The organism is Prescottella sp. GW823-FHT02E09 (assembly GCF_058797375.1).
In genome coordinates this window covers 1-115,343 of sequence record NZ_JBXAJP010000004.1, presented here as the reverse complement: position 1 = coordinate 115,343, position 115,343 = coordinate 1, and the positions used below count along the sequence as shown (strand labels likewise).

Below are 115,343 nucleotides of genomic sequence, written 5' to 3'. Positions count from 1 at the left end.
CCCAGCGTGCGGCGAAGGTGATCAGTTCGGCGTCTTCGCGTCCCATGATGTCCGGCCTCTCGGGGTGTGGGGATACGGGAACGGGTGCGGCTCCGACGTCGCGGCACTCGACGTCGGAGCCGCTGTCGATCACACGGTGGCGGCGGGGGCCGCGACCGCGGTCGGGCGGGCTGCCTCGACGAATAGGGCGTCGACGCGGGCCTGCTCCTCCTTGCTCGTCCCGGTCATCGCGGAGACGACCAGGTAGACGACGAGATTGAGTCCCATCGCGACGACGCCGCCGGTGAGGCTGCCGAGCCCCGCGATGTCGTCCGGGTAGAACCACGTGAACACCACGGCGGTGAGGAACCCGACGGACATGCCGGCGATTGCGCCGTACTTGTTGCCGCCGCGCCAGAAGATGCCGAGGAACAGTGGCACGGCGAGCTGCACGATGCCCTGGTAGGAGATCTGGGCGAGCAGTTGCAGGCGGTCCATGTCGAACGTCAGGTACGCGACCAGCGCGGCCGCCGCCATGAAGACCACCATCGACGACTTCGCGACGTACGTCAGCATCGAATCCGTCAGCGGCCGCTTCTCCGACCGGATGATGTCGTTCGCGATCTGCAGCCCACACACCTGGACGCTGCCGTCGATGTGGCCCATCGAGGCGGCGAACACCATCGTCACGGCCAGACCCAGCATCCATGTTCCGCCGTACTGGTCCATGAGCGTGAACCAGCCGTTCTGCGGTGCGTCCGCGACACCGGGCACCACCGCAGCCGCCATCGCGAGCAGCATCAGGAGCGAATAGAACACGCCGGACAGGACGACGGTGCGGATCGTGCCGGACTTGACGGCCCGCACCCCCGATGCGGTATAGATGCGCTGGAAGCTGGTGGGCCAGCACAGCGAACCGATGACGCCGGTGAAGATCAGGCTGAACAGGTACAGCGGACCGTAGCCGTCGCCGTCACCGGGAACCCGCAGCATTTCCTCCGGCAGCGACGCCAGCGTCGAGAAGCTGATCGGGGAGCCGCCGAGGCCGAAGAGCATGAACAGGCACACCGCTGCGGCGAACACGTACGCGACGATGCCCTGGAACACGTCGGTCATGATCAGTCCGCGCATGCCCATCTTCACCGTCCAGAACTGGCGGATCACGATCACCGCCAGGCCCACCATCAGGGCGGTCGTGAGCGACCATCGGCCCTCGCTCGCGACCTCGAAGAGCTGTCCGAGCGCCTGCATACCGAGCACCACCCACGGGAAGAGCGACACGACGCCGATGAGACTCGCGATGACCTTCACGGCACGCGAACCGAAGCGCATCTCGAGGAGGTCGGGCTGCGACCGCAGGTTGTACCGTGCGCCCCAGCGCCACGCGCGGGTGGCCATGAAGTACATCATCGCCACGCCGAGGCTGGAGTACGCCAGCCCGTAGAAGGCGAATACTCCTGCGCCGGCGGCAATTCCGAAGAATGCGATGAAAACCGCGCCCGGCCACCACGAATTGACGTACGACATCGCGACGAACCACGGGCCGTAGCTGCGGCCGCCGACCGAATACTCGGTGAAGGACGGCTTCTCGCTGCGCTGGGTCGCGTAGAGGATGTAGATGACGATCGCGTAGAACACCGCGAGCATTCCGAGCATCACTGCCATCTCACTCACCGCCGATCGTGGACGCGGCGGGCAGGTCCTCGTCGAGTTCGCCGCGGATGTCCTCCACGACATAGAGCGCCCACAGCGCGAGTCCGAGGATCAGGGCGTCGAGGAGCCAGTACGTGACCGACCAGGGAAGGCCGAACACCAGCGTCGAGACACCGCTCGACGAGAGATAGAACGGTGGGAAGATCGCCATCGCCAGGGTGACCAGGTAGATCGCGCCGAAGACCAGTCTGATGGTGCGTGGATCGAGTCCACGGATGAAGTCTTTCATGGTGGAAACCTCTGCATTCCGCGGATCAGGAGGCGCTGTTGCACCAGTCGAGGGCTAATGCAGCGAAGGTCTTTGCTGCGGTGTGGATCTCGTCGATCAGGCAGTATTCGTCGTCGGCGTGTGCGACGCGCAGGTCGCCCGGTCCGTAGCTGATCGCCGGGACTCCGGCATTGGTCAGAAACGAGCAGTCCTCGACGGCGCAGAAGCCCGCGACGGTCGGCGGGCCCGCGTACGGGGAGGTGCCCGCGGCGCTCGTGTGTGCGCGCGACACGGCGGCCACGATGTCGTCGGCCGCGGCGCCGGGGTCGTTGGCGGGCCAGTTGAGCTTCCACTCGACCACCGGCGGATGATCACGTAGCCAGCCGTCCGTCCGGGCGATCGCGTCGATCTGTGCCTCGATCTCCGCCTTGACGTTCTCCGGGTCCTCCTGTGGCGGATACCAGACGCAGTACTCGATGGTCATGTACTCGGACAGGATGAACGGAACGAGCACTCCGTGCGGTCCGCCGGTGACGACGCCGGGATGAATCGTGAAGTGCCCCGGGGAGAACAGCGGATGCGTCTTCGTGAACGCCCACTCCTCCTCGAGTCGTTGCAGCGCCTGGAACACGAGCATGCCCTTGTCGATCGCATTCACGCCGATCGACGATCCGCCTCCGCCCGCCCGGATGGTCTGGCCACGCATGGACGAGTGGGTTGCCTTGCCGCCCACCGTCACCGAGAACCACAGCAGGCCCGGAGTGACGGGGATGACGCCGAGTTGGGTCGGGCCGCTGGGTTCGGCCACGACCGCCGCGTCCGCGCGGTACCCGTGCTCGAGCGTCGAGGTCACGCCGCACTCGTGATCCATCACCTCCTCGCCGACGACGGCCTGGATGATCAGGTCGCCGTCGAGTCGCACGCCGGCACGCTGGAGCGCCTTGACCGCGAACGCCTGAGCCACGAGACCGGCCTTCATGTCGCTCGCGCCGCGGCCCCAGATCCGGTCGTCGTCGATGCGGCCCGAGAACGGGTCACCCGATTCCCACTTCGCGGTGTTGCCCGGCGGGACGACGTCGACGTGGCCGTTGAGGATCAGTGATCGACCCCCGCCGTTTCCCTTGATCGTTCCGACGGCGTTGGTCCGGCCGGGCTCGACCGCCCAGCGTTCGACATCGGCGCCGCTGTCCTCGTAGACCTCCGCGAGCAGTTCGCTCACGCGCCCTTCCAGTCCGACCACCTCGTCGTAGTTCTGCCCCGGGTACTTCGGATTGACGCTCGGGATCGCGATGATCTGCGAGAGCATCGCCGTCATGTCGTCGCGCAGCGCGTCGACCGCGTCGAACACCTTGCGTTCGACGTCCCCGTGCGGGGCCCTCGCATTCGTGGTTTCTGCCAGATCACTCACCGTGCACTCCTGAAAACTAGGGTCGCGCCGCTCATTGCGGGGACGAGCGCGTCGGCCTCGCCGACATCACGGTTGCGGCACTGTGCCGCAACATCCTTCACGCTAGGAGTGAGGTAGATCACGATCCATCGGGTGACCGGCCCAAATGCCGCAGGTGAATGCCCGGTGGTATCCGTCAACTGACGGATCGGAGAGGATTGCGGTAATCGTCAGGCGGTGGTCGCCAGGGCGGCCGCGAGGCCGAATGCGATTGCCATCGCGGCGGATTCGCCGACGGCACGGCGCAGGGACGCGTCGGCGCCCATCCGGTGTCCGGCGGCCGGGGCCACCCAGGTGCGGCGCAGCCACCAGCCGGCCGCGACCAGCGCGGCGAGCGCGGCCACCTTGGCGAGCACCACCCGGCCGTACCCGGTGGTCACCAGCGGGGCCACACCGCCGAGGCGGACCGCGGCGTTGACGACACCGGTGGCGGCGAGCACCCACACGCACCGCCACGCAACCGTCGAGTAGCGCGGCAGCAGCGTGGACCAGGCGCCGCGGGAGCGGGCGGTCAGCGCGAGCGCCACCAGCATGCCGAACCACGTGGCCGCGGCCAGGACGTGGCCGGCGTCGAGCAGCGACCCCAGCCACTGCTGCGACATGTGGCCGCTGATCGGACGCGCGATGAGGGCCAGGCCCGCCAGCGCCAGGACGGGCGCGGCCGGCCACGGCAGGCTACGGCGGTAGGCGACCGCCGAGATCAGCGCGACGAGGGCGGCGCACACCACTGTCGCGGCGCCCAGACGCCCGGTGTTCACGACCCGCACGAAGTCGACGACCGTCGTCGGGGACACCGCGAACCGGGACCGCCCCTCCGCCTCGGCGGCTTCGAGCACCAGTAGCACCGTCTCGGCCACGGTCCACGCACCGGCCACCGCGGCGGTGGACTGCCACAGCAGACCGGGGTCGAGCGCGGGTCGGCGCTCGTCGCGCTGCAGCCACTGCCACGCGGCGAGACCGAACGCCGTCGCACCGAGGCCGACGGCCAGCACCCGCACGGTACTGGCGGGGGAGGGGCCGTCGGGGGTGGCGAGCAGCCACCCGATCGCCACCCCGGCCAGCGCGGTGAGGACGGCGAACAGCAGCCAGGGCCGGCCGACGTTCGCCGTCCTCATCCGCGCGCTGTCCGGTCCGTCAGTTCTCGCCGCGCGGCTTGCGCAGCGCGAACCACAGGCCGCCACCGAAGACGACGACGCCCGCGCCGACGAGTCCCCAGACCAGCAGGTTCGGTCCGGAGTCGTCGCTGCCGGTCTCGTTCTGTCCGTTGACCTTCTGGCCCGGCGTGCCGGTGCCCTCCTGGGTGAGGGTGAACACCCGGGTGCCGCTGACGGGGTGGCCGTCGGCGGAGGTCACCCGGAAGGCCATCGTGTACTCGCCGACCGGGCCGAGGCCGTCGAGTGGGACGCTGACGCTGTCGCCCTGGACCGTCGGGTCGCCCTTGGACCACAGGTTGCCGTCCGGGCCGACGACGGTGAGCGACGCGAACTTCTCCTGCAGCGCCTCGTTGAACGTGACCGTGACCCGTTCCGGGGCGGTCGCGATCTGCGCCGCGTTCTCGGGGGTGCTGGACACGACTGCCGAGTGCGCGGACGCGGTGCCGGCCCCCAGCATCGTCGCGAGCATCGCGACGAAGCCGACGGCGATGATGCGGAAGCGGTGGATCCTCTGCGCGGTCATGAGCGGCGGCTCCGGATCGTCGCGCCGATGCCAAGGGCGGCGCCCAGTGCACCGAGGACCAGGCCGATGCCGCCCAGCCAGCGGGCGGTGGTGTCGGCGTTGTGGGTGGTCTCGTCGCCCGAGTCGGAGGTGTCGACGGCGGCGTGTGCGTGACCGGCGGTGCTGCCCGCGGCGAGCGTCAGTGTCGGGGCCGGCTTGTCCGGCTCGCTGCCGTCGGCGCCGGGCTTCTGATCCCACTGCACGACGGTGCCGTCGCTGTAGGTCTGGGTGGCGGGGAACTCCACGGAGCCCTGCTCGGGCAGCGGTCCGGCGGACAGCACGAACTGCTGGAACTGTCCGGGCCCGACACTCACGCCGGGATCGGCCGTCCACGTCACCGACGTCGCGGTGGCGGACGCCGGATCCTTCTGGACCGTCGAGGTCCAGCCGGGCAGCGGTTCGGTGCGCGCCGACTTCAGGTTCGGCAGCTGCACCGTCAGTGCGGTGGTGCCGGCGGTGTCGGATTCGGTGGGGACGCGGAAGGTGAGGACGGAGTAGCCGCCCTGCTCGGCGCCGGGTGCGGCGACGGAGACGTGCGCGGATGCCACGCCGGTGGCCAGCAGCAGCGCGCTGCCGGCGGCGCCCACCGTGAGGAGGGCGCGGGAGAGTGTTCTCTTCATTGCTCGGGTGTCGTTTCTGTGCGGGGGGATGCGATGGACGCGGATCACGCGTGCATCGGCGGCCCGCGCCGGGTCAGGCCGGCGGCCAGCACAGTCAGGCGGGGCGCGCGCCGGTTCAGCGGCCGCGGCAGCGACGTCGTGGTGGACTCGACGCCGGGGTTGGGCGGTGCCAGGACCGCCCGGACCACGCGGGTGATCGGCCCGTACAGGCGTTCGGCGCCGAGGACGAGAGCCGCGCACACGACGGTGGCCGCTGCGTGCGCGGCCAGCATCGCGGCGGCGGGCACCCCGTCGTGGGCATGCGCGTCCGACGCGAGCGTGAGCGCGAGGTGCCCGGCACCCTGCCCGGCCGCGAGCGCCGCGAGCAGTGCCGTGCGGCTGCGGGTCAGCACCGGCAGACCGCCGACGACCGTGCCGACGCCCGCGCACGACGCCAGCAGCAGCGTCAGGGCCGCCGAGTCGGGGAAACCACCGCCGGCGATGCCGTGTGCCGCGATGGCGAGCGCCGCAGCCAGCGCGCCCACCGCTCCGCCGCGGAGCGCGGCGGTCGGGGCGGGGCGGGTGACGGACACGGCGATCGGGTGGGACCGGTCAGCGGACGCCGAGGCGGGCCAGGATGTCGGCCTCGACGCCGTCGAGCTCGGCAGAGATCGCGTGATGGGCCTGCTTGCGGCGGGCCGGCGGCATCTGCTCGGCGGCGTTGACCGCGGTTCCGAGGTCGACGAGGCGGGCGCGGATCGCGGTCGCGAACTGCTGGGTCTCCGCGTCACCGGGGTGTCGGGTGACGATCTCGTCGACGGACTTCTCGGCGCCGGCGATGCGGGCGCTGAGCTTGGCACCGTGGCCGGTGTACTCGCCGAGCTGGTCGACGGCGATGCCCATCCGCTGCGCGCGCTGGGTGTCGAGCTGGCCGCGCAGGGCGGTCGCGCCGCGGTACGCGAGTGGCACCACGACGGGCGCGAGCAGGCGGGCGACGCCCATGTAGCGGCGCAGCTGAGCGACCGTCAGGCCCTTCTCCGCGGCCTTGACGGCCGCCTTCTCCTGGGCCTTCAGCGCCGAGATCTGGGCCTTGTCGACCTTCTTCTGGGCCTTCGAGTCCGACCGGTGCTTCTTGCGGTCGTTCTTGGCGCCGAGCTTGGCCTCGAGCTTGGCCTTGTGCTTGAGCGCCTTCGCCTCGGCCTTGCGCGTGGCGCGCCGCTTACGTTTCTTGAACAACCCCACTGGAAAGGCCCCTCCATCTGGTGTTTCGGCGCGGCGGCGGACTGCGTCACAGCATATCCGTGCTTGTTTATGCTCTGCCGCTTTCGGCTTTACCCTAGGTGAGCACATAATCTTCCACATCGTGTGTTCCCCGATCGGCCCGCAGGACGGCGCCGACACCGCTGACTCAGCGGCGTCGGCGAGACTCGGCGCCTCCCTGGTCCCCGTGCCCCCCGTGCTTCTCGAGCCGGGCGCGCTGACCCGGTGCCGCCATCGGGTCCACCTGGACGCCACCTACCCGGATCTGCTGGCGGACGCGCCCGAGAACACCGGCGTGAAGCAGCGGCAGGAGGCGGCGGCCGCGCAGCGCGAGGCGGTCCGGGTCCGGCTGATGGACGCCGACCCCGACGCGTGGGTGCGGATCGCGCCCGACGGGCCGGCCGGGCAGCGGGCCCGCGACACCCTCGACGCGTGCCGGGCCGGGGTCGCCAAGATCTGGGGCGCGATGCTGCCCGCCGAGCGCGACACCGGTCGGCGCGGCCGTGTCGAGATCCTGCTGCGCGACGTCGACCGCGGCGGCTACATCCCGGTGATCGTCGTCAACCACAAGGTCACCGATCCGGGTCGCGGCGCCACCACGTCGGGGCTGTTCGAGTGGGCTCCCGTCGTCGACGAGAAGCGCAAGGTACGCGCGCAGCTGCGCGATCAGATGCGGCTGGCGCAGGTGTACCGGATGCTCGAGCGGCACGACCTGGCCAGTCCCGCCCTGCTGGGCGGCGCCATCGGCTACGGCGCCGACTGTGTGCTGGTGCACGACCTGTCCACCGTCCTCGACGACTACGACGAGCGCTTCGCGGACCGCATCGCTGTCGCGCGCGGCGAGCTCGTGACGGTGCCGTCGCAGATCGGCGAGTGCCGCTCCTGCCCGTGGTGGTCCGGGTGTCGCGCGAAGCTCGAGGAGAGCCGCGACGTGTCCCTGGTCGCGAGCGGGTCGCGCGCCGACGTGCTCCGCGACCACGGCGTGACCACCATCGAGCAGCTGGCCGCGTGGGAGGGCGATCCCCCGGAGGAGTGGCCGCACAACTCGTTCCACGACACCGTCGTCACCGCGAAGGCATGGCTGTCGGGTGCGCCGCTGGTGCGGCGGCACGCGACGGTGACCGTGACCCGGGCCGACGTCGAGGTGGACGTCGACATGGAGAGCTACCAGGAGCACGGCGCCTACCTGTGGGGCACGCTGCTGAATATCGCCGGTACGTCGGTGTACCGCCCGTTCGTCAGCTGGGACCCGGTGCCGACGGTCGACGAGGCCCGGTCGTTCGCCGAGTTCTGGACGTGGCTCATGGCCGAGCGGGCCGGTGCCGCGGCTGTCGGGAAAACGTTTGCCGCCTACTGCTATTCACGGTCCGCCGAGGACAAGTGGCTGCTCGACTCTGCCCGCCGCTTCGCCGGCGCCCCGGGCATCCCCACCGTCGCCGAGATCCGCGAGTTCATCGACAGCCCGCAGTGGGTGGACATCTACCAGGCCGTCGGCGAGAACTTTGTGTGCCCGAACGGTAAGGGGCTCAAGAAGATTGCCCCCGTGGCCGGGTTCCACTGGCGCGATGCCGAGGCCAGCGGCGAGGCATCGATGAGCTGGTACCGCGAGGCCGTCGGCTACGACGGGGAGCCCGACCTGACCCAGCGGCAGCGCCTGCTCGAGTACAACGAGGACGACGTCGTCGCCACCAAGGTGTTGCGCGAGTGGATGTCCGACAGGGCGGTGGACGAGATCCCACACGAGTCGGAACTCCTCCCGAAACAGGGCATATCGGTCGAATTGGACTAAGAGCAGACCAGTTGTCACCGTTCGGGATTCGATGACGTCGACTCCTGAGCGGAGGTGGACACGCATGATTCTCGGTTCTCTCGGACTGACCCTGGCCAGCCTCGTCGGCGGCCCGCTGGGTGGTCTCGGCAGCCTCCCCGGCATCTGAGGTCCGAACGGCAACGCGTGCACCCCGGCCTGTGCGGCCGGCGCGCACGGGCCCTTTGCGATGAGTCTTCGGCGGGGTCCGGGTCTGTACCTGTGACAGCACCCCCACGAGACGGGAGATCCCCATGACCGCACAGTTGCCCGCCGCCGAAATCGACCGCCGGTACAGCGACGAGACCGCGCCGCCCTCCACGTGGACGCAGGTTACGGAGGCACTCGACGTCGCCGAGGTGTTCTGGCTGTCCACCGTCCGCTCCGACGGCCGACCGCACGTGACGCCGCTGATCGCGGTCCGGCTCGACGGGCGCATGCACTTCTGCACCGGGCCGGACGAGCAGAAGGCGCGCAACCTCTCCGGATCCGGCGCGTGCGTGCTGACGACCGGGTCGAATGCCCTCGGATCCGGACTGGACGTCGTGATCGAGGGAAGGGCGGTACGGGTCTCGGATCCCGAGTCGTTGACCTGCATCGCCGACGCCTACCGCGCGAAGTACGGGCCGGACTGGAGTTTCGACGTCTCGGACGGACAGTTCGTCAACACCGTCGGCGGACCGGCCACCGTGTTCCGCATCGAACCGGGCACCGTGCTCGCCTTCGCGAAAGGTGTGTACGCGCAGACTCGTTGGAGGTTCTGACCGCTCACATCTCCCACAGATCGGTGCTGCGAGGTCGAGGCAGCGTTGTACCAGGCGTTCGGCGTGGTCCATCTCGTCGTCGGGCAGCCACTACGGCAGCCCGGCCCCCATCAGCGGGTCGGTGTCGAACAGGTCCACTTCGCGGGCGGGGAGCGAGTGACCAGACGACGAAGCCCCGGGGCACTCGCCCCGGGGCTTCGGACTCAGTCGGCAATCAGTGCGCCGGGATACTCTCCGGCGTCGTCATCATCAGTGCGCGCTGCATGTCGGCCACGGTAGTAGTCGAATCAGCTACGCGCATCGACTTTTTCGTATCGTTACCGCGGCGCCATGCGCAGAGCGCCGTCCATGCGGATGGTTTCGCCGTTGAGGTAGTCGTGCTCGGCGAGGAACTGTGCCAGCTGCGCGTACTCGTCGGGCTTGCCGAGGCGAGACGGGAACGGGATGCCGGCCTCGAGGTTCTTGCGGTACTCGTCGGTGACGCCCGCGAGCATCGGGGTGTCGATGGTGCCGGGGGCGATGGTGTTGACCCGGATGCCGACCTGCGCCAGGTCGCGTGCGGCGGTGATCGTCATCGCGTGCACGCCACCCTTCGACGCGGTGTACGCGATCTGACCGATCTGGCCCTCGAACGCCGCCACCGATGCGGTGTTGACGATGAGGCCGCGCTGGCCCGAGTCGTCGACGGTCGGCAAGTGCTGCATCGCGTTCGCCGCCAGGCGCATCACGTTGAACGTGCCGAGCAGGTTGACGGTGATGACGGTGCGGAACAGTTCCAGGTCGTGCGGGCCGTTCTTGGACAGGATGCGGCCCGCCCAGCCGACACCGGCGCAGTTGACGACGGTGCGCAGCGGCACGCCCGACTCGGTGATCTGGTCGATCGCGGCCTGCACCTCGGCCTCGCTGGTGACGTCGGTGGGGATGAGGGTGACGCCGGCCGGGACGTTGTCCCCGGCGCGCTCGATGGACTGTGCCAGGTCCAGGCCGAAAACGGTGGCACCCGCGTCGGCGAAGCGCTTGGCGGTGGCGGCCCCGAGCCCGGAGGCCGCCCCGGTGATCAGTGCCGCAGTTCCCTGGATTTCCACTGCTGTTCCCCTTCGCTCCGGGTCGGCCCTCTTCGGCCGTCCGTGGTGATCTGCACCATAACGCGGGGTGGTTGGCGGCGCTGGGCCTGTGCTCACATAGGCCCGCCGGATGTCGCCGCGAGGTCGTGCCGGTGGGCCCACGCGGCGACGTCGCCGCGCTCGAGGGCGACCGCCAGCAGGTCCGGGAACCGGTCCGGGGTGCACGCGAACGCCGGAACACCCAGTGCGGCAAGTGCTGCCGCGTTGTCCCGGTCGAATGCCGGTGCTCCGTCGTCGGACAGGGCCAACAGCACCACCACCTGGACGCCGGCATCACGCATCGCGGCCACCCGCGAGAGCATCTCGGCGCGGATCCCGCCCTCGTACAGGTCGGAGATCAGCACGAACAACGACTCGGTGGGGCGGGTGATCAGCGACTGGCCGTAGGCGATCGCGCGGTTGATGTCGGTGCCGCCGCCCAACTGGGTGCCGAACAGCACGTCCACCGGGTCGGACAGCCTGTCGGTGAGGTCCACCACCGCCGTGTCGAAGACCACCAGCGACGTGCGCAGCGATCGCATCGATGCGAGGACCGCACCGAACACCGACGCGTACACCACGCTCGACGCCATCGACCCCGACTGGTCGATCGCCAGCACGACGTCGCGCTGCACCGCCTGCGACCGGCGGCCGTGGCCGATCAGCCGCTCCGGCACCACCGTCCGGTACTCCGGTAGATAGTGCTGCAGGTTCGCGCGGATCGTGCGGTGGAAATCCAGGTCGCGCAGTTTCGGGTTGGTGGTGCGCGCCGCCCGGTTCAGTGCCCCGGTCACGGCGGAGCGGGTCGCCCGGGCCAGACGCTCCTCGATGTCGCGCACCACCCGCTCCACCACGACCCGCGCGGTGGCCTTCGTGGTCTCCGGCATCACCCGGTTCAGGCTCAGCAGCGTCCCCACCAGGTGGACGTCCGGTTCGACGGCCTCGAGCAACTCCGGTTCGAGGAGCAGTTCGGTCAGCCCGAGCCGTTCCATCGCGTCCCGCTGCATCACCTGCACCACCGAGGTGGGGAAGTAGGTGCGGATGTCGCCGAGCCAGCGCGCCACCCGCGGTGCGGAACCGCCGAGGCCGGCACTGCGCCGGGGGTTTCCGTTCGCGGGCCCGCGGTCGTCGTACAGTGCGGACAGGGCCGCGTCCATCGCGGTGTCCGACGCCGACGCCAGCGCGCCGGTGGACTCCTCGGCGACGTCGCCGAGGAGCAGCCGCCAGCGGCGCATCCGTTCGTCGTCGATCGGTGTCGTCATGCCGGGACCCCCAGGATCAGGGCGGTGGCCGTCAGGGCACGACCGCCGCGGTCGGTGTCGAGGGCGAGGTCGGTGGCGGCGGCCCGCTGCCCATCGCGCAGGATCTCGCCGAGGGTGCGCCGTTCCGCGGGGCCGAACCCACCGAAGGTGCGGCGCAGCGCCGGCAGCGCGTCGAGGAACTCGTCGGCGTGCAGCCCGGACACCCACGCGTCGATCAGCGCGAGCAGGTCCCGGTCGTGGACGAGCAACAGCCCGCTCCCACCGGCGAACCCGTCGATCCACCGGGCCTTCGCCGCCGCCGCGACCCCGGCGGACAGCGCGCGCCCGACCCGGGCGGTGGTGTCGGCGGTGTCGAGGCGGCCCACGTCGCGCAGCAGCCGGACGGTGCGGCCGGTGAGCAGCCCGTCGACGTCGTCGCGCCCGGCCAGTGTCGTGAGGGTGTCCAGCCAGCGGTCGGTCGACGCCGGGTCGTCGCGCAGGGTGAGCGCGGCGTGGACGTCGTCGAGGGCGCCGCGCAGCGCGTCCGCCGCGTCGGCGTCGAGGCCGGTCACCGCGGCGGGCAGGCCCGCGCAGATCCGGACCACCAGCGCGTCGACGACGCGGTCGAGGGCGGACAGGTCGGTGCCGCGCACGTCCCCGTACCGGAGGGTGCGCACGAGCGGGGGCAGCGCCGCCATCAGGTGGGCGACGTCGTGGTCGAGCGCCGCCGCGGTGTCCACCGCGGCGAGCAGGTCCGCGACGGTGTCGCGCAGGTCGGCGAGCAGCGCCTGCTCGAGCAGGCCGGTGACCTCGGCCAGGGTGACGTCGGGCCTTGCGGACCGCTCACGCACCACCGCCTCCGCGGCGGTGACCACCGTGGTGCCCCACCGGGCGGCCTCGACCACCGACACCGCGAGTTCGGGACGCCATCGCAGTTTCCAGGACTCCCGGAACGTGCCGGTCGACCGCACCGAAGACTGGGCAGGCACCGCCCAGTCCACCTCGATCAACCGCAGCCGGTGCAGCAACTGGGACCGCTGCCGGTCGATGTCGGTGCGCAGATCCAGATCCAGATCCTTGTCGGTCGGGGAACGCTTGAGCCGCAACGACTTCGATCGGGACTGCAGATCGGCCTCGAGTGGCACCGTCGGGGTGGAGTCGGGGACATCGCCGAGGGATTCTCCGACCACCAGGCGCCGTGTCACCAGATCGAGCAGCAGGTCGTCACCGTCGCACAGCACCGCGCGGGTGGCCTCGGTGACCTCGGTCAGGCCCGGCAGCGGCCGATCCCGCAGTGCCGCCAGGGTGTCCGCGAGCCGGGTGGCCTCGATGACGTGGGCGCTCGACACCGGCAGGTCCTCGGTGCGCAGCACCCGCGCCACCCGGGTCAGCCATCGTGCGATCGTGTCGTCGGGGGCGGTGAACAGGTGCTCGTACCAGCCGGGGGAGACGATGCCCGCGCCGTAGCCGGACGCGACGGACAGCCGGGAGTGCGTCCACGGCACCCAGGTGAGCGAGGCCTTGAGCTTGGGCATCCCGCGCAGCAGTCGGGCGTCCGGGGCGGCCGGACCGAGGCGTCCGGCCAGGGCGGGTGCGTGCATCGCCCCGCACACCACCGCGATGCGCAGCGCTCCCGCCTTGATCGTCGCGCGCAGCACCTGCCGCATGTGCGCTTCGCGCCGCGCGGTGTGGTCGTCGAGTTCGACGCCGTCGCGCAGCGCCGCCATCGCCTCGGTGATCGCGTCGAACGCCGAGGTCGGGTCGTCGTCACCGATGCCGTACTCGTCCGCGACTGCAGGGGAACGGGATTCGACGACGCTGTCCCACCACTGCTCGAAGTCGTCGTAGCCGGCCGCTGCCGCGAGCGCGGTCAGCGGATCGGGCCGGGTGGCCTCGTCGGCGGTGCGGTCCGCGGCGAGCGCGAGCGTCGCCGGGAGGTCGCAGAACCGCACGTCGGCGTCGTGGGCCACCGCCCAGCGCAGCGCCTGCCACTCCGGGGAGAACGCCGCCAGCGGCCAGAAGGCCGCGCGCGCAGGATCGTTCGTGGCATACCCGAGCAGGGCCACCGGCGGTCGCATCCCGTCCTCCGCGGCCAGCGGGACGAGGGCGTCGGCGTCCGCCGGCCCCTCGATGAGCACCGTGTCGGGCTCGAACGCGGTGAGCGCGCGCAGGACCGCCCGCGCGGACCCGGGCCCGTGGTGGCGGATGCCGAACACCCGCACCTGCGCCCCGGCGGTCGCGGTGGTCACCCGGCCACCTCGCGGCACGCCCGGTAGAAGTCGTCCCACTCGGTGCGGTGGCGCACCACGGCCTCGAGGTACTCCGTCCACACCACCCGGTCGGCCACCGGGTCCTTGAGGACGGAGCCGAGGATGCCGGCGGCGATGTCCGCCGGGCGCAGGATGCCGTCCCCGAAGTGGGCGGCCAGCGCCAGACCGTTGGTCACCACGGAAATCGCCTCGGCGGTCGACAGCGTGCCCGACGGAGACTTGACCTTGGTGCGACCGTCGGCGGTGACACCGTCGCGCAGTTCCCGGAACACGGTCACGACGCGGCGGATCTCCTCCGCGGCAGCGGGTACCGGCGGCAGTTCCAGTGCGGCGCCGAGCTGTTCGACGCGGCGGACCACGATCGCGACCTCGTCGTCGGCGCTCGCAGGCAGCGGCAGCACGACGGTGTTGAAGCGGCGGCGCAGCGCCGACGACAGATCGTTGACGCCGCGGTCGCGGTCGTTGGCGGTGGCGATCACGTTGAAGCCCTTCGCCGCCTGCACCTCGGTCCCGAGCTCCGGTACGGGCAGGGTCTTCTCCGACAGGATCGTGATGAGCGCGTCCTGCACGTCGGCGGGGATGCGGGTCAGTTCCTCGACCCGGGCGATGGCGCCGTCACGCATCGCGGTCATCACCGGCGACGGCACCACCGCGGCGGGGGACGGTCCCTCGGCAAGCAGTCGGGCGTAGTTCCAGCCGTAGCGGACCGCCTCCTCGGCGGTGCCGGCGGTGCCCTGCACCAGCCGCGTCGACTCGCCGGAGATCGCCGCGGCCAGATGTTCGGACACCCACGTCTTCGCGGTGCCGGGCACACCGAGCAGGAGCAGCGCCCGGTCGGTGGCCAGGGTCGCGACGGCCACTTCCATCAGCCGTCGCGGGCCGATGTACTTCGGGGTGATCACGGTGCCGTCGGCCAGGGTGCCACCGAGCAGGTACGTCACCACCGCGTGCGGCGACAGCCGCCACGACGGCGGGCGCGGGCGGTCGTCGGCCGCAGCGAGCGCCGCGAGTTCGTGCGCGTACTGCTGCTCGGCGTGGGGGCGCAGCAGCACAGGCTCGGTGGTCTCGGTGGTCAGGGTGTCGGTCACGTCAGCTCCTGGTGAAGGTGTCGGCGATGGGTGAGGATGTCGGCGGCGGCGGCGAACAGTGCCAGGCGGTCGAGGTCCCCGGCCCGGGTCGCGGCGTCGGACAGCACCGACTCGAACTCGAACGGCGCGCGGTGCCCGAGCAGGTCCACCGGGTGCCGGACCTCGGCCGTCCGGTCCCGGGACGCGTACACCGCCCGGAGCACCGCGGCGGTCACGTCGTGCGGCCACGGGGCGGGCAGCGCCTCGAGCAGGCTCGCGTCCGGCAGCGCCCCGTCGGGGGTGGCGAGCAGGTGCGCGACGACGACGTCGCGCGGCAGGTGCGCGGCCACCGGCGCGGTGACGGTGCCCTCGCGGCGCAGCAACGCCACCGCCCAGGCGGGGTCGCGCTGCGCGGCGACGGCCGCCGACCACGCGTGCTCGAGCTCCGACCTGAACGGTTCGGCCACCGTCAGACGCGGCAGATCCTGTGTGGTGACACCGATCTCGGTCCACACCGAAAGCGGTGCGGACTGCACGGCCAGGGTCAACACGACGTCCGGGTGCCGCGCGATGCGGTCGTCGAGGCCGTCCCGCTGGGCGCCGTCGTCGAGGCGGTCGGGCAGGGCCACGGTGACCACGCCGTCGGCGACGTCGATCCACTCCCGCAGGCGCTGCGCCATCCGCCGCCCGTACGCGGATTCCGGCAGATGACGCAGCACTTCCGCCGCCGCCTGCCGGACGCGTTGACTGCGGTCGTCGAGGGCCTGCTCGAGCAGTGGTTCGTCGGCGGGTCCGAGGCGGTCGGCCAACGCGGTCGCCAGGGCGGCGCGCATGTCGGCGTTCTCGGATCGCCAGCCGGACGTCAGCAGCGCGGTCGCCGCGGCCGGGTCGGTGCGCCGCAACGTCGCGAACCATCGCCGCCGGACGGCGGGGGTGCCGTGCCGCCAGTCCTCGTCGTCGCTCGGGTCCGGCTCGAGCAGCGGCGCCCACTCGGGGTTGCGGGCGGCGAGCCACTGCCCACGCGGCCCGGCGAGCGCGACCAACTGCTCCCGGTTCGCGATGAGGCGGACCGCGGCGTCGAGCACGTAGACGACCATCGCCGGTGGGGCTCGGAAACCCGCTGCGGCATCGAACCATTCGGGCAGCAACGAAGAGTCGACGACAAGCAGGGAGCGTAGACGTGCTGCCGCCGCCTCCGGTAGCAGCGGCCGCGGATCGTCGGGTGCGGGCGCCGGTACCGATACCGAAGTGGGGCCGCTCGCCCCGGCGAGGAACGCCGACTCCAGCGCCGCCGCTGCGAGCAGGGTCGGGGCCGGGTCGCCGTCGAGGGACGCTGCCGCGGCTGCGGCGTGCAGGCCGGACAGTGGCGTCGTCGATCGTGCTGTCCCGAGAAGTGCTGTTGCCGTGAGGGACTCCGGGTAGGGGCGGATCATGCGGCGATCACCGTGCCGGCATCGAACACGGATGCGGGCAGCAGCGCGGTGCCGTCCCAGTCGCCGCACACGGTGACCGGGTGGCCGCCGGAGACGGCGAGCAGTTGCCAGCATGCGGTGTCGTCGCCGCCCACCGGGAGGGCGCGTCCGGCGCGGTCGACGACGTGCCAGGTCCCCGCGGTGACGGTGGGGGTGACGTCGGCGAGGAGCATCGGCCACGAGCGGATCCACGGGTCCGCGGCGAGCGCGGCGGTGTAGCCGTCGAGCGCGGTGACCGGGTCGGCGGCGTCGGGCAGGGTGGTGAACGGTTCCGGAGCCGAGTGCTGGGTGCCCAGCTGTGCACGTAGCGGAGCGGCCCCGGGGTAGTAGTGCACGTCGGCGTCGATGAGCGTTCCCGGAATCGGTGCAGCCGTAGCGAATTGGGCGCTGCCGTGGGCGAAGTCGAGAAGCAGGGCCCAGCGGCCGGAATCGCGTCCACGCAGCCACGCCCGACGGGTGACCAGACGCCCCTCGTCGGCGGTGCGGACCGCGAGTACCTGCCAGCGGTCCCGGACGGCGGGCTGTGCGCGCACCTCGTCGGCGCGCACGGGGACCCCGAGATGCGTCAGCACCGAGCGATTCAGCGGCTCCGGCAGCCGGTCGCGGTCCCGGAACGCGCGGATCAGCAGGTGCAGGCGCCCGTACGCGGCGAGCAGCGGTGCCGGCCAGTCCGGGTCGGTGGCGACGAGCGCCGGCAGGGCGCGCAGGGCGGCGGCCACACCCGGTGCCTGTGCGTCGACCATGCGGGCGGCGATCGTGTCGTAGGCGGCGGCGTCGTGGTCGACGGACCCCAGCCCGGCGACGATCCGGTCGGTCAGCCACCGGTCCAACTCGTCGAGGCCGGCGGCGATCCGCTCGGTGCGGCGCTCGGTGGCGGCCGGATCGGGTGCCGCCTTCGCGGGCGCCTCGGGCGTGGCCGAAGCGCGGGCGGCCCGGGAGGTGAGCCAGTCGGTGACGAACTCGGGGGCGTCGGCGATCGGCACGGCATCCTCGGACCAGCGCAGCAGCAGACCCACGGCGTGCTTGCAGGGGAACTTGCGGCTCGGGCACGAGCAGCGGTACGCGGGGCCGGTGAGGTCGACGGCCGCGAGGTACGGATTCTTGCCGCTGCCGCCACACGACCCCCACAGGGCGGTGTCGGTGCGGCCGGTGTCGGTCCATTTCGTCGCCAGACCACGCGCAGCCGACAGTGACGCCGCATCGGGCGCCGCGGCCGCGATCTGCGCGGAAGACCAGGGTTCTGTCACGTCAGCAAAACGTATGGCAGATCCCCGACATATTGCCAAGCGCGCAGGCTGTCCGTGGGCTTCGTCACGGAGGCCGCTACCGTGGTCGGCGAGTGTCCTGGGGAGGAGACATATGCAGTCGGGGGAAAATCAGCGGCGCGACGTTCTGTATGTGCCTGTCACGGGTCGGCCCGGCTCCGCCGCCCACCTGGAGTTGCGCCGTCTGCCGGACGGTCGCCTCGCACTGCCGGCGTACACGTCGCTGGAACAGCTGGTGAGCTGCTGCGGACCACACCAGCCGTGGGGAGCGGTCGACGACGAGGGCCTGCGGGAGGTCGAGCGGGCGACGGGATACGACGTCGTGCTGCTCGACGCGAAACTGCCACTCGACCACTGGAAGAAGGACGCGCCGGTTCACGTCGACGACGAGCCGGGGGATCACCTGCCGCCGTCGTGGCTGAGCCGGGCATAGGGGGGAAGAACATGAGTGGAGTCGAGGTCGGCGACCTCGGAGCGGTTGCCCGCATCCTGGTTTCCGGGGCGGAGGGCTTCGAGGCGATGAGCGCCGACGCCCCGAACGTGCCGGATGCCGGCGCGTCGACCGGAGTCGTCGCGGATCTGCTGACCGCGGTGGCGGAGATGATGTCGACCGTGGCCACCTCGGCCGCGGTCGCTGCGGACACCGTCGACGCGAACCACACCGCGTTCCGCGACGCCGATCTGGGCACCGGTGATCGGTTCCTCGACGTGTCCGGTCTGTTCCCGGTCCAGCGGGGGGAGCCCTGATGCCGATCCCACTATTCGTTCCCGGTGATCCGGCGGCATGCCGCGAGTGCGCTGATCGCCTACAGGCTCTCGCGAACGGTGTCACCGAGCGTGCCGGCGCCTTCGACGGCGCGCAGGGGAAGTCCGAGTCCGAATGGGTCGGCACGGCGGGGGACGAATTCCGCGACCGTGTCGCCGAGATGAAACGAGGAACAAGCCGGACGGCCGAGTCGGCAGCGGCCGCCGCGGCGGCAATCCGGGCGTTCGCTGACGACCTCGAAACGGCGGCGAACAGGATGCGGCAGGCCGCCGAGATCGCAGCTGCCGCCGGCCTGCGTGTGCAGGCCGGTCCCGGCGGTGCACCCGGCGCTGTCGAGGATCCGGCCCCGATTGCCGTCGGTGCCGGGGACATCGACGCCGAGGTTCGATACGCGCAGCAGTGCGCGGCGTTCGACGACGCGGCGGAGATGGCGCGCAGCGGTCGGGCTGCCGAATCCAACGCTCATGCCGTGCTGGCGGGCATCCTCGAACAGACCAGTGCCGCGGTGCGGGACATGCGCGGTCAGTGGTACTGGATGGCCGCCGCGGCCGTCAACGGGTACATCGGAACCGCCGCCGCTGAAGTAGGGACCTGGTCGAAGGTCGCCGAGGTCCGCGCAGGACAACTCGACAAATTCCGGTCCATCGCCGCCGAAGCTGTCCGTAGCGGCGACCCGTACTGGGAAACCACGGCTGCCAAGGCCGTCACCACCTTCCAGCCCGCCGCCGACGACGCGGCGAGAGTGATTTCTCAGAACGGCAGACTCGTGGCAGGGGCGACGGACAACGGCTTCGTCAGGTTCCTCGCGCGCCCAGTGATGGAGGAGGGGGCCTCCACGATCTCGAAGGTGGGTTCCAAGATTCCGGTGGTCGGCGTGGGCCTGACCGGCTTTCAGACAGCGATCGACGTCGCCAACGCGCAGGATGGCGGTGATGCAGCGCTCGCGGTTGCGAAGAACACCAGTGGGTTCATCGCGGGCACTGGTGCAACGGCCTTGATCCTCGCGAGCGTCGCGGGTGGGCCCGCGACCATCGCCGCGGTCGGCGTCGGCGCTCTCGTGTCGTGGGGAACGGGTTATGCGATACAGCAGATTTGGGGGGATTGACAGTGTCGAGTTCGGAGGGCCGTCGTGTTCTGCCACCAGTGCCCGACCGTGAGACCGGTGAGCCACGCCCACCTTCGGCGCCTCGCGGCGAGTCGTCGGCCCACGAGATGACACCTACTGGGCGGACCCCGCGGCCGCCCGCCAATCCGCCGACAGACCTCGGCCCGATCCTGGAGTGGTCGCAGCCGACACGGTGGGAGCGCAGCAAGGGCATCGCTGTCATGTTGGGCGTCATGGTCGTCTTCGCAACGTTGGTGAACGGAACGAGTTGGGTCTTGTTGTGGCAACCGTGGGCGTTCGCACTTGTGTTCTGTTCCTTCCTTTATTGGCGGTTTCGGGGTGATTGGCTTGCGGCGGGCGCCACATGGGTACAGGTCGACAAGTCGTGGGTCGACTCGTACGAGTTGGTAGAGATCACGTTGTCGATCAGCGGGCTGAATCGTGTTCTGCGGTTGAAGGACTCGTCCGGGCGGCAGATCTATTCTCTCCGCCTGCGTGAGTTTCAGGCGAACCCTCTCATGTGGGATCTGGTGTACAACGGGATCCTGCACTCGGTGGCGTCGGGGAGATGTGAGATCAGTACGAACGCACGGACGGAATTGAAACTGCCGGACGATCTCGATCGGTCCTAGCCAACCGTCTGTGGGCTTTCTGCACTCTGATCCACCGCGGGCTATGGTCTGGGTGAATTCGTTGCTGCCTACCGCAGAGGGAGTACTCGATGTCGATGACCGAGGTTTCCGCCGACCACCCGTACAGCCCGGCGTTCGTCGCCGCGGGGCTTGCGTTCGTCTCCGGCGCACTGTCCGTCGACGCGACCGGAGTTCCGGTGCCCGGTCGGATGGAGGCGCTCGACGCCGCCGTCGACCGAATGGTGGACCGGCTCGCCACCGTCGGCGGCGAACTGAACGACGTCGTGAAGCTCACCTACTTCGTGACCGACCTGTCGCTGCGCGAGGAGGCGAACCGACAGTTCGAGCGACTCTTCGACGCCCCACGCCCCGCCCGTACCTTCGTCGAGGTGAGCGGACTCCCGTACGGCGCGACGGTCGAGATCGACGCCGTCGCCGCGGTCGACACCCGCAGCTGAGACCAGGCGGTCGGTGCGGGCGTCGGCGAACTGATCGACCGAAACCCTGGCCACACCCGCTCAGATGAGTGACACTTGGGGTGACACATATCTGGGGAGGGTGGACCCGTGGATCGGAACACGCAGTACGACGCCGTGATCGTCGGTGCCGGCTTCGGTGGGATGGGTGCGGCGATCGCCCTGAACCGGCTCGGCCTGACGAACCTGGCGATCCTCGAACGCGAGGACGACCTCGGCGGCACGTGGCACGTCAACCGCTACCCAGGCCTGGCCGTGGACATCGCCTCGGTCACCTACTCGTACTCCTTCGAGCCGAATCCGCACTGGTCGCGGCTGTTCGCGCCGGGGGCCGAACTCAAGCGGTACGCCGAGCACGTCGCCGACAAGTACCACCTGCGCCGGTACATGCGGTTCGGGACGGCCGTCACCGGCGCCTGCTGGGACGAGACTGCACGGCACTGGGTGGTGTCTCTCGACGGCGGCGAGCAGGTCACCGGCCGCTACCTGCTCACCGCCACCGGATTCCTGTCGCAGCCGCAGCTGCCGGACATCGACGGCATCGACACGTTCTCCGGTCGCGTCCTGCACACCACCGCGTGGGAGGACGGTATCGACCTGACCGGGTCGCGTGCCGCGATCATCGGCACCGGCGCCACCGCCGTCCAGCTGATCCCCGAGGTTGCCCGGAAGGCGAGCGAGCTCACCGTCTACCAGCGCACCCCGATCTGGGTGGTGCCGAAGGCCGACGTTCCGATTCCCGCTGTCGTGCAACGACTCTTCTCGCGCGTTCCGGCGACGCAACGCGTGGCCCGGTTCGTCAGCGACACGATCCTCGAAGGCATCATGGTCAGCGCGGTGCTGCACTACCGCCAGGCGAAGATCCTCAACAAGGGCGCCGCGGCGGCGTCACGGCTGTTCCTGCGTGCCCAGGTGTCCGACGCCGATCTGCGACGCAAGCTGACCCCCGACTACGACTTCGGATGCAAGCGGCCGACGTTCTCCAACAGCTACTACCGGACCTTCACGAAGAAGAACGTGAACCTCGAAACGACGTCGATCGCGCGGATCGAACCCGACGCGATCGTCACCACCGACGGCCGCCGCACCGAGATCGACACCCTGATCCTGGCAACCGGGTTCAACCTGTGGGACGTGAACTTCCCCGCCATCGAGGTCATCGGACGCGACGGCCTCGACCTCGGGAAGTGGTGGCGCGACAACCGCTTCCAGGCCTACGAGGGTGTCGCGGTGCCGAGGTTCCCGAACTTCCTCACCCTCGCGAGCCCGTACTCGTACAGCGGACTGTCGTACTTCACCACGATCGAGTCGCAGATGGCGCACATGACGCGACTCCTCACCGAGATGCGCCGCCGCGACACCGACGTCTTCGAGGTGACCGAGGACGCCAACACCCGGTTCCTCGACCGGATGACGGCGAACCTCGACGACTCCGTGTTCTACGGGGGCAGCTGCGGCTCGGCGCGGTCCTACTACTTCAACCAACACGGTGAGGCGGCCCTGCTGCGTCCGACCTCGACGGCCAACGCGTTCGCGGAGGCGAAGAGCTTCCCACTCGACGACTACGACTTCTCCGCGTCGGACCCGACGCCGGTGCGGTAACGGCGGAGGTCGCTCTCGCACGTACGCCCGCGGCGGGATTTCGTGCGCCGCTGCGGCGGCAGGTTGGCGCCGAGTCGTCGACGGCTGGTTCTATACAGTTCTGTCTGGTTGTCGTCGAGCGGAACAGGTGGTAGCAGCCTCGGGCGGCGCGATCGACGCCTGAACCGTGGCCGATCGATTGTGCGCCCGACAGCCGTCGTCGAAATGCGCAATGCAGTACGAGAGAGACAGTGATGAGTGAAATCAATCCGGCCGCGAGCGAAGCGAACTTCGAACTGTTGCGGCAGGAACCGTTCTTCGAGGTGGTGGTCGACCTGATCGCCGGCTATCTCGCGTCCGCGTTCGACGACGCGGCGCCGGGCGAGGTCGACCAATGGACACTGTCCTGCCTGCCGACGACGAACAAGACCGCCGAGAGCGAGCGTCTCTTCACGCTGAACATCGGACCCATGGAAGTGCTCTACGTGGAGCGCTACACCGAGAACGGCGAGACCGTCGACTACCGCACCGTGCTGTACACGTCGAAGTCTGCGCTGATGCGCCGCACCGGATACAGCCTCGACGGTCTCGCGATGTCCAATCCGCTGCTGCGCTTCCGTGAAACCGAACTGGCCTCGGCGGGCGGCGACGGTGTGGTGATCGACTGGTTCCTCTCCGACGAGGGCGCCGACGACCAGTTCTTCGGGTTACCGCTCGACGAGACGACGATCCACCCGCTCGCCGAGCGGCTCGTCGCCCAGGGTCGGGGCCCCTACGCGCAGTACCACAACCGTGCGTTCGCCCGGTACGTGCTGAACGCCATGAAGGACGAAGACTGACATGACGATTCGGCTTCCGAAGGTTCTCCGGTCCGGCGGCGACGACGCCGCTGTCGAGGTCTTGCAGCAGTACTTCCACCGCCCGTGGGTGAAGACCGGTCGGCTGCGCAGCGGCGCGCTGTGGGACGAGTGGGACTCCACCGGGACGCGGCAGCGCGACGTCGACGTGTTCACCGCCGACGACCTCGTCGCCGTCACGTTCCTCTCGGTCGAGGTGTCCCCGGACGGCGCCGACATCATCCTCCGCGAGCGACGCGACGAGTTCGCGGAGCTGCTGCGTGACGTCGGACCGGACCGCGACCTCGTCGACGAGGCGGAAGAACTCACTCCCGACTGGCCTGCCTGGCGGCTGGAGACGGCGCTGTGGACGGTCCCGAGCGTCGGCCGGACCGTCGCATCGAAGCTGATCGCACGGAAGCGGCCGCGCCTGTACCCGATCTACGACCGCGTCGTCGGAGAGGTGCTCGACACCAAGAAGGCGCACCTGGACCCGGTCCGGCAGGCACTGCGGGCCGACGACGGTGCACTGCACGACCGGCTCGTGGCGTTGCGGGAACGGGCACAGCTGTCCGAGGCGGTCCCGCCGATCCGGGTCCTCGACGTGCTCGCGTGGATGCAGCTCAAAGCACCGAACTGATCCGCCGTCACGAACGGGAATTCACGGCACGCCCTCGGTCCGTGCGCAGTACCCGAGTTCCCGTTCGGCGTGGTCGATGAGTTTCGGTCCTCCGGCCGGTCGGTACCTGTGAGACGGCATTCGACGGACGGAGGCACGCACATGACGATCGAACACGACCTGGCATCGGCGGCGGAGCAGGTGGCCCGCCTGGCCGACGGGGTCCGGGACGACCAACTGGACCTGCCGACACCGTGCACGGAGTGGCCGGTGTCCGCGCTGGTCGGGCATCTTCTCGAGTTGACCACCGCCTTCACCGCCGCCGCCCGCAAGGCGCCGTTTCCCGCCGACGGCTCCGCCCGCCCCGAGACGTTGCCGTCCGACTGGCGGCCGCGGCTGGCCGGCCGACTCGACGCTCTGGTCGCCGCGTGGCGAGAACCCGAGGCGTGGCAGGGGGAGGCCGAGGCGGGCGGCGTGACGATGCCCGCAGGCGTGATGGGGGTGGTGGCACTCGACGAACTCGTCCTGCACGCGTGGGATCTGGCTCGGGCGACCGGACAGTCCTTCGCAGCCGATCCCGCGGACGTGCTGGCGTGTACCGGGTTCGCCGAGGCGATGTCGGTTCCGGGGGAGGAAGCCGGGCGCGAGGGGCTCTACGGTCCGGTGGTCCCGGTCCCGGCCGGCGCCTCCGATCTGGATCGGCTCCTCGGGTACGCGGGCCGGGACCCGCACTGGTCGCCGTCCGGGGAAGTCGTCCGCGGGTGACCGCTGCCCCGGGTGGGCGATCATGGATCGACGAGACGCGCGGGAAGGTCGACCCCTGATGGAGGAAGCAGTGACAGCGGGACGCTCCGTATCCGATGCCCGACAGCTGGTGGACTACGGCGAAGTGGAGGGCGCGGTCCTGCAGGCGCTGCCGGACGGGGTGCATCGCGGTGTGAACCGCCTCAGCGTCGCGCTCGTCACCGACGCGGAGTCGTTCGACGCGCTGCTCGCCGCGTTCCGGCGGGTAGAGGCGGCGCATCACCGCGACGGCCGATGCTTTCTCACGCTCGACGACCCGAACCAGTGCTTGTACACGAGTGGACATGCGCGCGCCAAGCACGATCTGGACGGGGGTGTCGAGTACCCGGACGACGACACCGACGCCGCGCTCGCCGCCTACGACACCGCGGTGTTCGAGGCGGCCGGCGCGGCGCTCCGTGACCCGGAGCGGGCCGTGCAGTGGGAGGACGTGGGCAACTCGTTCTGCGCGGTGCCGGGCGACATCGAGGCGCTGGTGGCGCTCAATCGCGACCCGGGGTTGGTCGTGGACGACGTCCACGTCGTGCAGTGCCTGCCGACCACGGACGACGCCGATCTGCTCGCCGATCTCCCGAACGGCTACTTCGCCGGCGACTGGACGCCGTTCGAGTGCCACGCGATCGCGCGCCGGATGGGCGAGCGGCACGGATACGCGCTGGCCGGGATCGGCGCGTCCATGCTCGGGTTCCTCAGCGTCCTCGACCCCGAGCAGCGGGACGTCGACGCCCTGATCGCCGATCTACGGGAGCTGTACGGGCACGGTGACGCCGACGCCTGGAACGAGCTCGGGGACGTGCTGCGCAGCTCGCCGGTGCTACTGCTCGGGTACACGGAGGACTTCGCGGACCTCACCGAAACCTAGCCCTGAGGATTTGCGCCGATGCCGTCGTGGTTTCGCGTCAGCGGCCGTGCTCGATCCCGGCGAACCTCTGCGCGTTCGATTCCTCGGTGGCATCGAAGCTTGCCGCGATCTTCTCGAACACCGACTGCATCTGCTCGACGACGGTGATGTGATCGGCGAGCGCCTGATCGAGCGGGTAGGCGCCACCCGACGCCTTCTGCTCGAACTTGCGGGCCAGCGCGACCCCGGAGGGGAGGGTGCCGAGGCCGTCGACTGTGGCGAGGCGTTTGGCGTCTCGTTGGAGGATGACCAGTTCGCGGTGCAGTTCGGCGCAGCGTGCCGCGCATTTCTCGGCGACACCTGGCTCGAGCAAGAGTTCACCGCCGTCGACCATCGCACCGAGCTCGCTCCATGATGGAGTGGTCCACATGGTCGGGCCTTTCGGTCAGAGGGGCAGAGCCGGTTCGAGAAACTGCGCGTTCGTGATCGCTTGCGGGCATGGACTCTCCGAGGGCGGCAGTCCCTTGCTCTGGTCGGTTCGGAGCATCAGAGCGTCAGGCCCGGCAGTTACCACGACGTCGCAGTGTTCGTTGCGCTTGTCCGACGTCTCGCGAACGGTGAAGGCCTCGCGTCCGGCGAGATCGATCGGTGTCACGTCAGTGAATCGCTCGTCAGTCAGGATCGAGTCGAGCGGCCTCCCGGTGGCGAAGATCGTCACGAAGAACGAAACGTCCGGGTCGTTCCAACTACACAGGCTCCAGCCCGGCTGCTTGACGCCCTGGATGTCGCGGCTCTCCGAAGCAGGGTCGACCCCGATCGTGTGGAGCACGCTGTCCGGGATACTGCACGGGTCGAATGCCGGCTCTCCGGTTTGCGGTGTCGGAGTTTCGGCCTGACCCTCCACGCTGGCAGATCCGCAGCCGACCAGGGTCAGAGCCCCGCCCATAGCAACGGCTACGGCAGTCCACCGTCCCAGATCCCTCACGTTTCCCCCTCGTTCGGCGACGCCCGCTCATTGGATCAGACGCACCGCGACCGCACCCGGTTCCACAGGAGATCGCCGGTGTCGGCGCCGTGTGATTCACCGAACCCTTTTCAAAGATACGATCACGATATATCGTGAGTGTGTCGATCCAAGGTGGATCACTCGAAATCGAACGGAGTAATCCCATGAGGAACACCAACCACCGGCGAGGGCCGGAGCACATGGACAACACATTCGGACCGTGGGCCGAAGGCGTCGGCCGCCAGCGTCGCCGTCATCACCGCCCGTTCGGGCCGGAAGACGGCCACGGCGACGACATGCGCGGCGGGCGTGGACGTGGACGAGGCCGTGGAGGCCCCCGAGGCCGCGGCGGCCCGCGCCGCGCAGGCCGCGGCGACGTGCGCGCCGCCGTCCTGATCCTGCTCAACGAGGAGCCGATGTACGGCTACCAGCTGATGCAGACCATCAACGACCGCACCCGTGGGGCATGGCGCCCCAGTGCCGGCGCGATCTATCCCACCCTCCAGCAGTTGGAGGACGAGGGCCTGGTGCGCATCACCGCCGAGGGCGGGCGCAAGCTCGTCACCCTCACCGATGCCGGACGCGAGCACGTCGAGGGCAACGCCGAATCGTGGGGCGATCCCTTCGAGTTCGCGGCCACGATGCAGGGGCCCGATCTGCGCGGTCCGCTGCACGAAGTACACGCTGCGGCACGGCAGGTCGCAACCAGTGGCACCGCAGCGCAGATCACCGCGGCCGAGAAGGTGCTCACCGACGCGCGGCGCGCGCTTTACCTGATCCTGGCCGGCAACGACGATCAGGCCGACGCCGCGGATCCCACGCCGGAGTCCTGAACCTACAGGCGCTGCGCCAGGAGTGGTTCGAGGTCGAATTCGTTCTCGCCGCACAACTCCGCCGCCTCGGTTCGCAGCACCCGGACCGCCGCCTCGAGCGACGGCCCGAGCAGGCGCAGCGAGTTCATCCGCTGCGAGCAGTACACCGGGAACTCGCCCCGCTCGTCACGAGCGGCTGTGTCCCACAGCAGTACATCGCCGTTCTCGCTCACCGTGAAGACCTGGAGCGAGTCGACCAGAGCCCAGTCGCCGTCCGGCTCGACCATCCAGTCGAACTCCTCGACCTGCCCGTCGCGGTAGGTCTCCCGCAGGCGGTCGGTGAGAATTCTGCTCCGGGCCCGCCAGCCGTCGGCGTAGCCGTCCCGCACGGGTGGGTACACGAGCCACAGCCCGAACAGCCTGCCCCAGCCCAGTTCTCGCACGAAGGCCCGATAGGACTCCGGGAACCGGCCGCCGTCGGGGAACCGGTAGTCGTCGAGGAAGTCGACGTCGATGTGGGCGAGGCTGGGCAGACCGAGCACGCGGAGCGTGGAGAACTCGACCATCGTCAGCGAATCCCTTCCCGCCGCAGGGCGATCGAGACGGCCGCGGCGCGCGAGTCGACGCCGAGCTTGGCGTAGATGTGGGCGAGGTGGGTCTTCACGGTGGCCTCGCTGATGAACAGTCGCTTGCCGAGTTCCTTGTTGGTCAGCCCCTCGGCCAGCAGGGTCAGCAGTTCGGCCTCGCGCGCGGTGAGTGCCTGGTCGGGTCGGCGCATCTGGTCGAGGACCCGCGCCGCGACGGGCGGCGACAGCACGCTCTGGCCCACGACGGCCCCGCGGATCGCGGCGAAGATGTCCCGCGGTTCCGAGTCCTTGAGCAGGTAGCCGATCGCGCCGGCATCGAGCGCGCGCACGACGTCGGCGTCGGTGTCGTAGGTGGTGAACACCAACACCGGCTGATCGGGCCGGGCGGCGCGGATGCGTCGGATCGCTTCCACCCCATCGATTCCGGTGCCGAGCGCGAGATCCATCATCACCAGGTCGGGGGAGCGGTCCGCGGCCGCCGCGACTGCCTCCTCCCCGGTGTCGGACTCGCCGATCACCTCGATGTCGGGCTGCGAATCCAACAGGGCGCGCAGTCCCGCCCGGACCACGAGGTGGTCGTCCACCAGCAGCACGGAGATCACGACGCGCCCCCGACCGGGATCTGCGCCGCCACGACGGTGCCCTCCCCGGGCGCGCTCTCCACCGAGAACGTCCCGCCGAGCGCCTCCACCCGCTGCCGCATCGCCGCCAACCCGAATCCGCTGCGCTCGCTCACCCGGAAGCCGGCGCCGTCGTCGAAGACGTCCAGGGCGACGGCGTCGGGCAGATACGTGAGGGTCACCCCCACATTCTGCGCGCCCGCGTGCCGGCGGACGTTCGACACCGCGCTCTGCGTGATCCGCAGCAACGCATGTTCGACGGCGGACGGCAGCGGTGTCGGTTCGCCGATCACCCGAAGCTGGGCCGACGGAACGTATCCGCGGGCGGCGGCCAGCAGCGCCGCGTCCAACGTCTGCGTCCCGAGGTCGGGGGAGCTCAGATAGTGGACCAGATCGCGGGTCTGCGCCAGGTTCTCGCGCAGCGACGTCGTCGCGACACGGACCTCGTTCCGGGCGGGTGAGCCCGGCTGGTCCCACACCTCCTCGGCCGCCTCGAGGTGCAGCAGCGCGCTGGTGAGTCCCTGCGTGACGGTGTCGTGGATCTCCCGCGCGAGCCGCTCCCGCTCGGACAGCACTCCGGCCTCCCGCTCGGTCTCGGCGAGCCTGGACTGCGTGGCGACGAGCTCACCGAGCAGTCGTTCACGTTCGGCGCTGTCACGCTGCACCTGGCCGTACGCCAGGACGATGAGCGCACCCGTACACAGCGGGGCCAGGAACACCGCCCACTCGGTCCGGCCGCTGAACGATACGAACTCGATGCCGGTGAACACCGCCAGCGCGGCGACCACCAGGAACGCCAGCACGCGTGGGAACGCGCGGGTGCAGAGGAAGAAGACCGGGAACGCCGTCCACGCGAAGCTCGGCGCCAGCCACACCAGCGCCACCCACGTAGTCAGGACCGGCCACACCCACGGCTGCCACGAGCCGCCGCGGCGCGAGGTCACTACGATCACCGCGTAGAGCGCCGCGAGCACGGCGACCAGACTCGCGATGACGACCCAGCGGTCGCCGAACCCGTGGTACGTGAGGTAGCGGGCCGTGGAGGCCGCGAGCAGCACGTAGAACGAGAGGTGGATCGCGACCCCGATCGGTCCGTGGAACGCCGACTTGTCCTGCACGGCCCGATCCTACGGAGACCGCGGCCCGACAGGATCGGCCATTCGGATGATGTCCGCCTGGCCGAAGGGGCGAGACCAGCGCAGACGGGCGGGCGATGCCGTCGAACCACCGTCGGAGCGAGGCTCGAATCGTTCGATTCACCACCTCGAAAGGACCGAAGATGACCACCTCCCGCCGCCTGCCCCGAGCCCTCGCGATCGCCGTCCCCACCGTTGCCCTGCTGGCCGCGGCCGCCTGCGGATCAGCCGACGACGTCTCGGCGTCCGCGACCACCACCGAGGTCGCACCCGCCGCGGTCTCGTCGCAGCAGCCCGGCGACGCCGAGAAGGGCACCGTCGCCGCCAACCGTCTGTCCGTGGCGACCGCCGGCCGCGCCGCGCAGGCCGCGCTCGCGAAGTGCCAGGCCGACGGCCTCGGCTTCGTCACGGTCTCGGTGGTGGACCGCTTCGGCAACGTGCAGGCGATGCTGCGCGGCGACAACGCCGCCCAGCACACCGTGGAGGCGTCGCGGGCCAAGGGCTACACGGCCGCCGCGTTCGGTGCGAACACCAGCGACCTCGCCGGCCGCGCGAAGGGTGACGGCCCGACGGTCGCGGACCTGCCCGGCACGCTGTTCCTGCCCGGCGGAGTCTCCGTCAAGGTCGGCAACGCGTCGATCGCCGGTATCGGCGTGGGCGGTGCACCCGACGGCAACGCCGACCAGGCGTGCGCCGCAGCGGGGCTCGCCGAGATCGCCGGGAGCCTGCAGTGAGGGCTGCCGTCCTGCTGGCCGCCGTCGCGTTCACGGTGGCGGCGTGCGGAAGCGCCGAGGAACCCGAGACACATTCCACGCCGATCTCTTCCGAGGTCGCATCCCCGGCGACGCCCGAGCGGGTGTCCACTCCGGAACTCGAACGGGAGCTGTTCGCCGCGGCCCGGGCGGACGATGCGGTCCGGGTTCGGGACGCTCTCACCGGCGGAGCCGACATCGAGGCCCGCGGGGAGGGCGGCCGGACCCCGCTCGTCGAGGCGACCAAGGCGAACGCGATCGGTGCCGCGACCGTGCTGATCGAGGCGGGAGCCGACGTGAACGCGCAGGACGGGATGCAGGATTCGGCGTTCCTCTACGCGGGAGCCGAGGGGCTCGACGAGATCCTCGCGCTCACCCTCGACCACGGCGCGGATATGCACAGCACCAACCGATTCGGTGGAACCGCACTGATTCCGGCGTCCGAGCACGGGCACATCGAGACCGTGCGGACGCTGATCCGCGCGGGCGTCCCGGTGAACCATGTCAATGACCCGGGGTGGACGGCGCTGCTCGAGGCCGTCGTCTACGGCGACGGCTCGGCCCGGTACGTCGACGTCGTCACGCAGTTGCTCGACGCCGGAGCCGACCCGGCGATCCGCGACGCGCGGGGCCTCACGGCGCTGCAGAACGCGCAGCACCGTGGGCAGCACGACATCGTCGCGCTACTGGCCGCGTCGAACGGGAACTGAGAACGTGCCGTCAGGGGCGGCTGCGCTGCGCAACGACGCCGGCGGACCCGGTCGGGCCGTGTTCGCCCAGGGTGGTGCCGAGGTTGCCGGAAAGCGTTGCGTCGGAAACCATGCTGCGGTAGGCGAGCAGGTCGAGTCCCTCCTCCGCGAGCGCCTGCCGCAGACGCAGCATCGCGACGACGTGGGGTCAGTCGGGGTCCTGGATCCGGGCCCAGGGGCGGGCGGCCTCGAGTTCGAAGGCGAGTTCGAGCAGGGTGCGCTCGTCGCCGTGGTTCGCCGAGAAGTGCGAGGCCAGGGGGAGACCGTTCGACGTCCGGTGCAGCGGCAGGGAGATGGCCGGCCCGCCGGAGGCGTTGTTGAGCGGCGTGAACGACGCGTAGTTCACCAGGCGTTGGAACAGGGTATCGAAATCCTGTGCAGGGGAGAGGTATCCGATCTTCGGCGTGGTGTGGCCGAGAGCCGGGGAGACCACGATGTCGTACTTCTGGAACATGCGGGCGTAGATGCGGGCGGTGCGCTGCAACCGGTACAGGATGCGGGGCGTCTCGACCATGTGCTTGCGGTACATCGCGTCCAGACCGCGGCTGAGATTGTCGGCCCTCTTCGGGTCGAACGTCGGCCCGAACATCCGCTTCCCGCCGGTGAGGATCGCGAAGGACAGGAAGCCCCAGTACAGCTTGAAGTCGTGCATGAACTCCTCGCCGACCGGCAACGACGCCTCCTCCACATGGTGGCCGAGTTCGTCGAGCAGGTCGGCGGTGGACGTGACCGCCTTGCGGGTCTCGTCGTCGGTGGGCGGCACCCCGGCCACCGAGTCGACGATCACGCCGACCCGCAGCCGCGTCGCGGCCGGACCCTCCACCAGCCGGATCGGCGGCAACTTCGGATTCCGGTAGTACTGCTCGGCGGCGGCGTAGAAGCGGGCGGTGTCGCGTACCGAGCGGCTGACCGCGCCCTGCGTGACGATCCGGATCGGCATGGTCTTGTCGGTGGCGTCGGCGACGGTGCGGCCGCGGGTCGGTTTCAAACCGACGAGTCCGCATGCAGCAGCCGGGATTCGGATGGAACCGCCGCCGTCGTTCGCGTGCGCGAACGGCAGGACGCCGGATGCCACGAGCGCCGCTGAACCGCCCGACGACGCCCCGGACGAGTACTCGGGGTTCCACGGGTTCCGGACCGGATCGGCGTCCGCGTACTCGGTGGAGGCGCTGAACCCGAACTCCGGCAGCCGGCTCTTGCCGATGGAGACGGCGCCCGTCGACAGGAACTGGTCCACGAAGTCGCTGTTGCGCCCGGCGGGGCCGGGCGTGAACGCCGCGCTGCCCTGTCCAGTGGGCAGCCCTGCGACGTCGACGTTGTCCTTGACGATCGTCGGTACACCGGCGAACACACCGCGCCGTGGGGTGTCGGACAGCTTCAGGGCGCGCTCGAAGTCGCGGGCCTGGATCCCGTTCAGCGTGCCCTGGACCTTCTCGGCGCGGTCGATCGCAGCCTGGACGACCTCCCGTGACGACACCTCACCGGCCGCGATGCGTGCGGCGACGCCGGTCGCGTCCAGGTCGCCGAGGGCGTCGTCACCGAATGTGTGGATCCGCGGACCATCGCTCATGTCCGGAGTCTAGGTCGCCGCGGGTGTGATCCGGGAGGATTCGGACGGACGGATCAGCTCGCGTCGGGCCGTACCGCGATGGCCTCGCGGATCGCCCGTAGCTCGGTGCGCAGCGAGTCGAGTTCGGCCCGGATGTCCTGCGCCCCGCGGGACGGGTTCGTCGGCTCCGGGGTGGGGGCGGCGGCGACCTTCCTGGTGCGCGTCCGCTTCGGGGCGGGCGGGCGCGGGATGCCGTCGGAGTCGATCGGCACGGGGGCGAACCCGTTGAGGAAGACGGTGGTGAGGGTCGTGGTCAGGGACTCGACATCCTGCGCGAGCGTGGTGCGGTGCCAGCGCACCGACATGAACACGCATTCGCGCATCATGCGCTGGAACTCGAAAACATCGATCCCGGAATTGAACTCGCCGTCCCGGACGCCGTCCTCCACGACGCCGAACCAGGTCGCGTGGGACGACTCGACCGCGGCGGCGATCTCGGTGTAGCGGGGCAGCGAGCCGAGATTCGCGAACTCGTTCTGGTAGATCTCCGTCGCGTACGGGTGGGCGTCCGCTGCCTCGAGGGATACACGCACGATCCGGACGAGACGCTCACGTGCCGTCTCCGGCAGCTCGGAAACGGAGTCGTAGCGCTCCACCAGATCCGTCAGGAAACTCACCAGGATCTCGGAGACGATCGCGTCCTTCGACTCGAAATAGTGGTAGAGCGTTCCCGAGTTGAGTCCCACGGCCTCGCCGATCTCGCGAATCGTCGTCGCCGCAATGCCACGATCGGAGAAGAGCCGTGCCGATTCGGCCAGGATCACCTCGCGCCGGCCCACTGACGCCACGGCTCACTCCTCATGCTCAGGTATTGATTCGATCGTGTACTACCCGAGGCTAGCAGCGGGCAACCGGCGGTCTCGCTGATGAAGCGCTTGTTCGGTGGCGCCCGATTCGAGTCGGTCAGCGGGTGAGGAAGTCCGTGACGAGGGCCTCGAAGTCGTGCTTGCGCTCGACCTGCGCCCAGTGCCCGCACTCGCCGAAGACGTGCAGGTCGGCCTTGGGCATGCGGCGCAGCGCGAACAGCGCGCCGTCGAGGGGGAGCATGCGGTCGTCCCGGCCCCACGTGACCAACGCCCTGTGCGGGATCTCCTCCGTGCGTGACCACAACGGGGCCTTACCGGGCAGCCCGAGCGACGCCATCACCGCGCGCATCCGCTCGATCGCGCGCGGCGCCGTCGCGTTCGCCCAGCGCTCGTCGAGCAGCTGGGGCGTGGCGGTGGCCGGGTCGTAGACCATCGAGTCCACCCACGCCTCGAGCGCCTCGCGGGTGGGGTCGACGAGGAAGGCGCCGAGGCGGCGGGCGCCCTCGCTGAGCATCGGTCCCAGCAGTGGCGCGTACAGGCCGCCCGGTCCCATCAGGGCCAGACGCTCGACGCGGTCCGGGGCGAGGGCCGCGGTCTCGAGCGCGACCCAGCCGCCCATCGAATTACCCCAGCAGATGTGCCTTCTCGATACCGAGGTCGTCGAGCAGTGTCACGATCGCCCGGGAGGCGATCTCGGGGTACGGGCGGTCGTACTCCATGTCGGGGCTCGCGCCGAACCCGGGCATGTCGACCACGATGGTGCGGAAGTTCTCCGCGAACACCGGCAGGTTCTCCGAGAAGTTCGACCAACCGGAGACGCCCGGACCCGACCCGTGCAGCAACACCAGCGGATGCCCGGTACCGGCCTCGTTGTAGTGCAGCTTGTCCGTCGCGGACGGTCCGCGGCTGGTCTCGGCGTAGTCGAGGGCGCCCATCGTGATCCTGTCTCTCGTGCGGCCTGCAGCTCGCCGCGTGAATGGTCGGAAGCATTGAGCCGGAAAGGAACTCGTATCCCGAGCCCGGCATGCGAGGCCGAGCCTACGGTCGGCGTGTTCACCGAGCCGGGTATTGCGCGATTTCGGTCCCGGGGTTCCCGCTACGCGGGAAGGTCAGAAACTGACCAAAGTGTTCGGAATGCCGAACTCGAGCCCGACCTTGCCTACGACTACGGAGCCCTCGAACCCGCGATCTCCGGCGAGATAATGGAGTTGCACCACGGCGCACATCACGCTGCGTACGTGAGGGGAGCGAACAGCACCATGGAACAACTCCACGAGGCCCGTGCGCGCGGCGACTTCTCGGCGCTCGCCGGTCTCGAACGTGCCCTCGCCTTCAACCTCTCCTGCCACGCGCTGCACTCGATCTTCTGGCGCAACCTCTCGCCTGCCGGCGGCGACTGGTCCGACGTGGGCCGGCGATTCGAGGCGGCCCGGGCGGGGCGGCTGATCGGCCTGACGGAGGAGGCGACCGGCGGTGAGTGAACGCCTGGTCGATCGCGTGCACGCGATCAACTGGAACCGGCTGCCCGACCCCAAGGACGCCGAGGTGTGGGACCGGCTCACCGGCAACTTCTGGCTGCCCGAGAAGATCCCGCTGTCCAACGATGTGGCCTCGTGGGAGACGCTGACCGACGCCGAACGCGAGATGACGATCCGGGTGTTCACCGGACTGACCCTGCTCGACACGGCGCAGGCCACCGTCGGTGCCGTCGCGATGATCGCCGACGCCGTGACCCCGCACGAGGAGGCGGTGCTGACGAACATGGCGTTCATGGAGTCGGTGCACGCCAGGAGCTACAGCTCGATCTTCTCGACACTGTGCTCCACCCGGCAGATCGACGCCGCGTTCGACTGGTCGGAACGGAACCCGCACCTGCAGCGCAAGGCGCAGATCATCGTCGACTACTACCGCGGCGACGACGCGCTGAAGCGCAAGGCGGCGTCGGTGATGCTGGAATCGTTCCTGTTCTACAGCGGCTTCTACCTGCCGATGTACTGGGCGAGCCACGGCAAACTCACCAACACCGCCGACCTGATCCGATTGATCATCCGGGACGAGGCAGTGCACGGGTATTACATCGGCTACAAGTGCCGGCAGGCGCTCGAACACCTCGACGTCGGCGCTCGCGACGAGCACCGCGCCTACACCTACGAGTTGCTGCAGACCCTCTACGACAACGAGGTCGCGTACGCCGCCGACCTGTACGACGAGGTGGGCTGGACCGCGGACGTGTTGTCCTACATGCGGTTCAATGCGAACAAGGCCCTCGCGAACCTCGGCTACGAGCCGCTGTTCCCGGCGTCGGACTGCGAGGTGAATCCCGCGATCCTGTCGTCGCTGGACCCCGGGGCCGGGGAAAACCACGACTTCTTCTCCGGCTCCGGCAGCGCCTACGTCATCGGGAAACAGAAGCCCACCGAGGACACCGACTGGGACTTCTGACCGTGCTCTACACGGTGCGGCGCAACTCCGCCCGCAGGTGGTGCGTCATCGGCGTCGTGTCGAAGGCCATCCACATGTCGTAGCTGAGCACGTCGCCGTCGACGGCGAAGCGGCGCCGGATCTCGTGGACCGGCTTGGCGTCGGGCGACGCGCCGAGCGTGTGCGGTGCGAATTCGAGGACACCGTCGGACAGTGCCGCACGGTGGATTTCGACGAAACCGGTCGGCTGGGTGACGAGCAGTTCGACGCCGCCGCCGGTGAGCCGCAGGTAGCCGGTCTCGGTGTGCATCGGCATGCCACCGCCGGGCTTGCGGGTGCGGGAACGATAGAACAGGAACGGCTTTCCGCTGGGGGAGAGCTCGATCTCCTCGTCGTACGCGAAGTCGTCGATCGTCGGGTAGTGGCCGGCGCCCCCGCCGACCCAGCGTCCGGCGAAGGCGGCGAGATCACCGAGGGGGGCGAGCAGGTCGGGCTGCGTCTGATCCATGCCGCCAGTCTAGGAACTGCGGGGTGCGTCGACCTGCTCGGCGGGTGCCGGGGCGCGAGCTCCGCGGACGGCGCGTCGGACGATCGCCGCGACGAGCGAGACGGCGACCACGGCGCCCGCGGTGAGCGGGCCGGCGGGGGTCTCCGGGAAGAGGCCGTCGAGCAGCAGCCACGCGCCGAACGCGAAGAACAGCACCGCGGCGCCGATCTTGACGACCGTCTCGGGCAGGTGCTTGCCGAGCAGCGCGCCGACGACGATCGCGAGGGCGTCGGCGGCCACCATGCCGACGGTCGAGCCGATCCACACGCCCACCCAGTCGTTGTCCGCGGCGAGCGTGACGGTGGCCAGCATGGTCTTGTCGCCGAGTTCGGCGAGGAAGAACGCCGACGCGACCGCCAGGAACGCCGATCCGGTGACCTTGCGGGCCTTCTGCTCCTCCGCGTCGGAGAGTTCGTCGCCGCGCAGTGTCCACAGGCCGAAGATCAGGAAGGCGATGCCGCCGATGATCGACATCGCGGTGGTGGGGATCGCGGCCCCGAGGAAGTGGCCGACACCGACCGAGACCAGATGCACGACGGTGGTGGCGACGGTGATGCCCGCGATCACCACCCACCAGCGGTAGCGCAGGGCGAACGTCATCGCCATGAGCTGGGACTTGTCGCCCAGTTCGGCGACGAAGATGACACCGAAACTCAGCAGGATTGCGGCCAGCACCGTGTCGAACCTCCTCCGGATCTCTTGTTCTCGGAGGATGTCGGGGAACCTTCCTCCGGCCCCGAACGCGATGGGTGCGTTCACGGCCGAAGGTCTCGCCCACCGGAAAAGATCCGGTCCGCTGGGCCGGGCGGGCACTGCGATGTGCCGGCCAGTATGTCGACCCAGCGATTGGGGGCTACTCCCCTTCGCTGAGGCAACGATAACGCCGGATCAGCGAAAGTGCAAAGGCGACAATAAGTTTGGAATCCCGAACTTTCTTCTTCCGGAACTGATCACGCGGCGAGCAGCATCGCCAGAACTGCGGTGTCGGGATCGCTGATCGGATCGATACCCACACGCGAAATCATCGATGTGACAGTGCCGTCCGCCTCCGCCTCCACCCACGCCGCGCGGTGATCGAGCCCGAGGTGCGGCAGCCCGGGAAGCAGCACACACCCGGAGGCCACCCCGGCGCACTCGGGAAGCGACGGAACGGTCTCCGTGGGCGGATGCAGGACCAGCAACGCCGGCGGTTGGTGATCGGCGAAGCGTCCCGGCGAGACCGCGGATTCGCCGAGCACCGGGCCCTCGGAGACGATCAGACCGACCGTTCCGGGTGCGGGATCCTCGGGGAGTTCCTCCCGCGCCCCGAAGACCGTCGACGTCGGCAGCAGCCCGGGCAGGGACGCGATCCGCACGGCGAGGGCCAGCAGCTGCGCCCACTCGCGGGTCGTGTCGGGCCAGCGCCCGGATATCACGAAGCCGCGCAGGTCGCCGGACGCATGGAACGGTGCGACACCGACATATCCGTGCTCGTCCATCGCGACCCCGATTCTCCCGTGTGGCGGCTGGCGACGGGAGCGACCGGGCGGGCTCCCTCGCTCGGAGCCCGCCCGGCGCGCACGTCGTTCACACCTCGTTGGGTACTACGAGCATGCGCTCCTGTATCGCTGGCACACAAGGGGTCCCGAGTGCCAGGTGGGGTTCAGGAACCCGCGCCCGGAACCTGCACCCGCAGACGCCGGATCGCGCCGCCGCCGATCCGGAGTGCGTCCTCCGGAACCCACGTGTCGGCGGTGCACACGAACAGGTCACGGCCGTCCGCGCCGCCCAGTGCCACGGCGTACGGGTGCGGCACCGCGATGCGCTCGGCGATCTCGCCGGCGGTGGTCACCCGGATCACCTCCTGGTTGAACGGCGATGCCACCCAGACCGATCCCTCCGCGTCCAGTGCGATGCCGTCTGGCAGGACGGCCGGGTCGTCGAACTCGACGAGCGAACGGCGGTGCACGAGGCTGCCGTCGGCCTCGATCGTGAACGCCGTCAGCCGCCCCGGCGTCGCGCGGGTCTCGGCGACGATCAGCGTCGCACCGTCCGGGGTGACCACCATGCCGTTGGCGAACAGCATCTCCGTCGCGACGACGTGCGCGGTCCCGTCCGGTTCGACCATCGCCAGGTCGGCGGGGAACGGCGGCGCCGGGGGTGCGCTGTCGTCGCCGTAGTTGCCGACGTAGGCGCGTCCCGACGCGTCGACCACCATGTCGTTGAGATGCCACGGCGCGATCCCGTGCAGGTCGGCGTGGACAGCGAGCGTGCCGTCGTCCTCGAGGCGGTACACCTTCCGTTCCGGCCCGGATGCCACGAGCAGGCGGCCGTCGGGTAGGAAGCCCAGCCCGCCGGCCTGGCCCGGGACCTCGACGACCTGCTCGACGTCACCGGTCGCCGGATCGAGGCGCAGCACCACGCCGCGGTAGACGTCGGAGAACCACAGGCGGCCCGCGCGCCAGCGCGGGCACTCCGGAAACGCGAAGCCCGTCGCGATGGTCTCGATTGTGATGTCCGTCATAGCGACACCATACCCATCGAGCGCTTGGCCGACGAGGTGGGAGCAACCTCCCAGGTTCACCCCAGGTTCACTCGAGGTTCACCCCGTGGACTGGTGCGGCCCCCGACGAGAAAGGCTGCATCGACGATGGAACTATCCGGTTCCGGGCCGCAGGCGCCCGGATACCTGCAGACGGCGAGTTCGCTGCACGCGTTCAACCGCTACGAGATCAAGTACCTCGCCGAGGAGCGTGACGTCCCCCGGTTGCGTGACGCCCTCGCCGCCCACATGGCCGCCGACCGGTTCAGCCCGGTCGGCGGATACCCGGTCACCAGCCTGTACTACGACACCCGGAATCTGCGGTTCTACTGGGAGAAGATCGAGGGACTCCGGTTCCGCCGCAAGCTCCGCGTCCGGCTGTACGGCCGGCCGGCCGAGGCGACGGACGAGACTCCGGTGTACGTCGAGATCAAGCAGCGGGTCAACCGAGTGACACAGAAACGGCGGATTCGGTTGCCGTACCTTGCTGCTAGGCATCTGTGTGACGCGCGTTCGCCGATCGAGCACGATCCGCGCCAGCGTGCCTTCGTGAACGAGGTGTCGACTCTGATCGGGAACCTCGACCTGCGGCCTACGGTGACCACCGGCTACTTGCGCGAGGCCTTCGTCGGAACCGAGGCCGATCTGGGACTGCGGGTCACGATCGATCACCGGGTGCACGGCCGGGACCGGGACTTCGATTTCGCGGCGACGTCGGAGAACCGCTTCATCATCCCGCCGCACCTGTGCATCGTCGAGATCAAGGCGAACGAGCGGGTTCCGTACTGGGTCACCGATCTCACTGCGCGCCTGGACATGTCGGTGGTGCGCATCTCCAAGTACTGCCAGAGTGTCGAGGCGTTCGGCCTCGCGCCCCGATCCCGCATGCACTCGATACCCGAAACATTCACGACCGCTGACGCATTCGTCGATCAGCTCGCACCGACAGGAACCCGATGAACTTCGATCTACAGGATCTCAGCGGCACCTTCTCGACCTTCGACATCGTCATCTCGCTGTCGCTGTCGTTCGTGCTGTCGGCGATCATCGGCTGGGTCTACCGGCTGACGCACAAGAACGTCTCGTACAGCCAGTCCTACGTGCAGACTCTCGTGATGGTCGGCATGGTGATCAGCCTGATCATGCTGGTGGTCGGGTCCAACATCGCCCGCGCCTTCGCGCTCGTCGGCGCGTTGTCGGTGGTGCGATTCCGCAACGCCATCAAGGAGACCCGCGACGTCGGCTTCATCTTCCTCGTCATGGCGATCGGCATGACGACGGGCACCAGGTTCTACATCCTCGCGATCGCCGCGACCGTCGCAATCTGCCTCGTCCTGGTGCTGATGAACCGCTTCAACTGGTTCAAACTCGACGTCCAGCGTCAGGTGGTCAAGGTTCAGGTGCCGCCGGAGGCCGGGTACACCGCGGTGGTAGAGGACATCCTGGTGCAGTACACCAAGGAGTTCGAGCTGGTCAGCACCGAGTCCGTGCGCGCCGGAGCCCTCACCGAGCTGTACTACACCGCGCAGTTGAAGCCGGGCAGGAAGCCGTCCGAACTGATCGCCGCTCTCAGCGAGATCAATGCCGGTCAGAAGGTCACGGTCCTGACCGGATACGACCAGACCGACATCTGATGGCGCCCACCAGTAGCGGCGGTCCCCCGATCAGGCTGCGGCACCGGATACCGATCTCGCTGAGGCAGCACTGGCCGATCGTCGTCGTGTTCTGTGCGTTCGTCCTCGTCGCGACCACCGTGTTCGGGTCGACCCGGGTGCGGCCGTACATCACGGGCGATGCGACCGTCATCGCGTCGGACATCACCGAGAACATCGCCGGTACCGTCGACTTCTTCGACACGGCACAGGACCACTCGGTGAGCCTCGAGTTCTCCCAAGCGGATTACGACCGGATGATCGCCGCATATCAGGGCGAGGGTGAGAAGGAGTGGATCATCGCCGACATCACCGTCGACGGCACACTGGTCACCGACGTCGGTGTGCGGCTCAAGGGCAACTCGACGCTGAGTGGCCTGCGTGGCGACGGGGGCCGCGGTGGGCCGGGTGGTCAGATGCCCGAGGGCATGGAACTTCCCGAGAGAATGGAACTTCCGGAGCGCTTCGCGCCTCCCGGCGTCTCCGCGCCCGAGGGCGGCGGTGGCCCCGGGGGCATGGTCTCGCTGTCGGCGGACGACCCGACCTCGCTGCCGCTGCTGATCCGCTTCGACAAGTTCGTCGAGGGCCGGGCGTACCAGGGCATGACGGAGCTGTCGGTGCGACCGGGCTCGCCGGTGCTGAACGAGGCGACGGCACTGTCGCTGACCGCCGAATCCGGCCAGGCCACTCAGCGCTACAGCTACACCACCTACTCGGTGAACGGCGGTGCGACACAGACACGTCTGATCCTCGAGCACCCCGACGACGGATACGCCAACTCGCTGTTCGACGACCCCGGTGTGCTCTACAAGGCCGACGCGAACTCGTCGTTCACCTACCAGGGCGACGACCAGACCACGTACAAGGAGCAGTTCGCCCAGGTGAACGGCGAGGGGTCGCAGGACCTCCAGCCGATCATCAGCTTTCTGAAGTGGATGGACGGGGCGAGCGGCGACGAGTTCGACGCCCATCTCGGTGACTGGGTGGACGTCGAATCCTTCGCCCGATACGTCGCGACGCAGAACCTGCTCGTCAACGGTGACGACATGGCGGGTCCGGGGCGAAACTACTACCTCTGGTACGACCTGGGCACCAAGAAGCTCACGGTCGTCTCCTGGGACCTGAACCTCGCGCTGTCGTCGAACTCGACTGCCGGCCCGCACGACTCGGTCGGCATGGGCGGCATGGGCGGGGGAATGGACGGACCGGCGGTCGGAGCCGCTGCGGGTGACGCGCTCCCGCCGGAGCGGCCGACGGGACAGGGACGCCCGGCGGGGCAGCCGGCTCAGGAGCCCCAGGGTGAGACCGGGGAGCGCACTCCGGTCGAAGGCGGAGGCCGGATGGGAGGAAATGCTCTGAAGGAGCGGTTCCTTGCGTCCGATGCCTTCACCGACGTCTACGAGAACGCCTACCGCGACCTGTACAGGCAGTTGCTCGCGAGCGGTCGTGCCGTGGAGTTCGTCGACGAGATCGGTCGGTCCGTGCCGACGAGCGACGGACTGACCGCCGAGGCGCTCGCCGAACAGGTCGAGACGATGCGCGCCCGGCTCCAGGCCCGCACCGATGCCCTGGCCGACAACGAGGTGATCGTCGCGAATCGGTAGCAGCCCGGCCGTGATTCGCATCCGCCTCCGACGGGAGGAGGTCACGGCCGGGCGTGCTGCTCACCGGGACGTGCGCTCGCCCCCGTTCACGGCGAGTACCGTGCCGGTGATCTGACGTGCCGCCGGCGAGGCCAGGAAGTGCACTGCGGCGGCGATGTCGTCGGGCGTTCCGGCCCGCTTGGTGAGTGTCGAGTCGACCAGCGACCGCCGTCGTTCGTCGCTGAGCTTGTCGCGGAAGAACTCGGTGTCGGCGATGTACCCGGGCGCAACGACATTGGCGGTGACGCCCTGCGGCGCGAGCTCGGCAGCGAGGTCCACGTTCCACGATGCGACCGCCGCCTTCGCGGCGCCGTACGCTCCGGCGCCCTTGTCAGCGGCAATCGATCCGATGTTGACGACCGCACCGCCCGGTGCCATTCGGTCCTTCAGCGCGTACGTCATGAGTACGGCCGAGAGCACATTGGAGTCGAGGTTGGCGCGCCAGTTCGCGGCCAACGCGTGCAGATCCGACGGCGCCGGTCGATCGAAGTCGGTGTTGCCGCCCGCGCAGTTGACCAGCACGTCGATTCGGTCGGGCAGTCGCCGTGCGAGATCGGCGACCTGGTCCGGCGAGGTGGCGTCGCAGGTCTCGGCGGTGACCCTGTCGCCGAGGTGTGCGACGACGCGTTCGAGGGGGCCTGGCCGGCGCCCCGTGACGACCACCGAGTCGCCGTCGCGGACGAACGCTGCAGCGATGGCCTCGCCGATTCCGGTTCCGCCTCCGGTCACGATGACGGTTCGTGTCATTGGACTGCTACCTCCGGTGCTCTACGTTCAGACCTATACGACGATCATACGTTTAGAGCTAAACGAGGAGTGGGAATGGCCCGCGAGCTGGATCCCGAGGACTCGGTCGACGCAATCGCCCTGGAGTGGTTACGCGAGCGGCCGCAGACGCCCGTCGAGGGAATCGGTGTGGTCACGCGGTTGTGGCAGTGTGCGGCGCTGCTGGGCGCGGATCGCAGACGTCTCCTCGCCGAACTGGGCGCCGACTCCGCGACATTGGACCTGTTGAGCGTTCTCCGCCGCTCGGGGCGGCCCTACGAACTCACGACCCGCGAGCTTGCCGAACGGAGTCTCGTTACCGCCGGGGCGATCTCGCAGCGGCTCGCCCGAGCGGAGCAGCAGGGACTCGTGACGAGGTCCGAGGTGAAGGGGTCGCGTTCGGTGAACGTGACCCTCACCGAGCGCGGGCACGAGGTGGTGGAGCGGCTCGTCGACCGGGTGCTCGAACGTGAGGCACAGTTGATCTCCGGCCTCGCATCCGACGACCGCGACGACCTCACGGATCTGCTGCGCCGGCTACTCGCGCTGCTGCGCGACGAGATCGATTCGCCGGCAAGCCGACACGTCGGGTCGCCCGACTAGCGAGCGAAGCGGGGCGACGGAGAAACGCAGCGGCGCCGCGCCCGACGAATCGGGTGCGGCCCCGCTGAGATTTCTGGAGTGCTCGCGCGCGCAGATCAGGCGGGGACGATGAGTCCGGCGGTCTGGGTGCGGGCGGCGGCGAAGCGGGTGGCGACGTCGTTCCAGTTGACGATGTTCCAGAAGGCGTTGACGTAGTCGCCCTTGACGTTCTGGTAGTCGAGGTAGAAGGCGTGTTCCCACATGTCGAGCATGAGCAGGGGGGTGAGGCCGATGCTGATGTTGCCCTGCTGGTCGTAGAGCTGGACGATGATCAGGCGCTGGCCGATGGAGTCCCAGGCGAGGATGGACCAGCCGGAGCCCTGGATGGCGTTGGCGTTGGCGGAGAAGTGGCTGCGGAAGGCGTCGAAGCTGCCGAACTGGTCGTCGATGGCTGCGGCGAGTTCGCCTTCGGGCTTGTCGCCGCCGTCGGGGCTGAGGTTGTTCCAGAACACGCTGTGGTTGGTGTGGCCGCCGAGGTGGAAGGCGAGGTTCTTCTCGTGCAGGTTGACCACGGGGGCGAGGGCGTCGGCGTCGCGGAGTTCGGCGAGCTTGTCGAGGGCGGTGTTGGCGCCGGCGACGTAGGCGGCGTGGTGCTTGTCGTGGTGCAGCTCCATGATCTTGCCGGAGATGTGCGGCTCGAGGGCGGCGTAGTCGTAGGGGAGATCGGGCAGCGTGTAGACAGACACGAGAATCCCTTCTTCGCGGGCATGGCGCCCTGACGTGTGTGTTCGTTGAATCGTGCTCGGGGATAACCCAATCTCATTGGTACACCGTGCGCAAGCCGCGCGCTGAGGTGGGAGCACCCGTACAAAAAAGTTCGGGCACCCTGAAATGCGGCCTGGATCGTGCCCGCCGGACATTGCGGGCGGGGTCCGTAATTGGAACAGGCGGTGAACGAAACCTTAGTATCAGGTGATGCCATCCGACACGACCGCTGCAGCTTCGCGGCCGGAGGTGGCACCTCGAGTCGACTTGACCGGCGCCGACCTGCTGCGCACCATCGCCGTGCTCGCCGTCGTCTACTCGCACATCTCCTTCTATCTGATCGACGATCTCGGCTCCGGTTGGTGGATGATCGACATCGTCTACGAAGTGTTCGTGGACGGGTTGAATCTCAACCAGCACCTCTCGTTCGTCGGCGTCGCCATTTTCATGACGCTGACCGGCGCGGTCATCACCCGATCCGCGATCCGGCACAATCCCACGCGATTCCTGCTCGACCGCGTGGGCCGCCTGCTGCCGGCCTTCTGGATCGCGATCGCCGCCGCCGTGCTGCTCGTCAAACTGGGCATCAACGGCATGTTCAGTGGACAGCCGGGGCTCTCGAACGGCGAGGCCGCGCTCAGCTTCGTGCTCGGCGGATTCTTCCTCAAACCCGAGGTCGCGGTGCTAGGTGTCACCTGGACGCTGGTCGTTCAGGTGCTGTTCTACCTGTACTGCGTTGCCGCGCGGCCCATCCTGCGTACCCGGCCGATCGTGGTTCCGCTGCTCGGTGCGGCGGTCTGCGCGCTGGTACTGCTCTACAACCTCTACGTCCCCCAGCCGTACACCGTGCCGATGCTGTCCAAGGTCGCTGCGACGCTGCCGACGGTGTTCCTCGGCCAGCTGATCTATCTGTGGTGGTCGCGCCTCGCCGACTGGCGCTGGGTGATCGTCGGTGTGCTCGCCCAGATCGAGGTGGTCCGCCTGGCCACCGAGATCCGCGTGTACTGGGCCGGCGACCGCTACCTGTGGACCATCGCCGTCGTCACCGCCTGCGTCGTGGTCCTCGGTCGTTACGGCGGACGTCCGACGCGGTGGTCGGTGATCCGCTGGACTGCCACACGCAGCTACGCGATCTACCTCGTCCACACGCTGATCCTGTACCGCGTCTACGAGAACACCGTGGGTCCGCTGGGCCGTACCGGCGCCGTCGTCGTGTTCCTCGTCGTCACCGCGCTGGTGTCGGAGGTGTTGTACCGGTGGGTGGAGATGCCGGCCGCACGCTGGCTGTCCGCACGCACCCGCCGGATGGGCAGCGGCACTGCACCGCCCGAGTCGTCCGAGTCGTCCGGGGCGTCCGCACCGGCCGAGGCACCCGCGCGCCCGGTGGACACACCGGACCACGCGTAGCATCGACGTATGTCTTGGTTCGATGACATCGTCGCCCGTGCCGGCACGAAATCAGTGATGGTCGCGCCGGATCAGGCCCTGCCCGGTCGCGCGACCCCGATGCCGGTGCCCGACGCCCACTTCGTCAACGGACACCCGCTGCAACCGCCGTTCCCCGACGGCACGGAGACCGCCGTGGTCGGGATGGGCTGCTTCTGGGGTGCCGAGAAGGAGTTCTGGCAGCTCGACGGCGTGTACTCCACCGCCGTGGGATACGCCGGTGGCTACACACCGAACCCCACTTACGAAGAGGTGTGTTCGGGACGGACCGGGCACACCGAGGTCGTGCTGGTGGTCTTCGATCCGAAGGCGATCTCGTACGAGACCGTGCTCAAGCAGTTCTGGGAGAACCACGATCCGACACAGGGCATGCGCCAGGGCAACGACCACGGCACCCAGTATCGGTCGGTGATCTACACCGGATCCGACGAGCAGGCCGCGACGGCCCGGGCTACCGCGGAGGCCTACGGCAAGCGTCTCGCAGACGCCGGCTACGGGGCTGTCACCACCGAGATCGCACCGCTCGACACGTTCTACTACGCCGAGGACTACCACCAGCAGTACCTCGCGAAGAACCCCGGCGGCTACTGCCCCGTGCACGCGACGGGCGTCAGCTGCCCCGTGGGCCTGGGCGCCTGAGCCCACTCCGGGCCGGCCCGCTCGGGGCAGCGGGGATCTCGGCTCAGCCGGGGATCTGCAGCGGTCCGACCGGCACGTCGGCACCCCACCGGGCCGCGCACGCGCGGCGGTACGGGCCGTCGAAGACGTGCAACAGGATGAACCGGGTCACCGGGCCCACCTGGTGATGGAGCACGTCGACACGCTCGGGGTCGAGGCTGTCGCCGAGCCAGTGCCCCTCGATCCCCAGCTCCCACTTCGATTTCGGTGCGATGTTCTCGGTCTGGTCCCAGTGATCCCATTCGGCCTGGGTGAGGGTGCGCGTGGCCAGCGGCATCGCCTCGTCCTCCTCGCGGCGCAGGTGCGGGAGCAGCACACCCTCGAGTGCCGCCACCGAATCGGCGAACTCTCTTGCAGCAGTGCCGGACTCGTCGTCGTGAAAGATCGTGGCCGAGGCCTCGAGTCGATCGATCGCGGGGCCGATCCGGGCATGGTCGGCGTCCATCCGCTCCAGTAGCGGCGCGGACTCCGGGTCGGCCCGGCGGATCAGCGGCCACAGCCCCCGGTCCTCGGCGCTGTGGTGGGCGTGGAGGAACTCCATCATCCAGTGCGTGTGGTCGGCCAAAGCGCACCGCTGCCGGGTGTCGATCCGGCCGACCTCGAGGACATCGTCCGTGCGGCAGAGGTCGCGGCGAAGTGCGTCGTGCACGACCCCCATCATCGTGGTATCTGCTGGGGCGGACGAAGTTTCGTCGGATCTCTTGTGCATGACCGTCTCCCGGTGTCGCAGTATCGGTTTCGGCCGCGACCCAATTCCAGGCTAGGACCCGTGCCCGATCGACACAAGAGTGCTGGACGCGCCCCGTTGATCGGCTCGCGAATCTCGACCGTCCCGAAAACGAGACGAGCCCCCATCGGATCGCTCCGATGGGGGCTCGTTGCAGCACGGCCGAGAGTGTCGGCCGACCGGTGGTACCGACTACTAGCTGGATCCGAACAGCCCTGACAGGGACCCGAGACCCGATCCGGTGTTGCCGCCGGGGGTCTCCTCCGCGTGGACGGTGACGACCTTGGTGACCGTGGCCGCGGTGCCGTCGACGGTGACCTCCGCGGTCAGGGTCTGGTCACCCGCGGCGGGCGTCCACGTGCAGGTGGCCGTGCCGTTCGCGTCAACCGTTGCGGTGCAGACGGTCTCGGTTCCGATCTTGACGGTCACATTCGTACCCGCATCGGCACCGGTGACCGTGATGGTCGCGGGGGTACCCGCGGTGGGTGCTGCCGGGTTGACGGTGATCACCGCGGCGCCGACCGGTGCCGGGGTGACGGTGCCGGTTTGGGGTGTGGAGGTGGATGTGGCGTGGGTGGTGTCGCCGAGGTATTTGGCGGTGATGGAGTAGGGCTGGCCGGCGTCGGCGGCGGTGGGGGTCCAGGAGTAGGTGGCGGTGCCGTTGGCTGCAGTGGCGGTTCCCAGGACGGTGCCGTTGTTGGAGAACTCGACGTCACCGGTGGCGCCGGTGGTGACGGTCGCGGTCAGGATCGATGCCGAATCGGCTTGTGGGGCAGGGGAGATCGTGACGTCGGTGGTGGTGGTGTGCTTGGTGACGTCGATGGTGATCGGGGTGGAGGTGGGGCCGGTGCCGACGTTGTTGGTGGCGGCGGCGGTGACGGTGAGGGTGCCGGGTGCGGTGGTGGTGATGTCGCAGTGGAAGGCGCCGGTGGTGTCGGCGGTGGCGGTGCAGGTCTGGTCGCCTGCGGTGACGGTGACCGAGGAGTCGGCTTCGGCGTTGCCGGAGATGGTGACGGTGCCGCCGGTGGTGACGGTGTTCGGGGTGGCGGTCAGGTTCGTGGGGGCTGCGGGTGCGGTCGGTGCCGGGGTGACGGTGCCGGTTTGGGGTGTGGAGGTGGATGTGGCGTGGGTGGTGTCGCCGAGGTATTTGGCGGTGATGGAGTAGGGCTGGCCGGCGTCGGCGGCGGTGGGGGTCCAGGAGTAGGTGGCGGTGCCGTTGGCTGCAGTGGCGGTTCCCAGGACGGTGCCGTTGTTGGAGAACTCGACGTCACCGGTGGCGCCGGTGGTGACGGTCGCGGTCAGGATCGATGCCGAATCAGATTGTGGGGCAGGGGAGATCGTGACGTCGGTGGTGGTGGTGTGCTTGGTGACGTCGAGGGTGATCGGGGTGGAGGTGGGGCCGGTGCCGGCGTTGTTGGTGGCGGCGGCGGTGACGGTGAGGGTGCCGGGTGCGGTGGTGGTGATGTCGCAGTGGAAGGCGCCGGTGGTGTCGGCGGTGGCGGTGCAGGTCTGGTCGCCTGCGGTGACGGTGACCGAGGAGTCGGCTTCGGCGTTGCCGGAGATGGTGACGGTGCCGCCGGTGGTGACGGTGTTCGGGGTGGCGGTCAGGTTCGTGGGGGCTGCGGGTGCGGTCGGTGCCGGGGTGACGGTGCCGGTTTGGGGTGTGGAGGTGGATGTGGCGTGGGTGGTGTCGCCGAGGTATTTGGCGGTGATGGAGTAGGGCTGGCCGGCGTCGGCGGCGGTGGGGGTCCACGTGTAGGTGGCGGTGCCGTTGGCTGCAGTGGCGGTTCCCAGGACGGTGCCGTTGTTGGAGAACTCGACGTCACCGGTGGCGCCGGTGGTGACGGTCGCGGTCAGGATCGATGCCGAATCAGATTGTGGGGCAGGGGAGATCGTGACGTCGGTGGTGGTGGTGTGCTTGGTGACGTCGAGGGTGATCGGGGTGGAGGTGGGGCCGGTGCCGGCGTTGTTGGTGGCGGCGGCGGTGACGGTCAGGGTGCCGGGTGCGGTGGTGGTGATGTCGCAGTGGAAGGCGCCGGTGGTGTCGGCGGTGGCGGTGCAGGTCTGGTCGCCTGCGGTGACGGTGACCGAGGAGTCGGCTTCGGCGTTGCCGGAGATGGTGACGGTGCCGCCGGTGGTGACGGTGTTCGGGGTGGCGGTCAGGTTCGTGGGGGCTGCGGGTGCGGTCGGTGCCGGGGTGACGGTGCCGGTCTTCGGACCGGAGACGGATTCCGCGTGGATTGCATCGGAGAGCAGCTTCGCGGTGATCGAGTACGGCTGGCCGGCGTCGGTGGCGCTCGGGGTCCAGGAGTAGGTGGCGGTGCCGTTCGCCGCAGTGGCGGTTCCCAGGACGGTGCCGTTGTTGGAGAACTCGACAGTGCCCGCGAGGTTCTTCGAGACGGTGGCCGTGAGGGTCGATGCCGAATCGGCCTGCGGGGCAGGGGAGACCGCGAGGTCAGTAGTGGTTGCGATCCTGGTGACCTGGAACTTCGGCCCGACATTGGCGGGCGACGTGCTGAAGCCCTGGTTGGCGCCGACGTGCACGCTCGAGAGTATGTCGACGCCGACTGCACAGTTCGGGCTGACGTCGTACTGGACCTCGTAGCTGATCGACTTGCCGATCCAGCTGCCGGTCATGCGAACGTAGTCGGATGCGACCTCGGTGCCGACGCCCTTCCCGTTGATTCGGGAACTGTCGGGTACGTAGGTCAGGCACGTGTCGTGCAGGTCCTTGATCGCGGTGGTGGTCGGGATGCGCCAATCGTCTGTGCTCAGGGATGCATTGACCTTGATACGGCTGCCGATCTCCGGATTGGTGACGGTGCTGGTGGGGACGTTCTGAATGGTCCGGTTGATGGTCCAGCGGCCGCCGATATCCTGCGACGCATTGACCGAGAACGCAGATGCCGTCGCGGCACCGAGTGACGCGGCGGCGCCTGCCGCCATTGCGGCGGCGCTTGCGCCGGCTACCAACCGACGTACGTTTCTGTTCTTCAACTTCTTCCAGCCCCTCTGCGGATGATGCACCGACCCAACCAGTTGGACACCCGTCCAACCAGTCATGATTCAGGTCACAGTACTGCATCAATCGCTTTGCGGCAGGCAAATCTGCTGGACTTTCGCGATGCGCTGAGGGTTGGGATCAAACGAGCGAGGTGCACACCGGTTGCCGCCAGGTGTGCACCTCCGGCTCTGGGCCGTCGTGCTTCAGTTCAGCTGCGGCATGACCTCGGAGGCGACGAGCTCGAGGTGGTCGAGATCGGCGAGATCGAGGGTCTGCAGGTAGATACGCTGCGTCCCGGCCTCGCGGTAGCGGCCGATCTTGTCGACCAGCTCCGCCGGGGTGCCGGCAAGGCCGTTCTCCCGGAGCTCGGCCACGTCACGTCCGATGCTCGCGGCCCGGCGCGCGATCTCCTCCTCGGTGCGCCCGCAGCACAGCACGAGCGCATTGGAGTACACGAGCTTGTCCGGGTCGCGGTCCACTGCGGCGCATGCCTCGCGGACCCGGCCGAACTGGGCCACGGTGTCCTCGATCGAGACGAACGGCAGATTGAACTCGTCCGCGTAGCGCGCCGCCATCGCAGGTGTGCGGCGCTTGCCCATGCCACCGATCACGATCGGGGGGCGCGGGGTCTGCACGGGCTTGGGCAGCGCGGGGGAGTCGATGACCGGGAAGTGGGCACCCGCGTGGGTGAAGGTCTGCCCCACCGGCGTCTCCCACAGCCCGGTGATGACCGCGAGGGACTCCTCGAGCCGGTCGAAGCGCTCACCGAGTGCGGGGAACGGGATGCCGTACGCGCGGTGCTCCTCCTCGAACCAGCCGGCGCCCAGGCCGAGTTCGATGCGACCGCCGCTCATCGCGTCGACCTGCGCCACCGCGATCGCCAGCGGTCCCGGGTATCGGAACGTGGCCGACGTGACGAGGGTGCCGAGGCGGATCGTCGAGGTGTCGCGGGCGAGGCCGGCGAGAGTGATCCACGCGTCGGTGGGCCCGGGCAGGCCCTCGGTGTTCATTGCGAGGTAGTGGTCGGACCGGAAGAACGCCTCGTACCCGAACTGTTCGGCCGCCCTGGCGACCGCAAGAAGATCGTCGTACGTGGCGCCCTGCTGCGGTTCGGTGAAGATTCTCAGGTCCATGCCTCCACTGTGCCCGACGAGGGAATGTGACCTGCGCCGGAGGATGCGTCGGACGGGAATGGAACCGATCGGCCCCGGGTGGCGTCAGATCAGGTGTCGGGACGGGAGCGTCTCGACGAATGGGGGGGAGGCGGGCCGGAGTTCGGAACGCGGGATGGGGCACACATCCCGCCGGTGGGGGAACTCCGGCCCGTGCGGGCCCCTTTTGCACGTCACCCGTTTCCACGCAAATCCACACAGGCTGTGGATTGCCGGGGCGATCGACGGTGCACAGTTGTCAACGAACCATCCAGAGCGCACCCCTGACCTGTGGATAAAGCCCACTCGGTTTGTTCAGAACTGTGGATGAGGCTGTGGAAACTGTGGATAACTCGAATGTTCAAGTGGTGCAGATCACATTTGAACACCCAATTGGGAAGTCGCGGACCGCGAGCGTCTCGGTCCGATCACGAACGGCGTCGGCCTGTAACGCGAGATGGGCGGCCCGGGAATGGTGCTCGTGCCAGAATCGAGGTTGTGAGCAACCCGCACGTTCCCACCGTCGCCGTGACGGACCTGCCTACGGAGCCCGCCGAGGCGATCGTGCTGTTGGACGTGCGTGAGGACGACGAGTGGGACCTCGGGCACGCCCCGGCCGCGCTGCACATCCCGTTGGTGGACGTGCCCGCCCGGATGGACGAGATCGACATCGACGCCGAGGTGTACGTCGTGTGCCGTCAGGGCGGGCGCTCGATCGTCGCCGTCGAGTACCTCAACAATCTCGGCTTCGACGCCTACAACGTCGCCGGTGGCATGGTCGCGTGGCAGCGGGCGGGACTGCCGCTCACCTCCGCCGACGATCCCGGTTCGGCGAAGATCTATTAGATGAGCGTCGTCCAGGTCTGCGCTCGCTGCGCATCCCGATGGCCGGTGGCCGGCGGCCCGGCCCAGTGGTGCCCCCGCTGCGGCGGCGTCCTGCTCTCCCCGGTCGACACCGCCCGTCCCGCGCCCGCGACGGGCCGCAACTTCCGCTGGGTCGCGCGCAGCCCGTACCCGCCCCTCGGTCGGCGCCGTCCCACCGCACCCGGTCTCGGGCCGACCCCGCGATACACGCAGGTTCCGCGGTGGGGCCTGCTCGATCCACCGCCGCCCGAACCGGACGACCGGGCCCCACGTGCCGAAGTGGCCGCGGATCTCGCACCCACGCTGCTCGCTTGCACCGCGATCGTCTTCGCTCTCGCCGCGGTCTCCGAGGCCTTCCGGTACGGGCTGCTCGTGTTCAACCGGGTGCGACTGGTGGACCCGGTGACGCTCGCCGTGTCGGATGCGGCGGTGTGGGCGACACAGGTGTCCGCGCCGCTGGTCGCGTTGGCGGCGGCCGTCACTACCGCGTGCCGCCTCGTCGTCATGCGCCGCGACGTGCTCGCGGCCCGCGGACTCGCCGATCCCCGGACACCCCGATCCCTCGCACTCGGCGTTCTGATGCCGGTCGTCAACCTCGTGATGCCCGGGGTGTACCTCACCGAGATCGCCGGCAACGACCGTCGGATCCGCACCGTCGTGCGGATCTGGTGGGCGACGTGGGCCGTCAACGGTGTCCTGGTCGCGATCGGACTGCTGTGGCGCAACCAGGATTCGCTGCAGGCGCAGGCCGACAGCGTCGTGCTGGCCGCGATCACGGCCGGTGTCGGCGCCGCCACGGCCGTGCTGACGCTGTACGTGATCCGATGCTTCGACGGCCTTGACCTGTTCGGTCGGCCGCACCGCATCACCCGGTGGGTCAACGCGCCACAACCCGACAAGGCAGAGGAGGCGATGGTCGGATGAGCCCGGATCGACGTGGTCCCCTCGTGGTCGCACACCGCGGTGCCTCGGCCGAACGGCCCGAACACACCCTCGCGGCCTACGACCTGGCCCTCCAGGAAGGCGCCGACGGACTCGAGTGCGATGTCCGGCTCACCCGCGACGGCCATCTCGTCTGTGTGCACGACCGTCGGATCGACCGGACCTCCACCGGTTCCGGGATCGTCAGCGAGATGACGCTGCAGTCGCTCGGCGAGCACGACTACGGCGACGGCGACGAGCCCGCCGGGCTGCTGACACTCGCCGAGCTCATCACCCTGACCCTGGACTGGACGTCGCGTCCGACCAAGCTGTTCATCGAGACCAAACACCCCGTCCGCTACGGCGGTCTCGTCGAGAGCAAGGTCCTCGCCGAACTGGCCCGGTTCGGGCTGGCCGCGCCCGCGTCCGCCGACCACTCCCGCGCCGTCGTGATGTCGTTCGCGGCCAGCGCCGTGTGGCGGGTCCGGAGGGCGGCGCCGCTGCTGCCGACCGTGCTGCTGGGCGACGCGTCCCGCTACCTCGGCGGCGGTGCCGCGACCACCGTCGGAGCCACCGCCGTCGGGCCGTCGATCAGGACGCTGCGGGAGCATCCCGAGATCGTCGACAAGGCCGCCGCGGCCGGCCGCGCCACCTACTGCTGGACCGTCGACGACCCGGCCGACGTCGAGCTGTGCAAGGAACTCGGGGTCAGCTGGGTGGCGACCAACCACCCGGGGCGCACCAAGAAACTGCTGGGCGGCTGAGAGAATCGGCGCGTCCGTGTAGGTTTTGGCCTCGTGGGTAAGAAGAGCAAGAGAAACAGTGGTCCCAAGCCGGGTAGCGGTCGCGCCGAGAAGCTCGAGCAGCGTCGCCTCGCACGCGAGGCCGAGGTCACCGCACCGACCCGGCCCTTCGAGGGCCTCGCCGCCGAATGCGATCTCGTCGCGCTGCGCGAGTTCGTCCCGTCCGCCCTCGTCGAACTCCCCGTCCGCGACGCCGACATCCCGGTGACCGCGGCCACCGTCCTGCCCGGTGCCGTTGCCGCGCTGGTGCGCGACGAATCCGGCACCGCCGGCCGCTACGTGGGCCTGCAGGTGCAGGCACACACCGCCGATCCCGGCGCCGACCTCGGTGCCGCGATCGACTGGGCCAAGACCGCCGAGCCGGGTAGCTCGCTCACCTTCGCCGACCCGCAGGCCGACAGCCCGCGCCTGGCCGACGTCCTCGTCGCCGACGCGCTTCCGAAGATCACCGTCCACCAGAGCTTCGACTGGTGGATCCCGGAGGGTATCGAGCCGGCCGCCGACGTCGCCGCGACCGTGCAGCAGGCAAACATGGCGATCATGCCGTCCGCGCGCGTCGAGGCCGACGGCGTCGTCGCCGCGTGGTGGGTGGACGCCGGCGAGAAGGCGCACCTGCGCTGGGTGCGTCCCGAGGACGAGGACGTGCTGATGCCGGCACTCGCCCGCGTCCACGCCGCCGGTGGGCTGCACCTGGGTGAGGGTTCGCGTTTCGCGGGCTCGTTCCGCACCCACGGCCTGCTGGTGCCGGTCTTCGACCTCGACCCCGAGAAGCACGCCAACGAGTGGGCCGCGGCCACCGCGGAACTGGGCGATCGCCTGGCGCAGGCTCTGGCCGTCGACGCGCCGCTCACGGCCGCCGAACTGCGTGCCCGCGACGGCCTGCGCGGCCGCCAGGTCACGCTGCGCTGAGTCTCCACGAGCGGAAGGGTCCCTTCACACGCCGTGAGCGTGTGAAGGGACCCTTCCGCCGTTCGGTCGGTGCTAGATGCTGCCGCCCGCGGCGGGCGGCGCACCGGATGCGTCGTCGACGCTGCTCATCTCGCGGGCCACGAAATCCTCGAGATCGAACAGGTTGGAGCCGGCCCGCTCGGCGATGGTCAGCAGCGTGGTCATGCGCGCGACCTCCTCGACCTGTTCCTTGAGGAACCACTGCATGAACTGTTCGCCCAGGTAGTCGCCGTCGTCGCGCGCCGTGCGGGCGAGCGTGACGATCTGCTCGGTGACCGCCTTCTCCTGTGCGAGTGCGAGCGCGATCGGCTCGTGCGCATTCTCGAAGTGGCTCTTGGCCGGGTCGACGCCGGTCAGTTCCACCGTGATGTCCCGATCCAGGAAGTACTGGATGATCATCATCGCGTGGTTGCGTTCCTCGTTGCCCTGCTTGTAGAAGTGCCGGGCCAACTGGGGGAGATCCGCGTTGTCGAAATAGACCGCGGTCGCCAGGTACTGGTGCGACGCGTTGAATTCGTTGCGGATCTGATCGTGGAGAAGTGCGTGGAATTTCGTCCGATGCGAATCGTCTGAGGCACTCATGAGTCAAAGATATCGCTGGTCAACCGGAACTGTCATCCAAGTGCGACCTAATTGAGGCAAGTATGGCCTCAATTAGTGCTTGCTAATTTAGGCTGTGCTGTCCTCAAACGTGTGTGCCGCAATTGTCGTCGGAACGACAATTGCGGCACACGTTCGAAATCGGTCAGGCCCCGGCGCCCGCGATCCGCGGGGCGGTGGAGTCCGCCGAGACCGCCGAGCTCATCTCGCGCGCCACGAAGTCCTCGATGTTGAAGAAGTTGTCCCCCGCGCGATCGACGATGGTCAGGAGCGTGGTCATGCTCGCGACCTCCTCGACCTGTTCCTTGAGGAACCACTGCATGAACTGTTCGCCCAGGTAATCACCGGTGTCGCGGGCGGTGCGGGCGAGGCGGGTGACCTGCTCGGTGACCGTCTTCTCCTGCGCGAGCGCGAGCGCGACCGGCTCGCGGACCGACGCGAACTCGGTGACGACGGCGTCGATCCCGGGCACGACGACGGGCAGGTCGTTGTCGATGAGGTACTGGATCATCATCATCGCGTGATCGCGTTCCTCGGCGGACTGCCGGTAGAAGCGGCCCGCGAGCTGCGGCAGATCGTGGGAATCGAAGTAGACGGCGACCGCGACGTACTGCTGCGAGGCGGTGAATTCATTTCGGATCTGGTCCTGCAACAGTCGGTGGAACTCGTTCGTGTGCGCCGCTTCAGTCATGGACCGAACATTACCGCCCGCAATGGCGGCCGGACTCATAGCTGCGCCGGGAAACCCTGCACAGCGACGAATATCACGGTGCGCCGGTCAGAAGCGTCTGCGGAACTGGCCGATCATTTGCAAGCGCATCGAAGAATTCTGTGGCCTTTTCCCGATCCCACAGAAGGACGTCACCCCACCCGTCGACGACGTCGAATCCGCCGACCGGCACGGTGGTGGTGACCATCGAGCCGCGCAGTCCCCACGCGAGTCCGGCGAGATTCCACAGGTGGTCACCGTCGCCGACCTGCAGGGAGCCGGCCGTCTTCGACATCATCGGCCACAACCGCAGCGGGTTGATCAGTGTCGTGGGCGAGGTGGCCTTCTGCAGCAGGGCGCTCATGAACGCGCGCTGGTTGTTCATCCGGTCCAGATCGGCCATCGCCGTCGCGCGGGTGCGCACGAATCCGAGGGCCTCGGGCCCGGTCAGTTCCTGGCAGCCCTCCTGCAGGTTGATGCCGGCGAGGGGGTCGTCGATCGGGTACGGCACGCACATGTCGACGCCGCCGAGCGCGTCGACGATGCCCGCGAACCCGCCGAAGCCGATCTCCGCGTAGTGGTCGATGTGCAGTCCGGTGGCCTCCTCGACCGTCTGTACCAGCAACTGCTCGCCGTCGTCCTTGGAGAACGCGGCGTTGATCTTGCCGCGGCCCATGCCGGGGATGTTCACGTACGAGTCCCGGGGAATCGACACCATCGTGGTGGCGCCACTCTTCGGGATGTGCACCAGCATGATCGTGTCGGTCCGTTTGCCGCCCTCGTCGCCGCCGGTCGACAGTGCCTGTTCCTGTTCGGCGGTGAGGCCGGCACGGCTGTCCGAGCCGACGAGCAGCCAGTTGGTGCCGGGGGTGTCGGCGACGCGGCCCGGGTAGTCGGCGAGCGCGTCGACGCGGTTCAGCTTGGTGTCGAGGTACACCACGCCGCCGACCGACGCGACCAGGAGCACGGCCAGGGTCAGCGCGACCCGTCGCAGCCACGTTCCCCGCTTCCGCGGTCGCCGCTGCCTCGGCGGTTCGGCGGGTGTCGACGAGGGCCGGGGCGGCTGCGGCGGCCGCGGCGGGGGTGCCGCCGGTGGGATGCGTCGCGGCTCCGCGTACGGGCGCGGGGTCTGGGTGGGTGCGTAGCCGCCGGGCGGCTGCCCGGCGGGTGCCTGGGACCAGGCCTGCTGCGGTTCCGGTGCCTGGGACCAGGCGCGGCCCGGCCCGGGCCGGCCGGGGTTCGGGCCGCCGGGCCGACCGTCGCGGCGGATCACCTGGGTGCCCTCGGGCGGCGGCTGCTGCGGACGGCGCTGCGGTGGTGGGCCGCCTCGCGGCGGTGGGGGAATGCGGCGCGGCGGCTGGGCCCGGCCGCGCGGCGGCGGGCCCGGCTGACGTCTGTCGGGGGTCTCGCCGTTCACGATCACCGAGAATACGCAGGAACCGGGCGGACGGGGATCACGGCAGCCAGGAGAGGTGCCCGCGGAGCAGCGCGTAGCCGACGAAGGCGACGGTGTCGATGAGGGCATGCGCGATCACCAGCGGCCACAGTTTGCCGGTGCGCTGCCAGTACCGGCCGAAGATCAGGCCCATCAACACGTTGCCGAGGCCGCCGCCGAGGCCCTGGTACAGGTGGTAGCTGCCGCGCAGCAGCGCCGACGCGAGCAGCGACGAGTTCTCGCTCCACCCGAGTCGCCGCAGTCGGGAGATCAGGTAGGCGACCACGAGGATCTCCTCGGCCGCGGAGTTCGCGATCGCCCACAGCACCAGCACCGGCAGGCGCCACCAGTGGTCGTCGATGGTGCTGGGCATCACTGTCAGGTTCGCGTCCAGCGCGACCGCCGCGAGATAGAACGCCAGACCGGGGAGCCCGATCAGGGCGGCCAGGCCGACACCGGGCAGGACCGCGTCGCGCAGCTTCGTCCGGCCCAGGCCGATCCGGCCGGGCCCGAGGCCGCTGCGCCACAGCAGGTACAGCCCCAGGGCCGCCCAGGCGGCCAGCTTGAGGACACCGAGCAGTTGTCGGGCCAGGTCGATGTACGACTGCGCCGAGCGGGACGGATTGAGCGCGACGGCCTGCTCGGACAGCCCGCCCGGGGCCAGCGCCGATTCGAGCAGGGACAGCGCGCTGTAGATCCCGTTGAGGCCGAACGTGACCAGCAGGACGATGGTGATCTCGAACCACAGGGCCCGGCGCTCCCGCGCGTCCAGTGGCGGCGAGGGCGGCTGCGGGGTCGCCGGGCGGAGCCACGAGTCGACGGCGGTACGCGAGATCACCCCGTCGACGCTAGACGGGACGCGCCGTGAACGGCGTCAGGCGTGCTTGGCGAGCGACTCGGCGTGGGCGCCGAGGCTCGGCAGCCGCAGGTCGGCGAACGGCGTCAGCGCGTTGCCCAGCCGATTGGTCACGAAGGCCACCGACAGTCCGGTGTCGGGGTCGGCGAACGCGCCGGACCCGCCCAGCCCGTAGTGGCCGAACGCCCCGGAGTGCTGGGTGCGGGCGGCGACCAACGCGGCGTGGTAGCCCAGCCGCCAATTCATCCGGATACCCAGCACATAGTCGCGGGCCCGGGTCTGCACCTCGCTGAGCTGGGCGATGGTGTCGGGCTCGAGAAAACGGATGCCGTCGACGACGCCGCCGTTCGCGAACGCGGCGTACATCCGGGCCAGCGCGCGGGCGCTGAACACCCCGTTCCAGCCCGGCATCACGAAGTCGTGGATGGTCGGGTCGCGGACCAGCATGTCGAAGCCCTCCGGCATGCCGGCGTCGGCGATGTCCCGCAGGTGCGGCACCAGCGACAACGCCAGCGACGTCGCGCCCCACGGCACACCGTAGGGGTTGATGTGCGGGAACACCTTCGCGATCCGGGCCTTCTCCGATTCGGGCACCTGGAACCAGAACTCGGGGATGCCGAGCGGTTCGGCAACCTCCGTCCGGACCAGTTCGGCGAACGGCTTGCCCGACACGCGCGCGGTCAACTCCGCGATCAGCGACCCGTACGTGACGGCGTGGTAGCCGGGCATCCGGGTGCGGCGGGGATCCGGGACGGCGGCGGCCAGTGCTGCGCTGACCCGGTTGTGGTCGAGCAGCGCGAGCCGGCCGGGCACCAGGCCGCGGATGCGGTGCAGGCCCGCGCGGTGACTGAGCAGTTCGCGGACCGTGATCGATTCCTTGCCCGCCTCGCCGAACTCGGCCCAGTAGGCGGCGACGGGGGAGTCGTAGTCGATCAGTCCGCGCTGGGCGAGGCGGTGCAGCACGGTGCTGGCCACGCCCTTGCCGGTGGAGAACGACAGCGTGACGGTGTCGGAGTCCCACTTGCGGATCGGGGACGCCCACCCGGCCCAGATGTCGAGGACGGGCGCGCCGTGCAGGTACACGGCCAGCGCGCCACCGCCGTCGCGGGTGCGCCGGAACATGTGGAAGAACTGGGTCGCGAGCGCTTCGAACCGCGGGTCGACGCGCATCGTCGTGGGCGGTCGATACTGCTGACGACGACGAGGGGTCCCGCCCGAGTCGCGCCGCGGCATTGCGGCAGTCATATCGAGCGAACTTCCGTGTCCGTTCGAGATCGCCCGCTGCGATCTCGGTCTTACCTGTAGAACAGATCGACTTCGACGCTGATTCCGGCCGGATCGGGATCGTCCGGATGTTCCGAAATTCTCAGGGGCGGGCGCGAAGGCCGTTGACGAACGGGCAGCCGACGAGGATGCGCAGTGCCCGGCTCAGCGACAGGGCGTCGTCGACGGGTTGCGCGAAGTCCATCCGCACGTCCCGGTCGCCCGACATCCCCTCGATGCGCAGCCGGATCCCGTACCGGTCGATGCCCAGCGGGCGGACCCGGCCGGTACGCAGCGCCGACGGCAGCCGCCGGGCCAGCATCTCGACCAGGTCGGCGTGGTCCTCCTCGAGGTGCTGCAGCCACCCGGTCTCGACCTCCCAGAACGGGTCGGGATTCGCGGCGAGCAGGTCCTCGACGGTGACGGACTCGGCGCCGCTGCTGTCGGCGACGACGGCGGAGTCGAGGCGCAGGCGGAGCAGTGTCGCGCCGTGGCCGATGTCGAGCAGCGCGGGGTGCGGGTGTTCGGCGGCGACGTCGTCGGCCACCGCGCGGGCGTGGTCGTCGGGGATCGCGACGAGGGTGCCGCGCAGCCACACCAGGGAGCGGACGGGTTCGCGCAGCGTGAGGGGCGCGTAGTCGGTGAGTTCGAGGACCGCGGGCAGCCCGCCCGGTCCGGCCTGCCAGGCGAGCGCGGTGGCCGTCGAATCGGACGGCGCCAGCAGCACGGCGGTGCCGTCGGCGCGCAGGTGGTGCAGCGAGGTCTCGGTGGGGTCGCTGCCGGCGATGGCGAGCACGGCACCGGTGGCGCGGGCACTGGTGCTCCGCATCCGTTCGGCGGTGGACGGTCCGGTGGTGGTGCGGTTCATGGCGGCATCCTTCGGGTCGAGACGCGAGACGGAGGCGGTACATCAGGAGCGGTAAATGAGGTAACCCTAAGCTAATTCCTGGCGGGGTGGACGGCAACCCCTCCGACGCGGAAGCGGGAGTTTTGGCCGGTCCGGGCTAACGTGGTGGGGTGTCGATCCCTGTGTCCCTGTCGATGCCGACTCTTCCGTCCCGCAACAGCGCGCCGCAGCCGCTCGTGGCGGGGCTACTTCTCCGGCGGCGGGATACTGCCGTCCCGGCCGTCGTTCGCGACGCCGTCACCACCGGACCGCAGATCGTGGCCGCGTCGATCCTCACCGCCGCGGCCGGAACCGACGCCGACGCGGGTGCCGTCGTCGTCGACCTCGACATCGACCCGGACGATCTGGCCGGCGCGGTCGAGCACCGCGCGCTGCGCTACCACGTGACCTGTAGGACCGAGCAGGTCGAAGACGCGATCCGTCTCCGGCTGCCCGCGCCCGTCACCGTCTTCGTCACGCCGTCGGACCCCGAAGACCACTCCGACTCCGACGCCGTGAGCCTCGCCGAGTCCGCGCAACTGCTCGCCGACGCGGGCCACAGCCCGGGGCTGATCGCCGGCCGCCCGGCCGACGTCGTGGCCGATTTCCTCGCGGTCCTCGCCCACACGTCCGTCGGCTTCGTCGGACGGGCGCGGGACGGCGCCGAGGTTCTGGCGCTGCTGTCGGGCACCGTCGCGGCGCTGCGCGGCGACGACGTTCGGGCCGCGCTGTCCGCGCCCGACCCGGCTGCGCTCGCGGCGCTGATCCCGGAGGCGGCCGAGGCGGTGCGCGGCGTGCTGCTCGGCATCGAGGTCGACGACCCCGACGAGGTCGAGCGCATGCTCGCCGACGCCGGTCTGCTGTAACGGAACCGGAACCGATCGGCGAAGCGGACCGGAGCGGAGTGCGTAATCTCGTAGGCGTGCCTCGTATCGCGTACTTCGGACCCAGCGGGACCTTCACCGAGATGGCCCTCGCCCAGCTCGAATCGGGCGGCACGTTCGACGGTGTCGTCGAGCGGGTGTCCGCCGGAAGTCAGGCCGCGGCGATCGAACTCGTCCGCGCCGGTGACGTCGACGGCGCCGTGGTGCCGATCGAGAGCTCGGTGGAGGGCTCGATCCGCCCCACGATGGATGCGCTGTCCCTCGGCGACCGGCTGCAGATCATGGCCGAGACCGAGCTGGACGTCGCCTTCACGATCGTCGGACGGCCGGGCGCCACGCTCGACGACGTCCGCACCGTCCGCGCCTATCCGGTCGCGACCGCGCAGGTCCAGGGGTGGCTCGACCGGAACCTGCCGAATGCGCGCGTCGAGCCGGCGTCGTCGAATGCCGGTGCGGCCGAGGATGTCGCGGCCGGCATCGCCGACGCCGGTGTGTCGACCGCGTTGGCGGGGGAGCGGCTGGGCCTGGTGCCGTTGGCGTCGGGTGTCGCCGACTACGACGGTGCCCGCACCCGTTTCGTGCTGGTGACCCGGCCGGGTCCCGCGCCCGCCCGCACCGGCAACGACCGCACCAGCGTCGTACTCCACCTCGACAACGTGCCCGGCTCCCTGGTTCGGGCGATGACCGAGTTCGCGACCCGGGGCATCGATCTCACGCGCATCGAATCCCGGCCCACGCGTAAGGAATTCGGCACCTATCTGTTCCATCTGGACTGCGTCGGACACATCGACGACGGACTGGTCGCGGAGGCGCTCAAGGCGCTGCACCGGTTCAGTGACGTCCGTTTCCTCGGGTCGTGGCCGTCGGCCGTACCGGGGGGCGGGGCGCCGATGCCCGACGCCGAGGACACTGCATGGCTCGAACGCCTGCGTCGCGGGGAGGAGAACGCGTGAGCGGTCGGTTGATCCTGGTCCGCCACGGGCAGACCGAAGCGAACGTCGAACGACGGCTCGACACCCGGCTCCCCGGGGCGCGGCTGACGGAGCTGGGCCGGACACAGGCGCAGACGCTCGGAGGCCGCCTGGCGGAGCGGCCGCCGACGGCGCTGGTGTCGTCGCAGGCACTGCGGGCCCGGGAGACCGCAGGGTTCGTGGAGACGGCGTCGGGCATCGCGCTGCAGGTGCGGGAGGGTCTGCACGAGGCGCAGGCCGGTGAACTCGAGGACCGCTCGGACATCGAGTCGCACAAGATGTTCGCGAAGGTGTTCCACACGTGGCACGCGGGCGATCTGACGGCGCGGATCCCGGGCGGCGAGTCGGGGATCGACATCATCGAACGGTATGTGCCGGTGGTCGATTCGCTGCGCGCCGAGTACATCGACACCGGTGTCGGCGGCGACGTCGTGGTGGTCAGCCACGGCGCCGCGATCCGGTTGGTGGCCGCGTACCTGGCGGGTGTGCCCGGCGCGTTCGCCGCGGACCGGCACCTCGAGAACACGTCGACGGTGGAGCTGGTGCCGACCGAAACCGGCTGGCGGTGCGTGCGGTGGGGTACCTACGATCCGCCGTTCGACATCACACCGCAGCGGCCGTGGTTCGAGCCGGACGCCGCCGCGGCCACCGACGACCCGATGGGCTGACGGTCAGTCCGGCTGCGCGAGCAGGCCGTCGAGTGCCTGCCTCAGTCGTCCCGGGGTACCGGGGCTGAACGAGGTCCACGGGGTGCCGTCGGTGGCGACGCTGGTGGTGCCGACGATGCGTCCGACGGCGGTGTCGAACACGGTGACCGGTCCGCGCATCAGCCCGGGATGCCCGGCTTCGTGCACGATTCCGACGATCTCGGTGAACGTCGTGCAGCCCACGAAAGCTGGCCCGACGACCGCGGCCTCCGCGGCGGGGACCCCGATGGCGGTCAGGTGGGCGGCGGCCGTGCCGGGGTCGACGATCCGGTTCAGGGCGGCGCCGAGGTCCGCCGTCGGGCGGTTGACGACGCCGAACGTCAGGGGCACGGCGTCACCGAGGGCGTGCACGATCGGCCCGGCCAGGTCGTGCCCGAGGCACTGGACGGTGAAGGTGTCGCCGCTGCGCAGCGCGAGCACGGCCATGTCGTCGTCGCGGGCCAGGCACAGCCGCGCGACCGTGCCGTCGAGGTAGCGGCGCAGGGCGATCTCGTCGCGGGGCCGGGCCAGGACGGCCAGCCACCGGGCCAGCTCGGGGTGCACCGAGATCCCGTCGACCAGTCCGGCCGCCGTGAGCGTGCCCTGCGCCGACCGGAACACCCGGTCCCGCTCGGCCGGCGAATCGAACCGCGGGGCGGCGTCGAGGACCACCGGCAGGACGTCGATGTCCAGGAGATCGACCAGCAGGTCGAGTTCGTCGACGTGCAGGGTCGCGGACGGCAGGGTCGCGGTGACCGGTTCGATGCCCAAGTCGATCACCGCCCGTCCTCGGGCAGGTCGGCGCCGATCACCGACGGGATCACGGTGCGACCGTCGGCGAAGTGCTCGAACTGCTTGAGGTACCCGGGCGTGGTGTGTTCGAGTTCGTCCGCGGCGTCGGCGGCGCCGCGGTGCGCGCCCACCGGGGCGCCTCCCATCGTGGCGGCGCGGGTGGCCGCCGCCGACGTGTCGGCGCGGACCGCGTCCGCGGAGCCCGGTCCGGTGGCTGCTCCGGCACCGGTGCCCGGGGCACCGCGCGAGCCGGACCCGTCGAGCTGTCCGGCCTGCGCCCAGCCGTCGGGCAGTGCGGCCCGCGCGCCGGTCCCGGTCCCGCCGGCGACACCCGCGGCGTGCGCGGCGGTGTAGCCGGATCCCCGGCCCCCGCCGGCCGGTGCGCTCGCGGCGCCGCCGCCCGACGTGGGTGCGGTGGAGGCGTTCAGGACCGCTGGGGCGCCGCCGGCGACGCCGCCGAGCACAGCACCGCCGATGTTCGCGGCCGCGGAGGTGGCGCTGGAGACGGTGCCCGCGACCGTGCCGACCTGCGACGCCGCCGCCATGACGGTCGGGTTCTGGGCGAACGCCGTGGCTGTGGCGGCGATGGTGCCGACCGGGTCGGCGCGGAAGTCGTTCTCGAGTCGGCGGCGGGCGACCTCGCCGGCGTCGCGGGACTCGAGGCCGGCGGTGGATTCGTTGGTGAGCGGTGGTGGCTGAGTGAAGGATCCCGGTGTCGCGAGGATGCTCGACGCCGCCTCGTACGCCTCCATCACCAGCCCGGCCCGGATGTCCATCGCCCGGTCGGCGGCCTCGGCGACGGCAGCGGAGCCGTTGAGCACGCCGCCGGTGCTGTAGGCGGCGGTCTTGGCGGTCTTGACCGCCGTGATCTCGGGCAGGCTCGGCATGGTCAGCGCGGCGGACGTGTAGGCACCGGCCTCGACGGAGGCCTTGGTCGCGGTGTCCGCGGCCAGAGTGGCGGTCTGCTCCGCCCACGCGGTGAACGGGGCGATCCTGCCGAGCGCGGCCTCGGCGGCCACGCCTTCCCAGCCGGTGCGCAGCTCCGCCATCACCCTGTTCAGCGTCGCGCCGGCGTCGACGAAGCTCTCCGCGACCGCGCCCCACGCCGGGCTCGCGGCGCTGAGCGGCACAGGACCCGCGCCGGCGGTGAGCGTCGTCGAATTGACGGTCGCCCCTCGCGGCATCCAGACGACTCCGGTGACACCAGTGGTCATGCTGTGTTCTCCTCGTTCCCCTCGGATGTGGCTGGCAGGTCCCGGTCGCTCGCGGTCACAAGCCGGCCGCGAGCGACGTCCCGATCGTGCGGTCCTCGTCGCGGTAGGCGGAGGCCTGCGCACGGAGCATCGCTGCGGCGGCGGTCAGTTCCTCGATGCCGCGTCCGGCCGCCGGGGTGAAGCTGTTCGCCAGGCGGTTGAAGTACCCGGCCGCCATCACCGACACCTCCTCGGCGCCCGAGGGTGCGACGGTGAGTGCCGGGGCCGCGGCGGTGAGGGTGACCTGTAGCCGGGCGGCGAGCGCGTCGAGTTCGGTGGCCGCGGCGAGGAGGGCGTCAGGGTCGACGAACACGTGATCCGACATGCGGGTATCTCCTCGAATCGGGGTCGATGGCAACCGGGGTGAGCAGATGAATCTCGCCCCTTGATTGCTTGGACGCCGAAAGCGAGCGGTCGGTTCCATGCAAATCCGACCGAATCGGAACGGATCAGCCCCAGCCGAGCTCGTGCAGCCGGTCCTCGTCGATGCCGAAGTAGTGCGCCACCTCGTGGATGACGGTGACCATCACCTCGTGCACCACCTCGTCCTCGGTGTGGCACACGTCGAGGATCGCGTCGCGGTAGATGGTGATGGTGTCGGGGAGGGCGCCGCCGTAGTGGCTGTCCCGTTCGGTGAGGGCGATGCCGTGGTAGAGCCCTAGCAGGGTCGGTTCCTCGTCGTTGCGCGGTTCGACGAGCACCACGACGTTGTCGATTCCCGCGGCCAGCTGCGGCGGGATGAGGTCGAGCGCCTCCGAGACCAGCTCCTCGAAGTGAGCGGTCGTCATGGTCACAGGCACGTCAGCCCCCGGTGGACGGCAGCGGCGCCGCGCCGGGCAGCGGGGTCGGCAGGGATCGGCCCTCGGGCGCGGGCGGCGGCGGGACCGGGGCCTGCCCGTTGATGAGGATGTCGCCCTTGGCACTGCCGACGATGGTCGCGAATCCGCTGGCGTCGACCTCCTTGCCGATCGAGCAGTTGATCTTGCGGCTGCCGACGAGCCAGCTGTCGAGGTCGAGGTTGTCCCAGAACAGCGTCAGCGTCTTGTCGCGCAGCGCGTCGGGGGAGCCGAGATAGCCGTTGCTGGCCTCGGTGCAGGCGCCCTCGAGGAACTTGTCCTGGTCCTCGACGGACGGCATGCCACCGGGGAAGCGGCTGGCCAGGTCGATCACGCCGACCACCTCGAACGCGTGCGGTTGCGCGCAGTCGACGGGATCGGACGGCACGTTCTGGTTGATGCCGATACAGGTGCCGACGTTCCACACCTTCGACTGGTCCTGCTCGGCGACGCGGCCCTCGATCGGCAGCAGCGTGCCGGTGACACCGGAGAACTGCAGGCCGCAGCGGATGGTGCGTTCGCCGGCGGCCCATCCGGCCTCGCCGGGATTGATCAGGCCGACGCTGAACTTGCCCTTGGGGTCGAACCGGCCGTCCAGGTAGCTCTCGACCGCCGGCGCGCACTGTTCGTCGCGCAGTTCGGAGAAACGCAGCACACCGGGGAACTTGGAGCCCGGACCGAACTCGACACCCGGATACAGGCTGAGGTCCACGTCGGTGGCCACCTCGAACTGGTGCGCCTGCGCGCAGTCGACCTTCTCGAGGTCGCTGGCGTCGGGGCTGCTCCATGTGAGGCAGTCGCCGGTGGTGGCCGAGCCGAAGGCCTCGCCGGCGACTGCGCCGGTGGGCTGCGGGCCCACACCGCTGGTGTGAACAGGCAGTTTCTCGCCGCGGTCGAAACCGCCGGAGACGAAGATGGTGGCGATGGCGGCGATCACCGCGCCGATCGCGACGAGCGCGAGAGCACGCCTGGTCACCGGCGCGGACACGTGGCGGCGCCGCTCCGGCTTCGGTGTCGGCTGCGGAAGGTCGTCGGACATTGCCTCCATAATGCCCGCATCGGGCGCAGATGCCGAAGTTTCCGCGTAGGTTCGTCCCACATGAGTGAGGAACATCCCGGTGAGCAGGGCGGCGACCTCCCCGGCGACGTGCAGGAGTTGGCCGGCCGATTGTTCGACATGGCCCGGTCGGGTGACACGGCCACACTCGCGCATTACGTCGACGCAGGTGTGCCGGTGGACCTGACGAACGGCAGCGGCGACACACTCGCCATGCTCGCGGCGTACCACGGCCATGCCGACGCGGTGCGTGCGCTTGTCGAACGGGGTGCGGACGTGAATCGGCCAAACGACCGCGGACAGACGCCGCTGGCCGGTGCCGTGTTCAAGGGCGAGGACGCCGTGGTGGCCGCGCTCGTGGCGGCAGGAGCCGACGCCGAGTCCGGTCAGCCGTCCGCGCTCGATGCCGCACGCATGTTCGGACGCGACGATTATCTGCGGATATTGGGGCAGCACCCGGAATGAGCGCGGTGTCACCAAGTAGGGTTTGTGGTCGTGATTGACCTCAAGTTCCTTCGCGAGAACCCCGACGCCGTCCGCACCTCGCAGCGCACCCGCGGTGAAGACCCCGGTCTGGTCGACGCGCTGCTCGAGGCCGACGCATCCCGCCGCGCCGCCATCCTGGCGGGCGACACGCTGCGCGCCGAGCAGAAGGCGTTCGGCAAGAAGGTGGGGCAGGCGTCGCCCGAGGAGCGCCCGGCGCTGCTCGCGGGCTCCAAGGAACTGGCACAGAAGGTCAAGGATGCCGAGGCCGCGCAGCACGAGGCGCAGGCCGCGCTGGACGAGGCCCACCGCGCGATCTCGAACATCGTGCAGGACGGCGCCCCCGCCGGCGGCGAGGACGACTTCATCACCCTCGAGACCGTCGGCGAGATCCCGACGTTCGACTTCGAGCCCAAGGACCACCTCGAGCTCGGTGAGTCGCTGGGGCTGATCGACATGGAGCGCGGCGCCAAGGTGTCGGGCTCGCGGTTCTACTTCCTCACCGGCTTCGGCGCGATGCTCCAGCTCGGCATGCTGCAACTGGCGGCGCAGAAGGCGATGGCCAACGGGTTCACCATGATGATCCCGCCGGTGCTCGTCCGGTCCGAGATCATGCAGGGCACCGGCTTCCTCGGCCAGCACTCGGACGAGGTCTACCACCTGGCCGACGACGACCTGTATCTCGTCGGCACGTCCGAGGTTCCGCTCGCGGGCTACCACTCGGGCGAGATCCTGGACCTGTCGAACGGACCCAAGCGGTACGCCGGCTGGTCGTCGTGCTTCCGCCGCGAGGCCGGCAGCTACGGCAAGGACACCCGCGGCATCATCCGCGTCCACCAGTTCGACAAGGTGGAGATGTTCACGTACTGCAAGCCCGAGGAGGCCGACGCCGAGCACCAGCGCCTGCTTGCGTGGGAGCGCGACATGCTGGACGCGATGGGGCTCTCGTACCGGGTCATCGACGTCGCCGGCGGTGACCTGGGCTCGTCCGCGGCCCGCAAGTTCGACTGCGAGGCATGGGTTCCCACACAGCAGGCGTACCGCGAGCTCACCTCGACGTCGAACTGCACCACGTACCAGGCGCGTCGCCTCCACGTGCGTTACCGCGACGAGAACGGCAAGCCGCAGACCGCCGCGACTCTCAACGGGACCCTCGCCACCACCCGCTGGCTCGTCGCGATCCTCGAAAACCACCAGCAGGCAGACGGTTCCGTGCGTGTTCCGGCCGCCCTGGTGCCCTTCGTCGGCCGTGAGGTGCTGACCGCGCCGTAGCGCTCCACTTCTGTATTGGCCGAATGTCACATGCGTTCAGTTGGACTGAACGCATGTGACATTCGGCCGAAGTTCTCTTCGGGTTAGCGCAGGATCAGACAGGTGGTCGACGCTGTCGCCAGCAGCCGGTCCCGGTCGTCGCGGACCTCGGCGCGTGCGGTCGCGGTGGTGCGGCCGGTGTGTTCCGAAAAGCCGTGCACGCGAATGGATCCTTGTTCGGCCTTGATGCCGCGGATGTACCGGACGGTGATGTCCAGGGTGGTGTAGCCGACGCCGGCGGGCAGGGTGCTCGAGACGGAGAAGCCCATCGCGGTGTCGATCATCGTGGCGATGACGCCGCCGTGCACACTGCCGACGGCGTTGTAGTGCCACTCCGCCGGTTCGGCCGTGATCTCGACGAACCCCTCGCGGGCATCGGTGACACGGAAGCCGAGGGTGCTCGCGGTGGGATGGTGCGGGACGGTGCCGTCGACCAGGCCGCGGACGAACTCGAGTCCGCTCAGGTTCCGGTTGGCATCCGCGATCGGGGCGGGATCGTTCCAGGTATAGGTGCGCTGACGTTCGGGAGACACCCGTCAGACCGTACCCGCGGCAGTGCGGGCTCACAGCACGGTAGCGTCCGCCGTCCCGAAATCCACTTTTAGAATTCGGTTCAGAAATACCCAGCGCGATGCGCGGACGATCAATTCTTTGTTCGCCTTCGCGGGAAGATTCCCGGGCGGTGTATCGGTGAGGCCGTCGGCGTCTGCATCGAGTTCGGGCCCAAAATGGCGGGACGCGTGGCAATGGGGTTAATCCCGAGGTGAAGTTCTCGATTCTCTACCCGCCAACCCCACCTTCGTGGTACTGGACTAGTGTCCAGCGATATTGTCGCAGTTGAGGGCCATTTTCACGCATGTGTGTCCACATGGTGGATGCAGGCTTCTGTAAATCAGACGTACCGGTCGGTAACAATCAGTCCTTCAGCAAACTGGCAGCAACATTTGGACGTTTGGTCAGCAAAACCGACACATCGACGTAATCCCACCGTTATGGTGTGCGGACCTGTGCGGATTTCCCCTCCCCCATCCGCAACTTCTGCAAAGGAAGCATGTATGCAAAATTCGAGAGTCAGGCGCTGTGTCGTGCCACTCACAGGCACAGCGCTCGTCGCCGGGACGCTCCTGATCGGGAGTCCGGCATCTGCTCAGACCACCACGCTGCCGTTCAAGAACGCCTGCCAGGCGAGTGCCGTTCTAACCGTGCACAAGGAAGCCGACACCGGGATGACCGTGGATGCTCCGGCCGCCGTGGAGCCGGGCGAGACGTTCACTTACCGGATCCAACCGGCAGGGTCTTCCTTCCCGAACAGTGAATCGGGCGCCACGACGACCAACATCTCCCGGCTGAAGATCGATTATGAGCTTCCGGACAATGCCACTTTCGTGAGCGCAGAGGTGGTTGTCGATACCGCTATCAACCTGGATGGCGTTGCACCGGGTGTCTTGCGAGTGAACGAGTCAGGCAACCCTGACCCGGCGGGCAACCTCCTGCGTCTATCCGGCAACAACCAAACGATCGCGAACGGTCCCAGCACCAGCACCAACGGTGAGGGCGGCATCCGTGCGCCCAAGCTGAAGAAGGACCTCAACGGTAACGGGACCAGCGGCGACAGTTGGTTCCGCCTGCCCGCGATCGATGTCACCGTGACGGCCGGAGCGCCCGGTATCATCACCCCGAAGGTCCGGACAGCCGGGGCTGCCGGCAACTACAACGCCAACGAGAACTACTACACGTTCTTGCCGCGGGCGACCTTCTGGGGCAGCACGCAGTGGGCTCCGACGCGATGCTCTCCGCGCAATAACCAGAGCTCGGCACTCAACGGAGGCGCAGGTCCACTGGCCACGATCAATGTTGCGGCACCGCAGGAGTCGACCACCACGACCCTGGCCGCTCCGGCGACCGCGGAGACCGGCACTCCGGTCACGCTGACGGCCACCGTCGCGCCCAACAACGCGACGGGTTCGGTGCAGTTCCAGGACAACGGCACCGACATCGGTTCCCCGGTGGTGGTGTCGGGCGGCTCGGCCAGCCTGGATCACACGTTCACGGCCGCTGGTTCGCACTCGGTGACGGCGGTGTTCACCGCGACGGGTAGCTTCACCGGTTCCACGTCGGCGGCTTCGACCGTGACCGTGTCGGATCCGACCCCGGTCGACGTCGAGACGGCCCTGGGCTTGACGGTTCCGCAGACCGCGGAGACCGGCACGGCCGTGGATCTGACTGCCAACGTGACCCCCGCGAACGCGCAGGGCACCGTGCAGTTCAAGGACAACGGCAACAACATCGGTACTCCGGTGACGGTGGCGGCCGGTGCGGCGACGTTGTCGCACGCGTTCACCACGGCTGGTGCGCGCTCGATCACCGCAGAGTTCACCGGTGCGTCCGGGTTCACGGGTTCGACCGCGGGTGCGCAGACCGTGACCGTGTCCGACCCGGTCGTTCCGGATGTCGAGACCACGACGACGGTGTCGGCGCCGACCGACGCAGCGACTGGCACCGAGGTGACGCTCTCCGCGACTGTCGCCCCGCAGAATGCCTCCGGCACGGTGCAGTTCACTGCCAACGGCAACAACATCGGCTCGCCGGTGACGGTGTCGAATGGCGAGGCCACGCTGCAGTACACGTTCGATACTGCCGGGACGGTCGCGGTCGGCGCGGCATTCACCGGTGACGCCGGATTCGCGTCGTCGACGGCACAGACCAAAAACGTCACTGTGACGGATCCGGTCACCGCGACGACAACTGAGCTCACGGTCCCGCAGGCCGCGGAAACGGGCGAGGCCGTGGACCTCACGGCGACCGTCGCTCCGCAGAATGCGGTCGGTTCGGTGCAGTTCCAGGACAACGGCACCGACATCGGCCAGCCGGTGGCGGTGTCGAACGGCGTTGCGACGCTGTCGCATCAGTTCACCTCGGCCGGTTCGCACAGCATCACGGCCACCTTCACCGGTGGAGCGGGATTCGCGGGCTCGACCGCGGGTGCGCAGACCGTGACGGTCACCGATCCGGCGGTTCCGGACACGGAGACCACCACCACCGTGACGGCTCCGAGTACCGCTGAGACGGGCGCTTCGGTGACGTTGTCGGCTGCGGTTGCTCCGGTTCCGACCGGCGGCACGGTGCAGTTCAAGGTCGCCGGCAACAATGTCGGTGCTGCCGTGAACGTGGACGGCACCGGGAATGCAAGCATGCCGTACACCTTCAACGCAGAGGGTTCGTATGCCGTGACTGCGGTGTACTCGGGTACCACCGGGTTCGCGAGTTCGACGGCGGTGGCTCAGAACGTCACGGTTTCGGATCCGGCTCCGTCGGATGTGGAGACGACGCTGGGCGTGACGGTTCCGGCTACGGCGGAGACTGGCGAGGCCACTGATCTGACGGCGACGGTTACGCCGGCGAATGCCGCTGGCACGGTGCAGTTCTCGGTGAACGGCACTGCTGTCGGTGCTCCGGTGGCGGTGTCGGGTGGTACGGCGACTTACTCCCACACGTTTGCTGCCGCGGGCTCGTTCGATGTGACGGCTGCGTTCACCGGTGCGGCCGGGTTCCTGAACTCTGCTGCCACCGCACAGACGGTCACGGTTTCGGATCCGACTCCCTCGGATGTGGAGACAGCTCTGGGTGTGACGGTTGCGCCTACGGCGGAGACTGGCGAGGCCACTGATCTGACGGCGACGGTTACGCCGGCGAATGCCTCTGGCACGGTGCAGTTCTCGGTGAACGGCACTGCTGTCGGTGCTCCGGTGGCGGTGTCGGGTGGTACGGCAACGTACTCCCACACGTTTGCTGCCGCGGGCTCGTTCGACGTGACGGCAGAGTTCACCGGTGCTACCGGGTTCCAGAACTCTGTCGCCACCGCACAGTCCGTGACCGTCTCCGATCCCACTCCGGTGGAGGTGAACACCGCGACGATGCTGAACGTCCCGGGCAACGCCAAGACCGGTGAGTCGGAGGAGCTGTTCGCAACGGTGTACGACTCAGTGACGGCGGAGGTCGTCCCGAGCGGTGGCACCGTCGAGTTCTTCGACGGCGCAACGTCGATCGGGTCGGCTCCGGTGGAAGACGGTGTCGCCAAGCTGGCGCACACCTTCACGACCGCGGGCACGCACACCATCACGGCGACGTTCAGTGGCGCAACCGGTTTCGCCGGTTCCACCGCCGAGGCGAAGCAGGTCGTGGTGACGGTGCCGACTGCGGTCGACGTCGAGACGGCCACCGTGGTGACGGTGCCGGCAAACGCGACGGCCGGAACCTCGGTGCAGTTGTCGGCACAGGTGACCGGTGCGGGTGACGTGCCCGTCAACGGTACAGTCCAGTTCTTCGACGGGGCCAACCCGATCGGGGACGCGGTGACCGTGGTCAACGGCACGGCGGTTCTGAACCACACCTTCACCACGTCGGGTGCGCACAGCATCCGCGCGGAGTTCAACGGCGGCCAGGGCATCGCGAACTCGACCTCGGGTTCGCAGACCGTCCAGGTCTCCGGCGGCAACCCGAGCGGAAGCTTGGGCAGCCTGAGCGGACTCTTCGGCGGCCTCCTGGGCAACCTGCGATTCGGCTCGTAAGTAGTACCTGACGGCCCGGGCGAGGTCTCGTCTCCCTACGGAGACGGGACCTCGCCCGAGGTCGTTTGCATCAGAAACGACTGTCGGCGAACGGAAGATGTTCCTGGACGGTTGACCAGAAACGATTCTGCAGCGACCGAGCAGCGGTTACGCTGCAGTCCGGCTAACGTCGACATTCTTTGCAAACCGCTGCGTCGGGGAAGCGCATACCTGAGGGAGGATTCAGTGGGTTTGTCATCCTTGCGGCGGCTCGCTACACCCGTCATCGCGGGCGTGGCTGCGGTCGGACTCCTGATCGCGGGAGGCGGCCCGGCCTTCGCCGCGATCCACCGCCGGCCAGTAACCAGGGTTCGTCCGACAACGTCAAGTACAAGAAGGAAGTGATCGGCAACAACGTAGTCCACCGGGGCGACACGGTCACGTACAAGAGCACCATCTGGGTGGACAGCGGTGTGGAGCGCTACATTCCGATGTTTCGGGATGTGCCGCCCGCTGGTTTCGCACTCGTGTCCGGAAGCGCCAAGGTGACCTACCTGGGTGCCACGAACAAGGCCACCTTCACCAATGAATCGGACGGCGGTGTCACTGCGAGGTGCAGCGGCAGTGGCTGCAACTTCTTCGGCAACGGGTTCATCGTCAAGAGCGGACAGAACGTCACGCTCGAGACCAGCTACCGGGTGCCGGACACCTTCGCCTTCGGAACCTACGACAGCGGTGTGCTGCTGGACGTGTGGGCCTTCAACGGAAACCCTAAGGGTGCCAATCCGTTCGACGTGAAGGTTAGGGTCGAGGAGATTGCAACGACCATCGCACTCCAGGCGCCGACATCCGCGACGACGGGGCAGTCGGTGCCGCTGACAGCGACCGTGACCCCCACCAATGCGACCGGCCAGGTGCAGTTCAAGGACGGCGGTGTGAACATCGGTTCGCCGGTGACACCGGTGAACGGTGTGGCCACGCTGTCCCATCCGTTCGACTCGGCCGGTGCACACAGCGTCACCGCGGAGTTCGTCCCCGGCGCCGGCTACTTCGGGTCGACCTCGGCCGCGCAGTCCATCTCGGTGGCGGATCCTGATGTGGCGACGTCGTTGTCGTTGACGGTTCCGGGTTCGGCGCAGACCGGGACCGAGGTTGATCTGACGGCGACGGTGACACCGTCCAGCGCGCAGGGTTCGGTGCAGTTCAAGGACAACGGGGCGAGTATCGGTTCGCCGGTGGCGGTGTCGGGTGGTTCGGCGACGTTGCCGCATACGTTCACGGCGGCGGGTGCGCACAGCGTCACGGCTGACTTCATCGCGAGCTCCGGTTTCGTGAGTTCGTCGGCTGCGGCGCAGTCGGTGACGGTGACCGATCCTGATGTGACGACGTCGCTGTCGTTGACGGTTCCGGGTTCGGCGCAGACCGGTGCTGAGGTTGATCTGACGGCGACGGTGTCTCCATCGAATGCTGCTGGCACGGTGCAGTTCAAGGACAACGGGACGGATATCGGTTCGCCGGTGACGGTGTCGGGTGGTTCGGCGACCCTGCTGCATACGTTCGCTGCGGCGGGTGCGCACAGCATCACCGCGGACTTCATCGCCGGCTCCGGTTTCGTGAACTCGTCGGCGTCGGCGCAGTCGGTGACGGTGACCGATCCTGATGTGGCGACGTCTCTGACGGTTGGTGTTCCGGCTGCTGCGGAGACTGGTGCCGCGGTGGATCTGATGGCGACGGTGTCTCCGTCGGATGCTGCTGGCACGGTGCAGTTCTCGGTGAACGGCACTGCGGTTGGTGGCCCGGTGACGGTGTCGGATGGTACGGCGACATACGCGCACACGTTCAATGCCGCTGACACGTACGCGGTGACAGCGGAGTTCACCGGTGCTGCCGGGTACACGAACTCGTCGGCCACGGCGCAGTCGGTGACGGTCACCGATCCTGATGTGATCACGTCTCTGACGGTGGCTGTTCCGGCTGCTGCGGAGACCGGTTCGTCGGTGGATCTGACGGCGACGGTGTCTCCGTCGGATGCTGCAGGCACGGTGCAGTTCTCGGTGAACGGCACTGCGGTCGGTGGCCCGGTGACGGTGTCGGGTGGTTTGGCGACGTTGCCGCATACGTTCGCGGCGGCGGGTGCGCACAGCGTCACGGCCGAGTTCATCGCGGGTCCCGGTTTCGTGAGTTCGTCGGCTGCGGCGCAGTCGGTGACGGTGACCGATCCTGATGTGACGACGTCTCTGACGGTTGCTGTTCCGGCCGCGGCTCAGACGGGTGCCGAGGTGAGTCTGTCAGCGACGGTGTCGCCGACCAATGCTGAAGGTTCGGTGCAGTTCAAGGTTGATGGTGTGAACGTCGGTGCACCGCAGACGGTGTCGGGTGGCGCGGCGAGCATGCCGTACACGTTCAACGCGTCTGGTACCTATTCGGTGACGGCGGAGTTCACCGGCGCTGCCGGGTTCACGAGCTCGACTGCCACGGCGCAGAACGTCACGGTGTCCGATCCTGCTCCGGTCGACGTACCGACGGTGACGCTGCTGGGCGTTCCGGGTTCCGCGACGACGGGCGTGGAGACCACACTGTCGGCGACGGTGCAGGCGCAGTCCGGGGCAGCTGTCCCGACGGGCACGGTGCAGTTCCTCGTCGACGGTGTGAATATCGGCGCACCGGTGGCGCTCGTGAACGGTTCCGCTTCGCTCGCACACACGTTCGCCACCGCAGCGACACATCAGATCACCGCGGTCTTCACGCCTGACTCCGGCTTCGCCGGGTCCGAGTCGACGGCGCGCCCGATCGTGGTTTCCGCGCCGAATCCTGTGGACGTCCAGACGTCGGTGGTCATGACGTCGGCATCGTCCACGTCCGCCGGCACGCCGTTCACGTTGAAGGCCCAGGTGATCGGTGCCCAGTCGGCGCCGGGCACCGTGCAGTTCTTCGACGGCGGCGTCGAGATCGGTCAGCCGGTGCCGGTGGTGGGCGGGTTCGCGGAGGTCGCGCATACCTTCACCCAGACGGGCCCGCATCAGATTCGCGCGGTCTACTCGGGTGGTCCGGGTGTCGCGGGTTCGGCGTCCCAGGTGCAGGTGCTCGATGTCACCGAGTCCGGTAACGGCACAGGCAGCTTCGGGTCGCTGGGGACGGGGTCCCTCGGCAGCCTGAGCGGGCTGCGGTTCGGGTCCTGACACCTCGCGACTGACGCAGACTGTGGCCCCCGGACCCTAGGGTCCGGGGGCCACAGTCGTTTCACCGGCCGAATCCGTCGTTCGATCCTGATCTGGACGTTCGTCCGGTAGAGTTCGAGCCGCATTTCAGACGCGGAGTCGGGCTGCGGTTGGTTGCAGGGGGTGGCATGGGCCCTGCAACGCGCCCCGGACTCGATCCCCTCAGCGCGATGTCCCAGGTCAGACCTGATCCGTTGAGTTGGCGGCCGTCGAGTCGTCGTCGAGAGGGAAGTGCATGGTTGGCAGGGGACTTCGTCGAATAGTCGGCGGAATTAGCGCTTTCGCATTGTCCGCGGGGTTCGTGGCGACAGTCGGTGTGGGGGCAGTCGGTGCCGCGCCGGCGTCGGTGAACTGGCAGGACGGCAACAGCAAGTTCACTCGCACGGTCAGCAACGCCACCCCATCTGTTGGGGAGACCGTCACGGTGTCCACGAAGTTCGAACGCGCCGGTGGCGGGGTCGAGTGGCTCTGGGCAGTGAAGGACATCCACCCGCCGTGCCTGACATATGTCAGTGGAAACACCTCGAACCCGCAGGTCGCTGCCGACTACGTCCGGGTGTCGGGGAACTGGCCGGTGTATCCGAACATCAGCCCGAAGTCGCAGACGTTCGAATTCAAATACCTGGTGGGCGCGAACTGTGCCCGTGCCACTCCGTTGATGACGACGATGCACTACTCGGGCGGACTGGGCGATGGCACCTATTCGGACAAGGGGCCGACGATCACCGTCGCGAAGGATGCCACCACCACGACGTTGGCCGCGGTGCCCAATCCGATTGGGACGGGGCAGGCGGTCACGCTGAGCGGCACGGTGACCGGCGCCACGCAAGGCAGCACGATCGAATTCTACGACGGTGCAACAAAGCTCGGTGAAGGCCAGTCGAATGCGGCGGGCGTCGCGACCTATGTGTGGACGCCGACGACGGCGGGTGCCCGGAGCCTGTCGGCGAAGTTTCCGGGCACGGCGATCGCGGCCTCGTCGCAGTCGGCCACCCAGAACGTCCAGGTGAACGCTCCCGTCGCCACCAGCGCCGCCTTGTCTGTCCCAGGAACTGCCGTGACCGGCACTCCGGTGACACTGTCGGTGGCGATGACACCGTCGAACGCGTCCGGCACGGTGCAGTTCAAGGACAACGGCGCGAACATTGGTTCGGCGGTTGCCGTGGTCAACGGTGTTGCCACTCTGCCGCATACGTTCACTGCTGCGGGTGCGCATAGCATCACTGCCGAGTTCATCGCCGGCTCCGGTTTCGTGAATTCGTCGGCGTCGGCGCAGTCCATCTCGGTGACCGATCCGGATGTGACCACCTCGTTGACGCTGGCCGCTCCAACTTCCGCTGAGACCGGTTCGTCGGTGGATCTCACGGCGACGGTGACACCGTCCGGCGCGCAGGGTTCGGTGCAGTTCAAGGACAACGGGGCGAGTATCGGTTCGCCGGTGACGGTGTCGGGTGGCTCGGCGACGTTGCCGCATACGTTCACTGCGGCGGGTGCGCACAGCATCACCGCTGACTTCATTGCCGGTCCCGGGTTCGTGAATTCGTCGGCTGCGGCGCAGTCGGTGACGGTCACTGATCCTGATGTGACCACGTCGTTGACGGTGGCTGTTCCGGCAGCGGCTCAGACGGGTGCCGAGGTGAGTCTGTCGGCGACGGTGTCGCCGGCGAATGCCGCTGGCACGGTGCAGTTCTCGGTGAATGGTGCTCCGGTGGGTGCGGCGGTTCCGGTTGTGGGTGGCACGGCGACGTTGCCGCACACGTTCGGTGCTGCTGGTTCGTACTCGGTGACTGCTGAGTTCACCGGGGCTACCGGTTTCACGAACTCGTCGGCCACGGCGCAGAACGTCACGGTCACCGATCCCGATCAGGAGACGTCGTTGTCGTTGACGGTTCCGGGTTCCGCGCAGACCGGTGCGGAGGTTGATCTCACGGCAACGGTGACTCCGTCGAATGCGTCCGGCACGGTGCAGTTCAAGGACAACGGCGCGAACATTGGTTCGGCGGTTGCCGTGGTCAACGGTGTTGCCACTCTGCCGCATACGTTCACTGCTGCGGGTGCGCATAGCATCACTGCCGAGTTCATCGCCGGTCCCGGTTTCGTGAATTCGTCGGCTGCGGCGCAGTCGGTGACGGTGACCGATCCTGATGTGGCGACGTCTCTGACGGTGGCTGTTCCGGCCTCGGCTCAGACGGGTGCCGAGGTGAGCCTGTCGGCGTCGGTGTCGCCGTCGAACGCGCAGGGTTCGGTGCAGTTCAAGGTTGATGGTGTGAACGTCGGTGCACCGCAGACGGTGTCGGGTGGTTCGGCGAGCATGCCGTACACGTTCAATGCGGCTGATATCTATGCGGTGACGGCGGAGTTCACCGGTGCTGCCGGTTTCACGAGCTCGACTGCCACGGCGCAGAACGTCACGGTCACCGATCCTGATGTGGAGACGTCGTTGTCGTTGACGGTTCCGGGTTCCGCGCAGACCGGGTCCGCGGTGGATCTGTCGGCGACGGTGACTCCGTCGAATGCGTCCGGCACGGTGCAGTTCAAGGACAACGGCACGAACATCGGTTCGCCGGTGACGGTGTCGGGTGGTTTGGCGACGTTGCCGCATACGTTCGCGGCGGCGGGTGCGCACAGCATCACCGCTGACTTCATTGCCGGTCCCGGGTTCGTGAACTCGTCGGCTGCGGCGCAGTCGGTGACGGTCACTGATCCTGATGTGGCGACGTCTCTGATGGTTGGTGTTCCGGCTTCCGCTGAGACCGGTTCGTCGGTGGATCTGTCGGCGTCGGTGTCGCCGTCGAACGCGCAGGGTTCGGTGCAGTTCTCGGTGAATGGTGCTCCGGTGGGTGCGGCGGTTCCGGTTGTGGGTGGCACGGCGACGTTGCCGCACACGTTCGGTGCTGCTGGTTCGTACTCGGTGACTGCTGAGTTCACCGGGGCTACCGGGTTCGCGGGTTCGGCCGCGTCGGCGCAGTCGGTTGCGGTGACCGATCCTGATGTGGCGACGTCTCTGACGGTGGCTGTTCCGGCCTCGGCTCAGACGGGTGCCGAGGTGAGCCTGTCGGCGACGGTGTCGCCGTCGAACGCGCAGGGCACGGTGCAGTTCAAGGTTGATGGTATGAACGTCGGTGCACCGCAGACAGTGTCGGGTGGTTCGGCGAGCATGCCGTACACGTTCAATGCGGCTGATACCTATGCGGTGACGGCGGAGTTCACCGGTGCTGCCGGTTTCACGAGCTCGACTGCCACGGCGCAGAACGTCACGGTCACCGATCCTGATGTGGAGACGTCGTTGTCGTTGACGGTTCCGGGTTCCGCGCAGACCGGGTCCGCGGTGGATCTGTCGGCGACGGTGACTCCGTCGAATGCGTCCGGCACGGTGCAGTTCAAGGACAACGGCACGAACATCGGTTCGCCGGTGACGGTGTCGGGTGGTTTGGCGACGTTGCCGCATACGTTCACGGCGGCGGGTGCGCACAGCATCACCGCTGACTTCATTGCCGGTCCCGGGTTCGTGAACTCGTCGGCTGCGGCGCAGTCGGTGACGGTCACTGATCCTGATGTGGCGACGTCTCTGATGGTTGGTGTTCCGGCTTCCGCTGAGACCGGTTCGTCGGTGGATCTGACGGCGACGGTGTCCCCGTCGAATGCGCAGGGCACGGTGCAGTTCAAGGTTGATGGTGTGAACGTCGGTGCACCGCAGACGGTGTCGGGTGGTTCGGCGAGCATGCCGTACACGTTCGGTGCTGCTGGTTCGTACTCGGTGACTGCTGAGTTCACCGGGGCTGCCGGGTACACGAGCTCGTCGGCCACGGCGCAGAACGTCACGGTGTCCGATCCCGCTCCGGTCGATGTCGGGACGATGACCGTCGTGGGCTCCCCGGACACGGCGGTCGTGGGCGTCGGGGCGGTTCTCTCGGCGACGGTGCAGGCGCAGTCCGGCACGGCTGTGCCGGCCGGCACGGTGCAGTTCCGGGATGGCGGCGTCGAGGTCGGCTCGCCGGTGGTGCTGGAGAACGGGGCGGCAACGCTCGAGCACACCTTCACCACGGTGGGCACGCATCAGATCACGGCTGAGTTCATTCCGGGCGTCGGATTCGCGGCGTCGACGTCGGCGCCGCATCCGGTCGAGGTGTCCGCACCGAATCCGACCGACGTGACGTCGACGGTCGCGATCACGTCGTCGCAATCCGCGACGGCGGGTAGCGCGTTCACGCTGACCGCTCAGGTGGGCGGTGCGCCGACACTGCCGGGCACGGTCCAGTTCTTCGACGGCGGTGTCGAGATCGGACAGCCAGTGCAGCTGGTGAACGGTGTCGCCGAACTGGTGCACACCTTCACCCAGACCGGGTCGCACCAGATCTACGCGGTGTACTCGGGCGGGCCGGGCGTGCAGGGGTCCACGTCGGAGGTGCAGACGCTGGACGTCGCCGAGTCCGGCGACGGTACAGGTGGCACGGGGTCGTCGGGTTCTCTCGGCAGCCTGAGCGGCCTGCGGTTCGGTTCCTGAGTCCGTAGTTCCTGAACGTGTGGCCCCTTGCCCGGAATCGGGCAGGGGGCCACACGGCATTTGGGGGCGGATAGTTCCTTGCTTCGCGCAGCGAAACAGCTGCACGTCGAGCTAATTGAACGTTTGACCTAGAAAACTGACACACGTTCCAGTTGGAGGGTCTATCCTTCCGGCTCGGGAGCTCAGCAACCGCGGCGCCCTTCGACTGTTTGTTCAGGGAGTTTGATGAGTTCCTCGCTACGGAGGCGCTGCGCTGTCGCGTTTGCCGGGTCCGTGTTGCTGTCCGGGCCTTTGCTGATCGTCCAGCCGGCGACGGCCGCGACGTCCACGGTCGAGTTCACCACCACGTGCCGGGCCTCGGCCACGATCAACGTGACCAAGACTCCCGCCGCCTCGGTGACGGTGACGGGCCCCGCGACGGTCGCGCCGGGTGAGACGTTCACCTTCCGCATGCAGACGAACGCGCAGTCGTTCCCCGACTCCGATTCGGGTGCGTCGACGACGAACCTGTCGCGGCTCAAGAACGACTTCGAGGTCCCCTCCAACGCGACGTTCGTCAGTGCGTCGATCGTGGCGAACTCGGCCGTCAACATCTCGGGCGTTGCGCCGAGCGTCATCCGGGTCAACGACGGCGGCACCGAGGATCCGAACGGCACGATTCTCCGGATCTCCGGCGGCAACCAGGTCATCGGCAACGGTGCCTCCAACAGTGGCAACAGCGAGGGTGGCATTCTGGCCCCCAAGCTGAAGAAGAACATCGACGGCAGCAACAACGGCAGCGGGGACTCCTGGTTCCGGATGCCGGCGATCGACGTGACGATGGTGGCGGGGCAGTCCGGCGTCATTCAGCCGAAGATCCGCACGAGCGGTGACGCGGGCAGCTTCAACAACGACAGGAACTTCAGTACTCAGCTCGCCCGGGCCACGTTCTGGGGCAGCACACAGTGGGCGCCTACACGGTGCAGCCCGCGCAACGGGGAATCCAGCGGGCTGAACGCCGGCGCCGGCCCGCTGGCGACCATCCGGGTCGCCGTGCCGGACGCCGCCACCACGACGACGCTGACGGTGCCCGACACCGCCGCGACCGGTTCGGCAGTCCAGTTGTCTGCCACGGTCTCGCCCGCGGGGGCGTCGGGAACCGTGCAGTTCAAGGACAACGGGAGTGCCCTCGGGTCGCCGGTGCCGGTCGACAACGGTAGGGCGGTTCTGTCGTACGCGTTCGGCTCGCTGGGCACTCGCAGTATCACCGCCGAGTTCACGGGCGCATCGGGATTCGCGTCGTCCACGTCGGAGGCTCGAACCGTGACGGTCACGCCGCCGGTGACCGCGACGACGACGGCGGTCACGGTGCCGCCCAACGCCACCACCGGACTCGCTGTGGAACTCGTGGCTGCAGTGACGCCGCCCGGCGCGTCGGGAACGGTGCAGTTCAAGGACAACGGCAACGCCATCGGAGAGCCGGTTCAGGTGGCCGGTGGGATCGCGAGGCTGTCGCACACCTTCACCACGACCGGTGCGCACGGCATCAGTGCCAGCTTCTCGGGTGGTTCCGGCTTCTCGGCGTCGATGTCGGGCAACCGGACGGTGACGGTGTCCGAGCCGATGCCGGACGCGGTCGCGACCACCACCGTCGTCACCGCACCCGCGACGGCGGAGGTCGGCACGGAAGTGACGATCTCGGCGACCGTGTCCCCGACGCCCGCCGACGGCACCGTGCAGTTCCGTGACGGTGCCACCGATCTCGGTTCACCCGTGCTCGTGTCGGACGGTGTCGCGACGCTCGCGCACACGTTCACGCGCGGTGGGTCGCACCCGATCACCGCGGTGTACAGCGGCGGTGTGGGTTCTCTCGGATCCAGCGCCTCTCCGGTGAGCGTCGCCGTGACGGCGTCGAACATCGGGACCGTGACGTTGCTCAACGCTCCCGGTGAGGCCAAGGCAGGCGCGCCGATCGAACTGTGGGCCACGGTCTTCGAACTCCCCGACGGCATCGAGGTCTCGAACGGTGGCACGGTGCAGTTCCGGGACGGCGCTACGAATATCGGCTCGCCGGTGCCGGTCGTGGGCGGAACCGCCATGCTGGTGCACACGTTCGACGCCACCGGCACGCATGCGGTCTCGGCCGTCTACAGCGGGGCGGGCGCCTACGGCACCTCCACCACCGACGCTCAGGACATCAACGTCACCGCGGCTGCCGTGACCGATCTGGCGACGGCCGTCGAGTTGGGCATCCCGGCGTCGGGCACGGTCGGGAGCCCGGTGACCCTGACCGCACGCGTGATCGCTCCGCGGACCCCGCACGGCACCGTGCAGTTCTTCGACGGCGACAAGCCGCTCGGTGAGGCCGTGGACCTGGCGGACGGTCGCGCGAGCCTCACGCACACCTTCACCGGGACCGGCTCCCACACGGTCACAGCGAAGTACAGCGGCGCGGAGGGATTCATCGCCGCCACGTCGACTTCCGGAATTCTGACGGTCACCGAAGCCGGCGGCACCCCCGGCGGCGGCAGCATCGACATTCCGACCTTCGGCTCGTGAGCGGAAGCGAAACGATGCGCGAGCGAATGACGAAAATGACTATGGGGTACCAGGAACGGGAGATTGGCATGTCGAGTAGGACCAAGCGGAGGTTACTTGCCGCCGCGGGTGTGGCTGCGCTGTCGGCCGGACTCACCATCGCCCTGGGCGCGGGTACGGCCGGCGCCGCGTCGGGCACGGTGACGTGGACCGACGGCGGCAGCAAGTTCACGCGTACGGTGAGCAACACGACGCCGAACGAGGGTGAACTGATCACCGTGTCGACAAAGTTCGAGCGCACCAGCACTCCGGTCGAGTACATCCAGGCCGTGAAGGACATCCACCCGACCTGCATGACGTATGTCAGTGGAAACACTTCCAATCCGGAGACCGCGGCGGACTACACCCGTGTGACGGGGAGCTGGCCGGTGTATCCGCACATCAGCCCGAAGTCCCAGACGTTCGAGTTCACCTATCGGGTGGGCGCGGACTGTGCGCGTGGTGTGCCGTTGATGACGGCGATGCACTACAGCGGCTCGTTGGGGTCGGGGGAGTACAACGACAGGGGCCCGTCGATCTCGGTCGCCAAGAACACCACCACGACGGTGTTGGCTTCGGTGCAGGGTGCGCAGGTAGGGAAGTCGGTGACGATCAGTGCAACGGTGACCGGCGGCGCGGAGGGCAACCCGGTCGACTTCTACGACGGTGGGGCGAAGGTTGGCACGGGCCAGCTGAACGCGTCGGGTGTGGCCAGCTTCGTGTGGTCGCCGTCGACGGCGGGGACGCGGTCGGTGCAGGCGAAGTTCGCCGGCACGCCGTTCGCGAACGGATCCGAGTCGGCGACACAGTCGGTGTCCGTCGCCGAGGCGGACGTCCCGACCACCACGACGGTGAGCGTCCCGTCGAGTGCCCTCACCGGCACCGCCGTGGACCTCATCGCGGAGATCTCACCCGGTTCAGCATCCGGCACGGTGCAGTTCAAGGACGGCAACACGAACCTCGGTGAGCCGGTTCCGGTCACCGACGGTGCAGCCCGGCTGAGTCACAAGTTCACCTCGGTGGGCACGCATCCGATCACTGCGGCGTTCACCGGCACCGGATTCGTTTCGTCCGTCTCTGCGCCGCAGATGGTTTCGGTCACCGATCCGGAGTTGGTCACCGCGACGACGGTCACCGCGCCGTCGGCTGCTCAGACCGGTGTCGAGGCGTCGCTGTCGGCGTCGGTCAGCCCGAAGCCGACCGGTGGAACCGTGCAGTTCAAGGACGGCAACACTGCCATCGGCGGTCCCATCGCCGTCGTGGACGGCATCGCGACGCTCGACCATGCCTTCACGTCCGTCGGCAGCCACCGAGTCACCGCGACCTACTCGGGTGCAGCGGGATTCGAGCCGTCGACGTCGTCGCCGCAGTCCGTCTCGGTGACCGATCCCGTCGTGTCGCCCCGCGGAACGGTGACGTTGCTCAGCGTGCCCGGCGAGGCCAAGAGCGGCGTCGTCACCGATCTCTGGGCAACCGTCCGGACGTCGGCCGGTGTTGCCGTCGACGGCGGCACGGTCCAGTTCCGTGACGGCGGAGCCGATCTCGGCGCCCCGATCGCGGTGACCGACGGTGTGGTTCGACTGCCGCACACGTTCGGCAGCATTGGTGCACATGCGATCTCCGCGGTGTTCTCCGGTGTTCCGGCGCTCGACGGGTCGACGGCTGTCACGCGGATGGTGAACGTCACGGCGCCGGCGCCGACCGACACCGACACCGCGACGGCGTTGACGGTTCCGGCCACCGCTGCCGCCGGCAGCACGGTCCGGTTGTGGGCCTCGGTCGTGTCGTCGGGACCCGTCGACGGAACCGTGCAGTTCTTCGACGGTGACGCACCGATCGGGGAAGCCGTCGACCTGATCGACGGTGTCGCGACGCTCGATCACGCGTTCGCCACCTCGGGCGCCCACCGGATCACCGCGGTCTACTCCGGTGCGGCGGGCCTGAAGGGTTCGTCGTCGGACGTGCGCGTCGTCGAGATCACGTCCACCGAAACGACGCCCGGCGGCAACACCGGGACCGGCAGTCTCGCGGGACTTCCGTTCGGTTCCTGATCGGATCCACGGATCGGGGGCCCGGCTAGCGCCGGCCCCCCGATCCGTGTGTTGCCGTTACCAGCTCGGCCTCGAGCGCGCGTCTTGTACAGTGACTCGCGTTTCGTGCGCCGGCCCTCCCTGGAGGATCTGAGAGGAGCCACGCCGCTGCGCTTCGGGCTCTGATTCACGGCTGCGCGGCAAGTGCGATTTCGCCGATTTCCGATTACAACTGGACGTTCGTCCTATATTCTTTGGGCTGCTCATCTGTCGTGCCGCGGCAGAGACTCGGATGGGCGGTCGCGGGGGCGGCTGATGTGACCAGTAAACGTTTGACTGTGCTGCGGATTCACCAATCCCTCCGCACGGTCCATCGGAAGGAAGTTGAAGATGGCCCGATCATCGATTCGTGGCATCGTCACGAGAGTCACGGCGGGTGCTGTGCTTCTCGCTGCCGTCGGACTCGGCCAAGCTGTCGCAGGCCAGACCGTGGCCGCGGCCGATCCAGGCCCGCGTGACAGCGCGTCGCAGACGGTGACGAACGACAACATCACCGCCACGAAGACGGTCACCCCGGCGACCGCGTACCGCGGCGACGACGTCACCGTGAAGATCCGCCTCGAATCGAGCGGAGTCGACCGCTACCTTCGCGAGTTCACCGACTACGCCCCGGCGGGCTACGAACTGCGGTCGGTGACTGCGAAGGTGTGGCGCAGCGGCCCGACTCTGGGTGACTGGAACAAGGGCGGCCAGTACGACGGCACCCCGACCCAGGACGCGAACGGCGCCGTCAAGCTGTCGTGGCTCGGTGGCGGCGACTGCGTCGGTGCCGCGTGCAAGCTCGTGCTGATCGACAAGGGCGCCGATCTGACGTTCACCTACAAGGTGCGCAACGACGCACAGGTCGGGCCCCGCACGGCGGGCATGTCGATGAACGTCTACGCCTTCTCCGGAACCCAGATCTGGAACCCGATGACGGGCCTGAATCTGTCCGTCACCGAGCCGGCGGTGGCGACCACCACCACGGTCACGGTCTCGCCGGTGGCCAAGGTGGGGGCGACGGTGCCGCTGACCGCATCGGTCAACCCGGGTGACGCGACCGGATCGGTCCAGTTCAAGGAGAACGGCGCCGACATCGGTTCGCCGGTCGCAGTGACCAACGGCGTGGCCACGCTCGATCACGTATTCAACAACCAGGGAACCCGTTCGATCAGCGCGAGCTTCCTCGGGTCGGGCCCGTACGCGGACTCGCATGGTGCCGCGAAGAACGTCGCAGTCACCGTCCCCGGGCCCAACGATCAGGACACCACGACGGTCATGACGTCGCCTTCGAGCGCTGTGACCGGCACCGCGGTGAACCTGTCGGCACAGATCTCCGGCGCGACCGAGTTCCCCGGAACGGTCCAGTTCTACGACAACAACGCGCCGATCGGTGGCCCGGTCACGGTGGACGCCTCCGGCGTGGCCGTCCTGAGTCACACGTTCACGGCTGCCGGCCCGCACAACATCGCCGCGGTCTACTCCGGTGGTACCGGTGTGAACGGCTCGGTCGCCACAGAGCAGACAGTCAACGTCACCAACCCGGACCCGGGTCCGGGCACGGGTGGCACCGGGTCCTTAGGCAGCCTGTCCTTCGGCTCCTGACCATGTAGCGGGCCACCGATTCTCACTCGATGTGAGATTCGGTGGCCCGCCCCATTTTCGTCGGTACTTCCACCAGTGGCCGGACCTTCACCGGCTGCACCCCCGAAGGGAAACGGATATGACGCGATCGTCGTTACGATCTGCCGTCTCGCGAGTGATGGTCGGCGTGGTCGCGGTGGCGGCTGTCGGCCTCGGCCAAGTGATCGTCGGGCCGGGAGTGGCTTCGGCCGCGTCCAGCACGCAGACGGTGACGACCAGCAACATCACCGCCACCAAGACGGTCACGCCGGCTGTGGCGCTGCCCGGTCAGACCGTCGAGGTGAAGGTGCGTCTCGATGCGAGCGGCACCGACCGGTACATGCAGAACTTCACCGACTACGCGCCCGCGGACTACGTCCTGCAGTCGGTGACCGCACGTGTCTGGCGGAGTGGCCCTGCCCTCGGTGACTGGAACAAGGGCGGGCAGTTCGACGGCACCCCGAGCCAGGATGCGTCCGGTGCGGTCAGGCTCAGCTGGCTTGCCGGAGGTGACTGTGCCGGCGCCGCGTGCAAGCTGGTGCTGCTCGACAAGGGCGCCGACATCACCTTCACGTACAAGGTTCGCGAAGACGCGTCGATCGGCGCTCGTCAGGCCGGAATGGCGTTCAACATCTACTCGTTCGGTTCCGAGCAGTCGTGGAAGCCGTTGAACGGCCTCAATCTGTCGGTGGCCCCGTTCGGCACGACGACGGCGGTGCCGGCACTCGAGCCGGTCACCGAGGGTGACACCGCCACCCTGAAGGCCACGGTGACACCTGCGTCCGCCACCGGCAATGTGCAGTTCCGTGACGGCGGAGTCGATATCGGTGTGCCCGTCCCGGTCTCGAACGGGCAGGCGCAACTGCCTCATGCGTTCGACGTCGTGGGCAGCCACGACATCTCGGCGGTCTTCACCGGCACCGGACAGTACGCGGGTTCGACGTCGGGGACGACCCCGCTGCAGGTGAACGAGCTTCCGACGCTGAACACGACGACGACGCTGCAGGCACCGTCCTCCGCGGTGCAGGGCACGCCCGCAACGTTGACGGCGTGGCTCGACCCGGCGCAGGCCGCCGGAACCGTGCAGTTCAAGGAGAACGGATCCCCGATCGGTGAACCGGTCACCGTGAGCGGTGGTAACGCCCAGCTGTCGTACTCCTTCACTCAGCTCGGAAGCCGCAGCATCACAGCAGAGTTCACGGGCGGTAAGGGATTCGCGAACTCGGCATCCCAGGCTCGTTCGATCTTCGTGAGTGCGCCGGTTCCGCAGGACGCCACGACCACCACGACGCTCACCGTCCCGTCCACCGCCGAGACCGGTCAGCAGGTGACCCTGACGGCGACGCTGGATCCGGCGAACGCCGCCGGCACGGTGCAGTTCAAGGACGGCAACGCCGACATCGGTGGCCCTGTCACCGTCTCGAACGGCACGGCGACCGTGCAGACCACCTTCGCCACGGCGGGAAGCCGGAGCATCACCGCGGTCTTCACGGGCAACCCGGGCTTCAAGAACTCGACCTCGGCGCCTGCGACGGTGGCCGTGAGCATCCCGGTGACGCAGACGTCGCTGACATTGTCGGTGCCGTCCGACGCCCAGACCGGCTCGGATCTGTCGCTCACCGTGACGGTGTCGCCCGCGAACGCCGCAGGCACGGTGCAGTTCACCGACGGCGGTAGCAACATCGGTGGCGCCGTTGCGGTCTCGAACGGTGTGGCGAGCCTGCCGCACACGTTCACGACCGCCGGTGCGCACAGCATCGGTGCCACTTTCACCGGTGCGGCCGGCTTCACGAACGCGACAGCGACGCCGCGGACCGTTCAGGTGTCCGTGCCGACGCCGGACGACATCGTCACGACCACCACCGCCACCGTTCCCGCAACGGCGACCGTCGGACAGTCGGTGACGTTGTCTGCCACCGTCACCGGCGGCACGAACCTGCCCGGCACCGTCCAGTTCTACGACGGTGACACACCGATCAGTGGCAACGTCGCCCTCGTCGACGGCGCCGCGACGTTCACGCACACCTTCACGACGGCGGGCACGCACGCCGTCACCGCGCGCTACTCCGGCGGACAGGGCGCCAAGGCGTCGACCTCCGCCGAGCAGACGGTCCAGGTCACCGCGGCGGACGACGGCGGCGACGGCGGGACCGGCAGCGCCGGGTCGCTCGGCACCGTCTTCGGGTCGCTCGGCGGCGCCGGACGTTCGGGATCCGGGTCCTGAGGGTCTGATCTCCTGAACGCTTGACCGACGGTCCCCCGCCTCCAGCCGAGGCGGGGGACCGCGGTGTCCGCGGGATCGGATGTGTCCGCCGCCACCGCTCGACGGCTACGCTGCTCGATGTGGAACCCTTCTACCGAACGATCATCGGCATTGCTCGTGGCGTATTCGCAGGCCAGGGACTGAAGTTCACCGTGACCGGCGAGGAGCACATTCCCGCGCGCGGTGGGGCGGTGATCGCCATCAACCACACCGGGTACATGGATTTCACTTACGCCGGCCTGCCCGCCCGGGCCGTGAAGCGGTACATCCGGTTCATGGCGAAGAACGAGGTGTTCGTCAACAAGATCTCCGGTCCGTTGATGCGGGCGATGAAGCACATCCCCGTCGACCGGTCCGCGGGCTCCGACTCGTACCGGGCGGCGGTCCAGGCGCTGCGCGACGGTGAACTGGTGGGTGTCTTCCCCGAGGCGACGATCAGCCGCAGCTTCGAACTCAAGGAGTTCAAGTCCGGCGCCGCCCGGATGGCGCTCGAATCGGGCACCCCGGTGGTCCCGATGGTGATCTGGGGTTCGCAGCGGGTGTGGACCAAGGGATTCCCCAAGCGCCTCGGACGGACGAACACCCCCATCTCCATCGCGGTCGGCGAGCCGATCACGCCGTTCGAACCCGCGTCCGAGATGACGGCGCTGCTGCACACCCGCATGGAGGAACTGCTCCGCGGGGTGCAGGCGAACTACGACCATCCGGCGGGCGAGTACTGGGTTCCCGCGCGGCTCGGCGGCGGGGCACCGACGCTCGAGGAAGCGAACAAGATGGACGCCGACGAGGCCGAGGCCAAGGCGGCCGCACGCCGCCAGAAGGAAACCGGGGAGAGCTAGCTGCCGGTCCGGGTCCACGCGGGTGGTGAGATTGCGCTCACCGATCGCAACCCGGGGGCAGGAAGTCGCCGGTAACGGGCAGAATGGGCCCGGTGTACCCCGAACTCCCCAGCCTGGTCGCCAGTGACGTCGACGGCACCCTGATCGACGACGACGAACGCATCACCGCCCGCACCCGGGCGGCGGTACAGGCGGTGGTCGACTCCGGCACCCCGTTCGTCCTGGCGACGGGCCGTCCGCCGCGCTGGCTCGCCCCGGTGGTCGACGGTCTGGGCTTCGCGCCGCTCTCGGTGTGCGCGAACGGTGCGGTGCTCTACGACGCGGAGGCCGACCGGGTCATCTCGGCCGCGACGCTGTCCCTCGAGACCCTCGCGTGGCTCGCGGACCTGGTGGAGTGGGAACTACCGGGTGCCGGTCTGGCGGCGGAACGGATCGGTGCCAGCGCACACGACACCGCGACCGCACAGTTCGTCAGCGCCCCCGGGTACGAGCACGCCTGGCTCAACCCCGGCCACACCGAGATGGCGCCCGAGGACCTGCTGTCTGCGCCCGCCGTCAAGATGCTGATCCGTGTTCCCGGCGCGAGCAGCGCAGACATGGCCGCGAAGCTGCGCCCGTTGGTGGGGGAGCGGGCCGACCTGACGTACTCGACGAACAACGGCCTCATCGAGGTGTCGGCGCCGGGCGTGACCAAGGCGTCCGGGCTGCGGTTGATGGCGCAGCGGCTCGAGGTGCCCGCGTCGGGCATCGTCGCGTTCGGTGACATGCCCAACGACATTCCGATGCTGGCGATGGCCGGTCACGGCGTCGCCGTGGACAACGCCCACCCGGAGGCGAAGGCGGCCGCCGACGAGGTCACCGCCACCAACTCCGACGACGGCGTGGCAAAGGTCCTCGAACGCCTCTGGGCGAAGTAGGTACCCGCACACAGAAACGGGGCTGCCCTCCTCGAAATGTCGTGGAGGGCAGCCCCGTTCAGTGACGTCGATCAGTTGACCCGAACCGGCGCCTCGGACGCCGCGTCGACGGGAACCGGTGCCGGTGCGGGCTCCGGTGCGGCGGCCGGCGCGTTCAGCACCGTCGTGACCTGCCCGGTGACCTCGTCGAAGATCATCGATCCGCGCTCGAAATCGCTGCGCATGCCGTTGGCCACCCGGTACTCGTCGCTGATCGGCAGGCCGATGTCGCTCAGGGCACCACCGGATGCCTGCCACGACTTGAAGATCTCGCCGAGCATCGTGACCACTCCGCCCTGCGGTGAGGTGAAGATGGCGCCGTTCTGGAAGAACGCGTACAGCTGTCCGGTCGCGGTGGTGAGCAGGCCGGTGAGGGCGTCACCCAGCATGCCGCGGTTGCCGCCCATGGCGAGCCACTGCTGTGCGATCGGGTTGGAGTCCGCGATCGACAGGATGCCGTTCACGACGGACGGAATGTGCTGCGCCAGGTCGAGCGAGCCCGCCCCGTTGCCGCCGCCGTTGTTGCCGCCACCCGAGCTCGGTGTCGTGGGCGGCGGGTTGACGGTACCGCCGCCTCCGCTGTTGCCGCCGTAGTTGGCTGCGGCGATGTCACGGATCTGGCCCATCTGGGCGTACGCAGCGCCACCCGGGCACTCGGTGTAGCCGACGTCGCGGTGCGCGAAGATGATCGGCAGGTTCACGGCCGTGCCCAGCGGGTACTTCGAGAACGAGGTGCCCTCGGAGTACATCGTCGTGAAGCCCTTGGGATTCAGGTTCGCGAGCTTGAGCCGCCAGCCCAGGTACTTGCCCACCGACTCGATCGTGGCTGCCGGTGCCGGGGTGTTGACGAAGTTGCCCATCATGGCGATGCCGACGGTGTTCTCGTTGAAGCCACCGGCATGAGCACCCTGGACGGGGCGGTCGAGACCACCGAAACGACCCTCGAAGATCTGGCCGAAGCGGTCGACGAGCACGTTGTAGCCGACGTCGCACCAGCCCAGCGTCTGCGCGTGGTAGGCGTAGATGCCGCGCACGATGCCCGCCGACTGTTCCTTCGTGTAGTTGTTGTTCTCGGCCGTGTGGTGCACGGTCGCGCCACCGGTGGAGTCGTCGTACGTCGGGTTCTGGCAGCGGATCCCTTCGTTGGCGCCCCACGCCTTGCGAGAGATCACGTTGATGCCGTTCACCGACGTCGGCGTCGCGATGTCTGCGAGGTTCGAATCCTGCGGTCCGCTACCGGGATCGATGAGGACCGCGGCGATGTCGTTCGCGGTGACGGTGGCCGCGTGCAGCGGCTTGGCCACCGCAGCTGGGACGTAGCCCAGAGGCTGCTGCGTCGCGGGCGTCTCTGCCGTCGCGTCCGGCGTCGGTGCCTCGACGGGAGCTTCCGCCGGAGCCCCCGCGGCCGGCGCGGGCTGCTCACCGGCGCCGGGGGTGGTGGCGCCTGCAGCGCTGTCAGTACCTGCAGCACCCGCAGTGCTTTCCTTGGGGGTCACCAGGATCTGCACCGCATTGGTCTCGCCGACGAACACGGGATCGGTGCCCTGCCGACCGGACGGCGAGGCCATGTCGGCGCTGCCGCTCTCGATCACGTCGGGGGTGAACCACTCGCCCCACGACCCGTCGGCGAGCTTCGCGCGGAGCTTGGTGACCGTCGACTCCAGGTCCGGCGCGGTGAGCGCGACCATCGAGAACGGATCGTCCCGCGTGATCTCCTTGACCGTGGCGCCGAGCTGGTCGGCCGGAATCGTCGTTGCCTCGGGGGCCGGTGCCGGTGCGGGAGCGGCGATGTCGCCCGGTGCGGGAGGCGCGGCAGGCGCGGTCAGCGACGGTAGTTCGAGCGAACCGCCACCCGGGAGCGGGATCTCGGTGGGCAGCGGTAGGTCGCCCAGGCGGATGTCCGGGAGATCGAGCCCGGTGAGTTCCTTGAGTGGGATCACGATGTCGGGCACCGAGGCGAGGACGACCTCCGCGATCTGTGTCTCGATCGTCGGGTACGAATCGCTGGCGGAGCGGACATCGGACGGGTCGCTGTTCAGGGCCTGCACCGCGAACGGCGTGGCGACTGCCACCGCGGCGACTGCAGCCAGAACAATCGAGTTCTTCGGTCGACGGTGCGGCAAGGCGAATTCTCCTCGTGGTAGTGCGCGGGGTGTCTTCGTGCGCTGCGAGCGACCTCTCGGCCGGACCGATCCCGGTGGGGTCGGGGTTCGGACTGAATCCTGGGGGCTGCCCCGGGAGGAAGTCCACAGATCATCCGAGGATGTCTGCAACTTGTGATGCAGATGTTACTGATGTGATTGGTGTTACCTCAGTGGTAGCTGTTGCCAACACCAGTCACAGTTGCCACACTAGTCGCAACATCCATAACGCTCAACCTTAGCTTGAGCCTTTTGGGAGTGTGCAGGTCGGGCGGCTGCTTCGCTCCAGATCCACGGCAGCTGCGACGTCGGCACGACCGTTTCCGGACCTCGCGCGATGTTCCGGACCCTTCATCGATGAGGAGCGCAGTATGGCGACCCCCCGTCTCCGCAGAGCAGCGAATCGCGGTGTCCGTGTCCGACGACGATTCGTGGTCGGGCCTTCCTGGTCCCTGTCCCGGCTGACGGCCTTCGGGCTGGCCCCGGCCCTCGCGGTCGGGGCCGTCGTGGGACTCGCGGCATTCGAGCGCGACTCCGAGCCCGCGATCGCGCCGGTGGTTGCCGCCGAGACTCCGATCACGCTGAACGGCCACGGCTACGGACACGGCCGCGGGATGGGGCAGTACGGCGCCTACGGCTACGCGAAGAATCAGGGCTGGTCCGCGGAGCGGATCGTCGGGCACTACTACGGCAACACCACCCTCGGCCGGGTCGACGATCCGTGGGTCGCCGTACGACTGCTCGGCCGCGACGACAAGCGCCTCGACGTCTACTCGCCGGCGGGTCTCAACGTCGCCGGCCGCTACTTCGGCCCCAATTCCTCTGCACACCTCACCCCGAAGCCCGGTGGCGCCGACGTCACCGTCACCGAGGGCTGCACCGGCCGCGAGATCTGGCGAGGCTTCACCAACCATCCGTGGGTCGACCCGGTGAACCTCGGCGCGAACCGTCCGACCAACGAACACCTGCGACTGTGCGACGGCAACGTCCCGTACCGCGGCGCGATGAACGCCACCCGTGACGGCAACGGCGCCTGGCGGACCGTGAACCGGGTGCTGATGGAGGACTACCTCTACGGGGTGGTCCCGGCCGAGTCGGTCCCGTCGTGGGCCGACTCCGGTGGGCGGGAGGCGCTGCGCGCCCAGGCCATCGCGGCGCGCTCGTACGCCGCGGCCGAGCGCCGCTACGGGTACGCGCAGACCTGCGACACCCAGTCCTGCCAGGTGTATCGCGGCTCGTCCAACGAGGACCGTCGGACCACCGACGCGGTGAACTCGACCGCCGGCACCGTGCTCAAGCGCGGCAACCAGACCGTGGCCGCCGAGTTCTCGTCGTCGTCCGGTGGGTACACCGCCGGCGGCGTCTTCCCGGCAGTCGTGGACGACGGCGACGTCATGTCCCCGAACCGGAACTGGACGCAGACCGTCACGGCCGGAGCCATCGCGAACGCGTTCGGGGTCGGGGAGCTGTTCTCGTTCGAGGTGATCGGCCGCAACGGCCTGGGCGCCGACGGCGGTCGCGTGACCCGGGTGAAGGTCGTGGGCTCGACCCGCACCGTCGAGGCGTCCGGCGACGACGCGCGGTGGAAGCTGGGGCTCAAGTCGGACTGGTTCACCGTCGGTGGCAGTGGAGCGCCGGGGCCGATCCCGGGACTGCCGCTGCCCCCGGGGTCGCTCGAGTCGATCCCGTTGCCGCCGCTGCCACCGCTGCCCGAGATCACGCCCGGTTCGCTCGAGTCGATCCCGCTGCCCCCACTTCCGCCGCTGCCTCCGCTCCCGGCGCTGCCGGGCTCGACCGGGCCGCTGCCGATCGCGGAGCCCGTCGACGTGACGGGGGTCGCGGACGCCGGGGAGGTCGCCGCCGTCGCGGATCCGGAGTCGCCGATCGACGTCAAGTACCGCGAGCTCGGGGGCCCGGCCGGCAGTCTCGGTGAACCCTCCGGTCCCGAGCTGATGCTGGTCGACGAGTCGGGCAAGTTCCGCACCTACGCCGGCGGCACCATCGTGTGGACGCCGACGCTGGGCGCGCAGGTCGTCGACACGAGCGTCGTCCTGCAGCAGCTGCCGCCCGGCAGCGGCGAGACCGCGCCGGAAGGTGCCCCCGCGTAGACACCTCTGTATAAGGGGGACGCCGGCAGCCGGCGTCGAACAGGATCGGGCAGGAACCGGGGAGTACTCCACGGGTTCCTGCCCGATTCTCGTTTTCGGTCTTGACCTTGACGTCGCGTCAACCTGCACGCTGGAGGGACCGACGAAGATCGAGGTCGAGGAGGTGCGACGTGAACCGACCCGCAGAGTGGTCCATCCAGCAACTGGCGCGGATCACCGGAACCACGAGCCGGACGCTGCGGCACTACGGCAGCCTCGGGCTGCTCGAGCCGAGCCGCATCGGGGCCAACGGCTACCGGTTCTACGACCAGGCCGCGCTCGTGCGGCTGCAGCGGATCCTGCTGCTGCGTGAACTGGGGCTGGGGCTGGCCGCGATCGCCGACGTGCTCGGCGGCGAGACCGATGCCGTCACGGCGCTCGGCACCCACCTCGACCTGCTCGAGCAGGAACGGGCTCGACTGCAGCGTCAGATCGCGTCGGTGCGCACGACCCTGGACAAGACGAGGAGAGGTGAGCCACTGATGGCCGAGGAGATGTTCGACGGATTCGATCACACCCGCTACAAGGACGAGGTGATCGAGCGGTGGGGTGAGGAGGCCTACCGCAGCAGCGACACGTGGTGGCGTTCACTGTCCACCACGGACAAGGAGAGCTTCCAGCAGGAACAACTCGACATCGCCGCCGACTACGGGCGTGCCCACGCCGCAGGTCTCGCATCCGACAGCCCCGAGGTGCGGGAGATCACCCGCCGTCACTACGAGTGGGTCGCGGCAGGGTGGCAGGGACGCCGTCCCGGCGCCGACGAGTTCGTGGGCCTGGCGCAGATGTACGTGGCAGATCCCCGGTTCGCGGCCAACTACGACCGGCACGGGCAGGGCACCGCGTCGTTCGTCAGCGACGCGATGCTCGCGTTCGCGCTCGACCTGTAGGCGCTGCGCGCCCGTGCGCCTTTTCGGTGGTTCGCGCCACCGGAAAGGCGCACAGGCGACGGAGTCGCCTACCCTGTTTTCCGTGACTGCCCAAAACGCGCCCGCACCGTCCGTAGGTCAGTACGACCTCATCGTCGTCGGATCCGGATTCTTCGGTCTGACGATCGCCGAGAGGGCTGCGACGCAGCTAGGCAAGCGCGTGCTCGTCGTCGAGCGCCGCCACCACCTCGGCGGCAACGCGTACTCGGAGGCCGAGCCCGAAACCGGGATCGAGATCCACAAGTACGGCGCGCACCTGTTCCACACGTCGAACAAGCGGGTGTGGGACTACGTCACCCAGTTCACCGAGTTCACCGGCTACCAGCACCGCGTCTTCGCGATGCACAAGGGCCAGTCGTACCAGTTCCCGTTGGGCCTCGGCCTGGTGTCGCAGTTCTTCGGTCGCTACTTCTCGCCGCAGGAGGCGCGTGCGCTCATCGCCGAGCAGGCCGCCGAGTTCGACTCCAAGGATGCTGCGAATCTCGAGGAGAAGGCGATCTCGCTGATCGGCCGCCCCCTGTACGAGGCGTTCGTCCGCGATTACACCGCCAAGCAGTGGCAGACCGACCCCAAGGAACTGCCCGCCGGGAACATCACCCGACTGCCGGTGCGGTACACGTTCGACAACCGCTACTTCAACGACACCTACGAGGGTCTGCCCGTCGACGGCTACACCGCGTGGCTCGAGAACATGGCGAAGGACGACAAGATCGACGTCCGGTTGAACACGGACTGGTTCGACGTCCGCGACGAGCTGCGGGCCGCCAACCCGGACGCCCCCGTCGTGTACACCGGCCCGCTGGACCTGTACTTCGACTACTCGGAGGGCGAGCTGGGCTGGCGCACCCTCGACTTCGAGACCGAGGTGCTGAGCGACTGCGGCGACTTCCAGGGCACCCCGGTCATGAACTACAACGACGCCGACGTGCCGTTCACCCGCATCCACGAGTTCCGCCACTTCCACCCGGAGCGGGACTACCCCAAGGACAAGACGGTCATCATGCGCGAGTTCTCGCGCTTCGCGCAGAGCGGCGACGAGCCGTACTACCCGATCAACACCCCCGAGGACCGCGCCAAGCTCGAGGCCTACCGCGACCGCGCGAAGGCCGAGACGGCGAACGCGAAGGTCCTGTTCGGCGGGCGCCTGGGCACCTACCAGTACCTGGACATGCACATGGCGATCGCGAGTGCGCTGTCGATGTTCGACAACACGCTGCGCCCGCACCTCGAGTCCGGTGAGCCGTTGGCCGGAGACCAGGCGTGAGCGCGCTGCTGCAGCGGGTCCTGCTCCCGCGCGCCGGTGAGCCGCTCGACGTCCGCAGCCTCTACACCGAGGAATCCGAGACCAACGCGCATCGCGCGCACGCGACGTCGCGCACGTCGCTGTCGATCGGCGCCGAGTCCGAGGTGTCGTTCTGCAGCTACTTCAACGCCTTCCCCGCGAGCTACTGGCGGCGGTGGACCGTCCTCGAATCCGTGGTGCTGCGGCTCGAACTGTCCGGGCACTGCCGCGTCGACGTCTACCGTTCCAAGGCGGACGGATCCCGAATCCATGTGGAGGGCAAGGAGTTCCGCGAAGGGGTCCTGGAGTTCGAGGTCGACCTCGGTCCGTTCGAGGACGGTGGCTGGGTCTGGTTCGACATCACCACCGACGCCGAGGTGGAACTGCGCAGCGCCGGTTGGTACGCGCCGGTCGATGCGCCGGGGGAGGGGCGGGTCGCGGTCGGCATCCCGACCTTCAACCGCCCCACCGACGCCGTCAAGGCGCTCACCGCGCTCGCCTCCGATCCCCTCGTCCTCGAGGTGATCGACGCCGTGATCATGCCCGACCAGGGCACCCGCAAGGTTCGCGACGAGCCGGGATTCGCAGAGGCCGCCGCCGTCCTCGGCGACAAGCTCACGATTCACGACCAGGGCAACCTCGGCGGCTCCGGCGGCTACAGCCGCATCATGTACGAGGCACTGAAGACCACCGACAGCCCGTACATCCTGTTCATGGACGACGACATCGAGATCGAGCCGGACTCGGTCCTGCGCGCCCTCGCGATGTCGCGGTTCGCCAAGAGCCCCATGCTCGTCGGCGGCCAGATGCTCAACCTGCAGGAGCGCAGCCACCTGCACACGATGGGTGAGGTGATCGACCGCTCCGTCACGATGTGGACGGGCGCGCCGAACGCCGAGTACGACCACGACTTCTCCCAGTACCCGCTGAGCGACCGCGAGAACTCGAAGAACCTGCACCGGCGCATCGACGTCGACGGCAACGGCTGGTGGATGTGCATGATCCCCCGCGTCTGCGCGGAGGAGATCGGTCTCCCGATGCCGCTGTTCATCAAGTGGGACGACTGGGAGTACGCGCTGCGCGCGCAGCGCGCCGGCTACCCGACGGCGACCGTGCCCGGTATCGCGATCTGGCACATGGCGTGGAGCGACAAGGACGACGCCATCGACTGGCAGGCGTACTTCCACCTGAGGAATCGCCTCGTCGTCGCGGCCCTGCACATGCCCGACAACATCAACGGGCTGGTCCTGCACACGGTCAAGGCCACCGCCAAGCACCTGCTGTGCCTCGAGTACTCCACGGTCGCGATCCAGAACCTCGCGATCCAGGACTTCCTCGCCGGGCCCGAGCACGTCGCCGACCTGCTGCCCACCGCGCTGGGCACCGTCCACGCGCTGCGCAAGGAATACCCCGACGCCGTGGTGCTGCCGTCCTCGACGAGCCTGCCGCTGCCGTCCCGCGCGGACGTGGGCAACGTCAGCCTCCCGACGAACAAGGTGGCCATCGTCACCCGCCTGCTCAAGGGCCTGGTGCACAACGTCAAGAAGTCCAAGCCCGAGCACCTCGAGCAGCCGCAGCTGAACGTGCCGACGCTCGACGCCCGCTGGTTCCTGCTGTCGCAGGTGGACGGTGTCACCGTCACCACCGCCGACGGTCGTGGCGTCGTCTACCGCAAGCGCGACCCCAAGGTCGCGGCACGGCTGCTCAAGGAGTCGCTGCGTCTGCGTCGCGAGCTCGCCGAGCGGTTCCCGGAACTCGCACGCGAGTACCAGGCTGCCGCACCGAAGCTGACCAGCAAGGAGAGGTGGGAACGTGTCTTCGGCATCTGAGGTCCGGATCCTGCAGACCGTGCAGGCCACGATCGGGTCCCGGCCCCAGGTGATCCGTGCGGCCCGCGGGCTGTCGCACTTCGGTGAACACGCCCTCGGCTGGGTGGCCGTCGCCGGTGTCGGAGCGGCCCTGGACAAGCCGCGCCGCCGACGCTGGGCGGGTGTCGCGGTCGGCGCGGTCGGCGCGCACGCGGCGTCGATCGTCATCAAGCGCGTCGTCCGTCGTCCCCGGCCGAACGACCCGTCCGTGCAGATCAACGTGTCGACGCCGAGCAAGTTGAGCTTCCCGTCCTCGCACGCGACATCCACTACGGCGGCGGCGGTGCTGCTCGGTCGACTCACCGGGCTACCCTTGCCTGCGGTACTGGTCCCGCCGATGCTGCTCTCGCGCCTGGTTCTCGGGGTGCACTACCCGACCGACGTGCTCGCGGGGTCGGCACTCGGCGCCGTATCCGCAGCGGCAGTGCTGCGGGCCGAGCAGAAGTTTGGAGTGAAATGAGCGAGGAGCCGGCGGTCGTCACCGGACCCCCGAAGACGCTGGCCGGAGGCATCGTCAAGGCCGTCCGTCCGCGCCAGTGGGTCAAGAACGTGCTCGTGCTCGCGGCCCCGCTGGCCGCCGGGTCCGTCACGCAGGGCGACGTCCTGCTGCCGGTCGCGGTCGCTTTCGTCGTGTTCTGTATGGCGGCGTCGGGCATCTATCTCGTCAACGACGCGATGGACGTCGAAGCCGACCGGGCACACCCCACCAAGCGGTTCCGGCCCATCGCGGCCGGCGTGCTTCCGGTCAACATGGCCTACGGAATGGCCGTCGTCCTCCTCGCCGGTTCGATCCTGCTGTCGTTCGCTGCGAACTGGCAGCTCGCGGTCGTCATGGCCGTGTACATCGGGATCCAGCTGGCGTACTGCTTCGGTCTCAAGCACCAGGCCGTCCTCGACATCTGCATCGTGTCGTCGGGCTTCTTGCTGCGCGCGATCGCCGGCGGTGTGGCCGCCGAGATTCCGCTGTCGCAGTGGTTCCTGCTGATCATGGCGTTCGGTTCACTGTTCATGGCGGCCGGCAAGCGCTACGCCGAGCTGCAGCTGGCGGAGCGCACCGGCGCGAAGATCCGCAAGTCGCTCGAGTACTACACCGGTACCTACCTGCGGTTCGTGTGGACGCTCTCGGCGACGGCCGTCGTGATCTGCTACGGGCTGTGGGCCTTCGATCAGGACCGCGCGAACGACACCAACCTGTTCGCGATCTCGATGGTGCCCTTCACGATCGCTATCCTGCGATACGCAGTGGACGTCGACGGTGGCGAGGCGGGCGAGCCCGAAGAGATTGCGCTTGGTGACCGAGTGCTCCAGTTCCTCGCGATTGCCTGGATCGGAGTAGTAGGTGTCGCTCTCTACCTCATCTGAGTCGACACGCACCACCGACGAACCCGCCGCGGATCGGAACCTGCAGGGGAACCGCATCTGTCGTGCCGTGTTCGTCGGTGGTGTCGTGGTGACGGCATTCCTGTTCGCCTGGGGCGCGTGGCAGCGGCGGTGGATCGCCGACGACGGGCTGATCGTGCTGCGCACGGTACGCAACCTGCTCGCCGGCAACGGTCCGGTCTTCAACGCGGGTGAGCGGGTGGAGGCCAACACCAGCACGCTGTGGACGTACGTCGTCACCGCCTTCGGCTGGATCACGCAGGCCCGGCTCGAGTACGTCGTGCTGACGATCGCGCTGGTCATGTCGGTCGGCGCGATCGTGCTGGCGATGGTCACCGCGAAGCGTCTCTACACGCCTACGATCTCGGCGTCGGGCAGTGCGACGGTGCTGTTGCCCGCCGGCGCCCTCGTCTACATCGCCCTGCCCCCGGCCCGGGACTTCGCGACCTCCGGTCTGGAAACCTGCCTGGTCCTGTTCTGGATCGCCCTGCTGGCGCTGCTGCTCGTGCGGTGGGCGCAGGCCGCTGATCCGTCCCGCATCTCGGTCCTCACGCTGGCCTTCGTCGCCGGGCTGAGTCCGCTGGTGCGTCCCGAGATGGCGATCCTCGGCGCCCTCGCCCTGGTCATGGTGCTGGTGGCGACCGAGATGGCCTGGCGATCGAGGATCGCGTTCGTCGTCGTCGCCGGCCTGGTTCCGGTGGCGTATCAGATCTGGCGGATGGGCTACTACGGTTTGCCGTACCCGAACACGGCGGTCACGAAGGAAGCCGGCGGTTCCGAGTGGGGCCAGGGCTTCGCCTACCTCGGCAACCTGGTCGGCCCCTACCTGCTGTGGATTCCGCTGCTCCTACTCGTTGTCGGCGCCGGAATCCTCTGGTACGCGACCCGGTCCGCGGGCCCTGCCGAGCCCGAACCGGTCGAGAGCATGGGCACCGCGCAGTCGCGGTTCCTCCGATTCCGGCGGTGGCTGCGCAGCACCCGCGGCGTCGTGGCCTTCATCCTGTTCAGCGGATTCCTGTTGGCGGCCTACGCTGTTCGCGTCGGCGGCGACTTCATGCACGGACGTACCCTGCTGCCGGCCCTCTTCTGCCTGCTGCTGCCGGTCGCGGTCGTCCCGATCCGGGTGCCGCGGGCGGGGGACAGGCAGGACCGGCGAGCGGTGATCCTCGGCGCCGGGTCGCTCGCGGTCTGGGTAGGCATCGTGGGGTGGGCCGCATGGGCTGCGGGGCTCGGCGGCATGCCGAACGGCACCGTCCTCGGCAGGAGCGGCATCGTCGACGAGCGGGCGTTCTACTCGCTCAACACCGGGCACGAGCACCCGATCCGCGCCGAGGACTACCTGGACTTCCCGCGGGTACGGGCGATCGTCGAGACGATCGCGGACACTCCGGACGGTGGTCTGCTGATGTCGTCCGGCGCCCACGATTTCATGTGGGTCGTGCCCCCTCCGGTGCCGATCCCGCCCGGCGGTGCCGGCCACACGGTGTTCTTCCCGATGCTCGGCATGGCGGCGATGAACGTCCCACTGGACGTTCGCGTGGTCGACAACATCGGACTGGCCAACCCCATCGCCGCGCACACCGATCGACTTCCCGACGGGCGCATCGGCCACGACAAGGACCTGCTCCCGGACTGGGTCGTCGCCGACACCGGGATGATCCCGGTGCATCCGTGGCTGCCGCCGTTCATGGACGAACGCTGGGTGGCCGACGCCCGAACGGCGTTGACCTGTCCGCAGACCCAGGATCTGCTGACGTCGTATCGCTCGGAACTCACGTGGGCCAGGTTCAAACAGAACATCCGACGGTCCTTCGAGTTCGCCGACTATCGGATCGACCGCATCCCGGCGTACGAGATCCAGCGGTGTGGGCTCGGAACCCCGACGTCGTGAGAATTTCATCCGTTCGAAGTGTCTCGTTTGCGTAACGCTACGCTGCGACGGGTCGATCCAATCACGTGACGAGCAGCACGCGGGGGGACCCCTCGTCGTTGCATTGGGCGCCATTTGTGTCAACGCAAACCGTGACATAAAGTCCACCGAGCGCAGTGCGACTTGGATGAGGTCCACTACCGACCCTGTCGAAAGCGGGTCGGTAGATGCCTTGTTTCCCGACGGAATCCGACGGTGCCCACTCTTCGAGCGGGCGCCGCAGACGAAGACGAAGAGAGAGCAGTATCCATGCGTTTTGATCGACAAAGGCTGACCCGACGCTTCAAGCAGCGGGTGATGGCGCTCGGTGCTGCCGCCCTGGTGCTGCCCCTCGCCGCCGGAATCGCAGGCGGCGCTGTCGCGTCTGCTGCCCCGGCACGCGCCGTTGCTCCCGCGGGCGCATACGAAGAACTCTCGGTGCCTTCGTCGATGGGTCCCATCAAGGTGCAGGTCCAGTGGGCCGCACGTGGTGGCGACGCCGCTCTCTACCTGCTCGACGGCCTCCGTGCTCGCGAGGACGCCAACGCGTGGACCTTCGAGACCAACGCTCTCGACCAGTTCCGCCTCGACGACGTCACCCTGGTGATGCCCGTCGGTGGGCAGTCCAGCTTCTACACGGACTGGTACGCGCCCAGCAACTTCAACGGCCAGAAGATCACCTACAAGTGGGAGACCTTCCTGACCGAGGAACTGCCGGCCTACCTGGCGACCCGCGGTGTCTCGCGCACCAACAACGCCGTCCTCGGACTGTCGATGGGTGGCTCGGCCGCGCTGACGCTGGCCGCCTACCACCGCGACCAGTTCAAGTTCGCCGGATCGCTCTCCGGATACCTGCACATCTCGGCGCCCGGCATGCGTGAGGCCATCCGCGTCGCGATGCTCGACGCCGGCCGATTCAACGTCGACTCGATGTGGGGCCCGCCGTGGAGCCCGGAGTGGCTGCGTAACGACCCGTTCGTGTTCGCGCCCAGGCTCGAAGGCCTGTCGATGTACATCTCGGCGGCGAGCGGTCTGCCCGGCAAGTACGACAAGCCGCGCAAGGCCATCGACTACTACAACGCTGCCAATGCGATGGGCCTCGAGGCGCTGTCGCTGGCCAACACCCGCGCGTTCCAGCTCCGCCTGGCCACGCTCAAGATCCCGGCCACCTACAGCTTCCCGGCCACCGGTACCCATGCGTGGGGCTACTGGTCGGACGAGCTGTGGAAGGCTCGCGGCCAGATCCTCGACGCGCTCGGCGCGCGGTGATCACAACCATGATCTGATCCGGCATGCCATCCCCCACGCCTCGGGCGCGGGGGGTGGCATGTTGCTTTTCGTCAAGACAAATCCACTATCCCACCAGCGCGGCAACCCCACTTCGAAGGTCCTTCCGTGTAGTAAGGAAGCGATGTTCCGGCCCAGCGGGTGCGTCCGCCACGACGAAGGAGAGTTGTCCCGATGCGATTAGGTCTCGAGCGGCCACAGCGCCGCGAAGGAGCCGGGGGAGGTTGGCGCAAGCGGGCGCTCGGCTTCGCCGCGGCCGCGCTGGTGCTGCCGATCGCGGCGGGCCTGACGTCGGGTGGCACCGCTGTCGCCCAGTCGATCGGCACGCCCGGAGCGCCGTCGACCATGCAGTCGGGCGTGCCGGGTACCGTCCAGCGCGTCGACTGGCTCACGGACCGTCGCGTCGCGGTGTGGGTGAACTCCCCGTCGATGGGCGTCCCGATCCAGGTGCAGCTGCTGCTCGCGCGGGACTGGAATGCCAAGCCGGACGCCAATTTCCCCGCCGTCTACATGCTCGACGGCATGCGTGCGCGCGACGACGAGAACGGCTGGACGCTCGACACCGACGCCGAGGCGTTCTTCGCCGACAAGAACGTCAACGTCGTGCTGCCGATCGGTGGCCAGTCCAGCTTCTACGCCGACTGGATCGACCAGAACAACGGTCACAACTACCAGTGGGAGACGTTCCTCACCAAGGAGCTCCCGCCGATCCTCGAGGGCCAGTGGCGGACCACGCAGACGCGTGGTGCCGTCGGTCTGTCGATGGGTGGCACGTCCGCGATGATGCTCGCGGCGCGTAACCAGGGCTTCTTCAAGTTCGCCGGTTCGCTGTCGGGCATCCTGGCGACCACGACGCTCGGTATGCCGCAGGCCATCTCGTACGCGATGAGCGACGCCGGCGGATTCGACGCCGACGCGATGTGGGGCAACCCCACCAACGACGCGTGGGCCGCACACGATCCGTACCTGCTGGCGGACCAGCTCAAGGGTGTCAGCCTCTACATCTCGAGTGGTAGCGGAACGACGGGCCCCTACGATCAGCCGTCCGGTATCCCGGGCATCAGCACCAACTACGCGGGTATGGGTCTCGAGATCCTGTCGCGTCTGACGTCGCAGACGTTCACCACCAAGCTGCGCAAGCTGAACATCCCCGCAACCGTGAACTACCGGCCGTCGGGCACGCATTCGTGGCCGTACTGGGAGTTCGAGCTGCACCAGCTGTGGCCGCAGCTCGCCAACTCGCTCGGTGTCGAGGTCGACAAGCCGGCCTGCGGTGCCGGTGGCGCCATCGCGCCGGTCGCGAACGGCAACCAGTGGATCGGCGACTGCCTCACCGGTGAGTACTCGGTGCCCGGCGGTGTGGCGCAGGACTTCCGCTTCGGTCGGATCTTCCACTCGGGCAGCGGAACCTACCCCGTCGCGGGCCGCATCGGCGGCGCATACCAGGGCACCGGCGGACCGGCCGGCGAACTCGGAATGCCGACCACCCCCGAGATCGTGCTCCCCGACGGCCGCGGTCGTCTGAACCACTTCCAGCACGGCTCGGTCTACTGGACGCCGCAGACCGGTGCGCACGCGGTGTCCGGCCCGATCCGGGACACCTGGTCCAAGCTGGGCTGGGAGACCGGTGCGCTGGGCTACCCGACTGCCGACGCGGTCAAGATTCCGGGCAAGGAAGGCCTGATCCAGAGCTTCGAGGGTGGCGCCGTCTACTGGACGCCGCAGACCGGAGCGAACGCGGTCCAGGGTCTGATCATGAAGAAGTACGGCGACCTGAACTGGGAGAACGGCTGGCTCGGCCTGCCGCTGACCAACGAGGTTCCCGTCAAGGACGGCGGACGCTTCAACCGGTTCCAGAACGGCAACATCTACTGGAGTCCCGCCAGCGGTGCCTGGTCGGTCAAGAACGGTCCGATCTTCGACGCCTGGAAGGGCGAGAACTACGAGAACGGCCGTCTCGGCTTCCCGATCGGTGATCAGTTCGACATCCCGGGTGGTGTCGAGCAGAACTTCCAGCATGGTGTCATCACCATCAAGGACGGCAAGGCAGCGATCCGCTGACCTCTGACTGAACACGTGCGGGCGGTGACCGGATCAGACGATCCGGTCACCGCCCGCGTCGCATCTGTAGCCTGTTTCAAGAGTCTGTACCGGTACGTACATCGATACGACCCAAGTCAACGCAAGGACTGATATGCACTTCTCACGCACTCGTTCCGCGGTGGCCCGTGCGGTGGCCGTCAGCGCCATGACACTCGCGGCCGGCAGCATGCTGGTCGCCTGTGGCGACGACGACTCGTCGGCGACCGGCAGCCCCACCACCACGTCGGTGGCGCCGACCACGTCGGCCAAGGCGCCCTCCGGGGGCGGCGCGTCGGAGGCCCCGTCGGCTCCGGCTCAGACGCCGGCGCAGGGATCGGGCGGCGGAGCCACCCAGCCGGTCGAGGAACCGCAGGCCGTGCCGAGCGGGTTCCCCGGCCCGACCGAGGTGCCGATCTCCGCGCGCGGTGAGGCGTTCCTCGCCGGGCTGAAGAAGGAGGGCATCACGCCCGCGTCGGACGGCATCATCGCGGTCTCGACCGCCGACTACATCTGTGCGGCCAACGAGCAGGGCAGCTCGGAGGCGGAGATCACCACGTTCGTCACCGCAGCGGTGGGCAGCGAGGCGAGCGCTGCCGGTCAGGAGCTGACGCAGGAGCAGGCGGGGAAGAACGCCCAGGTCTACATCCGCGTGGCGCAGTCCGAGTACTGCAACAAGTAGCGATCGATGAGTGTGAGCGGACGCGGGACGCGGAAGTCAGGGAAGAACCGGGGGCGTAGGCGCTTCGGGAGCGTCGCCATCGTGGCGGCGCTCCTCGTGCTGGTCCTCGTGGTGCTGGCGGTCTGGTATCTGCTGGCGGGGCGGGTGCCCTCACCGGTGCCGCCGACGCCTCCGGGGCCGACGCCGCCCAGTGCGCAGCCGGCCGACTGCCCGGATGTCCAGGTGATCTCGATTCCGGGTACGTGGGAGTCGAATGCGGCCGACGACCCGCACAACCCGACCGCGAACCCCGCGTCGCTCATGCTCAACGTCACCCGGCCGCTGCAGGAGAGCTTCTCTCCGCAGCGTGCCGATGTGTACACCGTCCCGTACGTCGCGCAGTTCTCCAATCCGGTCGCGCTCCCGCCGGACGGCCAGGAGTCGTACAACAACTCCCGGGCCGCGGGTACCGACGCCACGCTCGGCGTCATCGAGCGCCGGTACGCCGAGTGCCCGCTCACGACGTACGTGCTGGCGGGCTTCTCGCAGGGCGCGGTCATCGCCGGCGACGTCGCGGCGCGGATCGGGGCCGGGGACGGCCCGGTGCCCGCGGACCTGGTGCTCGGCGTGGGCCTCATCGCGGACGGCCGACGAGATCCGGCGACGGCACCCACCGTCGGGCCGCCGGTCGCCGGTGTCGGCGCGGAACTGTCGCTGTCCGGGCTCAAACTTCCCGGTATCACGATGACCGGCGCGCGGCCCGGCGGGTTCGGCGCGCTCGCGGACCGAGCGGTGCAGATCTGTGCGCCCAGCGACGGAATCTGCGATGCCCCGGCCGAAGCGCTCAAGGTCGGCAACTGGCTCAGCAGCGCGTCGCGTCTCGGCGAGTACTACAACAATCCCGTTCACGCGCTGTACAACTCGTTCGTCGTCGACGGAAACGGCACCACTGCGACGCAGTGGATCACGAACTGGGCGACCGAGTTGATCGAGGCGGCTCCGACGCCCGCACACGAGTAGCGGTTCGCACTCGGACGCACCGAGCGGCACCGACTCGGCGGAAGTGGCTACCTGCCGGTCACTTGCGCGGTAGTGTCCGTGCTCGCGGCCCGATCACGGGTCGCAGGGGTGGGTCCCTATGCTGATGGGTTGGTGCCCGACGGGCCCAACCATGCCCGCATGCGTGAATTGAGGAAGAAGGCGTTGATGAGTTCCACCGACAACTCGGGTCTCCGGGTGCCGCGTAAGTTCCGGTTCGCGGCCGGTGGCGAGGGGAACGCCGAGGAGGGCGGTGCCCGTCGATTCGTCAAGCTGGCGCAGAAGGCCGAGGAACTGGGCTACGACAGCTTCATGATCCCGGACCACCTGGGCAACCAGGTCGGGCCGATCGCGGCGCTCGGTGCGCTCGCGATCGCCACGGACAAGATCCGACTGGGCACGGCCGTCCTCGCCAACGGCTTCCGTCACCCCGCGGTCCTCGCGAAGGACGCGGCCACCATCGACGTCCTCTCTGGCGGTCGCCTCGAACTCGGCATCGGTGCCGGGTGGATGAAGGAAGAGTTCGACAAGGGCGGCATCGAATACGAACGCCCCGGTGTCCGAATTGCGAAACTCGAAGAGTCCCTGCAGATTCTGGACACGCTGCTGCGTGGCCAGGAGTGCAACTTCGAGGGCGAGCACTACCGGATCAGCGGTCTGAAGGGCAGCCCCCGCCCGCGACAGGGCCCGCGTCCGCCGATCGCGGTCGGTGGCGGTGGACCGAAGATGCTGGCGCTGGCGGCCAAGTACGCCGACATCATCTCCGTGGCCACCCCGACCAATGCCGAGGGACGGCTGCTGCTGTCCGGCATCACGATGGAGAACACCATCGCCCGCGTCGAGCGGATCCGCGATGCCGCGGGTGATCGCTTCGACGACATCGAGTTGAACTGGACCATCACGATGATGCTCGTCACGGACGATCGTGAGCAGGCGGCGGAGATGGCACTGGCCGCCCTCGACCAGGGATTCCCGCCGAACATCGAGGTAGACGCCCGATTGTCGGTCGAGGAGATCTTGAATTCGCCCTACCTGGCGATCGGGTCGTACGAGGAGATCGCGGATCAGATCCGTAACGTACGCGAGAAGACGTCGATGTCATATGTGGGTGTGTTCCCGACTCAGATGGAAGCATTCGCGCCGGTGATCCCACTGCTCCGAGGCGAATAGAGCGATGCACATCTGTAACATGTTGCTGGTTTCGAGTCGATGGAGTGACTCGTAGGCATGTCGTCTACGTCCCGAAAGTTGCGAGCGGCTGCCCCTGGACAGGGTGGTCACGAGCGGCGACAAGTAGCAGGCCGGCACCGACCAACCAGTGAGAAGCAATTGAATCCGCGCGGCGAAGGAAGTCTGGGGCGCAATCATGTCGGTTGATGGTTGTGTGATCGCTTCGACAGGAGAAGGAATGAACGCAATGTTCGACGACTACCTCGACGAACAGGGCCACATCCGGCTCACGCCGGGTCACACGCTGATCGACTATGTCGACGAGCACACGCGTAACAATGCGGGCGAGCTGGTGTACCGGTACATCGACTACTCGCGTGAGCGTGACGGTGAGGCCCACGAGTTGACGTGGGGTCAGTTCGGTCTGCGTCTGCGTGCTGTGGCAGCTCGTCTGCAGCAGGTCACCAAGCCCGGTGACCGTGTCGCGATCCTCGCGCCCCAGGGTCTCGACTACGTCACCTCCTTCTTCGCGGCGATCCATGCCGGGCGTATCGCGGTTCCACTGTTCGATCCGGACGAGCCCGGTCACACCGACCGGCTGCACGCCGTCCTCGGGGACTGCGAGCCGGCCGCGATCCTGACCGCGACGTCGTCCGCTGCGGGTGTGCGCCAGTTCTTCCGTGCGCTGCCCGCCGCGAAGCGCCCCCGGATCATCGCCGTCGACGCGATCCCGGACAGCGTCGGCGACACGTGGGTCCGCCCGGACGTCGGTCTCGACGACATCGCGTACCTGCAGTACACGTCCGGCTCCACCCGTACCCCCGCGGGCGTCGAGATCACGCACCGTGGTGTCGCCACCAACGTGCTGCAGATGGTCGACTCCCTCGGGCTCAGCGAGCACTCGCGCGGCGTCACCTGGCTGCCGCTCTACCACGACATGGGCCTGCTGACGGTGATCCTGCCTGCACTGGGCGGTCAGTACATCACGATCATGAGCCCGCGCGCGTTCGTGGCGCGCCCGTACCGCTGGATCAAGGAGCTCGCGGCGATCGCCGACGGTGCCGGCACGTACGCCGCGGCGCCCAACTTCGCATTCGAGCACGCCGCGGTGCGCGGTCTGCCGAAGGACGGCGAACATCTCGACCTGAGCAACGTCATCGGCCTGATCAACGGCAGCGAGCCGGTCACGGTGTCGTCGATGCGCAAGTTCAACGAGGCGTTCGCGCCGTACGGTCTGCCCAAGACGGCGATCAAGCCGTCGTACGGCATGGCGGAGGCCACGCTGTTCGTGTCGACGACGCATCCGTCGGACGAGGCCAAAGTCATGTACGTCGACCGCGACGAGCTCAATGCCGGCCGCATGGTCCAGGTCGACCAGGACGCCCCGGGTGCCGTCGCACAGGTGGCGTGTGGCGCCATCTCCCGCAGCCAGTGGGCCACGATCGTCGATCCCGACACCGCGTCCGAGCGCCCCGACGGCTTCGTCGGCGAGATCTGGCTGCACGGTGACAACATCGGCCAGGGCTACTGGGGTCGTGAGCAGGAGACGGCCGAGACCTTCCACAACAAGCTGCTCGAGCGGCTGCCCGAGGGCACGCACGCCGCCGGCGCTCCGGACGATGCCAACTGGCTGCGCACCGGCGACTACGGCGTCTTCGTCGACGGCGAGCTGTACATCACCGGTCGCGTCAAGGACCTGGTGATCGTCGACGGCCGCAACCACTACCCGCAGGACCTCGAGTACTCGGCGCAGGAGGCCAGCTCCGCGCTGCGTCCCGGCTTCGTCGCCGCGTTCGCGGTGCCGGCCAACCAGCTTCCGTCGGTCGTGTTCGAGAACTCCCACTCGGGCCTCGAGTTCGACCAGGACGACGCGTCCGAGCAGCTGGTCATCGTTGCGGAACGTGCGCCCGGCGCCGGCAAGGCCGATCCGCAGCCCGTCGCCGACGCGGTCCGTGCCGCCATCTCGTCGCGTCACGGCGTCACCGCGCGTGACGTGCTGCTGGTGCCGGCCGGTTCGATTCCGCGTACGTCCAGCGGCAAGCTGGCGCGCCGGGCCTGCAAGGCGAGCTACATCGAGGGAACGCTGCGTGGCGGTCACGCTCAGACCGCTTTCCCCGATAGCGTTTCCGACTAGTCCTTTCCTGACGGGTAGCTTGGTGATTTGATGGCTGAACACGAGATGACGGTCGCGCAGCTGCGCGAATGGCTGCGGAAGTGGATCGCGGAGGCCACCGGGCAACCGGTGGCGGCGATATCCGAGGATCGACCGTTGGAGGAGTTCGGACTCTCCTCCCGCGACGCGGTCGCGTTGTCGGGTGAGATCGAGGATCTCGTGGGAGTCACGCTCTCCGCCACGATCGTGTACCAGCATCCGACCATCGCCTCGTTGGCCACCCGCATCATCGAGGGCGAGCCGGAGCTGCCCGCCGAGGCCGAGGACGCCTCGTACTACCGCGGTGGCTTCCCGGCCGGTCAGTCCCACGACATTGCGATCGTCGGGCTGGCGTCGCGGTTCCCGGGCACCGGGCACACCCCGCAGGAGATGTGGAAGCTGCTGATCGAGGGCCGTGACGCGGTCACCGATCTGCCGGAGGGCCGCTGGGCCGAGTTCACGGCCGACCCCTATGTGGCGGCGGCCGTCGACAAGGCCGCCACCAAGGGCGGCTACCTCGACGACGTGCAGGGCTTCGACGCGGAGTTCTTCGCGATGTCGCCGCTCGAGGTCCAGAACGTGGACCCGCAGCAGCGCCTGGCACTGGAGCTGACGTGGGAGGCGCTCGAGCACGCCCACATCCCGGCGAACCAGCTCAAGGGCCGCGAGGTGGGGGTGTTCCTCGGCTCGTCGGCCAACGACTACCAGCTGCTCGCGGTGAGCGATCCGGCGTCGGCGCACCCGTATGCGCTCACCGGCACGTCCACCGCTATCGTCGCGAACCGCGTCTCCTACTTCTACGACTTCCGTGGCCCGTCGGTGGCGCTCGACACGGCGTGCTCGTCGTCGCTGGTCGCGGTCCATCAGGCGGTGCGCAGCCTGCGTTCCGGCGAGTCGGAGATCGCGCTGGCCGGCGGCGTCAACATGCTGCTCGCGCCGCCCGCGACCCTCGGCTTCGACGAGGGCGGCGTACTCACCGCGGACGGCAAGATCAAGGCGTTCTCCGCTGACGCGAGCGGCATCGTCCGCGCGGAGGGTGGCGGCGTCGTCGTCCTCAAGCGTCTCGAGGACGCCGAGCGCGACGGCGATTCGATCCTCGCGGTCATCGCCGGCACCGCCGTCAACCAGGACGGCCGTTCCAACGGCCTGCTGGCACCGAACCCGGACGCGCAGGCCGACTGTCTGCGGCACGCGTACCGCGACGCGGGGATCGCGCCGTCCGGCGTCGACTACATCGAGGCGCACGGCACCGGCACCATCCTCGGCGATCCGATCGAGGCGGACGCGCTCGGCCGCGTCGTCGGTCGCGGACGCGACGACGACAAGCCGGCGCTGCTCGGTTCGGCCAAGACCAACTTCGGCCACCTCGAGGCCGCCGCGGGCGCCGCGGGCCTGATCAAGGTCGTGCTCGCGTTGCAGGAGGACGTCATTCCGGCGTCGCTCAACTACGCGGGCCCCAACCCGTACATCCAGTTCGACAAGGCCCACCTGCAGGTGATTCCGGAGGCCACGGCGTGGCCGCGGTACACCGGCAAGGCCGTCGCGGGAGTGTCCGGCTTCGGCTTCGGCGGCACCAACGCGCATGTCGTGGTCCACGAGTACACCGGCCCCGCCGTGGTCACCGACGAGGCTGCCGCTCCCGTCGACCTCGACCACGAGAACACCACCATCGAGGCCGAGGCCGAGCGGATGCTCGCGGAGGCCGCCGAGTCGGTCGGACTGTCCGATGCCACCGACACAGCCGTCGTGCTCGCGGTGTCGGCGTCCATGCCGTCCCGTCGTCGCCGTGCCGCGGAGGATCTGGCGAACTGGCTCGAGACCGAGGAAGGTAGCCGCACGCCGCTCGCCGACGTCGCGCGCACCCTCGCCAAGCGCAATCACGGCCGTTCGCGTGCCGTCGTCATCGCGAAGGACCGTGCCGAGGCCGTGACCGGTCTGCGGGCCATCGCTGCCGGCAAGCCTGCCCCCGGCGTGCTGTCCGCCGACGCGCCGGCGTCGAAGGGTCCGGTCTGGGTGTTCTCGGGCTTCGGCTCGCAGCACCGCAAGATGGCCAAGCAGCTGTACCTGGAGAACGCGGTCTTCGCGGCCGCGATCGACGAGGTGGACGCGCTGATCGAGGACGAGGCCGGCTACTCCATGAAGGAGAAGTTCCTCGACGACTCGATCGACTACGACGTCGAGACGTCGCAGGTCGGCATCTTCGCGATCCAGGTGGGTCTGGCGCAGACGCTGCGCCACCACGGCGCCGATCCGGCCGCGCTCGTCGGTCACTCGATGGGTGAGGCCGCCGCCGCGTACGTCTCGGGTGGCCTGTCGCTCGAGGACGCCGTCCGTGTGATCTGCTCGCGTTCGCGGCTGATGGGCGAAGCCGAGGGCCTGCTCGAGGGCGATGACATCCGCCTGATGGCGCTGGTCGAGTACTCCGCCGACGAGATCGAGAAGGTCCTGCCGGACTTCCCGCACCTCGAGGTGTGCGTGTACGCGGCGCCGACCCACACCGTGATCGGTGGCCCCGAGCCCGAGGTGAACGCGATCGTCGCGCGCGCCGAGGCCGAGGAGAAGATGGCCCGGGTCCTCAAGACCAAGGGCGCCAGCCACACGTCGCAGGTCGATCCGCTGCTCGGTGAGCTCGCGGCCGAGCTGGCCGGTATCGAGCCGCACACGCTGAAGGTCGGCCAGTACTCGTCGGTGGACCAGGACACCTTCTACCCGGCCGGGCACGCCCCGATCCACCCGGTGGAGTACTGGACCAAGGGTCTGCGGCACAGCGTGTACTTCACCAACGCCGTCAAGGCCGCGGTCGACGCCGGCCACACCACGTTCGTCGAGCTCGCACCCAACCCGGTGACGCTGATGTCCGTCGCGGCCACCGCGTGGGCCGCCGGTGTCGCCGACACGCAGCTGATCCAGACGCTCAAGCGCAAGGAGGACGAGCCGCTCGGCGTGCTGACCGCCCTCGCGCAGTTGTACGTCCACGGTCATGCGGTCGATCTGCCGTCGCTGCTGCCCGCCGGTGACTTCGCCGACCTGCCGCGCACCGCGTTCCTGCGCAAGCGGCACTGGATCGATGCGCGGGTGTCGTCGGCCGGCGACACCCGGGTTCCCGGCGCGCACGTCGCGCTGCCCGATGGTCGGCACGCGTGGGAGGTGCAGGCGTCCGCGGTCTCGGACCTCGGTTCGCTGGTCACCGCCGCTGCGTCGCAGCTGTTCGCCGACGTCGCGCTCACGGGCGCCGTCGCGCACGGTGAGGTGCCCTCCGCGGGAACCCTGACCACGACGCTCGTGCCGCACCTCGGTGGTGCGTCGGTGCAGGTGCATGCCAAGGGTCAGGCGAGCGGAGCGACGGGGAATCTGCACGGCAACGCGTTCGTGCTGGTCTACGACGCCGTCGTGTCGTCGGGCGAGGCGCTGCCGGAGCCGGTCGTCGCCGTCGCCGCGAAGCCCGTCGTGTCGGACCAGGTGCAGGACGAGGTCGTCGAGACGTTCGGTGACCGGTGGGATCCGGAGAGCTCGCAGGCGCTCGAGGATCGGTTGACGATTATCGTCGCGGAGTCGATGGGGTATGCGCCGGAGGATCTGCCGGCGGAGATTCCGTTGATCGAGCTGGGTCTGGACTC

General features: G+C 68.8%; 99 protein-coding genes and 2 pseudogenes (1 of these 101 running past the window's edge). 55 read left to right on the top strand and 46 right to left on the bottom strand.

Annotated features, from left to right (window positions below; genetic code table 11):
• The 9 genes from AC1RIF_RS11225 to AC1RIF_RS11185 all read right to left on the bottom strand — a co-directional run.
• Positions 1-46: the start of a hypothetical protein gene (locus AC1RIF_RS11225; protein WP_492601448.1), read on the bottom strand. 137 nt of this gene lie to the left of the window's left edge; the window shows 46 of its 183 coding nt (coding positions 1-46); it begins with the start codon at positions 44-46; its stop codon lies off the left edge, out of view.
• A gap of 83 nt (positions 47-129) precedes the next feature.
• Entirely contained in the window at positions 130-1,644 is a 1,515-nt protein-coding gene (locus AC1RIF_RS11220) for a sodium:solute symporter family protein (RefSeq protein ID WP_492601870.1), read from the bottom strand.
• A 1-nt stretch (position 1,645) separates the two neighbouring features.
• Positions 1,646-1,921, bottom strand: coding sequence for a hypothetical protein (locus AC1RIF_RS11215; protein WP_492601447.1), 276 nt, complete (start codon positions 1,919-1,921; stop codon positions 1,646-1,648).
• 25 nt (positions 1,922-1,946) lie between these two features.
• Positions 1,947-3,308: an ArgE/DapE family deacylase gene (locus tag AC1RIF_RS11210; RefSeq protein WP_492601446.1), complete on the bottom strand. Its 1,362-nt coding sequence runs from the start codon at positions 3,306-3,308 to the stop codon at positions 1,947-1,949.
• A 209-nt stretch (positions 3,309-3,517) separates the two neighbouring features.
• On the bottom strand, positions 3,518-4,462 hold the full coding sequence (locus AC1RIF_RS11205; protein ID WP_492601445.1) for a CopD family protein: 945 nt from the start codon (positions 4,460-4,462) through the stop codon (positions 3,518-3,520).
• A gap of 19 nt (positions 4,463-4,481) precedes the next feature.
• Positions 4,482-5,024: a copper resistance CopC family protein gene (locus AC1RIF_RS11200; protein WP_492601444.1), complete on the bottom strand. Its 543-nt coding sequence runs from the start codon at positions 5,022-5,024 to the stop codon at positions 4,482-4,484.
• Positions 5,021-5,683 (bottom strand): YcnI family copper-binding membrane protein, encoded by a 663-nt coding sequence (locus AC1RIF_RS11195; protein WP_492601443.1) that lies wholly within the window; start codon positions 5,681-5,683, stop codon positions 5,021-5,023. Before AC1RIF_RS11195 ends, AC1RIF_RS11200 begins: the two co-directional genes overlap by 4 nt.
• A gap of 44 nt (positions 5,684-5,727) precedes the next feature.
• Complete coding sequence (locus tag AC1RIF_RS11190) at positions 5,728-6,255, bottom strand: hypothetical protein (protein WP_492601442.1); 528 nt, start codon at positions 6,253-6,255, stop codon at positions 5,728-5,730.
• A 19-nt stretch (positions 6,256-6,274) separates the two neighbouring features.
• Positions 6,275-6,904, bottom strand: coding sequence for a DUF6474 family protein (locus AC1RIF_RS11185; RefSeq protein ID WP_492601441.1), 630 nt, complete (start codon positions 6,902-6,904; stop codon positions 6,275-6,277).
• A gap of 214 nt (positions 6,905-7,118) precedes the next feature.
• On the opposite strand from AC1RIF_RS11185, the gene AC1RIF_RS11180 reads away from it, so the two are divergent.
• Together AC1RIF_RS11180 and AC1RIF_RS11175 are read left to right on the top strand one after the other, a co-directional pair.
• The gene (locus AC1RIF_RS11180; protein ID WP_492601869.1) at positions 7,119-8,711 is read left to right on the top strand and encodes a TM0106 family RecB-like putative nuclease; all 1,593 of its coding nucleotides are present in this window, start codon (positions 7,119-7,121) and stop codon (positions 8,709-8,711) included.
• A gap of 272 nt (positions 8,712-8,983) precedes the next feature.
• Positions 8,984-9,493 (top strand): pyridoxamine 5'-phosphate oxidase family protein, encoded by a 510-nt coding sequence (locus AC1RIF_RS11175; protein ID WP_492601440.1) that lies wholly within the window; start codon positions 8,984-8,986, stop codon positions 9,491-9,493.
• Positions 9,494-9,810: 317 nt separating this feature from the next.
• Here the strand turns inward: AC1RIF_RS11175 and AC1RIF_RS11170 are convergent, their stop codons facing one another.
• The 6 genes from AC1RIF_RS11170 to AC1RIF_RS11145 form a co-directional block, all read right to left on the bottom strand.
• Positions 9,811-10,578 carry an SDR family NAD(P)-dependent oxidoreductase gene (locus tag AC1RIF_RS11170; protein WP_492601439.1) on the bottom strand — a complete coding sequence of 256 codons (768 nt, stop codon included), beginning with the start codon at positions 10,576-10,578 and terminating at the stop codon, positions 9,811-9,813.
• Between the two features lie 92 nt (positions 10,579-10,670).
• Positions 10,671-11,858, bottom strand: coding sequence for a VWA domain-containing protein (locus tag AC1RIF_RS11165; RefSeq protein WP_492601438.1), 1,188 nt, complete (start codon positions 11,856-11,858; stop codon positions 10,671-10,673).
• Complete coding sequence (locus tag AC1RIF_RS11160) at positions 11,855-14,086, bottom strand: DUF5682 family protein (protein WP_492601437.1); 2,232 nt, start codon at positions 14,084-14,086, stop codon at positions 11,855-11,857. The genes AC1RIF_RS11165 and AC1RIF_RS11160 overlap by 4 nt, the downstream gene beginning before the upstream one ends.
• Positions 14,083-15,195 (bottom strand): ATP-binding protein, encoded by a 1,113-nt coding sequence (locus AC1RIF_RS11155; protein ID WP_492601436.1) that lies wholly within the window; start codon positions 15,193-15,195, stop codon positions 14,083-14,085. Before AC1RIF_RS11155 ends, AC1RIF_RS11160 begins: the two co-directional genes overlap by 4 nt.
• The gene (locus AC1RIF_RS11150; protein ID WP_492601435.1) at positions 15,192-16,607 is read right to left on the bottom strand and encodes a DUF5691 domain-containing protein; all 1,416 of its coding nucleotides are present in this window, start codon (positions 16,605-16,607) and stop codon (positions 15,192-15,194) included. Before AC1RIF_RS11150 ends, AC1RIF_RS11155 begins: the two co-directional genes overlap by 4 nt.
• Positions 16,604-17,893 (bottom strand): SWIM zinc finger family protein, encoded by a 1,290-nt coding sequence (locus AC1RIF_RS11145; protein ID WP_492601434.1) that lies wholly within the window; start codon positions 17,891-17,893, stop codon positions 16,604-16,606. The genes AC1RIF_RS11150 and AC1RIF_RS11145 overlap by 4 nt, the downstream gene beginning before the upstream one ends.
• 151 nt (positions 17,894-18,044) lie before the next feature.
• Between AC1RIF_RS11145 and AC1RIF_RS11140 the strand changes: the two genes are divergently transcribed.
• From AC1RIF_RS11140 to AC1RIF_RS11095, 10 genes are all read left to right on the top strand, one after another.
• Positions 18,045-18,344, top strand: coding sequence for an SAV_915 family protein (locus tag AC1RIF_RS11140; RefSeq protein ID WP_492601433.1), 300 nt, complete (start codon positions 18,045-18,047; stop codon positions 18,342-18,344).
• Between the two features lie 11 nt (positions 18,345-18,355).
• Positions 18,356-18,658: a hypothetical protein gene (locus AC1RIF_RS11135; RefSeq protein WP_492601432.1), complete on the top strand. Its 303-nt coding sequence runs from the start codon at positions 18,356-18,358 to the stop codon at positions 18,656-18,658.
• Positions 18,658-19,782, top strand: coding sequence for a WXG100-like domain-containing protein (locus AC1RIF_RS11130; protein ID WP_492601431.1), 1,125 nt, complete (start codon positions 18,658-18,660; stop codon positions 19,780-19,782). The genes AC1RIF_RS11135 and AC1RIF_RS11130 overlap by 1 nt, the downstream gene beginning before the upstream one ends.
• A 233-nt stretch (positions 19,783-20,015) precedes the next feature.
• Positions 20,016-20,414 carry a hypothetical protein gene (locus AC1RIF_RS11125; RefSeq protein WP_492601430.1) on the top strand — a complete coding sequence of 133 codons (399 nt, stop codon included), beginning with the start codon at positions 20,016-20,018 and terminating at the stop codon, positions 20,412-20,414.
• A gap of 89 nt (positions 20,415-20,503) precedes the next feature.
• Complete coding sequence (locus AC1RIF_RS11120) at positions 20,504-20,872, top strand: RidA family protein (RefSeq protein WP_492601429.1); 369 nt, start codon at positions 20,504-20,506, stop codon at positions 20,870-20,872.
• Positions 20,873-21,034: 162 nt separating this feature from the next.
• Entirely contained in the window at positions 21,035-22,492 is a 1,458-nt protein-coding gene (locus AC1RIF_RS11115; RefSeq protein ID WP_492601868.1) for a flavin-containing monooxygenase, read from the top strand.
• A gap of 233 nt (positions 22,493-22,725) precedes the next feature.
• On the top strand, positions 22,726-23,310 hold the full coding sequence (locus tag AC1RIF_RS11110) for a hypothetical protein (protein ID WP_492601428.1): 585 nt from the start codon (positions 22,726-22,728) through the stop codon (positions 23,308-23,310).
• Position 23,311: 1 nt separating this feature from the next.
• Positions 23,312-23,947 (top strand): DUF6308 family protein, encoded by a 636-nt coding sequence (locus AC1RIF_RS11105; RefSeq protein WP_492601427.1) that lies wholly within the window; start codon positions 23,312-23,314, stop codon positions 23,945-23,947.
• A gap of 141 nt (positions 23,948-24,088) precedes the next feature.
• Entirely contained in the window at positions 24,089-24,691 is a 603-nt protein-coding gene (locus AC1RIF_RS11100; protein WP_492601426.1) for a TIGR03086 family metal-binding protein, read from the top strand.
• A 70-nt stretch (positions 24,692-24,761) separates the two neighbouring features.
• On the top strand, positions 24,762-25,592 hold the full coding sequence (locus AC1RIF_RS11095) for a hypothetical protein (RefSeq protein ID WP_492601425.1): 831 nt from the start codon (positions 24,762-24,764) through the stop codon (positions 25,590-25,592).
• A 37-nt stretch (positions 25,593-25,629) separates the two neighbouring features.
• On the opposite strand, the gene AC1RIF_RS11090 is transcribed toward AC1RIF_RS11095, so the two are convergent.
• Positions 25,630-26,001, bottom strand: coding sequence for a hypothetical protein (locus tag AC1RIF_RS11090; protein WP_492601424.1), 372 nt, complete (start codon positions 25,999-26,001; stop codon positions 25,630-25,632).
• A 15-nt stretch (positions 26,002-26,016) separates the two neighbouring features.
• A complete protein-coding gene (locus tag AC1RIF_RS11085; protein WP_492601867.1) occupies positions 26,017-26,517 on the bottom strand; it encodes a DUF3558 domain-containing protein in 501 nt (166 codons plus the stop codon).
• Between the two features lie 224 nt (positions 26,518-26,741).
• On the opposite strand from AC1RIF_RS11085, the gene AC1RIF_RS11080 reads away from it, so the two are divergent.
• Positions 26,742-27,410 carry a PadR family transcriptional regulator gene (locus tag AC1RIF_RS11080; RefSeq protein WP_492601423.1) on the top strand — a complete coding sequence of 223 codons (669 nt, stop codon included), beginning with the start codon at positions 26,742-26,744 and terminating at the stop codon, positions 27,408-27,410.
• A gap of 2 nt (positions 27,411-27,412) precedes the next feature.
• Here AC1RIF_RS11080 and AC1RIF_RS11075 read toward each other — a convergent pair whose 3' ends face one another.
• From AC1RIF_RS11075 to AC1RIF_RS11065, 3 genes are read right to left on the bottom strand one after another with little or no spacing between them, the layout of a single operon-like run.
• The gene (locus tag AC1RIF_RS11075; protein ID WP_492601422.1) at positions 27,413-27,955 is read right to left on the bottom strand and encodes a hypothetical protein; all 543 of its coding nucleotides are present in this window, start codon (positions 27,953-27,955) and stop codon (positions 27,413-27,415) included.
• A gap of 2 nt (positions 27,956-27,957) precedes the next feature.
• A complete protein-coding gene (locus tag AC1RIF_RS11070; RefSeq protein WP_492601421.1) occupies positions 27,958-28,578 on the bottom strand; it encodes a response regulator in 621 nt (206 codons plus the stop codon).
• Positions 28,575-29,714: a sensor histidine kinase gene (locus AC1RIF_RS11065; RefSeq protein WP_492601420.1), complete on the bottom strand. Its 1,140-nt coding sequence runs from the start codon at positions 29,712-29,714 to the stop codon at positions 28,575-28,577. The genes AC1RIF_RS11070 and AC1RIF_RS11065 overlap by 4 nt, the downstream gene beginning before the upstream one ends.
• Positions 29,715-29,875: 161 nt before the next feature.
• On the opposite strand from AC1RIF_RS11065, the gene AC1RIF_RS11060 reads away from it, so the two are divergent.
• Both AC1RIF_RS11060 and AC1RIF_RS11055 read left to right on the top strand, forming a co-directional pair.
• Entirely contained in the window at positions 29,876-30,466 is a 591-nt protein-coding gene (locus AC1RIF_RS11060) for a GlcG/HbpS family heme-binding protein (RefSeq protein ID WP_492601419.1), read from the top strand.
• Positions 30,463-31,194 (top strand): ankyrin repeat domain-containing protein, encoded by a 732-nt coding sequence (locus AC1RIF_RS11055; RefSeq protein WP_492601418.1) that lies wholly within the window; start codon positions 30,463-30,465, stop codon positions 31,192-31,194. Before AC1RIF_RS11060 ends, AC1RIF_RS11055 begins: the two co-directional genes overlap by 4 nt.
• 10 nt (positions 31,195-31,204) lie before the next feature.
• Here AC1RIF_RS11055 and AC1RIF_RS11050 read toward each other — a convergent pair whose 3' ends face one another.
• The 4 genes and pseudogenes from AC1RIF_RS11050 to AC1RIF_RS11035 form a co-directional block, all read right to left on the bottom strand.
• Positions 31,205-31,366 (bottom strand): hypothetical protein, encoded by a 162-nt coding sequence (locus tag AC1RIF_RS11050; RefSeq protein WP_492601417.1) that lies wholly within the window; start codon positions 31,364-31,366, stop codon positions 31,205-31,207.
• Between the two features lie 15 nt (positions 31,367-31,381).
• Positions 31,382-32,803: an amidase gene (locus tag AC1RIF_RS11045; RefSeq protein WP_492601416.1), complete on the bottom strand. Its 1,422-nt coding sequence runs from the start codon at positions 32,801-32,803 to the stop codon at positions 31,382-31,384.
• Positions 32,804-32,856: 53 nt separating this feature from the next.
• Entirely contained in the window at positions 32,857-33,630 is a 774-nt protein-coding gene (locus AC1RIF_RS11040; RefSeq protein ID WP_492601415.1) for a TetR/AcrR family transcriptional regulator, read from the bottom strand.
• A gap of 115 nt (positions 33,631-33,745) precedes the next feature.
• Positions 33,746-34,583: pseudogene (locus AC1RIF_RS11035) on the bottom strand (alpha/beta fold hydrolase).
• Between the two features lie 213 nt (positions 34,584-34,796).
• Here AC1RIF_RS11035 and AC1RIF_RS11030 point away from each other — a divergent pair.
• Both AC1RIF_RS11030 and nrdF read left to right on the top strand, forming a co-directional pair.
• Positions 34,797-35,045: pseudogene (locus AC1RIF_RS11030) on the top strand (superoxide dismutase); the annotation flags it as partial.
• Positions 35,046-35,121: 76 nt separating this feature from the next.
• Positions 35,122-36,090 (top strand): class 1b ribonucleoside-diphosphate reductase subunit beta, encoded by a 969-nt coding sequence (gene nrdF / locus AC1RIF_RS11025; RefSeq protein WP_492601414.1) that lies wholly within the window; start codon positions 35,122-35,124, stop codon positions 36,088-36,090.
• 7 nt (positions 36,091-36,097) lie between these two features.
• Here the strand turns inward: nrdF and AC1RIF_RS11020 are convergent, their stop codons facing one another.
• From AC1RIF_RS11020 to AC1RIF_RS11005, 4 genes are all read right to left on the bottom strand, one after another.
• Positions 36,098-36,577 carry a heme-binding beta-barrel domain-containing protein gene (locus AC1RIF_RS11020; protein ID WP_492601413.1) on the bottom strand — a complete coding sequence of 160 codons (480 nt, stop codon included), beginning with the start codon at positions 36,575-36,577 and terminating at the stop codon, positions 36,098-36,100.
• Between the two features lie 9 nt (positions 36,578-36,586).
• Positions 36,587-37,291, bottom strand: coding sequence for a TMEM165/GDT1 family protein (locus tag AC1RIF_RS11015; RefSeq protein ID WP_492601412.1), 705 nt, complete (start codon positions 37,289-37,291; stop codon positions 36,587-36,589).
• Between the two features lie 275 nt (positions 37,292-37,566).
• Positions 37,567-38,094, bottom strand: a complete 528-nt coding sequence (locus AC1RIF_RS11010) for a peptidase (protein ID WP_492601411.1) — start codon at positions 38,092-38,094, stop codon at positions 37,567-37,569.
• 164 nt (positions 38,095-38,258) lie between these two features.
• Positions 38,259-39,119 carry an SMP-30/gluconolactonase/LRE family protein gene (locus AC1RIF_RS11005; RefSeq protein ID WP_492601410.1) on the bottom strand — a complete coding sequence of 287 codons (861 nt, stop codon included), beginning with the start codon at positions 39,117-39,119 and terminating at the stop codon, positions 38,259-38,261.
• Between the two features lie 126 nt (positions 39,120-39,245).
• On the opposite strand from AC1RIF_RS11005, the gene AC1RIF_RS11000 reads away from it, so the two are divergent.
• Genes AC1RIF_RS11000 through AC1RIF_RS10990 form a run of 3 tightly spaced genes read left to right on the top strand, consistent with a single transcriptional unit; the run spans position 39,246 to position 42,393 of the window.
• Entirely contained in the window at positions 39,246-40,097 is an 852-nt protein-coding gene (locus tag AC1RIF_RS11000; protein WP_492601409.1) for a polyphosphate polymerase domain-containing protein, read from the top strand.
• The gene (locus AC1RIF_RS10995) at positions 40,094-40,771 is read left to right on the top strand and encodes a DUF4956 domain-containing protein (RefSeq protein WP_492601408.1); all 678 of its coding nucleotides are present in this window, start codon (positions 40,094-40,096) and stop codon (positions 40,769-40,771) included. Before AC1RIF_RS11000 ends, AC1RIF_RS10995 begins: the two co-directional genes overlap by 4 nt.
• Positions 40,771-42,393, top strand: a complete 1,623-nt coding sequence (locus AC1RIF_RS10990; RefSeq protein ID WP_492601407.1) for a CotH kinase family protein — start codon at positions 40,771-40,773, stop codon at positions 42,391-42,393. Before AC1RIF_RS10995 ends, AC1RIF_RS10990 begins: the two co-directional genes overlap by 1 nt.
• Positions 42,394-42,453: 60 nt before the next feature.
• On the opposite strand, the gene AC1RIF_RS10985 is transcribed toward AC1RIF_RS10990, so the two are convergent.
• Positions 42,454-43,179, bottom strand: coding sequence for an SDR family NAD(P)-dependent oxidoreductase (locus tag AC1RIF_RS10985; RefSeq protein WP_492601406.1), 726 nt, complete (start codon positions 43,177-43,179; stop codon positions 42,454-42,456).
• A gap of 75 nt (positions 43,180-43,254) precedes the next feature.
• Here AC1RIF_RS10985 and AC1RIF_RS10980 point away from each other — a divergent pair, with 75 nt between their 5' ends.
• Positions 43,255-43,800: a MarR family winged helix-turn-helix transcriptional regulator gene (locus tag AC1RIF_RS10980; protein ID WP_492601405.1), complete on the top strand. Its 546-nt coding sequence runs from the start codon at positions 43,255-43,257 to the stop codon at positions 43,798-43,800.
• 95 nt (positions 43,801-43,895) lie between these two features.
• Here AC1RIF_RS10980 and AC1RIF_RS10975 read toward each other — a convergent pair whose 3' ends face one another.
• Complete coding sequence (locus AC1RIF_RS10975; RefSeq protein WP_492601404.1) at positions 43,896-44,525, bottom strand: superoxide dismutase; 630 nt, start codon at positions 44,523-44,525, stop codon at positions 43,896-43,898.
• Between the two features lie 229 nt (positions 44,526-44,754).
• On the opposite strand from AC1RIF_RS10975, the gene AC1RIF_RS10970 reads away from it, so the two are divergent.
• Together AC1RIF_RS10970 and msrA are read left to right on the top strand one after the other, a co-directional pair.
• Entirely contained in the window at positions 44,755-45,951 is a 1,197-nt protein-coding gene (locus AC1RIF_RS10970; protein WP_492601403.1) for an acyltransferase family protein, read from the top strand.
• A 9-nt stretch (positions 45,952-45,960) separates the two neighbouring features.
• A complete protein-coding gene (msrA, locus tag AC1RIF_RS10965) occupies positions 45,961-46,629 on the top strand; it encodes a peptide-methionine (S)-S-oxide reductase MsrA (protein WP_492601402.1) in 669 nt (222 codons plus the stop codon).
• 43 nt (positions 46,630-46,672) lie between these two features.
• Here the strand turns inward: msrA and AC1RIF_RS10960 are convergent, their stop codons facing one another.
• From AC1RIF_RS10960 to AC1RIF_RS10950, 3 genes are all read right to left on the bottom strand, one after another.
• Complete coding sequence (locus AC1RIF_RS10960; protein ID WP_492601866.1) at positions 46,673-47,326, bottom strand: hemerythrin domain-containing protein; 654 nt, start codon at positions 47,324-47,326, stop codon at positions 46,673-46,675.
• Between the two features lie 264 nt (positions 47,327-47,590).
• Positions 47,591-50,368, bottom strand: coding sequence for an Ig-like domain repeat protein (locus AC1RIF_RS10955; protein ID WP_492601401.1), 2,778 nt, complete (start codon positions 50,366-50,368; stop codon positions 47,591-47,593).
• A gap of 234 nt (positions 50,369-50,602) precedes the next feature.
• Entirely contained in the window at positions 50,603-51,532 is a 930-nt protein-coding gene (locus AC1RIF_RS10950; RefSeq protein ID WP_492601400.1) for an LLM class F420-dependent oxidoreductase, read from the bottom strand.
• Positions 51,533-52,048: 516 nt separating this feature from the next.
• Here AC1RIF_RS10950 and AC1RIF_RS10945 point away from each other — a divergent pair.
• The 4 genes from AC1RIF_RS10945 to AC1RIF_RS10930 are packed head-to-tail and all read left to right on the top strand — an operon-like array spanning position 52,049 to position 55,047.
• Positions 52,049-52,396: a rhodanese-like domain-containing protein gene (locus tag AC1RIF_RS10945; protein ID WP_492601399.1), complete on the top strand. Its 348-nt coding sequence runs from the start codon at positions 52,049-52,051 to the stop codon at positions 52,394-52,396.
• Complete coding sequence (locus AC1RIF_RS10940) at positions 52,397-53,338, top strand: DUF4328 domain-containing protein (protein ID WP_492601398.1); 942 nt, start codon at positions 52,397-52,399, stop codon at positions 53,336-53,338.
• Positions 53,335-54,099, top strand: a complete 765-nt coding sequence (locus tag AC1RIF_RS10935) for a glycerophosphodiester phosphodiesterase (protein ID WP_492601397.1) — start codon at positions 53,335-53,337, stop codon at positions 54,097-54,099. The genes AC1RIF_RS10940 and AC1RIF_RS10935 overlap by 4 nt, the downstream gene beginning before the upstream one ends.
• Before the next feature lie 33 nt (positions 54,100-54,132).
• Complete coding sequence (locus tag AC1RIF_RS10930) at positions 54,133-55,047, top strand: DUF5926 family protein (protein WP_492601396.1); 915 nt, start codon at positions 54,133-54,135, stop codon at positions 55,045-55,047.
• Positions 55,048-55,119: 72 nt separating this feature from the next.
• On the opposite strand, the gene AC1RIF_RS10925 is transcribed toward AC1RIF_RS10930, so the two are convergent.
• The 6 genes from AC1RIF_RS10925 to AC1RIF_RS10900 all read right to left on the bottom strand — a co-directional run bounded on the left by AC1RIF_RS10925 (position 55,120) and on the right by AC1RIF_RS10900 (position 60,817).
• On the bottom strand, positions 55,120-55,668 hold the full coding sequence (locus AC1RIF_RS10925; RefSeq protein ID WP_492601395.1) for a ferritin: 549 nt from the start codon (positions 55,666-55,668) through the stop codon (positions 55,120-55,122).
• 163 nt (positions 55,669-55,831) lie between these two features.
• Entirely contained in the window at positions 55,832-56,377 is a 546-nt protein-coding gene (locus AC1RIF_RS10920; protein ID WP_492601394.1) for a ferritin, read from the bottom strand.
• Positions 56,378-56,450: 73 nt separating this feature from the next.
• Positions 56,451-57,668 (bottom strand): LCP family protein, encoded by a 1,218-nt coding sequence (locus AC1RIF_RS10915; protein WP_492601865.1) that lies wholly within the window; start codon positions 57,666-57,668, stop codon positions 56,451-56,453.
• 181 nt (positions 57,669-57,849) lie between these two features.
• Positions 57,850-58,668 (bottom strand): CPBP family intramembrane glutamic endopeptidase, encoded by an 819-nt coding sequence (locus AC1RIF_RS10910; RefSeq protein WP_492601393.1) that lies wholly within the window; start codon positions 58,666-58,668, stop codon positions 57,850-57,852.
• A gap of 36 nt (positions 58,669-58,704) precedes the next feature.
• Positions 58,705-59,931, bottom strand: coding sequence for a serine hydrolase domain-containing protein (locus AC1RIF_RS10905; RefSeq protein WP_492601392.1), 1,227 nt, complete (start codon positions 59,929-59,931; stop codon positions 58,705-58,707).
• Between the two features lie 121 nt (positions 59,932-60,052).
• Positions 60,053-60,817: a DUF2470 domain-containing protein gene (locus AC1RIF_RS10900; protein ID WP_492601391.1), complete on the bottom strand. Its 765-nt coding sequence runs from the start codon at positions 60,815-60,817 to the stop codon at positions 60,053-60,055.
• A gap of 149 nt (positions 60,818-60,966) precedes the next feature.
• Here AC1RIF_RS10900 and AC1RIF_RS10895 point away from each other — a divergent pair, with 149 nt between their 5' ends.
• Genes AC1RIF_RS10895 through AC1RIF_RS10885 form a run of 3 tightly spaced genes read left to right on the top strand, consistent with a single transcriptional unit; the run spans position 60,967 to position 63,358 of the window.
• The gene (locus AC1RIF_RS10895; protein ID WP_492601390.1) at positions 60,967-61,701 is read left to right on the top strand and encodes a hypothetical protein; all 735 of its coding nucleotides are present in this window, start codon (positions 60,967-60,969) and stop codon (positions 61,699-61,701) included.
• A gap of 56 nt (positions 61,702-61,757) precedes the next feature.
• Positions 61,758-62,672: a prephenate dehydratase gene (gene pheA / locus AC1RIF_RS10890; protein ID WP_492601389.1), complete on the top strand. Its 915-nt coding sequence runs from the start codon at positions 61,758-61,760 to the stop codon at positions 62,670-62,672.
• Positions 62,669-63,358 (top strand): histidine phosphatase family protein, encoded by a 690-nt coding sequence (locus tag AC1RIF_RS10885; protein WP_492601388.1) that lies wholly within the window; start codon positions 62,669-62,671, stop codon positions 63,356-63,358. The genes pheA and AC1RIF_RS10885 overlap by 4 nt, the downstream gene beginning before the upstream one ends.
• A 3-nt stretch (positions 63,359-63,361) precedes the next feature.
• Here the strand turns inward: AC1RIF_RS10885 and AC1RIF_RS10880 are convergent, their stop codons facing one another.
• The 5 genes from AC1RIF_RS10880 to AC1RIF_RS10860 all read right to left on the bottom strand — a co-directional run bounded on the left by AC1RIF_RS10880 (position 63,362) and on the right by AC1RIF_RS10860 (position 67,296).
• A complete protein-coding gene (locus AC1RIF_RS10880; protein ID WP_492601387.1) occupies positions 63,362-64,156 on the bottom strand; it encodes an ESX secretion-associated protein EspG in 795 nt (264 codons plus the stop codon).
• Entirely contained in the window at positions 64,153-65,382 is a 1,230-nt protein-coding gene (locus AC1RIF_RS10875) for a PPE domain-containing protein (RefSeq protein ID WP_492601386.1), read from the bottom strand. Before AC1RIF_RS10875 ends, AC1RIF_RS10880 begins: the two co-directional genes overlap by 4 nt.
• A gap of 55 nt (positions 65,383-65,437) precedes the next feature.
• The gene (locus tag AC1RIF_RS10870) at positions 65,438-65,746 is read right to left on the bottom strand and encodes a PE family protein (protein WP_492601385.1); all 309 of its coding nucleotides are present in this window, start codon (positions 65,744-65,746) and stop codon (positions 65,438-65,440) included.
• Between the two features lie 124 nt (positions 65,747-65,870).
• Complete coding sequence (locus AC1RIF_RS10865) at positions 65,871-66,221, bottom strand: metallopeptidase family protein (RefSeq protein WP_492601384.1); 351 nt, start codon at positions 66,219-66,221, stop codon at positions 65,871-65,873.
• Between the two features lies 1 nt (position 66,222).
• The gene (locus AC1RIF_RS10860) at positions 66,223-67,296 is read right to left on the bottom strand and encodes a septum formation family protein (RefSeq protein ID WP_492601383.1); all 1,074 of its coding nucleotides are present in this window, start codon (positions 67,294-67,296) and stop codon (positions 66,223-66,225) included.
• A gap of 60 nt (positions 67,297-67,356) precedes the next feature.
• Between AC1RIF_RS10860 and AC1RIF_RS10855 the strand changes: the two genes are divergently transcribed.
• Together AC1RIF_RS10855 and serS are read left to right on the top strand one after the other, a co-directional pair.
• Positions 67,357-67,779, top strand: coding sequence for an ankyrin repeat domain-containing protein (locus AC1RIF_RS10855; protein ID WP_492601382.1), 423 nt, complete (start codon positions 67,357-67,359; stop codon positions 67,777-67,779).
• A gap of 30 nt (positions 67,780-67,809) precedes the next feature.
• Complete coding sequence (serS, locus tag AC1RIF_RS10850; RefSeq protein ID WP_492601381.1) at positions 67,810-69,069, top strand: serine--tRNA ligase; 1,260 nt, start codon at positions 67,810-67,812, stop codon at positions 69,067-69,069.
• An 83-nt stretch (positions 69,070-69,152) separates the two neighbouring features.
• Here serS and AC1RIF_RS10845 read toward each other — a convergent pair whose 3' ends face one another.
• Positions 69,153-69,641 (bottom strand): PaaI family thioesterase, encoded by a 489-nt coding sequence (locus AC1RIF_RS10845; RefSeq protein WP_114724140.1) that lies wholly within the window; start codon positions 69,639-69,641, stop codon positions 69,153-69,155.
• 552 nt (positions 69,642-70,193) lie between these two features.
• On the opposite strand from AC1RIF_RS10845, the gene AC1RIF_RS10840 reads away from it, so the two are divergent.
• The 9 genes from AC1RIF_RS10840 to AC1RIF_RS10800 all read left to right on the top strand — a co-directional run bounded on the left by AC1RIF_RS10840 (position 70,194) and on the right by AC1RIF_RS10800 (position 91,644).
• Positions 70,194-73,676, top strand: coding sequence for a beta strand repeat-containing protein (locus AC1RIF_RS10840; RefSeq protein ID WP_492601380.1), 3,483 nt, complete (start codon positions 70,194-70,196; stop codon positions 73,674-73,676).
• 380 nt (positions 73,677-74,056) lie between these two features.
• A complete protein-coding gene (locus AC1RIF_RS10835; protein ID WP_492601379.1) occupies positions 74,057-76,834 on the top strand; it encodes a beta strand repeat-containing protein in 2,778 nt (925 codons plus the stop codon).
• A gap of 340 nt (positions 76,835-77,174) precedes the next feature.
• Positions 77,175-81,377: a beta strand repeat-containing protein gene (locus tag AC1RIF_RS10830; RefSeq protein WP_492601378.1), complete on the top strand. Its 4,203-nt coding sequence runs from the start codon at positions 77,175-77,177 to the stop codon at positions 81,375-81,377.
• Positions 81,378-81,602: 225 nt separating this feature from the next.
• A complete protein-coding gene (locus AC1RIF_RS10825) occupies positions 81,603-83,915 on the top strand; it encodes an Ig-like domain-containing protein (protein ID WP_492601377.1) in 2,313 nt (770 codons plus the stop codon).
• Between the two features lie 68 nt (positions 83,916-83,983).
• Positions 83,984-85,984, top strand: a complete 2,001-nt coding sequence (locus AC1RIF_RS10820; protein ID WP_492601376.1) for an Ig-like domain-containing protein — start codon at positions 83,984-83,986, stop codon at positions 85,982-85,984.
• Between the two features lie 369 nt (positions 85,985-86,353).
• Entirely contained in the window at positions 86,354-87,607 is a 1,254-nt protein-coding gene (locus tag AC1RIF_RS10815; protein WP_492601375.1) for an Ig-like domain-containing protein, read from the top strand.
• A 157-nt stretch (positions 87,608-87,764) separates the two neighbouring features.
• Positions 87,765-89,849: an Ig-like domain-containing protein gene (locus tag AC1RIF_RS10810; RefSeq protein WP_492601864.1), complete on the top strand. Its 2,085-nt coding sequence runs from the start codon at positions 87,765-87,767 to the stop codon at positions 89,847-89,849.
• A 119-nt stretch (positions 89,850-89,968) separates the two neighbouring features.
• Positions 89,969-90,727 (top strand): lysophospholipid acyltransferase family protein, encoded by a 759-nt coding sequence (locus AC1RIF_RS10805; protein ID WP_492601374.1) that lies wholly within the window; start codon positions 89,969-89,971, stop codon positions 90,725-90,727.
• 92 nt (positions 90,728-90,819) lie between these two features.
• Complete coding sequence (locus AC1RIF_RS10800) at positions 90,820-91,644, top strand: HAD family hydrolase (protein WP_492601373.1); 825 nt, start codon at positions 90,820-90,822, stop codon at positions 91,642-91,644.
• A gap of 71 nt (positions 91,645-91,715) precedes the next feature.
• On the opposite strand, the gene AC1RIF_RS10795 is transcribed toward AC1RIF_RS10800, so the two are convergent.
• A complete protein-coding gene (locus tag AC1RIF_RS10795) occupies positions 91,716-93,806 on the bottom strand; it encodes an N-acetylmuramoyl-L-alanine amidase (RefSeq protein WP_492601372.1) in 2,091 nt (696 codons plus the stop codon).
• Positions 93,807-94,195: 389 nt separating this feature from the next.
• On the opposite strand from AC1RIF_RS10795, the gene AC1RIF_RS10790 reads away from it, so the two are divergent.
• The 14 genes from AC1RIF_RS10790 to AC1RIF_RS10725 form a co-directional block, all read left to right on the top strand.
• Entirely contained in the window at positions 94,196-95,932 is a 1,737-nt protein-coding gene (locus AC1RIF_RS10790; RefSeq protein WP_492601371.1) for a SpoIID/LytB domain-containing protein, read from the top strand.
• 170 nt (positions 95,933-96,102) lie between these two features.
• Positions 96,103-96,861 (top strand): MerR family transcriptional regulator, encoded by a 759-nt coding sequence (locus AC1RIF_RS10785; RefSeq protein ID WP_492601370.1) that lies wholly within the window; start codon positions 96,103-96,105, stop codon positions 96,859-96,861.
• A gap of 82 nt (positions 96,862-96,943) precedes the next feature.
• Positions 96,944-98,164, top strand: a complete 1,221-nt coding sequence (glf, locus tag AC1RIF_RS10780; RefSeq protein ID WP_492601369.1) for a UDP-galactopyranose mutase — start codon at positions 96,944-96,946, stop codon at positions 98,162-98,164.
• Positions 98,161-100,011: a glycosyltransferase gene (locus tag AC1RIF_RS10775; protein ID WP_492601368.1), complete on the top strand. Its 1,851-nt coding sequence runs from the start codon at positions 98,161-98,163 to the stop codon at positions 100,009-100,011. The genes glf and AC1RIF_RS10775 overlap by 4 nt, the downstream gene beginning before the upstream one ends.
• A complete protein-coding gene (locus AC1RIF_RS10770; RefSeq protein WP_114724124.1) occupies positions 99,995-100,510 on the top strand; it encodes a phosphatase PAP2 family protein in 516 nt (171 codons plus the stop codon). The genes AC1RIF_RS10775 and AC1RIF_RS10770 overlap by 17 nt, the downstream gene beginning before the upstream one ends.
• Entirely contained in the window at positions 100,507-101,412 is a 906-nt protein-coding gene (locus AC1RIF_RS10765; RefSeq protein WP_492601367.1) for a decaprenyl-phosphate phosphoribosyltransferase, read from the top strand. Before AC1RIF_RS10770 ends, AC1RIF_RS10765 begins: the two co-directional genes overlap by 4 nt.
• A complete protein-coding gene (locus tag AC1RIF_RS10760; protein ID WP_492601366.1) occupies positions 101,390-103,321 on the top strand; it encodes an arabinofuranosyltransferase AftB family protein in 1,932 nt (643 codons plus the stop codon). The genes AC1RIF_RS10765 and AC1RIF_RS10760 overlap by 23 nt, the downstream gene beginning before the upstream one ends.
• 288 nt (positions 103,322-103,609) lie before the next feature.
• Positions 103,610-104,608, top strand: a complete 999-nt coding sequence (locus tag AC1RIF_RS10755) for an alpha/beta hydrolase (RefSeq protein WP_492601365.1) — start codon at positions 103,610-103,612, stop codon at positions 104,606-104,608.
• 192 nt (positions 104,609-104,800) lie between these two features.
• Positions 104,801-106,687, top strand: a complete 1,887-nt coding sequence (locus AC1RIF_RS10750) for an alpha/beta hydrolase-fold protein (RefSeq protein WP_492601364.1) — start codon at positions 104,801-104,803, stop codon at positions 106,685-106,687.
• Positions 106,688-106,820: 133 nt separating this feature from the next.
• A complete protein-coding gene (locus AC1RIF_RS10745) occupies positions 106,821-107,387 on the top strand; it encodes a DUF732 domain-containing protein (protein WP_492601363.1) in 567 nt (188 codons plus the stop codon).
• Positions 107,388-107,393: 6 nt separating this feature from the next.
• Entirely contained in the window at positions 107,394-108,386 is a 993-nt protein-coding gene (locus tag AC1RIF_RS10740) for a cutinase family protein (protein WP_492601362.1), read from the top strand.
• Positions 108,387-108,572: 186 nt separating this feature from the next.
• Complete coding sequence (locus AC1RIF_RS10735; protein WP_492601863.1) at positions 108,573-109,574, top strand: LLM class F420-dependent oxidoreductase; 1,002 nt, start codon at positions 108,573-108,575, stop codon at positions 109,572-109,574.
• A 238-nt stretch (positions 109,575-109,812) separates the two neighbouring features.
• Positions 109,813-111,708: a long-chain-fatty-acid--AMP ligase FadD32 gene (fadD32, locus tag AC1RIF_RS10730; RefSeq protein ID WP_492601361.1), complete on the top strand. Its 1,896-nt coding sequence runs from the start codon at positions 109,813-109,815 to the stop codon at positions 111,706-111,708.
• Positions 111,709-111,753: 45 nt separating this feature from the next.
• Positions 111,754-115,343: beta-ketoacyl synthase N-terminal-like domain-containing protein (locus AC1RIF_RS10725; protein ID WP_492601862.1), on the top strand; the 3,590-nt coding region annotated here is incomplete at its 3' end.

What these genes read in the sequence shown, in the direction of transcription:
- AC1RIF_RS11220 (WP_492601870.1), bottom strand. Translation starts at nt 1,644, where the DNA reads ATGGCAGTGATGCTCGGAATGCTCGCGGTGTTCTACGCGATCGTCATC.
- AC1RIF_RS11215 (WP_492601447.1), bottom strand. Translation starts at nt 1,921, where the DNA reads ATGAAAGACTTCATCCGTGGACTCGATCCACGCACCATCAGACTGGTC.
- AC1RIF_RS11205 (WP_492601445.1), bottom strand. Translation starts at nt 4,462, where the DNA reads ATGAGGACGGCGAACGTCGGCCGGCCCTGGCTGCTGTTCGCCGTCCTC.
- AC1RIF_RS11200 (WP_492601444.1), bottom strand. Translation starts at nt 5,024, where the DNA reads ATGACCGCGCAGAGGATCCACCGCTTCCGCATCATCGCCGTCGGCTTC.
- AC1RIF_RS11195 (WP_492601443.1), bottom strand. Translation starts at nt 5,683, where the DNA reads ATGAAGAGAACACTCTCCCGCGCCCTCCTCACGGTGGGCGCCGCCGGC.
- AC1RIF_RS11175 (WP_492601440.1), top strand. Translation starts at nt 8,984, where the DNA reads ATGACCGCACAGTTGCCCGCCGCCGAAATCGACCGCCGGTACAGCGAC.
- AC1RIF_RS11165 (WP_492601438.1), bottom strand. Translation starts at nt 11,858, where the DNA reads ATGACGACACCGATCGACGACGAACGGATGCGCCGCTGGCGGCTGCTC.
- AC1RIF_RS11150 (WP_492601435.1), bottom strand. Translation starts at nt 16,607, where the DNA reads ATGATCCGCCCCTACCCGGAGTCCCTCACGGCAACAGCACTTCTCGGG.
- AC1RIF_RS11135 (WP_492601432.1), top strand. Translation starts at nt 18,356, where the DNA reads ATGAGTGGAGTCGAGGTCGGCGACCTCGGAGCGGTTGCCCGCATCCTG.
- AC1RIF_RS11130 (WP_492601431.1), top strand. Translation starts at nt 18,658, where the DNA reads ATGCCGATCCCACTATTCGTTCCCGGTGATCCGGCGGCATGCCGCGAG.
- AC1RIF_RS11125 (WP_492601430.1), top strand. Translation starts at nt 20,016, where the DNA reads ATGGTCGTCTTCGCAACGTTGGTGAACGGAACGAGTTGGGTCTTGTTG.
- AC1RIF_RS11120 (WP_492601429.1), top strand. Translation starts at nt 20,504, where the DNA reads ATGTCGATGACCGAGGTTTCCGCCGACCACCCGTACAGCCCGGCGTTC.
- AC1RIF_RS11115 (WP_492601868.1), top strand. Translation starts at nt 21,035, where the DNA reads ATGGGTGCGGCGATCGCCCTGAACCGGCTCGGCCTGACGAACCTGGCG.
- AC1RIF_RS11110 (WP_492601428.1), top strand. Translation starts at nt 22,726, where the DNA reads ATGAGTGAAATCAATCCGGCCGCGAGCGAAGCGAACTTCGAACTGTTG.
- AC1RIF_RS11105 (WP_492601427.1), top strand. Translation starts at nt 23,312, where the DNA reads ATGACGATTCGGCTTCCGAAGGTTCTCCGGTCCGGCGGCGACGACGCC.
- AC1RIF_RS11100 (WP_492601426.1), top strand. Translation starts at nt 24,089, where the DNA reads ATGACGATCGAACACGACCTGGCATCGGCGGCGGAGCAGGTGGCCCGC.
- AC1RIF_RS11090 (WP_492601424.1), bottom strand. Translation starts at nt 26,001, where the DNA reads ATGTGGACCACTCCATCATGGAGCGAGCTCGGTGCGATGGTCGACGGC.
- AC1RIF_RS11085 (WP_492601867.1), bottom strand. Translation starts at nt 26,517, where the DNA reads ATGGGCGGGGCTCTGACCCTGGTCGGCTGCGGATCTGCCAGCGTGGAG.
- AC1RIF_RS11080 (WP_492601423.1), top strand. Translation starts at nt 26,742, where the DNA reads ATGAGGAACACCAACCACCGGCGAGGGCCGGAGCACATGGACAACACA.
- AC1RIF_RS11075 (WP_492601422.1), bottom strand. Translation starts at nt 27,955, where the DNA reads ATGGTCGAGTTCTCCACGCTCCGCGTGCTCGGTCTGCCCAGCCTCGCC.
- AC1RIF_RS11060 (WP_492601419.1), top strand. Translation starts at nt 29,876, where the DNA reads ATGACCACCTCCCGCCGCCTGCCCCGAGCCCTCGCGATCGCCGTCCCC.
- AC1RIF_RS11050 (WP_492601417.1), bottom strand. Translation starts at nt 31,366, where the DNA reads ATGCTGCGTCTGCGGCAGGCGCTCGCGGAGGAGGGACTCGACCTGCTC.
- AC1RIF_RS11045 (WP_492601416.1), bottom strand. Translation starts at nt 32,803, where the DNA reads ATGAGCGATGGTCCGCGGATCCACACATTCGGTGACGACGCCCTCGGC.
- AC1RIF_RS11020 (WP_492601413.1), bottom strand. Translation starts at nt 36,577, where the DNA reads ATGGATCAGACGCAGCCCGACCTGCTCGCCCCCCTCGGTGATCTCGCC.
- AC1RIF_RS11010 (WP_492601411.1), bottom strand. Translation starts at nt 38,094, where the DNA reads ATGGACGAGCACGGATATGTCGGTGTCGCACCGTTCCATGCGTCCGGC.
- AC1RIF_RS11005 (WP_492601410.1), bottom strand. Translation starts at nt 39,119, where the DNA reads ATGACGGACATCACAATCGAGACCATCGCGACGGGCTTCGCGTTTCCG.
- AC1RIF_RS11000 (WP_492601409.1), top strand. Translation starts at nt 39,246, where the DNA reads ATGGAACTATCCGGTTCCGGGCCGCAGGCGCCCGGATACCTGCAGACG.
- AC1RIF_RS10995 (WP_492601408.1), top strand. Translation starts at nt 40,094, where the DNA reads ATGAACTTCGATCTACAGGATCTCAGCGGCACCTTCTCGACCTTCGAC.
- AC1RIF_RS10990 (WP_492601407.1), top strand. Translation starts at nt 40,771, where the DNA reads ATGGCGCCCACCAGTAGCGGCGGTCCCCCGATCAGGCTGCGGCACCGG.
- AC1RIF_RS10985 (WP_492601406.1), bottom strand. Translation starts at nt 43,179, where the DNA reads ATGACACGAACCGTCATCGTGACCGGAGGCGGAACCGGAATCGGCGAG.
- AC1RIF_RS10980 (WP_492601405.1), top strand. Translation starts at nt 43,255, where the DNA reads ATGGCCCGCGAGCTGGATCCCGAGGACTCGGTCGACGCAATCGCCCTG.
- AC1RIF_RS10970 (WP_492601403.1), top strand. Translation starts at nt 44,755, where the DNA reads ATGCCATCCGACACGACCGCTGCAGCTTCGCGGCCGGAGGTGGCACCT.
- msrA (WP_492601402.1), top strand. Translation starts at nt 45,961, where the DNA reads ATGTCTTGGTTCGATGACATCGTCGCCCGTGCCGGCACGAAATCAGTG.
- AC1RIF_RS10960 (WP_492601866.1), bottom strand. Translation starts at nt 47,326, where the DNA reads ATGGGGGTCGTGCACGACGCACTTCGCCGCGACCTCTGCCGCACGGAC.
- AC1RIF_RS10950 (WP_492601400.1), bottom strand. Translation starts at nt 51,532, where the DNA reads ATGGACCTGAGAATCTTCACCGAACCGCAGCAGGGCGCCACGTACGAC.
- AC1RIF_RS10940 (WP_492601398.1), top strand. Translation starts at nt 52,397, where the DNA reads ATGAGCGTCGTCCAGGTCTGCGCTCGCTGCGCATCCCGATGGCCGGTG.
- AC1RIF_RS10935 (WP_492601397.1), top strand. Translation starts at nt 53,335, where the DNA reads ATGAGCCCGGATCGACGTGGTCCCCTCGTGGTCGCACACCGCGGTGCC.
- AC1RIF_RS10925 (WP_492601395.1), bottom strand. Translation starts at nt 55,668, where the DNA reads ATGAGTGCCTCAGACGATTCGCATCGGACGAAATTCCACGCACTTCTC.
- AC1RIF_RS10920 (WP_492601394.1), bottom strand. Translation starts at nt 56,377, where the DNA reads ATGACTGAAGCGGCGCACACGAACGAGTTCCACCGACTGTTGCAGGAC.
- AC1RIF_RS10905 (WP_492601392.1), bottom strand. Translation starts at nt 59,931, where the DNA reads ATGACTGCCGCAATGCCGCGGCGCGACTCGGGCGGGACCCCTCGTCGT.
- AC1RIF_RS10900 (WP_492601391.1), bottom strand. Translation starts at nt 60,817, where the DNA reads ATGAACCGCACCACCACCGGACCGTCCACCGCCGAACGGATGCGGAGC.
- AC1RIF_RS10875 (WP_492601386.1), bottom strand. Translation starts at nt 65,382, where the DNA reads ATGACCACTGGTGTCACCGGAGTCGTCTGGATGCCGCGAGGGGCGACC.
- AC1RIF_RS10870 (WP_492601385.1), bottom strand. Translation starts at nt 65,746, where the DNA reads ATGTCGGATCACGTGTTCGTCGACCCTGACGCCCTCCTCGCCGCGGCC.
- AC1RIF_RS10860 (WP_492601383.1), bottom strand. Translation starts at nt 67,296, where the DNA reads ATGTCCGACGACCTTCCGCAGCCGACACCGAAGCCGGAGCGGCGCCGC.
- AC1RIF_RS10855 (WP_492601382.1), top strand. Translation starts at nt 67,357, where the DNA reads ATGAGTGAGGAACATCCCGGTGAGCAGGGCGGCGACCTCCCCGGCGAC.
- AC1RIF_RS10825 (WP_492601377.1), top strand. Translation starts at nt 81,603, where the DNA reads ATGAGTTCCTCGCTACGGAGGCGCTGCGCTGTCGCGTTTGCCGGGTCC.
- AC1RIF_RS10820 (WP_492601376.1), top strand. Translation starts at nt 83,984, where the DNA reads ATGTCGAGTAGGACCAAGCGGAGGTTACTTGCCGCCGCGGGTGTGGCT.
- AC1RIF_RS10815 (WP_492601375.1), top strand. Translation starts at nt 86,354, where the DNA reads ATGGCCCGATCATCGATTCGTGGCATCGTCACGAGAGTCACGGCGGGT.
- AC1RIF_RS10810 (WP_492601864.1), top strand. Translation starts at nt 87,765, where the DNA reads ATGGTCGGCGTGGTCGCGGTGGCGGCTGTCGGCCTCGGCCAAGTGATC.
- AC1RIF_RS10790 (WP_492601371.1), top strand. Translation starts at nt 94,196, where the DNA reads ATGGCGACCCCCCGTCTCCGCAGAGCAGCGAATCGCGGTGTCCGTGTC.
- AC1RIF_RS10765 (WP_492601367.1), top strand. Translation starts at nt 100,507, where the DNA reads ATGAGCGAGGAGCCGGCGGTCGTCACCGGACCCCCGAAGACGCTGGCC.
- AC1RIF_RS10755 (WP_492601365.1), top strand. Translation starts at nt 103,610, where the DNA reads ATGCGTTTTGATCGACAAAGGCTGACCCGACGCTTCAAGCAGCGGGTG.
- AC1RIF_RS10750 (WP_492601364.1), top strand. Translation starts at nt 104,801, where the DNA reads ATGCGATTAGGTCTCGAGCGGCCACAGCGCCGCGAAGGAGCCGGGGGA.
- AC1RIF_RS10745 (WP_492601363.1), top strand. Translation starts at nt 106,821, where the DNA reads ATGCACTTCTCACGCACTCGTTCCGCGGTGGCCCGTGCGGTGGCCGTC.
- AC1RIF_RS10740 (WP_492601362.1), top strand. Translation starts at nt 107,394, where the DNA reads ATGAGTGTGAGCGGACGCGGGACGCGGAAGTCAGGGAAGAACCGGGGG.
- AC1RIF_RS10735 (WP_492601863.1), top strand. Translation starts at nt 108,573, where the DNA reads ATGAGTTCCACCGACAACTCGGGTCTCCGGGTGCCGCGTAAGTTCCGG.
- fadD32 (WP_492601361.1), top strand. Translation starts at nt 109,813, where the DNA reads ATGAACGCAATGTTCGACGACTACCTCGACGAACAGGGCCACATCCGG.